Annotated in this window: 118 protein-coding genes, 1 tRNA gene and 4 pseudogenes (2 of these 123 running past the window's edge); 14 read left to right on the top strand and 109 right to left on the bottom strand. The window is 42.1% G+C overall.

From position 1 onward, the window contains the following. A protein-coding gene (locus FKX92_RS01215) for an alpha/beta hydrolase-fold protein (protein WP_149565277.1) crosses the window boundary here: on the top strand, window positions 1-495 show its 3' portion. It extends 198 nt beyond the left edge of the window; only the last 495 of its 693 coding nucleotides appear in the window; the start codon falls outside the window, past its left edge; it ends in the stop codon at window positions 493-495. Between the two features lie 186 nt (window positions 496-681). Here the strand turns inward: FKX92_RS01215 and FKX92_RS01205 are convergent. The 12 genes and pseudogenes from FKX92_RS01205 to FKX92_RS01150 form a co-directional block, all read right to left on the bottom strand. Then, window positions 682-1,041: pseudogene (locus FKX92_RS01205) on the bottom strand (type I restriction enzyme endonuclease domain-containing protein); the annotation flags it as partial. Next, window positions 1,040-1,306, bottom strand: a pseudogene (locus tag FKX92_RS01200) (recombinase family protein); the annotation flags it as partial. The pseudogenes FKX92_RS01205 and FKX92_RS01200, both read right to left, overlap by 2 nt. Before the next feature lie 94 nt (window positions 1,307-1,400). Beyond that, complete coding sequence (locus tag FKX92_RS01195) at window positions 1,401-4,403, bottom strand: type I restriction endonuclease subunit R (RefSeq protein WP_149565276.1); 3,003 nt, start codon at window positions 4,401-4,403, stop codon at window positions 1,401-1,403. Beyond that, on the bottom strand, window positions 4,403-5,704 hold the full coding sequence (locus FKX92_RS01190; protein WP_149565275.1) for a restriction endonuclease subunit S: 1,302 nt from the start codon (window positions 5,702-5,704) through the stop codon (window positions 4,403-4,405). Before FKX92_RS01190 ends, FKX92_RS01195 begins: the two co-directional genes overlap by 1 nt. A gap of 2 nt (window positions 5,705-5,706) precedes the next feature. Then, complete coding sequence (locus FKX92_RS01185; protein WP_149565274.1) at window positions 5,707-7,719, bottom strand: type I restriction-modification system subunit M; 2,013 nt, start codon at window positions 7,717-7,719, stop codon at window positions 5,707-5,709. Window positions 7,720-7,750: 31 nt separating this feature from the next. After that, a pseudogene (locus FKX92_RS01180) lies at window positions 7,751-8,317 on the bottom strand (type I restriction-modification system subunit M N-terminal domain-containing protein); the annotation flags it as partial. Between the two features lie 103 nt (window positions 8,318-8,420). Further along, window positions 8,421-8,927: a methylated-DNA--[protein]-cysteine S-methyltransferase gene (locus tag FKX92_RS01175; RefSeq protein WP_149565273.1), complete on the bottom strand. Its 507-nt coding sequence runs from the start codon at window positions 8,925-8,927 to the stop codon at window positions 8,421-8,423. Window positions 8,928-8,962: 35 nt separating this feature from the next. Further along, complete coding sequence (locus tag FKX92_RS01170) at window positions 8,963-9,820, bottom strand: VOC family protein (protein WP_187759353.1); 858 nt, start codon at window positions 9,818-9,820, stop codon at window positions 8,963-8,965. A gap of 228 nt (window positions 9,821-10,048) precedes the next feature. Then, entirely contained in the window at window positions 10,049-10,498 is a 450-nt protein-coding gene (locus tag FKX92_RS01165; protein ID WP_002912933.1) for an Rrf2 family transcriptional regulator, read from the bottom strand. A 56-nt stretch (window positions 10,499-10,554) separates the two neighbouring features. Further along, window positions 10,555-11,403, bottom strand: a complete 849-nt coding sequence (locus tag FKX92_RS01160) for a metallophosphoesterase family protein (protein WP_125351167.1) — start codon at window positions 11,401-11,403, stop codon at window positions 10,555-10,557. Window positions 11,404-11,499: 96 nt separating this feature from the next. Further along, complete coding sequence (locus FKX92_RS01155) at window positions 11,500-14,223, bottom strand: FtsX-like permease family protein (protein ID WP_149565271.1); 2,724 nt, start codon at window positions 14,221-14,223, stop codon at window positions 11,500-11,502. A 1-nt stretch (window position 14,224) separates the two neighbouring features. After that, window positions 14,225-14,926 carry an ABC transporter ATP-binding protein gene (locus tag FKX92_RS01150; RefSeq protein ID WP_125340958.1) on the bottom strand — a complete coding sequence of 234 codons (702 nt, stop codon included), beginning with the start codon at window positions 14,924-14,926 and terminating at the stop codon, window positions 14,225-14,227. A 142-nt stretch (window positions 14,927-15,068) separates the two neighbouring features. Here FKX92_RS01150 and FKX92_RS01145 point away from each other — a divergent pair, with 142 nt between their 5' ends. After that, window positions 15,069-15,629 (top strand): TetR/AcrR family transcriptional regulator, encoded by a 561-nt coding sequence (locus FKX92_RS01145; RefSeq protein WP_149565270.1) that lies wholly within the window; start codon window positions 15,069-15,071, stop codon window positions 15,627-15,629. Between the two features lie 90 nt (window positions 15,630-15,719). Here FKX92_RS01145 and FKX92_RS01140 read toward each other — a convergent pair whose 3' ends face one another. The 24 genes from FKX92_RS01140 to FKX92_RS01015 all read right to left on the bottom strand — a co-directional run bounded on the left by FKX92_RS01140 (window position 15,720) and on the right by FKX92_RS01015 (window position 38,564). After that, on the bottom strand, window positions 15,720-17,768 hold the full coding sequence (locus FKX92_RS01140) for a C69 family dipeptidase (RefSeq protein ID WP_149565269.1): 2,049 nt from the start codon (window positions 17,766-17,768) through the stop codon (window positions 15,720-15,722). Window positions 17,769-17,892: 124 nt separating this feature from the next. Continuing rightward, a complete protein-coding gene (locus FKX92_RS01135; RefSeq protein ID WP_149565268.1) occupies window positions 17,893-18,714 on the bottom strand; it encodes a PrsW family glutamic-type intramembrane protease in 822 nt (273 codons plus the stop codon). Next, window positions 18,707-20,371 carry a C69 family dipeptidase gene (locus FKX92_RS01130; protein ID WP_149565267.1) on the bottom strand — a complete coding sequence of 555 codons (1,665 nt, stop codon included), beginning with the start codon at window positions 20,369-20,371 and terminating at the stop codon, window positions 18,707-18,709. The genes FKX92_RS01135 and FKX92_RS01130 overlap by 8 nt, the downstream gene beginning before the upstream one ends. A 403-nt stretch (window positions 20,372-20,774) precedes the next feature. Then, on the bottom strand, window positions 20,775-22,844 hold the full coding sequence (locus tag FKX92_RS01120) for a M13-type metalloendopeptidase (protein WP_149565266.1): 2,070 nt from the start codon (window positions 22,842-22,844) through the stop codon (window positions 20,775-20,777). Between the two features lie 426 nt (window positions 22,845-23,270). Next, complete coding sequence (tehB, locus tag FKX92_RS01110; protein WP_149565265.1) at window positions 23,271-24,134, bottom strand: SAM-dependent methyltransferase TehB; 864 nt, start codon at window positions 24,132-24,134, stop codon at window positions 23,271-23,273. Window positions 24,135-24,507: 373 nt separating this feature from the next. Then, the gene (locus FKX92_RS01105) at window positions 24,508-25,491 is read right to left on the bottom strand and encodes a hypothetical protein (RefSeq protein ID WP_149565264.1); all 984 of its coding nucleotides are present in this window, start codon (window positions 25,489-25,491) and stop codon (window positions 24,508-24,510) included. A gap of 182 nt (window positions 25,492-25,673) precedes the next feature. Next, on the bottom strand, window positions 25,674-26,645 hold the full coding sequence (locus FKX92_RS01100; protein ID WP_149565263.1) for a hypothetical protein: 972 nt from the start codon (window positions 26,643-26,645) through the stop codon (window positions 25,674-25,676). Between the two features lie 57 nt (window positions 26,646-26,702). Beyond that, window positions 26,703-27,476, bottom strand: coding sequence for a hypothetical protein (locus FKX92_RS01095; RefSeq protein WP_262405205.1), 774 nt, complete (start codon window positions 27,474-27,476; stop codon window positions 26,703-26,705). A gap of 245 nt (window positions 27,477-27,721) precedes the next feature. Beyond that, entirely contained in the window at window positions 27,722-28,189 is a 468-nt protein-coding gene (smpB, locus tag FKX92_RS01090; RefSeq protein ID WP_002894882.1) for an SsrA-binding protein SmpB, read from the bottom strand. Further along, window positions 28,152-30,500, bottom strand: coding sequence for a ribonuclease R (rnr, locus tag FKX92_RS01085; protein ID WP_149565262.1), 2,349 nt, complete (start codon window positions 30,498-30,500; stop codon window positions 28,152-28,154). Before rnr ends, smpB begins: the two co-directional genes overlap by 38 nt. 89 nt (window positions 30,501-30,589) lie before the next feature. Continuing rightward, complete coding sequence (gene secG, locus FKX92_RS01080; RefSeq protein ID WP_002894878.1) at window positions 30,590-30,823, bottom strand: preprotein translocase subunit SecG; 234 nt, start codon at window positions 30,821-30,823, stop codon at window positions 30,590-30,592. Between the two features lie 42 nt (window positions 30,824-30,865). Then, on the bottom strand, window positions 30,866-31,015 hold the full coding sequence (gene rpmG / locus FKX92_RS01075; RefSeq protein ID WP_072074309.1) for a 50S ribosomal protein L33: 150 nt from the start codon (window positions 31,013-31,015) through the stop codon (window positions 30,866-30,868). Beyond that, a complete protein-coding gene (locus tag FKX92_RS01070; protein WP_316250834.1) occupies window positions 31,015-32,217 on the bottom strand; it encodes a multidrug efflux MFS transporter in 1,203 nt (400 codons plus the stop codon). Before FKX92_RS01070 ends, rpmG begins: the two co-directional genes overlap by 1 nt. Before the next feature lie 3 nt (window positions 32,218-32,220). Then, window positions 32,221-32,817, bottom strand: coding sequence for a dephospho-CoA kinase (gene coaE, locus FKX92_RS01065; protein ID WP_101771616.1), 597 nt, complete (start codon window positions 32,815-32,817; stop codon window positions 32,221-32,223). A gap of 5 nt (window positions 32,818-32,822) precedes the next feature. Further along, window positions 32,823-33,647, bottom strand: a complete 825-nt coding sequence (gene mutM / locus FKX92_RS01060) for a DNA-formamidopyrimidine glycosylase (RefSeq protein WP_149565260.1) — start codon at window positions 33,645-33,647, stop codon at window positions 32,823-32,825. A 25-nt stretch (window positions 33,648-33,672) separates the two neighbouring features. Further along, window positions 33,673-33,882, bottom strand: coding sequence for a helix-turn-helix domain-containing protein (locus FKX92_RS01055; RefSeq protein WP_149565259.1), 210 nt, complete (start codon window positions 33,880-33,882; stop codon window positions 33,673-33,675). Then, complete coding sequence (locus FKX92_RS01050) at window positions 33,882-34,373, bottom strand: hypothetical protein (RefSeq protein ID WP_149565258.1); 492 nt, start codon at window positions 34,371-34,373, stop codon at window positions 33,882-33,884. The genes FKX92_RS01055 and FKX92_RS01050 overlap by 1 nt, the downstream gene beginning before the upstream one ends. A 152-nt stretch (window positions 34,374-34,525) precedes the next feature. Further along, window positions 34,526-34,996, bottom strand: coding sequence for an NUDIX hydrolase (locus FKX92_RS01045; RefSeq protein ID WP_149565257.1), 471 nt, complete (start codon window positions 34,994-34,996; stop codon window positions 34,526-34,528). A 1-nt stretch (window position 34,997) separates the two neighbouring features. Further along, entirely contained in the window at window positions 34,998-35,780 is a 783-nt protein-coding gene (locus tag FKX92_RS01040) for an alpha/beta fold hydrolase (protein WP_149565256.1), read from the bottom strand. Window positions 35,781-35,806: 26 nt separating this feature from the next. Then, on the bottom strand, window positions 35,807-36,706 hold the full coding sequence (gene era / locus FKX92_RS01035; RefSeq protein WP_002894867.1) for a GTPase Era: 900 nt from the start codon (window positions 36,704-36,706) through the stop codon (window positions 35,807-35,809). Between the two features lie 66 nt (window positions 36,707-36,772). Beyond that, a complete protein-coding gene (locus tag FKX92_RS01030; RefSeq protein ID WP_149565255.1) occupies window positions 36,773-37,171 on the bottom strand; it encodes a diacylglycerol kinase family protein in 399 nt (132 codons plus the stop codon). Then, entirely contained in the window at window positions 37,152-37,649 is a 498-nt protein-coding gene (ybeY, locus tag FKX92_RS01025; RefSeq protein WP_149565254.1) for an rRNA maturation RNase YbeY, read from the bottom strand. Before ybeY ends, FKX92_RS01030 begins: the two co-directional genes overlap by 20 nt. A 224-nt stretch (window positions 37,650-37,873) precedes the next feature. Continuing rightward, window positions 37,874-37,946 (bottom strand) — tRNA-Thr (locus FKX92_RS01020). Window positions 37,947-37,994: 48 nt separating this feature from the next. After that, window positions 37,995-38,564, bottom strand: coding sequence for a GNAT family N-acetyltransferase (locus FKX92_RS01015; RefSeq protein WP_149565253.1), 570 nt, complete (start codon window positions 38,562-38,564; stop codon window positions 37,995-37,997). 130 nt (window positions 38,565-38,694) lie between these two features. On the opposite strand from FKX92_RS01015, the gene ald reads away from it, so the two are divergent. Next, complete coding sequence (ald, locus tag FKX92_RS01010; RefSeq protein WP_149565252.1) at window positions 38,695-39,807, top strand: alanine dehydrogenase; 1,113 nt, start codon at window positions 38,695-38,697, stop codon at window positions 39,805-39,807. A gap of 94 nt (window positions 39,808-39,901) precedes the next feature. Here the strand turns inward: ald and FKX92_RS01005 are convergent, their stop codons facing one another. The 10 genes from FKX92_RS01005 to rplK all read right to left on the bottom strand — a co-directional run bounded on the left by FKX92_RS01005 (window position 39,902) and on the right by rplK (window position 47,458). Next, entirely contained in the window at window positions 39,902-40,459 is a 558-nt protein-coding gene (locus FKX92_RS01005; RefSeq protein WP_149565251.1) for a DUF6036 family nucleotidyltransferase, read from the bottom strand. After that, entirely contained in the window at window positions 40,452-40,736 is a 285-nt protein-coding gene (locus FKX92_RS01000) for a hypothetical protein (protein ID WP_149565250.1), read from the bottom strand. Before FKX92_RS01000 ends, FKX92_RS01005 begins: the two co-directional genes overlap by 8 nt. A gap of 98 nt (window positions 40,737-40,834) precedes the next feature. After that, window positions 40,835-41,833 (bottom strand): PhoH family protein, encoded by a 999-nt coding sequence (locus FKX92_RS00995; RefSeq protein WP_149565249.1) that lies wholly within the window; start codon window positions 41,831-41,833, stop codon window positions 40,835-40,837. A gap of 90 nt (window positions 41,834-41,923) precedes the next feature. Next, window positions 41,924-42,139, bottom strand: a complete 216-nt coding sequence (locus FKX92_RS00990) for a YozE family protein (RefSeq protein ID WP_002894860.1) — start codon at window positions 42,137-42,139, stop codon at window positions 41,924-41,926. A gap of 68 nt (window positions 42,140-42,207) precedes the next feature. Continuing rightward, complete coding sequence (gene cvfB / locus FKX92_RS00985) at window positions 42,208-43,062, bottom strand: RNA-binding virulence regulatory protein CvfB (protein ID WP_149565248.1); 855 nt, start codon at window positions 43,060-43,062, stop codon at window positions 42,208-42,210. 104 nt (window positions 43,063-43,166) lie between these two features. Next, window positions 43,167-43,724, bottom strand: coding sequence for a ribosome recycling factor (frr, locus tag FKX92_RS00980; protein ID WP_002894858.1), 558 nt, complete (start codon window positions 43,722-43,724; stop codon window positions 43,167-43,169). A 19-nt stretch (window positions 43,725-43,743) separates the two neighbouring features. Further along, window positions 43,744-44,469, bottom strand: coding sequence for a UMP kinase (gene pyrH / locus FKX92_RS00975; protein WP_049548050.1), 726 nt, complete (start codon window positions 44,467-44,469; stop codon window positions 43,744-43,746). A gap of 189 nt (window positions 44,470-44,658) precedes the next feature. Continuing rightward, window positions 44,659-46,110: an APC family permease gene (locus FKX92_RS00970; protein ID WP_149565247.1), complete on the bottom strand. Its 1,452-nt coding sequence runs from the start codon at window positions 46,108-46,110 to the stop codon at window positions 44,659-44,661. Between the two features lie 131 nt (window positions 46,111-46,241). Further along, window positions 46,242-46,931 carry a 50S ribosomal protein L1 gene (gene rplA / locus FKX92_RS00965; protein WP_002894855.1) on the bottom strand — a complete coding sequence of 230 codons (690 nt, stop codon included), beginning with the start codon at window positions 46,929-46,931 and terminating at the stop codon, window positions 46,242-46,244. 101 nt (window positions 46,932-47,032) lie between these two features. After that, window positions 47,033-47,458, bottom strand: coding sequence for a 50S ribosomal protein L11 (rplK, locus tag FKX92_RS00960; protein WP_002894851.1), 426 nt, complete (start codon window positions 47,456-47,458; stop codon window positions 47,033-47,035). A gap of 152 nt (window positions 47,459-47,610) precedes the next feature. Between rplK and FKX92_RS00955 the strand changes: the two genes are divergently transcribed. Then, window positions 47,611-47,958: a DUF3397 family protein gene (locus FKX92_RS00955; RefSeq protein ID WP_049548048.1), complete on the top strand. Its 348-nt coding sequence runs from the start codon at window positions 47,611-47,613 to the stop codon at window positions 47,956-47,958. 110 nt (window positions 47,959-48,068) lie between these two features. Here FKX92_RS00955 and gloA2 read toward each other — a convergent pair whose 3' ends face one another. The 3 genes from gloA2 to FKX92_RS00940 form a co-directional block, all read right to left on the bottom strand. Next, window positions 48,069-48,455, bottom strand: coding sequence for an SMU1112c/YaeR family gloxylase I-like metalloprotein (gene gloA2, locus FKX92_RS00950; protein ID WP_049548047.1), 387 nt, complete (start codon window positions 48,453-48,455; stop codon window positions 48,069-48,071). Window positions 48,456-48,562: 107 nt separating this feature from the next. Next, window positions 48,563-50,863, bottom strand: coding sequence for a DNA translocase FtsK (locus FKX92_RS00945; RefSeq protein WP_149565246.1), 2,301 nt, complete (start codon window positions 50,861-50,863; stop codon window positions 48,563-48,565). A 130-nt stretch (window positions 50,864-50,993) separates the two neighbouring features. Then, window positions 50,994-51,176 (bottom strand): PspC domain-containing protein, encoded by a 183-nt coding sequence (locus FKX92_RS00940; protein WP_002894843.1) that lies wholly within the window; start codon window positions 51,174-51,176, stop codon window positions 50,994-50,996. A 227-nt stretch (window positions 51,177-51,403) separates the two neighbouring features. Between FKX92_RS00940 and FKX92_RS00935 the strand changes: the two genes are divergently transcribed. From FKX92_RS00935 to FKX92_RS00925, 3 genes are read left to right on the top strand one after another with little or no spacing between them, the layout of a single operon-like run. Continuing rightward, window positions 51,404-51,823, top strand: a complete 420-nt coding sequence (locus FKX92_RS00935; RefSeq protein ID WP_149565245.1) for an NUDIX hydrolase — start codon at window positions 51,404-51,406, stop codon at window positions 51,821-51,823. A 54-nt stretch (window positions 51,824-51,877) separates the two neighbouring features. Continuing rightward, complete coding sequence (locus FKX92_RS00930; protein WP_149565244.1) at window positions 51,878-52,696, top strand: peptidylprolyl isomerase; 819 nt, start codon at window positions 51,878-51,880, stop codon at window positions 52,694-52,696. Window positions 52,697-52,731: 35 nt separating this feature from the next. Further along, window positions 52,732-52,968 carry a zinc-ribbon domain-containing protein gene (locus tag FKX92_RS00925; RefSeq protein WP_002897142.1) on the top strand — a complete coding sequence of 79 codons (237 nt, stop codon included), beginning with the start codon at window positions 52,732-52,734 and terminating at the stop codon, window positions 52,966-52,968. A gap of 53 nt (window positions 52,969-53,021) precedes the next feature. Here FKX92_RS00925 and FKX92_RS00920 read toward each other — a convergent pair whose 3' ends face one another. The 27 genes and pseudogenes from FKX92_RS00920 to FKX92_RS00785 all read right to left on the bottom strand — a co-directional run bounded on the left by FKX92_RS00920 (window position 53,022) and on the right by FKX92_RS00785 (window position 79,374). Further along, window positions 53,022-54,563 (bottom strand): ABC-F family ATP-binding cassette domain-containing protein, encoded by a 1,542-nt coding sequence (locus tag FKX92_RS00920; RefSeq protein ID WP_149565243.1) that lies wholly within the window; start codon window positions 54,561-54,563, stop codon window positions 53,022-53,024. Between the two features lie 111 nt (window positions 54,564-54,674). Beyond that, the gene (locus FKX92_RS00915) at window positions 54,675-54,983 is read right to left on the bottom strand and encodes a DUF898 family protein (RefSeq protein WP_002899871.1); all 309 of its coding nucleotides are present in this window, start codon (window positions 54,981-54,983) and stop codon (window positions 54,675-54,677) included. Window positions 54,984-54,996: 13 nt separating this feature from the next. After that, window positions 54,997-55,689 (bottom strand): 5'-methylthioadenosine/adenosylhomocysteine nucleosidase, encoded by a 693-nt coding sequence (locus FKX92_RS00910; RefSeq protein ID WP_149565242.1) that lies wholly within the window; start codon window positions 55,687-55,689, stop codon window positions 54,997-54,999. Between the two features lie 76 nt (window positions 55,690-55,765). Then, complete coding sequence (gene macP, locus FKX92_RS00905; protein ID WP_149565241.1) at window positions 55,766-56,188, bottom strand: cell wall synthase accessory phosphoprotein MacP; 423 nt, start codon at window positions 56,186-56,188, stop codon at window positions 55,766-55,768. 12 nt (window positions 56,189-56,200) lie between these two features. After that, window positions 56,201-56,752 (bottom strand): NUDIX hydrolase, encoded by a 552-nt coding sequence (locus FKX92_RS00900; RefSeq protein ID WP_149565240.1) that lies wholly within the window; start codon window positions 56,750-56,752, stop codon window positions 56,201-56,203. An 8-nt stretch (window positions 56,753-56,760) separates the two neighbouring features. Beyond that, window positions 56,761-58,140: a bifunctional UDP-N-acetylglucosamine diphosphorylase/glucosamine-1-phosphate N-acetyltransferase GlmU gene (glmU, locus tag FKX92_RS00895; protein WP_149565239.1), complete on the bottom strand. Its 1,380-nt coding sequence runs from the start codon at window positions 58,138-58,140 to the stop codon at window positions 56,761-56,763. A gap of 127 nt (window positions 58,141-58,267) precedes the next feature. Then, window positions 58,268-59,062, bottom strand: coding sequence for a hypothetical protein (locus tag FKX92_RS00890; RefSeq protein ID WP_049552786.1), 795 nt, complete (start codon window positions 59,060-59,062; stop codon window positions 58,268-58,270). Window positions 59,063-59,215: 153 nt separating this feature from the next. Then, window positions 59,216-59,308, bottom strand: a pseudogene (locus tag FKX92_RS12255) (DUF7716 domain-containing protein); the annotation flags it as partial. Between the two features lie 53 nt (window positions 59,309-59,361). After that, the gene (locus FKX92_RS00885; protein ID WP_149565238.1) at window positions 59,362-60,060 is read right to left on the bottom strand and encodes a 3-oxoacyl-ACP reductase; all 699 of its coding nucleotides are present in this window, start codon (window positions 60,058-60,060) and stop codon (window positions 59,362-59,364) included. Continuing rightward, entirely contained in the window at window positions 60,053-60,289 is a 237-nt protein-coding gene (locus FKX92_RS00880; RefSeq protein WP_316250830.1) for a DUF2829 domain-containing protein, read from the bottom strand. Before FKX92_RS00880 ends, FKX92_RS00885 begins: the two co-directional genes overlap by 8 nt. Before the next feature lie 130 nt (window positions 60,290-60,419). Beyond that, window positions 60,420-60,884 carry a GNAT family N-acetyltransferase gene (locus tag FKX92_RS00875; RefSeq protein WP_125382813.1) on the bottom strand — a complete coding sequence of 155 codons (465 nt, stop codon included), beginning with the start codon at window positions 60,882-60,884 and terminating at the stop codon, window positions 60,420-60,422. Further along, window positions 60,874-61,839 (bottom strand): hypothetical protein, encoded by a 966-nt coding sequence (locus FKX92_RS00870; protein ID WP_149565236.1) that lies wholly within the window; start codon window positions 61,837-61,839, stop codon window positions 60,874-60,876. Before FKX92_RS00870 ends, FKX92_RS00875 begins: the two co-directional genes overlap by 11 nt. A gap of 29 nt (window positions 61,840-61,868) precedes the next feature. Next, window positions 61,869-62,294 (bottom strand): GNAT family N-acetyltransferase, encoded by a 426-nt coding sequence (locus FKX92_RS00865; protein WP_004185954.1) that lies wholly within the window; start codon window positions 62,292-62,294, stop codon window positions 61,869-61,871. 63 nt (window positions 62,295-62,357) lie between these two features. After that, window positions 62,358-63,368: a S41 family peptidase gene (locus tag FKX92_RS00860; RefSeq protein ID WP_149565235.1), complete on the bottom strand. Its 1,011-nt coding sequence runs from the start codon at window positions 63,366-63,368 to the stop codon at window positions 62,358-62,360. A gap of 71 nt (window positions 63,369-63,439) precedes the next feature. Beyond that, complete coding sequence (locus FKX92_RS00855) at window positions 63,440-63,709, bottom strand: hypothetical protein (protein ID WP_125444709.1); 270 nt, start codon at window positions 63,707-63,709, stop codon at window positions 63,440-63,442. A 193-nt stretch (window positions 63,710-63,902) separates the two neighbouring features. Then, window positions 63,903-64,409: a hypothetical protein gene (locus FKX92_RS00845; RefSeq protein WP_149565234.1), complete on the bottom strand. Its 507-nt coding sequence runs from the start codon at window positions 64,407-64,409 to the stop codon at window positions 63,903-63,905. A 69-nt stretch (window positions 64,410-64,478) separates the two neighbouring features. After that, on the bottom strand, window positions 64,479-65,879 hold the full coding sequence (locus FKX92_RS00840; protein WP_149565233.1) for an amino acid permease: 1,401 nt from the start codon (window positions 65,877-65,879) through the stop codon (window positions 64,479-64,481). Between the two features lie 146 nt (window positions 65,880-66,025). Beyond that, window positions 66,026-68,014 carry an ABC transporter permease gene (locus FKX92_RS00835; protein ID WP_149565232.1) on the bottom strand — a complete coding sequence of 663 codons (1,989 nt, stop codon included), beginning with the start codon at window positions 68,012-68,014 and terminating at the stop codon, window positions 66,026-66,028. Further along, window positions 68,014-68,775, bottom strand: coding sequence for an ABC transporter ATP-binding protein (locus FKX92_RS00830; protein ID WP_002894797.1), 762 nt, complete (start codon window positions 68,773-68,775; stop codon window positions 68,014-68,016). Before FKX92_RS00830 ends, FKX92_RS00835 begins: the two co-directional genes overlap by 1 nt. Before the next feature lie 178 nt (window positions 68,776-68,953). Further along, window positions 68,954-69,085, bottom strand: a complete 132-nt coding sequence (locus FKX92_RS12095; protein WP_009659231.1) for a hypothetical protein — start codon at window positions 69,083-69,085, stop codon at window positions 68,954-68,956. 271 nt (window positions 69,086-69,356) lie between these two features. Further along, window positions 69,357-74,234: a SpaA isopeptide-forming pilin-related protein gene (locus FKX92_RS00820; protein WP_149565231.1), complete on the bottom strand. Its 4,878-nt coding sequence runs from the start codon at window positions 74,232-74,234 to the stop codon at window positions 69,357-69,359. 326 nt (window positions 74,235-74,560) lie between these two features. After that, window positions 74,561-75,301: a class I SAM-dependent methyltransferase gene (locus FKX92_RS00815; RefSeq protein ID WP_002920663.1), complete on the bottom strand. Its 741-nt coding sequence runs from the start codon at window positions 75,299-75,301 to the stop codon at window positions 74,561-74,563. A gap of 186 nt (window positions 75,302-75,487) precedes the next feature. Then, complete coding sequence (locus FKX92_RS00805) at window positions 75,488-77,341, bottom strand: SpaA isopeptide-forming pilin-related protein (protein ID WP_187759352.1); 1,854 nt, start codon at window positions 77,339-77,341, stop codon at window positions 75,488-75,490. Between the two features lie 299 nt (window positions 77,342-77,640). After that, on the bottom strand, window positions 77,641-77,826 hold the full coding sequence (locus FKX92_RS00800; protein WP_149565229.1) for a hypothetical protein: 186 nt from the start codon (window positions 77,824-77,826) through the stop codon (window positions 77,641-77,643). A 33-nt stretch (window positions 77,827-77,859) separates the two neighbouring features. Next, window positions 77,860-78,216, bottom strand: a complete 357-nt coding sequence (locus tag FKX92_RS00795; RefSeq protein WP_187759351.1) for a class Ib ribonucleoside-diphosphate reductase assembly flavoprotein NrdI — start codon at window positions 78,214-78,216, stop codon at window positions 77,860-77,862. Next, a complete protein-coding gene (locus tag FKX92_RS00790; RefSeq protein WP_149565227.1) occupies window positions 78,217-78,564 on the bottom strand; it encodes a hypothetical protein in 348 nt (115 codons plus the stop codon). A gap of 198 nt (window positions 78,565-78,762) precedes the next feature. Beyond that, complete coding sequence (locus tag FKX92_RS00785) at window positions 78,763-79,374, bottom strand: TetR/AcrR family transcriptional regulator (protein WP_149565226.1); 612 nt, start codon at window positions 79,372-79,374, stop codon at window positions 78,763-78,765. Between the two features lie 107 nt (window positions 79,375-79,481). Here FKX92_RS00785 and FKX92_RS00780 point away from each other — a divergent pair, with 107 nt between their 5' ends. After that, the gene (locus FKX92_RS00780; protein WP_149565225.1) at window positions 79,482-80,435 is read left to right on the top strand and encodes a hypothetical protein; all 954 of its coding nucleotides are present in this window, start codon (window positions 79,482-79,484) and stop codon (window positions 80,433-80,435) included. Window positions 80,436-80,491: 56 nt separating this feature from the next. Here FKX92_RS00780 and FKX92_RS00775 read toward each other — a convergent pair whose 3' ends face one another. The 11 genes from FKX92_RS00775 to FKX92_RS00725 form a co-directional block, all read right to left on the bottom strand. Continuing rightward, window positions 80,492-81,478 (bottom strand): IS30 family transposase, encoded by a 987-nt coding sequence (locus tag FKX92_RS00775; RefSeq protein WP_125340997.1) that lies wholly within the window; start codon window positions 81,476-81,478, stop codon window positions 80,492-80,494. Window positions 81,479-81,645: 167 nt separating this feature from the next. After that, a complete protein-coding gene (locus FKX92_RS00770) occupies window positions 81,646-82,062 on the bottom strand; it encodes a DUF3021 domain-containing protein (RefSeq protein ID WP_125340998.1) in 417 nt (138 codons plus the stop codon). Between the two features lie 10 nt (window positions 82,063-82,072). Continuing rightward, window positions 82,073-82,528, bottom strand: a complete 456-nt coding sequence (locus FKX92_RS00765; RefSeq protein ID WP_125340999.1) for a LytTR family DNA-binding domain-containing protein — start codon at window positions 82,526-82,528, stop codon at window positions 82,073-82,075. Between the two features lie 22 nt (window positions 82,529-82,550). Continuing rightward, the gene (locus FKX92_RS00760; RefSeq protein WP_125341000.1) at window positions 82,551-83,396 is read right to left on the bottom strand and encodes an ABC transporter permease; all 846 of its coding nucleotides are present in this window, start codon (window positions 83,394-83,396) and stop codon (window positions 82,551-82,553) included. A 1-nt stretch (window position 83,397) separates the two neighbouring features. Then, the gene (locus tag FKX92_RS00755) at window positions 83,398-84,264 is read right to left on the bottom strand and encodes an ABC transporter ATP-binding protein (protein WP_002923689.1); all 867 of its coding nucleotides are present in this window, start codon (window positions 84,262-84,264) and stop codon (window positions 83,398-83,400) included. Between the two features lie 150 nt (window positions 84,265-84,414). Next, window positions 84,415-86,415: an ABC transporter permease gene (locus FKX92_RS00750; RefSeq protein ID WP_149565224.1), complete on the bottom strand. Its 2,001-nt coding sequence runs from the start codon at window positions 86,413-86,415 to the stop codon at window positions 84,415-84,417. Next, window positions 86,396-87,175 (bottom strand): ABC transporter ATP-binding protein, encoded by a 780-nt coding sequence (locus tag FKX92_RS00745; protein ID WP_002899832.1) that lies wholly within the window; start codon window positions 87,173-87,175, stop codon window positions 86,396-86,398. Before FKX92_RS00745 ends, FKX92_RS00750 begins: the two co-directional genes overlap by 20 nt. Before the next feature lie 169 nt (window positions 87,176-87,344). Then, window positions 87,345-88,100 (bottom strand): TraX family protein, encoded by a 756-nt coding sequence (locus FKX92_RS00740; protein WP_149565223.1) that lies wholly within the window; start codon window positions 88,098-88,100, stop codon window positions 87,345-87,347. Window positions 88,101-88,247: 147 nt separating this feature from the next. Further along, complete coding sequence (locus tag FKX92_RS00735; protein WP_187759350.1) at window positions 88,248-88,628, bottom strand: class Ib ribonucleoside-diphosphate reductase assembly flavoprotein NrdI; 381 nt, start codon at window positions 88,626-88,628, stop codon at window positions 88,248-88,250. An 11-nt stretch (window positions 88,629-88,639) separates the two neighbouring features. Next, the gene (locus tag FKX92_RS00730) at window positions 88,640-89,620 is read right to left on the bottom strand and encodes a sensor histidine kinase (RefSeq protein ID WP_149565222.1); all 981 of its coding nucleotides are present in this window, start codon (window positions 89,618-89,620) and stop codon (window positions 88,640-88,642) included. Then, window positions 89,604-90,290, bottom strand: a complete 687-nt coding sequence (locus tag FKX92_RS00725) for a response regulator transcription factor (protein ID WP_023916543.1) — start codon at window positions 90,288-90,290, stop codon at window positions 89,604-89,606. The genes FKX92_RS00730 and FKX92_RS00725 overlap by 17 nt, the downstream gene beginning before the upstream one ends. 41 nt (window positions 90,291-90,331) lie before the next feature. Here FKX92_RS00725 and FKX92_RS00720 point away from each other — a divergent pair, with 41 nt between their 5' ends. Together FKX92_RS00720 and FKX92_RS00715 are read left to right on the top strand one after the other, a co-directional pair. Beyond that, window positions 90,332-91,654 carry a DUF2974 domain-containing protein gene (locus tag FKX92_RS00720; protein WP_187759349.1) on the top strand — a complete coding sequence of 441 codons (1,323 nt, stop codon included), beginning with the start codon at window positions 90,332-90,334 and terminating at the stop codon, window positions 91,652-91,654. 158 nt (window positions 91,655-91,812) lie between these two features. Next, a complete protein-coding gene (locus FKX92_RS00715) occupies window positions 91,813-93,009 on the top strand; it encodes a ferredoxin reductase family protein (protein WP_149565220.1) in 1,197 nt (398 codons plus the stop codon). 151 nt (window positions 93,010-93,160) lie between these two features. Here the strand turns inward: FKX92_RS00715 and FKX92_RS00710 are convergent, their stop codons facing one another. Then, window positions 93,161-93,721, bottom strand: coding sequence for a hypothetical protein (locus tag FKX92_RS00710; protein WP_149565219.1), 561 nt, complete (start codon window positions 93,719-93,721; stop codon window positions 93,161-93,163). A gap of 285 nt (window positions 93,722-94,006) precedes the next feature. Between FKX92_RS00710 and FKX92_RS00705 the strand changes: the two genes are divergently transcribed. Both FKX92_RS00705 and FKX92_RS00700 read left to right on the top strand, forming a co-directional pair. Then, entirely contained in the window at window positions 94,007-94,534 is a 528-nt protein-coding gene (locus tag FKX92_RS00705; protein ID WP_149565218.1) for a DUF2975 domain-containing protein, read from the top strand. A 12-nt stretch (window positions 94,535-94,546) separates the two neighbouring features. Then, window positions 94,547-94,756: a helix-turn-helix domain-containing protein gene (locus tag FKX92_RS00700; RefSeq protein WP_002894739.1), complete on the top strand. Its 210-nt coding sequence runs from the start codon at window positions 94,547-94,549 to the stop codon at window positions 94,754-94,756. 54 nt (window positions 94,757-94,810) lie between these two features. Here the strand turns inward: FKX92_RS00700 and lacG are convergent, their stop codons facing one another. From lacG to FKX92_RS00630, 13 genes are all read right to left on the bottom strand, one after another. Next, on the bottom strand, window positions 94,811-96,217 hold the full coding sequence (gene lacG, locus FKX92_RS00695) for a 6-phospho-beta-galactosidase (RefSeq protein ID WP_149565217.1): 1,407 nt from the start codon (window positions 96,215-96,217) through the stop codon (window positions 94,811-94,813). Window positions 96,218-96,315: 98 nt separating this feature from the next. Then, on the bottom strand, window positions 96,316-98,022 hold the full coding sequence (locus FKX92_RS00690; RefSeq protein WP_149565216.1) for a lactose-specific PTS transporter subunit EIIC: 1,707 nt from the start codon (window positions 98,020-98,022) through the stop codon (window positions 96,316-96,318). After that, window positions 98,022-98,339, bottom strand: coding sequence for a PTS lactose/cellobiose transporter subunit IIA (locus tag FKX92_RS00685; RefSeq protein WP_002894735.1), 318 nt, complete (start codon window positions 98,337-98,339; stop codon window positions 98,022-98,024). The genes FKX92_RS00690 and FKX92_RS00685 overlap by 1 nt, the downstream gene beginning before the upstream one ends. A gap of 48 nt (window positions 98,340-98,387) precedes the next feature. Next, window positions 98,388-99,221, bottom strand: a complete 834-nt coding sequence (locus FKX92_RS00680) for a PRD domain-containing protein (protein WP_149565215.1) — start codon at window positions 99,219-99,221, stop codon at window positions 98,388-98,390. Between the two features lie 196 nt (window positions 99,222-99,417). Beyond that, a complete protein-coding gene (lacD, locus tag FKX92_RS00675; protein ID WP_002903212.1) occupies window positions 99,418-100,398 on the bottom strand; it encodes a tagatose-bisphosphate aldolase in 981 nt (326 codons plus the stop codon). 3 nt (window positions 100,399-100,401) lie between these two features. Then, window positions 100,402-101,331, bottom strand: a complete 930-nt coding sequence (locus tag FKX92_RS00670) for a tagatose-6-phosphate kinase (protein ID WP_149565214.1) — start codon at window positions 101,329-101,331, stop codon at window positions 100,402-100,404. 12 nt (window positions 101,332-101,343) lie between these two features. Next, window positions 101,344-101,859, bottom strand: coding sequence for a galactose-6-phosphate isomerase subunit LacB (gene lacB / locus FKX92_RS00665; RefSeq protein ID WP_002894723.1), 516 nt, complete (start codon window positions 101,857-101,859; stop codon window positions 101,344-101,346). Window positions 101,860-101,875: 16 nt separating this feature from the next. Then, window positions 101,876-102,301: a galactose-6-phosphate isomerase subunit LacA gene (lacA, locus tag FKX92_RS00660; RefSeq protein WP_009659075.1), complete on the bottom strand. Its 426-nt coding sequence runs from the start codon at window positions 102,299-102,301 to the stop codon at window positions 101,876-101,878. Window positions 102,302-102,509: 208 nt separating this feature from the next. Next, on the bottom strand, window positions 102,510-103,265 hold the full coding sequence (locus FKX92_RS00650) for a DeoR/GlpR family DNA-binding transcription regulator (protein ID WP_149565212.1): 756 nt from the start codon (window positions 103,263-103,265) through the stop codon (window positions 102,510-102,512). Between the two features lie 142 nt (window positions 103,266-103,407). Further along, entirely contained in the window at window positions 103,408-104,673 is a 1,266-nt protein-coding gene (locus FKX92_RS00645) for a DUF6287 domain-containing protein (RefSeq protein WP_125444661.1), read from the bottom strand. Between the two features lie 177 nt (window positions 104,674-104,850). After that, complete coding sequence (gene metG, locus FKX92_RS00640; protein WP_125444660.1) at window positions 104,851-106,848, bottom strand: methionine--tRNA ligase; 1,998 nt, start codon at window positions 106,846-106,848, stop codon at window positions 104,851-104,853. 127 nt (window positions 106,849-106,975) lie between these two features. Further along, window positions 106,976-107,608: a DUF421 domain-containing protein gene (locus FKX92_RS00635; protein ID WP_125444658.1), complete on the bottom strand. Its 633-nt coding sequence runs from the start codon at window positions 107,606-107,608 to the stop codon at window positions 106,976-106,978. Beyond that, window positions 107,605-108,060, bottom strand: a complete 456-nt coding sequence (locus FKX92_RS00630) for a DUF3290 family protein (protein WP_002897090.1) — start codon at window positions 108,058-108,060, stop codon at window positions 107,605-107,607. The genes FKX92_RS00635 and FKX92_RS00630 overlap by 4 nt, the downstream gene beginning before the upstream one ends. A 139-nt stretch (window positions 108,061-108,199) precedes the next feature. Here FKX92_RS00630 and FKX92_RS00625 point away from each other — a divergent pair, with 139 nt between their 5' ends. Beyond that, complete coding sequence (locus FKX92_RS00625) at window positions 108,200-109,027, top strand: exodeoxyribonuclease III (protein ID WP_125444656.1); 828 nt, start codon at window positions 108,200-108,202, stop codon at window positions 109,025-109,027. 11 nt (window positions 109,028-109,038) lie between these two features. Next, complete coding sequence (locus tag FKX92_RS00620) at window positions 109,039-109,425, top strand: bleomycin resistance protein (RefSeq protein ID WP_149565211.1); 387 nt, start codon at window positions 109,039-109,041, stop codon at window positions 109,423-109,425. Window positions 109,426-109,452: 27 nt separating this feature from the next. Here FKX92_RS00620 and nth read toward each other — a convergent pair whose 3' ends face one another. From nth to serC, 8 genes are all read right to left on the bottom strand, one after another. Beyond that, window positions 109,453-110,082 (bottom strand): endonuclease III, encoded by a 630-nt coding sequence (gene nth / locus FKX92_RS00615; protein ID WP_149565210.1) that lies wholly within the window; start codon window positions 110,080-110,082, stop codon window positions 109,453-109,455. Between the two features lie 390 nt (window positions 110,083-110,472). Continuing rightward, entirely contained in the window at window positions 110,473-110,928 is a 456-nt protein-coding gene (locus tag FKX92_RS00610) for a hypothetical protein (protein WP_149565209.1), read from the bottom strand. Window positions 110,929-110,934: 6 nt separating this feature from the next. Beyond that, window positions 110,935-112,419, bottom strand: coding sequence for a pre-toxin TG domain-containing protein (locus tag FKX92_RS00605; protein ID WP_149565208.1), 1,485 nt, complete (start codon window positions 112,417-112,419; stop codon window positions 110,935-110,937). Beyond that, window positions 112,409-112,798 carry a hypothetical protein gene (locus tag FKX92_RS00600; RefSeq protein WP_149565207.1) on the bottom strand — a complete coding sequence of 130 codons (390 nt, stop codon included), beginning with the start codon at window positions 112,796-112,798 and terminating at the stop codon, window positions 112,409-112,411. The genes FKX92_RS00605 and FKX92_RS00600 overlap by 11 nt, the downstream gene beginning before the upstream one ends. Then, window positions 112,795-113,169 (bottom strand): TIGR04197 family type VII secretion effector, encoded by a 375-nt coding sequence (locus FKX92_RS00595; RefSeq protein WP_149565206.1) that lies wholly within the window; start codon window positions 113,167-113,169, stop codon window positions 112,795-112,797. Before FKX92_RS00595 ends, FKX92_RS00600 begins: the two co-directional genes overlap by 4 nt. A 154-nt stretch (window positions 113,170-113,323) precedes the next feature. Next, complete coding sequence (locus FKX92_RS00590) at window positions 113,324-113,677, bottom strand: arsenate reductase family protein (RefSeq protein ID WP_111675476.1); 354 nt, start codon at window positions 113,675-113,677, stop codon at window positions 113,324-113,326. A 136-nt stretch (window positions 113,678-113,813) separates the two neighbouring features. Beyond that, window positions 113,814-114,989: a 3-phosphoglycerate dehydrogenase family protein gene (locus FKX92_RS00585; RefSeq protein WP_149565205.1), complete on the bottom strand. Its 1,176-nt coding sequence runs from the start codon at window positions 114,987-114,989 to the stop codon at window positions 113,814-113,816. Window positions 114,990-115,001: 12 nt separating this feature from the next. Next, window positions 115,002-115,343 carry the 3' end of a 3-phosphoserine/phosphohydroxythreonine transaminase gene (gene serC, locus FKX92_RS00580; RefSeq protein ID WP_149565204.1) on the bottom strand. The gene runs 750 nt beyond the window's last position, so 342 of the gene's 1,092 nt are visible here — the last part of the coding sequence; its start codon lies beyond the right edge, outside the window — the gene reads right to left on this strand; it ends in the stop codon at window positions 115,002-115,004.

Genomic DNA, 115,343 nt, shown 5'->3' with positions numbered 1-115,343 from the left:
TGGAAAGCCAATACTCTAAAGCCTGGCAATCCCGATTTTGGCGGCAGAGCAAATAGCTACCACCAGAAACTATTCAACGGTATATTAGCCGAAATCAGACAGCACTACCGACTGGATGACAAGAGAATTGCCTATGGCGGCTACTCTCTCGGTGGACTAGCAGCTGTTTACAGTCTCTATAGCGGCTGCGAGATTCCTTGTGTCTTTTCTATCTGCGGTTCCTTTTGGTACCCGGGTTTTACCGACTATTGCCGAACACAGGACTTGAAAAATAAGGACTGTCTGGTTTATTTGCAGAATGGGAAGACAGAAGGCGCGAATCACTCGAACCGACTTTCCAAGGCTCCTTTCTATGCTGAAGAAATTCATCGCTTGATTCAGAAAGAAATCCTTACTACTTACTCCATATTTGACCCTTACGGGCATCATGAAGCCCTCAAAGAGCGCTATGCCGACTTTGCCGACTGGCTGGCCACACAATGGCATATCGACTAACTAAAAACCCCTTTGTCGCTCACAGCGACTAACAAAGGGGTTTTTAGTTTATTAATGCAAGCAAAAGACTCTCACCAGTAAAATGGTAAAAGTCTTGAGTAGAAAGATTTATTCAGTCTTCTCCCCCGCCTCTAGTTTCAACAGGAAGGCTTTTTTATCAAGGCCACCGGCATAGCCGGTCAAATTTTACTTCGATTCAAATTCTACACTACTTTCAGCAGCCATCAGTTGGTCAGAAAATAAATAGGACTCATAATTATTATCAGGATTATCCGTCCACATTTCACATTGCTTGATAACAGTCACAATGGCATCTTCGAAACCCTCTGGTGGATATTTGTATTTCCTAAGGAGCCGTTTAACAAGCATGCGCATACGAGCACGCGCAGAATGTTTTTTCTGCCAATCAATAGTTCTGCTTTTGCGCAAGGTCTCAGTTAATTCATGAGTCATTGCAACAAGCTCATCATTTTCATAAAAGTCTTTGACTGCTTGTGGTTGTGTCAAAGCGTCATAGAAAGCCAATTCTTCATCTGTAAGACCTATCTACGGTATTTCTGGCAAATCTACTAACTGATTTAGTAACAATAAGGTCTATCTTTCCATCAAGGGCATCTTTTACCATTCGCTTAAAACCATCACGCTTTTTGGTGTTTGTAGCTGATATTCCTTCATCTGTATAAACTTGTACGAACTCCCAGTCATCTCTGCTTTTGATGTAGTTTGTATAGTAGTCCACCTGTGCCTCATAGGAAGTTTGCTGTTCTTCACTATCAGTTGATACTCTGGCATATCCTGCAACCCTTTTTTCTTCTATACATAAAAATACCTCTTAAGTAGATTTTGGTTATTTACCATGTCTACTTAAGAGGTATCATATCATTTTTAAGTCGAGTGCTCGTTTATTATTTTTCGGCTAATCGATTATACACTAATGGAAGTAGTATTTTATCAATTTCTATTCTAAAATCTTCATCCTCTAAGTATTTCTCACAGAATTCTTGGTTTTTAGTCATCCTAGAAAGAACTACACCCATTACTTTATCATCATACACAATTTTGAATAAATCTAATGGATTTTTTGCTCTTATGACCATTTCAGCATCTTTAGACATATCTTCAACTATCTGCTCTAGAACTTTATCAATCTCCGTGAAATTTGTTCCAAGTCTTGAATTTAGATCATTAATAATTTTAGATAAGTTTTCCTTCTCATCTTCAACTGGCATTCCAGTACCGCTGGTCGGATTATTTAGAACACCTTCTTCCACTTCTAACTCTATTTTACCTTCATATTGTTTTTGTATTCTGTAGTATTGCAATTCTACATCATTTGTCAGATTCGGGAATTTCTCACCACTTTCTCTTGGAAGCTTCCTTAATAGCAATTTTCCAAATGCATAAAACTTATGGAGTTTGGCATCCTCTAACTGAATGATATGGGTTAAGAATGAGTATAGTCTAACATACTTATTAAGAGCATTTTTAAAGTCTAATCTCTCCTCTTTATCCAAATCCATATATTTTTCTACAGATGGATCAATATATGAATTCAATCTTCCAAGATCCATTTGCTTTTCTGTCTTTTTCAATTTGAAAAATATCTTAGCTAAATTATTTATATCTTTATCTTCATATAGCATAAAACTATCTAAGAAATTCTTTATATCATAAATGATATTTGGATCAGTTGTTTCAGAAACGGTGGTAGATACATAATAATCTTGAAAGGCTTTCTGTATATCTTCTTTTTCATTTACAAAATCTAAAACAAATGTATCCGTTTTTCCTTTGCACATTCTATTGATTCTGGACAAAGTTTGAACAGCTTTAACACCAGACAATTTTTTATCTACATACATTGTATGTAGTAGTGGTTGATCAAATCCGGTTTGATATTTTTCAGCAACCAACAAAATTTGATATTCCTCTGTATCAAATTTTTCAGGCAACTCATTTTCAGGAAACTTATTTAATGATTCCTCAGTATACTCTTTTATTTCTCCAGTTATACTATCTTTTACAGCCCCTGAGAATGCAACCAATATTCCTAAATCACCATACTGTTTTTCTTGTATATATTTTTGGAACTCAAAATAGTATCTAACAGCATGAAGCCTAGAACCTGTTACTAACATAGCCTTAGCTTTCCCACCAATTAAATGCTGCACATTGTTTCTAAAATGTTCAACAATAATCTCTGTTTTCTGCCTTAAATTATGCGGATGCAAGCTCATATATCTTCCAAGCGCCTTATTAGCCTTGCTCTTTTCATACTCAGGATCATCTTTAACTTTTTTACCTAACTGAAAATATGTTTTATAGGTAGTATAGTTTTGAAGCACATCAAAGATAAATCCTTCTTCAATAGCTTGTTTCATGCTGTATTTATCATAAGGACCTGGTTTTCCACTATCATCTCTTTCACCAAAAATCTCTAATGTTTTTTGCTTAGGAGTAGCAGTAAAAGCAAAGAATGATAGATTTGGCTGTACACCATGTGTTTTCATTTCATTAGAAATAGCTTCATCTATTTCTGCTTCTTCTGAATCCTTCTCTAGTTTCGCCTCGTACTCAGCAAATGCATGAAGTTTTTCTTCGATGTAGTCCTCACCTTTTGTAGATATATCTGCAAGAGTCTCTCTTAGTTTTTCACTTGATTTACCTGTTTGAGAAGAATGTGCCTCATCAACTATAATTGCGAATCGCTTATCTTTTGTAGATATATTAGAAACATCTACAAAAGGAAACTTCTGCAAAGTACATATAATTATTTTATCCCCGTTTTCTAAAGCCTTAGTAAGCTGCTTTGAATTCTTATCAACTTTGGTTACAACACCTTGTTTATGCTCCATGTTATAGATATCCCTTTGAAGTTGTTTATCAAGAACTCTTCTATCAGTGATAACTATAACACTATTAAAAACAGGCTTATTTTCTTTATCATGTAAATTCGACAAATGATGTGCTAACCATGCTATTGAGTTGGATTTGCCACTGCCAGCTGAATGCTGAATCAAATAATTCTTACCCGATCCATTTTCATATACATCCTTAACAAGTCTTCTTACAACTTTCAATTGATGAAATCTAGGAAATATAAGAGTTTCTTTTCCTGTGTTTTCATCCTTTTTTATCTGGATAAATCTTTGGATGATATCCATTAAACTATCTTTTTGTAAAATGTCTTTCCATAAGTATGATGTCTTGTAATCCCCATCTACCGGCGGATTCCCAGCGCCATCATTCCATCCTCTATTAAATGGTAAAAAGAAAGTATCTTGTCCATCAAGCTTAGTTGTCATGTAAATCTCATCTGTATCAACAGCAAAATGAACTAATGCCCTTTGTTTAAATGCAAATATTTTTTCCTTAGGATTTCTATCACTCTTATATTGAGCTATTGCATTTTGTACATTTTGACCTGTTAATTGATTTTTTAACTCAATTGTAATGATTGGTAATCCGTTTAAGAAAATCACTGTATCCAAGCTATTATTGTTATCAAGGCTATAATGCACCTGTCTTGTAATCATTAATCGATTCATATCATATGATTCGATTGCAGATTTATTCATAGTACTACCTGGTTTGAAATACGAAAGCTTAAATGAAACCCCTGTATCATCAATTCCATGCCTTAATACATCAATCATTCCTCTTCTTTTTAGTTCATTGTCTAATCTCTTAAGGAAGTTTTGTTCAACCAATGCACCATGTCTTTTGGTAAGCAGTGTCCACTCCTTACTCTGAGTGCTTTTTATAAAATCTATAACAGCACCAGTATCCATAGCTAGTTCTCTATTATAGTTTTGAGGATTACCCTTTATATATCTATCTTTTTCTTCACCTATATTAAGAAGAGAATATTCTATTTCTTCTTCAAATCTTCTCTCACTTGTATCCATTAAAAACCACCTCCCGAAACTTTTACCTTTCCTGTTACAGCATCATGAATTACTATTTTTCTGTAATCCCTTAATTTTTCTATTTGTAATTGCAATTTATTCTTAATACTTTCAACTTTATTAACTCTATAATCAAGATATTCTACTATTTCCTTCTGTTCGTCATCTTTTGGTAATACTATAGGCAACCTTTTTATATCATCAAAATTTAAACTTTGCCTCAATCCACTACCCATACTATAAAAAACTTCCCTGAGATCATATGAATGTAATAAATAATGCATATAATCGGTGTTACATTTGGAAATGATTTTTTCCAACCCAATATAAGCAGACGTAATAATTCCTTTCTCATTTACCAAAGCAGTTCTTAAGCTTTTTTTATCATTTTGTAAATCAGTCAATCTTAAAATAATATATCCTTTGTCTACAATTTGATAGTTTTCGAAATTTGCTGGTAAAAGTCCAAATGTAGTATCTATATCCTTTCTTATAATATTCCCGTAACTTAAACTTAATAAGTTGTCATTTTCCATTCCTATATTTTTCACTTTATTTTGTTTGAAAATGGAAAATAGGGGATGTATTTCCCAATGTTCAGGAACTTGACCTATCCACTCAACCCCACTATCTTTCATAGGAATGTTGCTATTAAGGCCTTTTGTAACTACTTCTGCTATTAGCTCCCTTTTATAAACCTCTAATTTCTCTTTTTCACTTTCCAAATTCTTAATTATGGAGTCAATTATAGAAGTTTTATTATCGAGATATTTAACTATAGTATTTTGTTCATCAATAGGAGGTTGTAGTGCTAAAAAGTTTTTTAATATTTGAACATTTACTCCTCCAATTAATCCATTTACATGAAGTTTGAAGTATTGTTCATAATCCGGTGAATTTAGCAAATAATATACATACTTTTTATTAATAACACCTTTAACATCAAAACAACACAACTTATTACCAAAACACACATCCATATCAAGAAATGCTTTTTTGATCCCTGCACTTCCACCTTCAATACACATTATCGTACTATTTTGGGGTGCAACCTTAAATTTTTTGTTACTAAACGGAATCAGCATTCCGTTGTCATAGTCTATAGTTCTATCTACACCTACATCTTTTGTTGATATATACGAAAAGCCTTCATCAACCTCTTCATAGATATATTTTTCTTCATCTGGAATACTATTGCCAGTATATAAATTTGCGAAATATTTATATTTAATTAAGTCCCAATGAACAGGTATACCGCCTATCCATTCCATACCACAATCTTTATATTTTTCATACTTCATGACTACACCTCTTCAAAAAGACTTTTTATAGATTCCTGGATTGAGTTATCTAAAGCCTTTATTTCAGCTAATGTTTCATCGGAGTTTCCAAGTTCTTCATACTTATAAAAATGCTTTGTGAATGGAATTTCATAACCTACTTTTGTTTTATCTTCATCTATCCAAGCATCTGGAGCATACGGTAAAACTTCTCTTTCAAAGTAATCTTGAATGTCTTCTTTTACAGGGATTTGTTCTGTATCTCTTAAGTCGGAATCAGGTTCTGGATTTCCATTTTTATCCCTACAAATCTCTGCAGTTTCATCTTTTTCTGAAAGTGCATTTAAAATTGCCTTTTTCACTGGAGCCTTTATGCTAATACTCTCTTTTTTCAATTCTTTAGCAATTACTTTTTCAAAATCATCTCTATTTTTATAGATCATTGTTTCATCAATTTTATTTAATGTCGCAATAATTGACTTCTGAAGTTTTTCACCATCTTCGATATCCTTGGCCCTTGCTTCCTCGTTTTTCTTTTTTGACTTAGCTAAATTTATAAATGCTGTTTCTTGATATAGCCTTTCCAATCTTTCTGAACTTGTATTAAAATTTAATCTTAGTGGTCTTTCTACAGTCACTTTGTTATAGGCAAAGTCTTCTTCATCAAAAATTTTAGAATATTCACCTTCAACAAAGCTACCATATATACTTGCAATAGTTTTTATATCATCTTCAGATAATTGCTTTCTTTTATCACCCAGAGGCTTTCTCATCCTTTCATAGAATGATGTTCCATCAATAAGTTGAATTTTGCCTTGTCTGAGTTTACTCTTTCTATTGCTCAAAATCCAAATATACGTAAGGATTCCTGTATTGTAGAATAACTGATCTGGTAATGCGATAATAGCTTCTAACCATCCATTTTCAATTATCCATTTTCTGATTTCACTTTCTCCCGAACCAGCATCCCCAGTAAATAATGGTGACCCATTAAATACAATACCGATTCTACTACCGCCGTCTTTTGGATCTTTCATTTTGCTAATCATGTGTTGTAAAAACAAAAATGATCCATCAGAAATTCTAGGTAACCCTGCTCCAAATCTGCCATCAAATCCTTTTTCTTCAGCTTCATCTTTTATTGGAAGTTGATACTTTTTCCATTCAACACCAAATGGAGGATTGCAAAGCATATAATCAAATTTTTCAAGTTTTAGTCCATCTTCCGTGAAGCTATTTCCATAATAGATATTTTCATAACCCTTACCTTTAATCAAAGTATCCGATTTACATACTGCATAAGTACTTTGATTAAGTTCTTGACCATACACCTCGATAATAGCTTTTTCATTCAATTCCTCCGCGTATGATATTCCAGCTGAAAGCATCCCACCCGTTCCTGCAGCTGGATCATATAGCTTGGCCATGAAAGAAGGTTCAGTGATTTTTTTCATATCTGGCTCAAATAAAACCGCCACCATCAATCTAATAACTTCTCTTGGTGTAAAGTGTTCACCAGCAGTTTCATTAGACATTTCTGAAAATTTTCTAATAAGTTCTTCAAAAATGTATCCCATTTCAGTGTTAGATACTCTATCTGGGTGAAGGTCAATTTCATCTGCAAATTTACTAACAATAAGATATAAAAGTCCTTCTTTTTCTAGGCGTTCTATTTGAGAATATATGTTAAATGCTTCTAGTATTTCTCTGGCGTTATCAGAGAACCCTTTTATATAATCGACAATATTTTCATCAAGATTATCAGGATCATCTTTTAATTTTTCAAAAGTAAATTCACTGATGTTATAAAATTTATATCCACTCGCCTTGCATAAGAAAGGAGCTTTATTTTTATAAGTTAAAGTATTATTTAATCTAATAACCTCATCGTGCGTATCTATTAAAACGCTGTCTAAACGTTTCAACACTGTAAAAGGAAGTATGACATCTGCATACTCGTGTTGTTTATAATCTCCTCTTAAGATATCTGCAATTTTCCATATAAAATTAGACTTATCTGATATGCTAATGCTCATTTTGTTTTCCTCCATTAAATAGTATTTATGTTAATATTTCTACAATCGTTTTTACGATGCTGGTCGGAGTATAAAATTCACCGCCTCGTTTTCCTTCATATGCCGCAAACTGTTCAATACAATATTCATAAGCACGCCCAAGTAAATCTTTTTCATTCTCACCTTCGTACATTTGAATATTAGTGAAAATGTCTACAACTTCCCCTAAAACTCGCTTATCTAAGTCTGGACTGGCATAGATTTGAGGAAGGACATTCTCTAGACTAGGATTATCCTCTTCAATTTCACGCATAGCCTCATCCAAGACTGTGCCAATTTCCGAAGAATGGGCATGACTCGCAATAAATTGCCATCTAGCTATTTCAGGGACAAAGAAAATATTCTCCTCTGAATATGCATCAGGATCATTCTCAAATCCGTCACCCTCTGCAAGTAATTGTTGGTATTTTTCTTCAAAAGCATCTGATACATATTTTAAAAAGATTAGACCAACAATAACTTTTCTATACTCTGACGCTGAAATGTGCCCCCGAAGCGAATCTGCAGCATCCCATAGTTCCTTTTCAAATCCAATATTTGCGTTTGATTTTTTCGCCATTTTATACTCTTTTCCTATTTTAATCACATCCATTTTACCATATTTAAAGTGAGTTAAAAAGCACCGAATGGTGCTTTTTTAGCTTATCAATAGTTTAAAACAGTCAGCCTCTCGTTTTCTCTCCCGCCTCTAGTTTCAATAGAAAGGCTTTTTTATCAAGACCGCCGGCATAGCCAGTCAGCTTGCCGTCGCTTCCGACAATCCGATGACAGGGAATCAAAAGGGAAATGGGATTATGGCCGATGGCACCACCGACTGCTCTAGCAGAGCCAATTTTTCCATACTCAGCCTGCAACTCCCGCAAAATATCTGAATAGGTAGCCGTTTGCCCATAGGGAATCTTCTGCAGCACTGTCAGAACCTTGCTTCTGAACTCAGTCACTTGAGGTGCAAATGGAATTTCATTTATTGCGGGATTTTCTCCCTTAAAATAAGCATCCAGCCAAGCAGAGACGCGTCGGCTGATTTCTGTCTCCTCCTCCTGCGCTTGCTCCAGATCATAGCCTGCCCCAAAATATTTCTGATTCTCCAGCCAAAGCCCCAACAAGGCATTTGCGTCTGTCAAGATGAGAATCCGGCCAATCGGTGATGCATAATAAGTCTTGTACATATTTTTTCTTTCTTTTAACTTCTTGATATGCCCTATTATACCACTCTTGTCTTAACTTTTGCCACAATCCCATCTGGGTCTGTGACTTCTAGCTCTTGGGAGCTAATCCATCGGACTGGTGCCTGCAAGTCCAGAGCATTTTCATAAATAGCTACTAGGTCTTCTTTTCCTTGAACTTGGGCTTCAAAATAGGCTAGTCCCAGTTGCTTGGGTTGGCGATGATTCAAGTGAGAACCTCCCCATTCATTGACTGCTACATGATGATGGTAGTTACCTGATGCCAGCCAGCTAGCAGAAGGTATTGAAAATTTATCCTCCAAGCCTAGAAGTTTTTGGTAAAAATGACTGGCTGCTCTGCTATTTTTCACAGACAGGTGGACATGGCCCATACGAGTGCCTTCTGCAATACTAAACGGCTGGACTTCCTGACCTAGTTCATAGATTTCTTGAGCCGCGAGCGCTTCCGTCACTCCGATAATGCGGCCATCTTCTCGAATATCCCAATCAGCCTGAGGCTTGTCCCGATAAAGCTCAATGCCATTGCCTTCTGGATCCTCCAGATAAATAGCTTCACTATAACCGTGGTCCGCTCCTCCAACCATAGGTACTTTATTTTCGGATAAATGCTTCAGGATATCTGCTAAGGCTTGACGGCTTGGAAGCAAAAGTGCCAGATGATAAAGACCGTAAGCCGACTTGACTGTCTGACGGTCACCGGTCGCTAAGAGCCTCACCAGCACTTGTCCATCCCGACCCAAAGCCACCTGTCCGTCCTGCTCTTCCAAAAGCTCCAGTCCTAAAACACGCTGATAAAAATCCTTTTGTCTTGCTAGGTCAGCCACATAAAGTGCCACCTCTCCTAGATAAATCTTGCTTTCATATTCAAAAGTCATGTACTTTCTCCTCTCTAAATTTAGAATTTTAGCAGTCCATCTGCTCCATCTTTTTTTATTTCTCCAAAACAGAGATAGGTTCCTTGATATGGTTTTCCGCATCTCTATTTGCTCCGAAGGATTATTCAGATTGTAATTGTTTTTATTACATCTATTAGTATAGCACATCCTAATGTAATGTCAATAATTACATCTCGGAATATTATTCACCAAAAAACAACCTGCTTCCTAGGAAACAGATTGTTCTTTAATTTCTTTTTCGGTCGCTGCGACAACTTCGTCAAGACTGGTCTGAGCCAATTCAGCTTCCATGGCTGCCTGAATAGCTGCCAAGCGGTCATCTAAAACATTGTGAATGTTCTTGCCGATAGGACAGTCTGGATTGGGCTTGTCATGAAAGCTAAAGAGCTGGCCGCTCTTGCCCAGACATTCAACCGCACTATAGACGTCCAACAGACTAATATCTTTCAAATCTTTGGCAATCTCTGCTCCTCCAGTCCCACGAGCAACGGTAATCATCCCGGCATTCTTGAGCTGGGACAAGGTCTTGCGGATAATGACCGGGTTGACTCCGACACTGCCAGCAAGGATATCACTTGTCAGTTTTTGTTTTTTTCCCTCCAAAGCCAGTACAATCAGCATATGAGTGGCAATGGTAAAACGGCTGGAAATCTGCATTTTCTCTCCTCCCTCATCATTTTCTCTCACTATTATATCCCAAAAAGGGTGTAACTTCAAGAGTTACGACTGGACTTTAAGAAAGCTGCAATCTCATCTGCATAGCCTTCCCGCTCACTGATTTCCCGCAGCAGGTCGTGGTTATGGGTATGGTGGATACCATTGACCAAGCTCTCCCGATAAATCTCATAGTAAGGCAAGTGGAGCTCCCGAGCCAATCTCAGCTCCTGCTCCACATCATAGACCACGCGCCGAAGGTTAACATCAGCCAAACCTGTCTCATCAATCTCTAAAATGGCATACTGGGCTCGCAAATCCTGACGCAAAGCCGAATCTAGAAAGAATGGCTGACCAATAGAACCAGGATTGATAATCAGCTGTCCCTTAGTCCCGTAGCGGAGAAACTGCTGGTGAATATGACCATAAACAGCGACAGCGCAGTCATTCCCCTCAAAAAGGCGGTCGAAATTGCTCTGCTCGCCAATATGAATCAGCTCCCGTCCCCAATTCTTATCTGGCAGATGGTGGCTGACCGCAATCTTCAATCCCTCTACTTCTGTCAAGATTTGCAGAGGAAGTTCTTGCATGCGGTCAATCTCTTCTGGACGGATTTCCTCTAGGACAAAATGACAGAGCCGGGTCAGGTAGAGATGACTAGGACGATCCAAATCCAGTTTTTGATGCAAGGCATGCCAGAGGCTGTCTTCCCAATTCCCCCTGACCTGTAGGCTGATATGCAGCTGCTCCATCCTGTCTAAGATATTTCTGCGACCGGTTCCTGGCAGGAGCAAGTCTCCCAAAAACCAATAATCTGTCACCTGCTGGCTTTCCGCATCCGCCAGTACTGCTTCCAAGGCTGTGCTATTCCCATGCACATCGGATAATAAGGCAATTTTTCGTGTCATCGTATGTCTTTCTCTTTCTTTACAAAGAATATTATATCAAAGTTCAAAAAAACTTCCACCCATCAAGTGAGTGAAAGTTTTGAAATGTTTTTTAAATTAATCAACAGACTTGAGTGCTTCCAGCATATCCACCCGTCTGAGACGGTAGTTGACAAAGAAGCCAAGCAAGGTCAGAATAAGAGTCACTGCAGTTAGAGGAAACAGATAGACTGAGGGACTTACTTGAGGGTTTAAGCTGATAATGCTAGGCGCAACCTTCTCAATCAAAAAACGATGCAGGAAGAAACCGCCTAGAAGCCCAACTGCCATCCCAATTACTGACAGAATAATGGTCTCTCGATAGATATAGAGGGTCACTTCCTTATTATGGAAGCCCAGAACCTTGATAGTGGATAGCTCGCGAATCCGCTCAGCCACATTGATATTGGTCAGATTGTAGAGAATAACAACTGCTAGAAGAACAGAGATCACCACCAAAACCAGCATCGTATTATTAAGAGAATCAGCTAGAACGTTGAACTGCTTCACCATACTAGCATTTTGAGAAACACTCTTGACAGACTTGAGGCTCATAAATTCATTGGCCTTGTCCACAATATTTTTGCTAGAAGAGTTCTTGAGCCTTACTAAATAAGCGTTTTTTTCGAGCTTATTCCCATAAATCTTCTGGTAGTCAGTTGCCTTCATGAAGGCAAAATGACCAAAATGATTCTCATTGACTGCTGCGAGCTTGACAGGCTTGCCACCCAGCTCTATACTACCACCAGGGCTAACTCCAGCTATGCGAGCCAATTTATCCGAAACGGCCACACCATCTTTGAGGGTCAGCTTCTTCTGGTTGTTAGGACTTTCCAGAGAAATAAAAGGTTCAAAATTTTCTTTGTCCGTAACCATCAAAGTGACTGATTCGGTCTCTTTTCTTCCTTTGTATTTCTCTGTCAAGGTTTCACTATAGATCTCCTGATAATCAACAATCGAGCCATCTGACAGCATCTTTTTCAGCTTGTCTTGCTCAGCTTGATTCTCCCCAGGATTGACAGCGACAATCAAGTCGTATCGCAGAATCTCCTCAAACTGACGTTTTGGAATACCACCAATAGAAGATTGGAGTCCTAGGCCGGCAAAGAGCAGGGCAACAGAACCCGCCACACCAAAGATGGTCATGAACATCCGCTGCTTATAGCGAAAGATATTGCGTGCTGTGACCTTCTGAGTAAAGCTAAGACGTCGCCAGATAAAGGGCAGTCTTTCCAAGAAAATCTTGGAGCCTTTGACCGGTGGCTTGGGCAAAAACAAGTGAGCTGCTTCTTCTGTCAGCTCTCGTCTTGCCACCAAATAGGCAGGAAGAACACTAGAAAGAAGGGAAAGCCCAAGGGCCAGTAAACTATAGGAAATATAAAAATATGCATGAGGGGCAGAGAGCACCATCCCTCTGGTAATAATAGAAGAAATCACTCCAGACAAGAAATAATGTCCCAGCAGAATCCCTATGAGGGTACCTAGACTGCCTGCTACCAATCCGTAAAGAGCAAACTTGCGAATGATATCTCGGCTATGATAGCCTAGAGCTTTAAAGACGCCTGCATTCGTTCGCTCCTCATCGACAAAGCGAGTCATGGTGGTAAAGGTCACCATAGCTGCCACCAAATAGAGCACCACCGGGAAGATATTACCAATCGACGCAATACTATTCATGGAGTTTTTATACATATGATAGCCATTCCCACCTGGCAGAGACTTGCGGTCATAGCTATGATAGGCCGGCTCTTTCAAACGACTCAGGTCTGCCTTAGCGTCAGCCAGCTTGTCCTTGCTAGCTGATAAGTCTTTCTCTGCCTGTGCGAGCTCTGCTTTTTTCTGATTGAGCTGGGACTCAGCTTCCTGAATCTGCTGCTGGCTCTGGCTGAGCTGTGCAGGAGGGAGGATAGAAGCGGATTGAGCTGCTTCTAGCTGGCTTTTTTGCTGGTCTAGATGACTCTGAGCTTGCTCTAATTGCTTTTTACCTTGGGTCAGTTCGCTCTCAGCCTGAGCAATCTTATCTTGGCCCTTCTGAATGGTGCTTTTGGCATCTGCCTCTAATCGCTTAAAGCGAGCCGCTCCGTTATCTTCCAGGCTCTTGTCCAAAGCACTCTGGTGCTGCTCCAAACGCTCCTGATAGCTTGCAGAGAAGGGAGCCAGCTTTTCTAAATCATGATAGCGCAGGCGGGCAATACTGTAAACATCTGTATCAAAGGCCTTGGGGCTGACTACAGCATAGGCAGATAAAGCCCCGCTGCCACTAGTCGCATTGCCCAGATTTCTATCAGACCAGAGCTCTGCCGAGTTGACAAATCCCACAATCTTATAGGTCTTGTTTTTTAAAACTGACGGACTGCCTGCTTTCTCGGTCAGATCAATCTCCTGACCAAGTTTGTATTTCTTAGACCAAAAGCTAGCCAGGGCAATTTCTTGCTCTTTCTTAGGAAGACGACCGGAGGTCACTTGAAAGTTTGAAATATCCTTGGTATCTGAGAATACTCGGAGAGCCTCTTCGTCTACGGTGACATCTGTCAGATAGCCAAACTCGACATCAGCTCCCTTGATAGCTTCCAGCTCTTTCTGATCCGCCTTATCCAAACCATAGTCCGCCATAACAGCCAAGTCCATGGTTCGCTGCTCCTTCAAGTAATCTGTTGCTGTTCTGCGCATATTGGGTGGAGCGACCTTGAGTCCCACGAGAGCTAAAGAGCCCAGCATCATGAGGATTAAAATAGATAGGAAACGTCCTTTAGAGCTAGTGAAGGAGCGCAGAATATCTTTCCAATAAATCTTTCTCTTCATATCAATACTCCAATGTACTTATATCCTGAGGCTCTTCATTGACTGTAACACTCTTGACCCTCGCATCGTGCATGCGGATAACCCGATCAGCAATGGGAGCCAAGGCAGCATTGTGGGTTACGATAATCACCGTCGCCCCTTGATTGCGGGACATGTCCTGTAAGATTTGCAGCACTTGCTTGCCGGTATTGTAGTCCAGAGCACCTGTCGGCTCGTCGCAGAGCAAAATCTTGGGATTCTTTGCCACTGCCCGAGCGATAGACACCCGCTGCTGCTCCCCACCTGATAACTGGGCTGGAAAGTTATTGAGGCGATTTTCCATACCAACTGCAGTGAGAACGGCTACTGGATCTTGAGCATCCTTGACAATCTCCGAAGCCAATTCGACATTTTCCTTAGCCGTCAGGTTGGGCACCAAATTGTAAAACTGAAAGACAAAGCCCACATCATTGCGACGATAGTCCGTCAGCTGGTGGGAATTGTAGTCAGCAATATTCTGGCCGTCTATCAAGATGTCTCCCTCATCATTGGTATCCATACCTCCGAGGATATTGAGCACTGTTGACTTACCGGCACCAGAAGCACCCAGGATAATGACCAGTTCCCCCTTTTCAATCTCAAAAGAAATATCATGATTGGCAACAATTTCCGTGTCGCCTACCTGATAACGTTTAAAACTATGTTTCATTTCAATATAAGCCATATCGTTTCTCTCCTTTTCAAAGCTCTTTTCCTTAAATCAACAAGGTGTTGATTCTAAATCACAGATATTATATAATGAGCTTAGACAAAAAGCAATAATCAAAAATCAACAAAGTGTTGATTTAAGTAAAAAGGAAGGAAAAATGGTCCAAAAACGAAAAACTAGTACCAAGGAAGACATCAAAGAAGCCTTGATTCAGCTACTATCTGAGGAAAGGTTCGATAATATCTCCATCAGCAAACTCTGCAAACGGGCAGGGATTAATCGCGGCACCTTCTACCTCCACTACCAAGATAAATATCAGATGGTTGATAGTCTCAAAAACGACATTATCTCCCAACTTTCTAGTTATAGCTTGTTTGAAGCGGAGAACGAATACCCCAAAAAGTTAATGATAGCAAAATTTCATATACTGCGCGCTAATGAACGTCTTATCAATGCCCTGACCAAGAGCCATTATATTGACTTTCGCGGGGCTATTCGGGAGTACATAACCAGTATCATTCTGAGTGACAAGCAAAAGGCTGCTACCCAGCGTTTTTTAGAGGAGAACTTTCACATCCCTCAGAAATACGCCTTGGAAATCTTCCTATCCAGTGTTGAGGGGATTATTTCTCTTTGGATAGCTGGCGGAGCTCAAGAAGAACCTGAAGAACTCACTGACATAATTTTGACTACTTATAACTATGATTATTTAAGATAAGGGCTCTAGCTTGAAGGCTAGCCTGGACAAGAGTCGTTTTTTCCACTATGAAAGGCCGAACATTTTGCTCGGCCTTCTTTTTATTTTAGATTAGTTTTTCTTTGTTTTCTTCAAAAGGAAGAAGACTCCAGCTAGGATAATCAAACCTGCAAGGCCCATGATAGTGACTTGCTCACCTGTTGAGGGCAGGTCTTTTTTCTTGGCCTTGATGGACTGCTCATTTCGATACTGCACTTGGTAAACAGAGAAATGATTGGTCGTGAAGCTGATAGTCTGGTTTTGATTAACCGTTACATCAAACTTCTCAACTTGTTTGCCATTTTCATCCAGAGCATAGACGGCATCTACTGGCAAGTCTTTGCGAACTGGAATCGTCACAAGTGTTGGACTGACCTGATGCACCGGCTGACCATTCGGATCGGTCAAGCTAATGTCATAGGTATCTGTCGGCTGAATCTTACTTTCCAGTTTTTTCACTGACAGCTGAAGACCGGCCTTGACTAAGTCAGCATTTTTCAAGCGAATGCCAGTTGCGACATCCACCAAGCTGTCATCTTCTACATTGACTTCCGTCCGTGTGTCAGAACTACTAGAAGTTGCTGAAGAAGAATTTGACGAACTTTGGGATGACGAAGAGCTGCTAGAATCTTTGCTGAAGCTGGAAGGAGTTGTTTTTGTTGCTTCCTTGATTTTAGCTTCCATTTCAGCTTCTAGCTCTTTCATTTCCTTAAAGACTTGGGCTGCTCGAGCCTGTGTTTCCTCTGTGACTTTGGCTGAAGAGTCTGGCAAAGCTGCATTGGCTGCATCTAGAGCATTTTGCTCCTCAATAAAGCGGGCTTCCAAGGCTTTCCACTTGTCTTGGACAGAAGTACCAAAGAGGTCCTGATGCTTGGCTGCCATATCGTAGATATGAGATGCTACCCAGTACCAAGAGTCTGGACTGTAGCCAGTTGTGTTGACCTTATAAGCATCGTAAGTATCTGTGATATTACCATTATAAGGCAGGTAAGGTGAGAAGCGCGGACTGCCTACCGCCAGCCACATAGTGCCACCGCCCATATTGGCTGGAACACCGTCTTTGAGCTGGAAGATATGAGCTTCCATGACATTTGGGTTGCCCAGCGGATATTTGTAAACAGGGTCTGTCGTACCGCGTTGTGGCAGCCCCTTACCATCTAGCTCCATTTGGTCCAGCGGTTTGAATTGAGTGCCCTCAAAGCGATTGCGCTGCATAGCCATAACATCTGCTACACTGATCTTTCTGTCTGTGGAGTGCATGAGATCAAAGTAAGAGTCGTTATAAGACACGGCCGCATTTGGATCTAGACTGGTGATACCTGCCCAGGCACGCGAACGATCTGCCTCTGCCATCGGTGGATTATAGGACTGAGAAATGTGGAATTTGCCGTCAATTTCTTTATAAGAGTTAGCTTGTTTGGCAACATCCTGAACACCTTTTGAGGCAATAACATTTTCTGTATCGTCAAAGTCAACACTGCCCAAGAAGAAAGTATTAGGAAAGACAGCATACTTATCATCTGGGAATTTAATAGCAACATATTGGTGACCAGATAGGATTTCCATATACCAGACACCAGTCTTGTCAGCAATGGTGATAATATTCCCCTCTGCTGCTCCCTTCTCTCTGACAATCTGCGCCATCAGCTCCACACCCTGACGGGCAGTCTGAACATGGGGCAGAACGACGGTTGTCAGGATAGACTCTGCCAAACCATTTGCTACATAAGGATCCACTTTTTGGATGGCATCATTAGCCTTGGCAGAAACAGTCGCAGAAATAGAGACTCCATACTCATTGAAGCCAACCTCGTCAAAAATACCTTGGGATGGGGTCACATCTGATACCGAAGTATACTTGTAACTTTCTGCCGGCAGGGTCCATTCAAAGTTGTTGGTTTCATCGACCAGCTTGGCACCACTCGCATTGGTCTTTCTCGGATGAACCAGAAAGACCTTATTGTGATTGGGCTCCAAGTCCTCCGTACGACCATAAAGCGTCGTGCCGTCTGCCGTCAGGTCTTTCCCGACAATAAATCCTGTGCAGGCTTCGACCACTTGGAAAGGAAAGAGGAAAATGGTCGAAAGAGCTAACAAGGAACGAAACAATATTTTTTTCATAAAAATATCTCCTTTGTTTTTTTGTAAAAAATTACAAAATTAAATACTATATTCAGTATAGCCTTTTACTCCAGGTTTTGCAAGCGATTTCAAACTCTTGTTTGATATATTACCTGAAAATTATTTAAATTTCTAAATCTGTCTTTTTCTCCTTCAAAACCAGTCGGTAGACTTCTATAAAGGTAGCAACGAGAAAGGCAAATAAGAAACCGACAACGATGTTAATCCGATGCTCTGTTTCGAAGAAAGGAGAGTTCCAAATGAAGTGATTGGCGACTGTTGATACGACGCACCAGAGACCAAAGAGACGGTATTTCTTGTAAGCCATGGAGAAGAGAAGATAAACCCCAACGGTCACCACTGCTGTATAGAGAGTATGTGAAGCCAATCCGCCAGCAATTCTGCCAACTGCTTCTAAGGAACCACTATTTTGTCCTCCGAAAGTCACTCTGGATACATATGCAATATCCTCTATGACTTGAAAGCCAAAGCCCGAACTTAGCCCAGCGATTAAGACTGACTGAATATCCTTGCGCCCCAAAATGTAGAGAGCGGCAAAGGCTGTCAGAGACTTGAAAAATTCCTCTGCAAAAGGAGCTGTCAGTGCATTGCTCCAAGCATTGAAAACAGCAGGATCCTTGATAAAGTTAGAGTTAATAATATCAATCAAGCTATTGCCCGCAAAACTGAGCCAGCCAGAGATAAAGACACCTCCAAAGAGGGCTGTTCCTAGCACAATCGTCTCAACCGATAACTTCTTGGCAAGTTTTTTAATCAAGAAATAGAAAGGCAGGAAAAAAGCAGCTAAAACAGCTAAGTTCAGAACCAAGTCGCGGCCAGCTTCTAAGGTGACATCCTTCTCTGCCATGCTCCCAAGCTCAAACTGCAAACCGATACCAGCTAGGACTAAGTAGATATAGAGAGCAATTCTTCTTGTTTTATTCATGACTGTCTGCTCCTTTTCTATTTTTTCCTTTGACAAGATAAATCGCTATTCCAATGACTGTCAGCACAAAGATGCCTCCTGCAATAGCAATATCGTAGTCAAAATCTTCCAGACGAATTGTCTCCTCTGTGTCAGAGTCCTCTAACTCCTCAATCTCTTCTAAAGCACTTGTACCATATTCGGCCACGACCTTATCTTCAGCAATCTTTTGGATTTCCTTGAGGCGCTTAAAGACTGAATCTGCTCGCTCCATAGAATCTTTTGTTGCTTTCAGACTGGCTTGTTCTGGCTGTTCAGACAGACTAATCTGCTCGCTGTCATGAGCAGGCTGTTCCTCCATCCATTGGCTTTCCATACGCTCAATTTCACTGCGAATAGAGCCATCTTCAAATAGTTCTGGGTATTTTGCAACCAAATCATTGATGCGGCTAACAGTCCAATACCAGGAATTCTTATCGTAGGCTGTACTCATTTCTTGATAAGGCTGAGAAGTATTGCTGATATTGCCATAGTAAGGAAGGTATGGCGCATTGCGCGGACTTCCCATGGCTAACCAGAGAATCCCTCCTCCAGTAGAAGCAGGTAAATTATCCTTTAGCTGGAAGATGTGGGCCTCCATGACATTTGGATTGGAGATAGGATATTTATAAACTGGGTCCGCTTTGGTTTTATCTGGAATCCCTTTTCCATCTAGCTCCATCTGATCTTGCGGTTTGAAGTCTGTTCCTTCCAGACGATTGCGCTGCAAGTTCATCGCATCACGCAGACTAAGCTTGTCGCTGGTTGAGTGCATGAGTTCAAAGTATTCATCATCATATTGCACATCTGCATTGGGATCCAGCGCCTTGATACCAGACCAAACCCGAGAGCGGTCAGCTTCTGCCAGTGGCGGATTATAGGATTGAGCTACATGGAAGCTGCCATTGATTTCCTTATAGGTGCCAGCATCCTGGGCTATTTTTTCAAGATCAGCTGATAAGATGGTGTTTTCAGTATCATTTTTATCTACACTGCCTAGGAAAAATGTATTTGGAAAAACAGCGTATTTGTCATCCGGAAACTTGATGGCAGCGTATTGGTGGCCAGAAAGGATTTCCATATACCATACACCCGTCTTGTCAGCAATCGTCACGATATTGCCTTCGGCTGCACCTTTTTCTCTAACAATTTTGGCTAGTAGTTCTACTCCTTCTTTAGCTGTTTTCACATGAGGCAGGACTACAGAAGTTAAAGCAGATTCAGTGATACCGTCCTTAACATAAGGGTCTACTTTTTGAATATCATCATTGGCACTGGCCGATACCGTCGCAGAGATAGAAACGCCTTCCTCATTAAAACCGGCCTCATCGAAAACTCCCTGCTCTGGTGTCACATCCGGTACCGCCGTATACTTGTAGCTAACAGCTGGCAAATCAAAGCTAAAGCCGTTGGTTTCATCTACAAATTTATCACCAGCCTTATTATACTTGCGCTCCCGCACCACAAAATTCTTGTTGTGGTTGGGTTCCAGGTCCTCTGTTCGACCATAGAGAGTCGAACCATCCGTCGTCAAATCCTTCCCGATAATAAATCCAGTACAGGCTGCGACAGCCTGAAAAGGGAAGAGTGTAAGAAGCATCAAGGCTGGAATAGCCCAACTGAAAAATTTCTTTTTCATCAGTTTCTCCTTTGTATATTAATTGATAAAATATTTATCGCATATTTAGTATACTATTCTCTTGCTAAGTTTGCAAACGCTTCCAAACGTCCTTATAATGCCTAAAATGAATAAATTCCCCTAGGAAAAAATTACTCTAGCTGTATACCTAGCAGCCCCTCCAAACCTCTTGTATAAATTTCCATAGATTTATATCAAGCTGTATAAAAATTTTTTTGTAAAAGAAAAAAGCCAGATAAAATCTGACTTTAAAGACACGTGGCTGCAGAGGCACAAACCGCAGCCGCGCAAGTATTGCAGGAAAGAATGGATAGGAGAAAAAGGACAAACTTCTCTCCTATTACCAAACTGGTTGTGCTTCATAACTTATATTATTTTCTTATCTTTTCCTAGACAAGTAATCTTACCATACGCTGACCCGCTTATCTGGAGCCAGATACATGGCATCACCTTCTTTGATTTCTGGATAAGTTTCATAGAAGGCCTCTACATTTTTGAGTTGCTGGTTGACCCGCAGCTCGGAAGGAGCATGAACATCTACCTTCAGGAGAAGTTGGTTAAATTGCAGACTAGCCTTGCTTCTCCAGATATTGGCATAGTTTTCAAAGTAATTCTTCAAGTCTGCATCTGGATATTTCTTTTTAACAACTTCGAGAGTAGCTGAAAGTCCACCCGCATCGGCTACATTTTCTGTTACCGTAAGCTTGCCATTGACCTTGCCACCGTAGATTTCAATACCATCCCACTGCTTGGTAACAGCTTCAATTTTCTTGTCAAAAGCTTTCTTATCTGCTTCAGTCCACCAATTGTTCAAATTTCCCTCTTCATCAAAGTTTGCACCGTTTGAGTCGAAGGCGTGAGTAATCTCGTGACCGATAACCATACCAATACCGCCGTAGTTCTTTTCCATCTCTTGCTTAACATCAAAGAATGGATTCTGCAGGATTGCGGCTGGGAAGTTGATACTGTTATTTTCCTGTGAGTAGTAAGCGTTGATATCATAGGAAGGCATGACCCACTCGTCCTTGTCTACTGGCTCAGAGAAGTGCTCAACATCATATTGATGTTTTGCCTGACTTAAAGCAATTGCATTTTCAAAGAAGGTTTTCTTATCGTCTACTTTCAAAGCCTTAGTCACTTCGCGAACTTTTTCAGGATAGCCGATATAGAGTTTCATAGTATCCAGCTTCTTGACTGCCTTCTGCTTGGTTTCTTCTGATAGCCATTCGTTTTTCAGCATACGTTCCCGATAGACTTCCTTGATATCCTTGACCATTTGGGTCACTTCTTGCTTGGCTTCTTCACCGAAATATTTGCGACCATAGTAAAGACTAAAGACATCTGAAAAAGTTCCTGTTGTCAGATTGTATGCTGCATCTTCTTTTGAAGTTGCTTCCTTAGTACCTTGCAAGGATTTTTGGTACTCTGCAAAAATCAGCCGATAGTCATCGGTTAGAAAACTAGATGCTGATGCTGCCTGCTTCACAAGCATCCAAGATTTGAGCTTGCCAAAGTTTTTGTCATTAACTACCTTGGCAAAATTTTCATAATACTTAGGGTTAGGTACATTGACATCACCAGCTTCCTGGCCTAGATAGTCATTGATAATATCGTGAAACTTAAAGGTATCAGAGTAGGCATTGATGTCTTCTGCCGTCTTAGGATGGTGAAGATTTTTAATTTCCGAAGTTTCTTCATTGCTTTGGGCATATTTGGCCAGTTCTCCATCAAATTCTAAGGCTTCTTTGACAATCTTTTCGCTGTTTTTTTCACTGTAGCCCAGCTTTTGCATGGCTTCTTTGAATGCTTTTTCCAGCGGATCCATCATCCTTTTCTTAGCACCTTCATCTTCATAGTAGCTCTTATCCGGCAGCATAAGACTTGGACTGGACAGATTCACTTGTTTCTGATTGGTATTTTCTAGGTTAGAACTAATTTCAAAAGTAAAGGGCAGAGCCAAACCGCGTTTTTCCCAGTCAACAGCCTTGCCAGCTAGGTCCTTTAGATCGGACAAGTCTTCAATTTCCTTGAGATAGGACTTGAGAGGATCTAAGCCATCCTTTTCCCGCTGCTTGAAGTCAGTCGCTTGCTGGTAGTATTTGATAAACTCAGGCATGCCTTCAATCGTTGACTCTTCTTTACCAGAGACTAGGTTTTTGACATCCGCCTTCATCTTATCCTTGACCTGCTCGTTCAGCTCATAAAACACACCATTAGACGGCTGATCGCTAGGGATTTCTGCCTTTTCCAGCCATTTTTTATTGATAGCCTGATAGTAATTGGTCCTCACTGTGGCATTCTTATCGATCGGTGTCTCCTGAGGGACAAAGGTCTTATAAGCCCAGTAGCCACCGGCAGCCAAGATTAGGCCGGTCACAGTCAACGTAGAAGTTAGAATGATTTTCGTTCTTTTCTTCATGAGTTCCTCCTTTAATATTAAGTAAAATATAATTGACTTTTTTATTTTACTCATTTACTTTAACATATTCTTTTTTCCTCGTCAACAGAAAACTGAAGGTCTGGAAAAATTTGCCGCAAGAGGAGAAAATAAGGTCATTCAGTCTGCTTTTAAAAGTGATCTGCTCTAGACTCACACTTAAAGAAAAACTAAAGTTTTCTACCAGCTGTCCTGTTGCTTCCAGCTCTTTTCTCTCCCCCTTGCACTTTCTAGTATAGCGACCAAACTTCAGATATTTCTCAAGAAATTCTAAAATATTTCTAAAGTTTTTTACTAAAATAAAAAAAGACTGAGACAAAAATGCCTCAGTCTAGCTTGATTATGTTCAAAAAATATTGAGGCTGAGACAATTTAAATTGTCTCCCAGACCTTTTAAACCTAAGCCTCAAAATAAGTGAGCCAAGCTAAATTTTAAAAAATCAAGTTCTGTCCTACTGTCTTCTACTTAACCTTTTTAGCCAGCATAGTCGCAAAACGCAGCTGAATTCGATTGCCATTTTCATCACGGCGATGGAGGTGGCCAGGATTTTCATTGTACTTAACCAGCTCCCAGTCTTTGTAATACTCGGCAAGCTCGCCTTCCTTAAAAGTAAAAGGAAAGGGAACAGAGCATGGAAAGTCTTTTGTATCCATAGCACAGACGATGAGATTGTAGCCGCCAAGCGCTGTGTGCTCTTGCATATTACGGATAATATCCGGAATTCGCTCCGCCTGCAAGAACATAAGTACAACAGTGGAAACGATCAAATCATAAGTCTGGGTCAAACTAGCTGAGTTGATATCGTAGCTACCCACTGGCAGATCTAAATCCTCCTGCTCCACAATGCTACGCAAGATTTCCAATGCCAGCTCATTCTGATCTACGGCTGTCACTTCAAAGCCCTGCTTGGCTAGAAAGAGAGCATTGCGACCTTGACCACAGCCTAGATCTAATGCCCGCCCTGGCCGGACTGTCTGCATAGCTTCCAAAACCTCTGAATGCACTGGATTGCTGCCGTATTTCTTTGGAAAGTAATCCTCAGGCCGACAGTAAAACTCCAAATACCACTCCAAATCATCTGTCAAGGCTTCGACCCGATGCCAAGCTTGGGGCTGGGCAAAAGGATTGTCCTGACCAGCTTCAAAGATGTGCTCAGCCAGCTCCTCACCTTCCTCTGACATCTCAACAAACTTAAGGCGTCCCTTGAGAACAGTGATTTTACCCCAAGTTCCCTCTTTGGTATTGTGCTTTCTCTTCACTGCTTCTGGCATTGTCTCAGCCGTCCACAGCGGCATACGTTTATAAGCTAGCAATTCTTCTGTCATAAAAAATCCTTTCTCTAAAAGCTACGCTACGAATAATCTAACTGTCTTTATCATACTCGAAAAGCACAGACTTGACAAGTGTCAAATTGAACAATCTTCCCTGCAAAAAGAAAGAACTGGTCAATCAGCCAGTTCTTTCTTACATAGGAAGTTTATTAATCTTCTTTTTTCTTCTTAACTTACTTGTAGCCAAAGAAGCCTAATACTGCAACTAGCAGCATATCTTTGATCGTTCAATTCAAAAAATATGAGAACATCAAGAAAAAATATATCACTGTTTCCCTTATCGATCCGCGCTCAGTAACCAAAATCAAAGTGTGCTCCTTCATATAATATACTGCCGAAGATAGAAAATAAACCGTCTACCAACATTCTAATCATTCAGATGATAAAGATTTTTGGCTTTTTCAATATCATAATATTGGTCAAACTCTTCTTTGGAACTGAACGCATGATCTTGACCATCTATAGACAATTCTTTGGGTATCTTAGAGTCTCTATAAAGATTATAATCGTTTGGCAAAAACTTTGAATAAACTGATGCAATTCTATCAACGGTATCAAAACTATTTTCATTTGTCAAAATGACAACTTGAGAATTCTCTTTCTCTAATATGTTCATAGCATTTCTATCTTTGCTAATAGGTGTATCTACCATTTTCCGTGGTTTGATTGTAAAATGGAACCCAAATCCATCACTTTTTATTCCAAAGTTAGATATATTATTAAGTTTGATAGAAGAATAGGGAAACTTTATATTTTCAATAGCTTTCACTTCTTCAATTTTTCTTGTTTGGAGATTTAAAAACACCTGTTTCTTTATCTCATAGCCTTCCAAAGGTCTAATGTAAAGCGCCAGCAAATCTTTGCCTTTATAAGAGTAAACCGGACCAATATAACTTGCAATATAACCCTTTTTATATTCATTCACTGTAGTTAGTAAGTCAATTTCAGGTTCTTCTTTTAGTTTATTCCCTTCTAACTTGTAAATTGATAAAGTCCAATAGGCATTCTTCCCAATCGATTCATGGATAGCCGAAGGGTGCTTTGGTAATTTCAAATTATTCCTAAAAATATAGTTTTGAGATGTGGGATTACGCCATTCAGTGAATAATTGTTTATTATACTTGCGCAATTCTGCTTCCTCTGACTGAACTACATCCCAATGTACTATCGCTCCTTTGCCATCCGCAATAATTTGATAAGAGTCAATTTTCGCTTTACCAGTGTAATACTGGTAACCTGTATATTTCTCCGACAGATACCATTGATAGAGGAATAAACTTCCCCCTATCAATCCAAGAACAGATACAAACAACAGTAATCGGTTCAACCATTTTTTATTTGTCTTTTTCATCTTCTACTCCTTAATCCAGTATATAGTTCGTCTTAAAAAATCTGCTTTTTACAGATAAATTCATCCTCAAACCTCATCCTCTCCATTATAGCATAAATCAAAAGTCAGAGTTGAAAGCTAAAAAAGACCGGTCGCCCAGTCTCTCATCTTGTACTAAAATTTATCAGCCTCCCTAAAGAATTTTATTCACTTCCTTGTACCTCACTATCCTTCGGATGAGATTCTCGCCAAGCCAAGTAATCTTGGTAAGAGTTGATTATTGTTACCTCACCAGTGTCTTTATCAGTAATTGACAAAGCTAGTCTATCTTGACCAACTGGCGCAAACCAATGCATTATAAGATTAAACCATTCCTCATAACTATTGTCTCCTTGACGCACGAAAATCTTAATTTTCCCTTCATTTAACTTATGCACAAGCTCCGGATGTTCTTGTGATATATTCAGCCCTGTTGGTATATTTGTATGCTTTTCTAAAGAAGGTGTTAGTCTATTATACCAAAGATTCATATTATATCCCTCTTTATCAAACTGCTCTGATAAGTTCGTTAAACTAAGAGCAACATCAAATTGTACCATTCCCTTTGACTGTTCACGAATAACATCAATAACTTTGCCACTATCTAAATCAATAAAAACTTCCTTTAGAGGATAGAATCCCTTCTTTTTCTTATCTTGTTCTTGGAGTGTAATACGAAAATAGTCTTTCCCTTGATAGTAAACCACCTCTCCAGGAAGCTTTACTCCTGCATTAGGATTGTACTTACGAATAAGTGCAAAAATATCGATTTTCTTTTCCTCTTTCTTAGTATCTATATCGTAAGAATGAAGAAAATAATATTCTCCTTTTTTCTGCCTCTCGTCATCAATTCCTAGACTGATGTTTCTCCGCCATTCTTGCTGGTAAAACTTTTCATGCCCTATATCAAAATGATCATTGACATCCGGGGATTCGATTGTAATAATACGGCCTTCCTCCAATGGCTTTATTTGAATATCATCAATCTTAGATGCTGGTCTTTCTGCGAATTCTTCCTTAAATTTTGGCTTAGGCTCTGTTTTATCATAAGAGAGCAGCATCCAAAGTCCAAAAATAGCTAGAAACGAAATGAATATCAAAATATACTTTTTTATTTTAGGTTTTAAACTATTCATCAGATTCTCCTCCCTTTTCTTGAATAGAGGCATATCCTGTGTCATATTTTCTATTTTTCATTGAATCTCTGTATCTTGTAAAATAGCACTGTTCTGAGGTATAAGGGGTGAAAGACTATTAAGAATATCCTTCGGACTCCGACTTTTATTAAAAGTTGGATAATAGGCAGTGCTCTTGTTTTGAAGAATTTTATAAGCCTTAGGATATTCTTTCTGAATTGGAAGATTTTCACTTTGTTTAAAGAATTCCTTTTTGAAATTTACAGTGTTGTAATTGAAGTCAATTCCAAATTTAAGCAACCTATCTCCTGGTAAATTTTCCCCTCGATAATCTTTATTAATTGAATAATATAAACTCTCAATTTTTTTCCCACCTTGCTGAAAATCAATCACTTTGCCCGCTTCCAAATCAACATAATATGCTTCAACAACTCTCTCGGAATCTCGCTTACCATTTATTGTTTTTTCAACATATTTAGCGATATTTATTAGAAGCACTTCACGCCCGTCCGATGTTTTCGCTACATAAGGCCCTATATCAAGATTCCAGTCATCTCCTTTAGAATGTATCCATTTTAGCATATCAATCTCTTTCTTTCTTAGAGTTTGATCTTTCGTATCATAAATCAATAAACGATATGTACTCCCCCCTTTTTCTCTTGACATTATTTTAATATTCTTCCTAATGATAAATCGCTCCCCCATAGTAACGACATCATCATTATTGTATTCCACTTTTCTTTTAGGATCATTTTTGATATGTTTCCGAATTTCTTTATCCTCTTCTGGATTTTTACTGACCCATTGCGCCACTAAACCATTATCTCCCAAAAATACATAGTCACCAATTTCATAATCACCACTATATGTATATACGCTATTGTAATAATCTTCCTTCTCTTTTTTAGTTTGCTCATCCTTATAGTATTTCCAAAAAAGAAAGCTACTATAGCAGAAAAAAATAAAAATAATAATGAAAATTTTTTAAAACTCACATATAATCTCCAGTCTATTAATATCTTTTATATTTTAACACACTTAGAATGAGGATTCAAAAAGACCGGTCGCCCGATCTTTCATCTTGTATTAAAGTTCTTCATCTGTCTTGCGATGTCGCGATTTTGCTCGCGGCGTTTGATGGACTCGCGCTTGTCGTAATCGTGCTTCCCTTTGGCTAGGCCCAGAAGCAGCTTGGCATAACCGTCCTTGAGATAGACCTTGAGCGGCACCAGCGTCATTCCGGTTCCCTTGGTCTCCTGCTCCAGCTTTTGGATCTGCTTCTTATGCAGCAGCAGCTTTCTGCGACGCTCAGGCTCTTGGTTCCAGATATTGCCCTCTTCATAAGGCGCAATATGGACATTGCTGAGCCAGGCCTCACCGTTCTTGATCTGAGCAAAGCCGTCTTTGAGATTGATGCGGGCTGCACGGACGCTCTTAATCTCCGTCCCCGTCAGCACCATGCCCGCCTCGATGGTATCTACGATGGTGTAGTCGTGTCTGGCCTTTTTATTTTGCGCGACGACCTTTCCTTCTCCCTTTGCCATACTTGGCTCCTTTCTTGACTAGTTCCTTGTAAAATGCCTTCTGGCTCTTGCCTTTTTTGGACTTCTTATCTTTCTTATCTCTGTAGCCTTTTTCTTTGGAAGAATGGCTGCGCTTGTCATCCTCACGACGTCTCTTTCTGCCTGACTTGCCTCTGCCACTCTTGCTATTCTTTTCTACCAGGTCAAATTCACTAGGCAGGTATTCAAAGTCAATCTCGCCCGTAGCCTTATCCGCTCGGACCAGCTTGATGCGAATCTGCTGACCGACCTTGAAAACCACGCCAGACTTTTCTCCTTGCAGGGTCATAGTCCGCTCATTATAGCTATAAAACTCTGGCAGGTTGGTGACATGAATCAAGCCTTCGACCGTATTGGGCAGTTCGACGAAGAGTCCAAACTTAACCACGCTTGAAACCACGCCATCAAACTCTTCTCTAACAAATTCTTCCATGTACTCAGCCTTCTTCATGGCTTCGACTTCACGCTCGGCCTCGATAGCTCGACGCTCTCGGCTGGAAGACTGACTAGCAATCTCTGGAATTACTTGCTCAAAATGCTCTGCTATTTCTTTAGACTTGCCATAATCCCGTACCATTCGATGAACCAGAAGGTCCGGATAGCGGCGAATCGGACTAGTGAAATGCGTATAAAACTCCGCTGCCAGACCATAGTGGCCGTTATTGTGCTCAGAGTAGCGAGCCTGCTGCATGGAGCGCAGAAGCATCATGGACAGGACTTCCTCATAAGGCTGGTCTTTGACCGCCTCCATAATATCCTGCAGAGCCTGCTGACTCATAGAGCTAGCCGTCCCGTATATCCGAATCCCAAAGCTAGAGGCGTAGTCGATAAACTTCTGCACCTTCTCCGCCTTAGGCTCCTCGTGGATCCGATAGATGAAGGGCAGATTTAGCTTAGCAAAATGCTCAGCCACCGTTTCATTCGCCACCAGCATAAAGGACTCAATCATACGCTCAGCAATTCCCCGCTGACGCAGGACAATGTCAACCGGCCGGCCTTCTTTATTGACCATGATTTTGGCTTCATTAGTGTCAAAGTTAAGCGCACCGCGTTTAAAGCGCATGCTTTCCAGAATCTCATGTAGCTGGACCATGCTGTCAATACTAGGCACAATTTCCTTGAACTGCTCAGCTTTTTCCTGATTTCCAGCAATGATGTCGTTGACATCGCTGTAGGTCATGCGGAAGGTCGTCTTGATGACAGTTTGGGTGATGGTATGCTTGACCACGCACCCCTTGGCATCTATCTCCATGATAGCCGACTGGGTCAGCCGGTCCACATTGGGATTGAGAGAGCAGATTCCGTTTGACAAGCGCTCTGGCAGCATAGGTACCACGCGATCGGTCACATAAACAGAGGTCGCTCGATTGAGGGCTTCTTTGTCCAGCTCAGAGCCTTCTTTGACATAGTAGGACACATCTGCGATATGGACGCCTAGCTCAAAGTTGCCATTTTTCAGGCGCTTGATATGGACAGCATCGTCCAAGTCTTTGGCATCCGCTCCATCGATGGTGAAGGTTATCTCTTCACGCAGGTCCAAACGCCCTGCCAAATCACTCTCTGTCGGTGCCTCTGGAACTCGCTCGGCTTCTTCCAAGACCTTTTCTGGAAACTCAGAGACAATATCCATCGACTCCAGCACTTCCAGTACATCAATGCCTGGATCGTTGACATGACCGACCACATCGACCAGACTAGCCACAAAGAAATCGTGTTTCTTGGTCGGATATTTGTCAATAGCGACCTTGAGCACCTCTGTACCATCCAGAACCATAGCTGGTTTTTTGACATAAATAGGCTGGCTTATTTTCTGATTTTTCGATCGGATATAACCCGCATACTTGGGCTTTTCCTCATCCAGAACCAGCTGACCAACCGCTGACGTCAGGCTGTGCTCCAAAATATCGATAATCTTAGCCTCAGCTGATGTTCCCTTGATACGGTCTGCCACCTTGGTAATGACTACTTCCACCGTATCACCATCAATGGCATGATTGACATCATTACGGCCGACAAAGAGGTCATCCTCTTCCTCATTCAAGGTAACAAAGCCAAATCCATTCTTGTGGGCATGAAAAACACCCTTGAGCGTCAGACGCTCCTGCTTTTTCTTCTCATAAAGCTCAATCCGCCCCTCGTTATCAAAGCGAATCTGATGCTTTCTTTCCATCTGGGAAATGGTCTTGACCAAGCTACTAAAGTCCTTGGAAGACTCTTTCCCCAAAGCAGCCGCCAGCTCATCTACGCTGGCCTGCTGCCTGTCTTTTAAATATTCAATGATTTCTGATTTCATATTCCTCTTCTTTTGATGAGTTCCTTCTTCATCTCTTCTAAATCTCTTTAAAACTTAAAAAATAGGCCAAGACGAAGTCAGAGCCCATTTTATTTACTAGATAATACTGCTAATACCAATGCAATCAGTAGCCAGAAGAAAATCATGATTCCCGTCATACGCTGCATCACAGCTTCAAAACCGCGTGCTTTAGGACGTTCAAACAAGTCGTTGGCACTGGCATCAAATACGTTGCTGGACTGATTTTTAGTTGGCTGCATGAAAATTGCAATGACAATAATAGCTGATAAAATGACTAAAATGGTTAATAATAGGTTGTACATAAATAAAAACTCCTTAAAATCCTATCTATTTTATCATAAAATCTACTTGGATTCAAGATGTAAAGTAACTTTTCTTTCCTTGGGACAATACTTTAAGACCTCAATTTTTTCCGGATGCGTTTTAGTATTTTTGCTGGTCAGATAGTTCTGACTGCCGCAGCTGGAACATTTTAAATTTATTTTAACGCGCACTAGATATCCTTCTTTTTAAATAAATTTCGAAAACTAAAGAGATTGGCCAGCATACTGACTGCGACTAGCCCTGCTGTTGCATAAAAGACTGAATGATAGCCATAGGCTGCCGCAATAACCGATCCAGACATAGGGCCGACCACCCCGCCCAGATAAAAGAAAATCTGATTATAACTGAAAATCCTAGAGATTCCAAACTTGGGTGTTATCTTACTTAGCAGAGCATTAACACCCGGTATCAGCGCCCCTGTTCCTAGGCCAAATAAAAAGCGATAAAAGCCCAGCTGCATAGGGGAACCAGCATTGGCACAGAGCAGATAAATCAGGATTGAATAGAACTGAGCCAGCACCAGAAGCCGGTGATTGCCGATACGGTCTCCTAACCGCCCCAGAATACTGGAGCTCATCATGCTGGAAAGTCCCATGCTAGAAACGATGAGACCCGAAACAAAGATCAGATTGTCCTTTTGCCCCAGCTCTCTGACATAGAGGGCAAGGATAGGGCTGATAGATTGAGCTGCAAACTGGATAACAAAGCTGGTCAGAAAGAGATTAATCAGCATCTTAGGATACCTGAGTTGACGCAGCAATTCCCTAAAGCCTACCTCTTCTTGTCGGGTCACTGGCACAAAATCCTCCCGAATCAAATAAAAAGTCATCAGGGCTGCCACTAGAAAGAAGCCGCCAATCAGGAGAAAGACATTGCGAATGCCGAACATCTCCGCAATCAGACCACCAATAAATGGCCCCATAAGATTACCCGCAACGACACCGGTCGATAGAGTTCCCAGAGCATAACCTGTTTTTTCCTTGGGAACCTGACTGGCAATCAGAGCTGTGCTGTTGGGAACATAACCAGCGAAAACACCGTTTAGAAAGCGTAGGAGCAAGAGCCAGAAAATGTTGGGCACAAAAGCAATGCCGCCCATAGTGAAAACCATGGCAGTAGCTGCACGTATCATCATAGGCTTACGGCCATATCGGTCGGCCAGACTTCCCCAGACAGGAGAGAGCAGCGCCGCTGAGATTGCAGAGAGTGAAATCCCTAGCCCAGCGTAATACTCCACCTCATGACCTCTGGCACCCAACTGCTCCACGAAAAGTGGCATAAAAGGCGTCACCAGAGAAATGCTGGCACCTGTCAGGAAGTTCCCAAACCAAGCGACTTTCAGGTTATGTTTCCAGTTTACTTGTGTCGTGATAAATCATCTTCTTTCTAATTTCTCCAAAGCATTGCGAATCTGCTGTCGAGTTTCCTCAAGCGAGCCATTATTATCTATCAGCACATCCGCCCTCTTTCGTTTTTCTCGAAGAGATAGCTGAGCTGCTATGCGTTTTTCTGCCTCTTCCTGACTGAGAGCATTTCGAGTCATAAGACGACTGAGCTGAGTTTCCACCGTCACATCCACCAGCCAGATCTGGTCAAACCAGTCTTCATATTGTAGCTCAAACAGCAAGGGAAGATCCATAAAAAAGATATCTTCCATCTCTGCTAGCAAATCTCGCCTGTCAGCTAGTTCTTCGCGGATAATCTGATTTTGTATTTGACTGGACTGCGCCAGAAGTTCGGTATTCCCAAAAATCATAGCTCCCAGCTTAGGCCGGTCCAAGCGCCCATCTTCCTGTAAGATAGCTGGGCCAAAAGCAGATAAAAGAGCTTGATAAAGCCGCCCCCCCGGCTCCTGCAGCTCATGCACCACTTGATCTGCATCAATGACTTGGTAGCCCTGCTGCCTCAAAAACTCTGTCACTGTTGACTTACCTGAGGCAATGCCGCCAGTGATACCAATAATTCTTACCATGACAGCTACCTCGCTTTCTGACAATGAGGACAGAGATGAGTGCCGCGTCCACTCAGCTTAATTTTTTCAATCGGGCTGCCGCATCTAGCACAAGGTTGACCGGTTTTCCCATAGACCTGCAGAAAATCCTGCATCGTGCCATCTTCACCTAAAGCATTGCGATAGGTCCGAATGGTCGATCCTCTCTTTTCAATTCCAAGCTGCAAAACTTCTATAATCTGCTCACGCAGCCGCATCACTTCAGTAGGCTTTAGACTATCTGCAGGCCTGGCCGGATGAATCCGCGCCCGCCAAAGAGCCTCATCTACATAGATATTACCCAGTCCAACGACCAAGGTCTGCTCCAGCAAATAGGGTTTGATGGGCTTCTTGGAACGACCTAAAGCTGCTGCAAAAGGAGGCAAAAGAAAGTCCGCCTCTGTCGGCTCAGGACCAAGCTTTCTGGCAGCAAAATAAGCCTCCAGCCGATCCTTTCTCAACAGCTCCATGGTCCCAAACTTGCGAACATCCTCATAAACAAGCGTCCCACCATCCGTCATCTCGAAAAAGACATGATCATGCTTGCGCTCAGGCACCGCATCAGGATAAAAAAGATACTTACCTTCCATTCGCAGATGGGAAACCAGCACTCCGCCTGTCAGGTAAAAGAGCAAATACTTGCCCCGACGGCCAATCCTTTCAATGGTCTGACCTGGCAAGTCATAGACAAAGCTATCCACTCCCGTTCCAATCATCTTGGCATAGCGGACCTGCACCTGCCCAATCGTCTTGCCAACAACCAGACGCTCCAAACCACGCCGAACCGTTTCCACTTCAGGTAATTCAGGCATAAAGCTCCTTTCTATCTTCTATTTATTAGCCAGAAATATACTCTAAAATATCAGCAGGCTGACAATCCAGCGTTTCACAGATAGCCAGCAAGGTTGCAAAGCGAATACCTTTAGCCTTACCTGTTTTTAGAATGGACAAATTTGCTTGTGTAATACCAATAATTTCCGCCAATTCTTTAGAGGTCAAACCCTTTTCTTCCAATACCTTATCTAAATTAACTTTGATTTTTCCCATCACACAAAACCATCTACATCTTCTTGAATTGTCTTCCCGTTTTTTATGACAAGATGCAAGACCCCTAAAACAACTACCAAAGCCAGACTATCAATATAGGGTAGAAATATATTATCTACAAAATCTATCCACGACTGTACAGATTTTTGACCAATAAAAATATTCCATATAATACTACCAATAGGTAAACAAGTAACTAAAATCAACAGATATTTACTAATCCTATAACTTTCGTTCGTAAAAAACTGGTGAACTAGCATGCGGTGTAGAAAAGAACGAATCAGACCAAAGATCAAAATCGGAAGCAAACCCAGCCAGATCATTTCATAAGATAAACTCAATAACTCTGCAAGTGGGGTAGCAGTTGATTGCCAGTTATAAATCATCAAGACAATGGCTACAAAACCTCTAACTAAAAACCAGAAAGCACAAAATATTTGTACCAAACAAGTAATTACGGTTATTACTTGTTTCAAAATTTGCATCTTCATAGCTTACCTCCTTATTGTTTCACGATAATTTATCCTTACAATTATTATAAAACAATAATTTAACTAGGTCAAGAAATATTGTAAAACGATAATTCAATCAAACTATGCAGTATGATATTGTTCTAAATAAATGACCTGTTCATAGTAAGCTATCAAAGCCCCATAGCAAAGCTGTCCGAAAAATACTCATCCAGCATCAGGAGGTGTTTATCCGATACATTTTCCAGCTCTGCTATTTCTTCTTTAGAAAAAAAGCCTAACCGTAGTGTTTCCTCATTGTGAAAATTGGAAATATCAAAATCCTCCAGCGCTTGCAATTCATACAGAAAGACAACCGTCTGCACTTTGTCACCATTAGGATAAGATTCATCAAAATTAGTATAAACATTCAGCAAGCGCTTGGCTTCAACAGCAATGCCTGTCTCTTCGTGAAATTCACGCAGGGCTGCTTGAAGAGAAGTTTCCCCGAGCTCCATAGCTCCACCAGGAATCGCCCATGTTTTCTTATCACCTCGCAACTGCAGAAGCACACGACCTTCCTCGTCTGCCAGAATTCCACCAGCAAAATTCAGAATAACCTTATCGTGCCCCACCTTAGAGCGAATATAGGAAATATAGTCCATATCAAAATCCTTTCAATTTCTCTGGAAAGGCAGCATTTTGAAAGAAATAGCGCAGCAGCTGAATATGCGTATCCACATCACTAAAAAGCCAAGCATGCCCTTTGCCAGAATAATAGGCGCATTCAGACCTAGCATTTTTATGTGCCAACCTGCGGTGCCAGTCATGAATGGTTTCGGCTTCTTTCCCACCTGAGATAAAGAAAGCAGGATTATCAAACTGTAAGTCAAGTCTCAACAGATTTGCCTGTGACATCGCACGTCGAAACGAGCGCCGTTCAGCTCTTTGGAAATCTGCAACAAAGCGCTGAACGTCTTGGACAGGTGCTCCGTCCTCTTGCATCATCTTTGTCAGGAAATTGGCTACAAATTTAGTATTTTTCAAGAAAGAGATTAGATAGACAATGGCAATAATCTTGCGATAGCCCTTAATTGGCTGAGAGCTTGCCCCATCCACAATGACTCTATCTATAAGGCTAGAATGTTTTTCCAACAACTTAAGAATGAGTGAACCGCCTAATGAAAGCCCAACCAAGTGCGTCTTGCCATGTGCTTTGCTTTTAATGACAGCCACAATCATTTCCACGACATCATTAAAGTTTGTCCACTCAATATTATGACTGGCTCCGTGACCAGGTAAATCCACAAGAATGCAATGAAAATCTTGCTCAAGCGCAGCAACATGGTGTCGCCACATCTGACTGCTAGAGCCCGAAGCATGCAAAAAGATAATACTTTTTGGATTTTGCTGCCCTCTTTCTTCAATGAATAATGATGGCATTTCCATCACCTCACTTACTAGCTTAGAAAAACTCAATACTCCTTCTTATTATAGCCAAAGTCCGCCAAGTCCAGCTTCTTGTCCCGCCAGTTTTTCTTAACCTTGACCCAGGTTTCTAAGAAGACCTTGTCCCCCAGCATAAGCTCAATATCGCGCCGAGCCATGGATCCGATTTTCTTCAGCATGGAACCGCCTTTACCGATGATAATGCCTTTTTGGCTGTCACGCTCCACCATGATAGTCGCTCGGATATGGACCTTGTCCGTCTCTTCGTCTCGCTTCATGCTGTCAACAACCACTGCGACTGAGTGGGGAATTTCCTCCCGCGTCAACATCAACACTTTCTCCCGAATCATCTCTGACACCAGAAAGCGCTCCGGATGATCGGTAATCTGATCTTCTGGGAAATACTGGAAGCCTTCCTCCAAATTCTCACTGAGGATGTCAATAAGATGAGAAACATTATTGCCCTGCAGGGCTGAAATCGGCACGATTTCTTTGAAGTCCATCTGCTGACGGAAATCATCAATTTGCGCTAAAAGCTGATCCGGATGAACTTTATCAATCTTATTAACTACCAAAATAACTGGCACCTTAGCCGCTTTCAGGCGTTCGATAATCATGTCATCGCCCTTGCCACGCGGCTCATCAGCCGGCACCATGAAGAGGACGGTATCCACCTCACGCAGGGTGCTGTAAGCTGCTTCCACCATAAAATCACCTAGAGCCGTCTTAGGCTTATGGATTCCCGGCGTATCGATAAAGACAATCTGCTCCTTATCCGTCGTGTAAATTCCCATAATTTTATTGCGTGTGGTCTGAGCCTTATCGCTCATGATGGCAATCTTTTGCCCCATAACATGATTCAAAAAGGTTGATTTCCCAACATTGGGACGTCCTAAAATCGCTACAAAACCTGATTTAAAAGTCATTATTTTACCTCTATTATTTCCATTGAAACAGCAGAAAATCGGCAGTCTCCCCCGATTTTCAAATCTTTAAAAAATCCAATCCCAAATCTTGGGAACAAAAATAATCAGCCCCGTCACAACAGAAAAGCCAGACACGACCAGAACAGCTCCCGCTGCCATATCCTTGGCATTCTTGGCCCGCATAGAAAAGTGGTAATCGCTGGCCAGATCCACGACATTTTCAATGGCAGAATTGACAATCTCAAAGGCAATGACCAGAAAAATACTCAAAAAGAGAAAGAGCCATTCTATAGCGGACAAGTCAAAAACCAGTCCCGCAACTATCACTGCCAAAGCCGAAAGGACATGCTTACGCAGATTGCGCTCCTCTTTAAAGGCTGTAAAAATACCGGTTAAAGCAAATTCCAAACTCGAGACCACATCTCGATTTTTCCATTTGCGTTTGTTATTTCCTTGTGAGTCCATAAGCAGTTAAAATTTCTTCCTGTAAACCAAACATTTCTGCTTCTTCTTCCGGCGTATAGTGATCATAGCCGTTGATATGCAGAAAACCATGCACTGCCAAAAAGCCCATCTCCCGCTCAAAGCTGTGGCCGTATTCTTCAGCCTGCTCATGCGCCTTGTCCACTGAAATGAACAGCTCGCCGATATAGGCATCAAAATCTTCCAGCATCTCAGCTAGCTCAGGGTGATCCAGCAAATCCTCTTCGTCAACAGCGATGTCCAACTCAGGCTTATACTCCAAGCTAATCACATCCGTCGGCCGATCCGTATCTCTATATTCCAAATTGAGTTCATGACTGCGCTCATTGCTGACAAAAGTCACAGCCATTTCCTTATTTTCCTTGCCCGTTTTCTGGGCCGCAAACTCCAAAATTTCCTGAGTCTGTTTAAGAATCTCTTCCGAAACCTGACCCGTTTCATCTACTATTTCGATATACATATCTTACCCGCTTTGCTAGTATTACCTTATTATACCATATTTTGACTCACTTTAGGGAGCCGAGGGTAGGATTTTGGAAAATAGCAGAGCAGATTTGTCAACCTCTCACTGTAAAGACAAATGCAGCTATTTTTATTATGTTCCTTCCCGAAACTTTACCTTTCACTACCTGCTATCATTGGCAAAAAGAAAAGGCTGGGAAACCCCAACCTTGTCCTACAAGATGCTAATTGCCGGGATCGAACCGGCGACCTCATCCTTACCATGGATGCGCTCTGCCAACTGAGCTAAATCAGCGTACCTATCTAATATATCATGTAGATAGGTGCTTGTCAATATCCTTTCTCATTTTTTTGCAAAATAATCTTCCCTAGTCAGATAGTAATGCACACGCGTCACAATGCGGCCTTTCTCATGCTTATCTAGTGATGCGTAAGGCTCTTCGTGGGAATATTTCATACCAGACTTAACCATAACCCTGCCAGAAGCTGGATTGTCCACATCGTGCAGCGCTACAAGTTTGTTCATCCCGATTTTCTCAAAAGCAAGCTTGATGACTGCGCGATTGGCCTCAGTCGTATAACCCTGATTCCAATATTTTTTATTAATTACATAGCCGATAGCCGCCGTTTTCAAGTCCAGCCTGATCTTATGCAGATCAATAGTCCCGATGAATTTGCCGCTTTCCTTTACTTCTATTCCCCAGCGCCCCAAAGGATTGGCCAGATAGAAGAGAGCGATATTGTTGCGTGTTTCTTCCAGGCTTTTATTTGTCTCAAAAGTATAGCGAGTATTTTCTTCATCCGAAGCATACTCAAACATCGCCGGGGCATCCTCCAAGGTCACCGGACGCAGAATCAACCGCTCAGTTTCCAGTCTGGTATGACGAGCCAGATTGACATAGATATTTTCCATCAGAGCCTCCTATTTTTTCTTAACAGAATAGCACAATTCACTAATGAAAGCAAACCACTCTGATTTTTTCTTGATTTTTGAAGCGTTTTCATATACAATAAAAACATCTTAAAAAAGGAGCATATTTTTTATGTTAATCGGTATTCCAAAAGAAATCAAAAACAATGAAAATCGTGTCGCTCTGACACCAGCTGGTGTTCACAGCCTCGTTGGTAGAGGCCATGAAGTTCTGATTGAGACAAATGCTGGGCTGGGATCTGGTTTTACAGATGCAGACTACCAAAAGCAAGGTGCAAAAATCGTCCCTACTGCTACAGAAGCATGGGCAGCTGAGCTAGTGGTCAAGGTCAAAGAACCTCTGGCAGCTGAATATGGCTTCCTCCGTGATGACCTCTTGCTCTTTACCTACCTACACATGGCTGCCGCTCCTGAACTAGCAGATGCTATGACAAGTGCCAAGACAACTGGTCTGGCCTACGAAACCGTTCGCGATCAAGATGGACAACTGCCACTCTTGGTACCTATGAGTGAGGTAGCTGGACGGATGGCTGTCCAAATCGGAGCCCACTTCCTGACTAAGCGCGAAGGTGGATCTGGCGTACTTCTTGGCGGTGTTCCGGGTGTTCCGAAAGGAAAAGTTACCATTATCGGTGGCGGAGTCGTAGGGACCCATGCCGCTCGTATCGCTCTAGGACTAGGTGCTCAAGTGACTATTTTGGATATCAGCGCTAAGCGCCTGTCTGTCCTAGAAGATGTCTTCGGTCATCAAATCCAGACCCTTATGTCTAATCCGTTCAATATCGAAGCTAGCGTTCGAGAAGCAGATGTCGTGATCGGTGCCGTCCTCATCCCTGGTGCGAAGGCTCCAAAACTAGTGACAGACGATATGGTTAAGCAAATGCGTCCAGGCTCAGTCATTGTAGACGTAGCCGTTGACCAAGGAGGTGTCATTGAAACAGCCGACCGCGTGACGACTCACACCGAGCCTGTCTATGAAAAACACGGTGTCCTTCACTATGCAGTTGCTAATATCCCAGGTGCCGTAGCCCGTACTTCTACTATAGCCTTGACAAATGTCACCCTTCCTTATATTGAAGCCTTGGCAGGAAAAGGCTTCAAACAAGCCATTACAGATGACCAAGGACTGCGTCAAGGTGTCACAACCTACCAAGGTCACATCACCAGTCAACCAGTTGCAGAAGGCCTTAACAAAGACTACACATCTATTGACGAACTCGTTTAGTTGTAAATTTCGACTTTTCAAATCAATCTCACAAAAAAGAGCAGAAATAAATCTGCTCTTTTCGTATGTTATTAGATAAAAATCAAAGCTTTCTTTAGTAATACCTCTTTAGCTTTTCTTGATTTTTTTTGAAAAATTCCTCTAGCCATTCCATACCATAGGCATGACTAAAACCTTCTAAAAGAACAGAAAAATCAATCGTATCAAAGCCTAACTTCCTCAGATCCTCAAAGGTCTTGAATGGGGAATGAAAATCTTTGTATTTGATAATAGCTCCGATGTCTTTCAAATCCTGCTCTCTAATGCTAATCATTTTCATCCCTAAAACATATTCAATCGGAACCATTAAAACCGTTAAATGACTAAAAGTATATAAGGTCTCACATAAGTCAACCGCAGGTTGCTTGTTCATGCTCGCTACATTATTATTGAGCCAAAGTTCTTCATGAGTATTGAGGTTAAATCGTTGTCCTACTCTCGCAATAATCTCATTGATTTTTTGGTTTTCTTGGTAAAAAGCATCTACATCTTGCGTTGCTCGCAAGCCATGATGTTCCAAGACATAGCCCCCAACACAGATAATAGTCAAAGTAAGGTTGGCTTGAGCCAATTCTTGATTTAAGGCTTCAAAAACTGGTTTCATTTTATCCATGCTTATATCTCTCCATCAGCTCTTGAACATTTGTTAACTTAGCAGGTTTGTTTAAAGAAACTACATACTCATGCGTTGGAGTGTGTTCTTGTAGAGCATATTTCAGACTAACCTTTTGAAAATCTGTCAACTCTTTTGAAGCCAACAAACGTTCCACATCTTTGTCAGTCAAATAAGAACTATCTTCAAAAATAACCTTTCTAAGGTAACGAAACCAATGACTGGCGTTAAACCTTGATTGCCTAGAAGCATTAATCATATAATCATACCAATCCATCTTCTACCCCTTTTTAAAATTTTATCTTTCTAAATAATCATTTTTATTCATTTTATAAATCTTAAAAATTCTATATCAAGGCTCATGTAAACTGATATCTAGTTCTCAGATTCCATTTCTTCTGGCTCAGTTGTAGGCTCTTTAACAGGAGTTGGTTCATAAGCTCGGATAATCTCCGCCACCACTGGATGACGAACGACATCCTTAGCTGAGAAATGCACAAAGTCGATCTGGGAGATGTTCTTCAATTTCTCCTGAGCGTCAATGAGTCCTGATTTAACATTGCGAGGCAGATCAATCTGGCTGATGTCTCCATTGACAATCATCTTGGACTGAAAACCAAGGCGTGTCAGAAACATCTTCATCTGCATGATGGTGGTATTCTGTGCCTCGTCCAGAATCACAAAGGCATCATCCAGCGTCCGCCCCCGCATATAGGCTAAGGGTGCAATCTCAATGATTTCTCGCTCCATAAGGCGCGTCGTCTGGTCCTTACCTAAAATCTGATACAAGGCATCATAGACCGGACGCAGATATGGATCAACCTTTTCCTTAAGGTCACCAGGCAGAAAGCCCAAACTCTCACCAGCTTCAACCGCTGGCCGTGTCAGAATAATTCGCTTGACCTGACCACGCTTAAGAGCAGTCACGGCCAAGGTCACCGCCAGAAATGTCTTCCCTGTTCCGGCTGGCCCGATACCAAAGACAATATCATGATTTTTAACGCTGTCCACATAGATTTTTTGACCAAGTGTCTTGACCCGAATTGGCTTGCCATAACTGTCCTTGATAATCTCTTCTTCGTAAAGAGCCACAAACTTATCAATTTCATCATTTTTGACCATGGTAATGGCTGTCACAACATCGGGAGTACCGATGGTCATGCCACGATTGACCAAAACCAACAGAGCCTGAATGACCTGTCGAGTCTCCTCGCAGGCAGCCTCCGTACCCAAAATCTGCACAATCTCGGTTCGGGCATGAATGGTTACCTTCAATTCCTGCTCCATTAGGCGCAGATGGCGTTCATTAGAACCAAAGAGATGAAAGGCATCATCTGGATGGCCCAGTTTCAATTCTACTGAATGTTCCTGCAAACAAAGAACCTCTCTATTTTATTTTTTTGAATGAATTATCTTTATTATATCAAAGCAAGCAGAAAATGACTATCCCTAGCCACTATCCACTTAATGGGCCTGATACTCTTCCCAAATAGCATCGAACTCGCCCAGGTTAAAGGAAAAATTTGCATGCTCCTCCAGAAAACGACTGACCTCATCAAAATCATCCGTATGCTTGGGAAAGGCTGTATCCTGAAAAGCCAAATCCGCCAAAATAGCCTTGGGCTCCTTGCTCTTAGGATTGCGCTCTGTCATCAGCCAGCTGTAAAAAGATTTTCTCATAGGTTCCTTTCATTTCTTTAAAATCGTATTTCTATAAGCATAAGCTCTAGATACACAACTCTTTATCCTTACACCAACTCTGTTCCGGTCGGGTCCTGCTTGATTTTACCAGCTTTCATCAGCCCACCCAGAGCTTTTTTAAACTGGCCTTTGGAAATGCCAAAGGTCGCCTTGATATCGTCTGGTGAAGACTTGTCGTTCAAGGTCATAAAGCCGCCATTGCTCTCTAGATAGGTAAGAATCATCTGGGCATCGTTTTCCAACATTTCAAATGAACGTGGCTTGAGGGAGAGGTTAAGGGTGCGGTCTACTTCACGGAAGCCAATTACCCGTGCGTCCAAGACTTGCCCTAGACGTGGCTCTGCATAACGCTCACTCGGATGAATAAAGCCCAGCATATTGTTCTCCGGCAGGTAGACAAAGGTGCCAGAAAGCTTGAGCCGATAAACAATGGCTGGCCAGTTTTGGTTCTGCATGTTATTGTAGGCAGGACGAGACAGACGCTGGAAATCCTCTTGATAGGCCAATTGTCCCCAGATGCGGTCTTTCTTGTCCACATCCAGACGGATATAGAGGCGGTCGCCTTTCTTAGGCCAGAGTTCCTTGATTTCTGGCAAGATGTCAAGTGACACGACGATTTGCTTATCAGGCAGACCGGTATCGACAAAGACACCTAGATCCTTGCGAACCTCCGTTACTGTTCCCCAACCAAACTGGTCTTGGGTCGCTGTAACTTCAAGAGTTGTCAAGCGAAGCTTCTGCTTCATATCGCTGTAGGCAAAGCCTTTGACAGACTGACCCAGCTCATGCGCCCCCTCTTCCTTAGAAAGAGCGTAAACCTGACCGTCCTTTTGAACAAAGTAAAAGCGATCATTTTCATCTGTGATGATACCCACGATGAAGCTGGCAAGATTTGTATTCATATAGACCTATTTTCTACCTTGCTTCTTCAAACCGGGCAAGGATTTTTGATGTTAAAACAACTCAGTCAGCCAAAGCCAACTGAGTTTTGATTCTGATAAAAATGTTAAACTTCTAAAAGTTCTTTTTCTTTATTGGCTGTCATCTCATCGATATGTTTGACAGCATCGTCCGTTACTTTTTGAATATCCTTTTCCAAAGTCTTCAATTCATCTTCAGTGATTTCTTTAGCTTTTTCCTGCTTCTTAGCTTCATCCATAGCATCGCGACGGATGTTGCGGATAGCAACTTTAGCATTTTCACCGACCTTTTTCACTTCTTTAGCCAAATCACGGCGAGTTTCCTCTGTCAGAGCTGGAATGACCAGACGAATCACAGAGCCATCGCTGGCTGGCGTAATTCCGAGGTCAGAAGCATTAAGCGCACGCTCAATATCCTTGATAGAAGACTTGTCAAAAGGTGTTACCAAAAGAACACGCGCTTCCGGAATCGTAATCGAAGCGATTTGGTTGAGCGGAGTTTCTACTCCATAGTACTCCACATGGATGCGATCCAAAAGGCTGGCATTGGCGCGGCCTGCACGGATGCTGCCAAATTCACGAGCCAAACTTTGGTGCGAGTGGGTCATTCTTTCTTTTGCTTTTTCTACAATTGCATTTGCCATGAGTTTCTAATCTCCGTTCTTATAAATTATTTGATACTGTTGTTCCGATTTGCTCACCGATAACAACGCGTTTGATGTTGCCTGGCTCATTCATGTTAAAGACAACCAAGTCAATGTCATTGTCCATAGACAGGGTCGAAGCCGTTGAGTCCATAATCCGCAGCCCCTTGCTGATGACATCCCGGTGGGTCAGTTCATCAAACTTAACTGCGGTCTTGTCTTTCTTAGGATCGGCATTGTAAACACCATCCACGCCATTTTTAGCCATGAGAATCGCATCTGCTTCAATCTCTGCTGAGCGCAAGGCAGCGGTTGTATCGGTTGAAAAATAAGGAGAACCAATACCTGCACCGAAAATCACGATACGGCCTTTTTCCAGATGACGAAGAGCCCGACCTCGGATGTAAGGCTCAGCTACCTGCTGCATAGCAATCGCTGTCTGCACGCGCGTATCTACACCTACCTGCTGGAGCGAATCCGCCATTACCAGCGCATTCATGACAGTGCCCAACATACCAGTATAGTCGGCCTGCACGCGGTCCATGCCCGCTTCTGCTGCCGGCTCACCCCGCCAAAGGTTTCCACCTCCGATAACCAGAGCAATCTGAACTTCCAAATCGTGAACTTCTTTAATTTCTTCCGCCATCTTCTGAACGGTTTGAATATCAATACCAACGCCTTTTTCACCGGCAAGAGCTTCACCTGACAACTTAATCAAAATACGCTTATACTTAGGTTCTACCATTTTTTTACTCCTTATTTTATCTGTACTATTTTACCACATTTTGTGATTTTTATATAGTTAAATCACTGAAATTTTTCTTTTTCCTTTTTGTAAAATAGCAAAGCAGACTAGCTCATTTCACAGAAAAACCAGCCCCATCATCAGATAGGACTGGGAATGCATACTTCAATCATCTTTTACAAGATCCACTCACTGCTTGAGCGACTGTTTCTTTTCTCGTTTAGCTAAGAGCGGCAGGATGACACCCAGACTGATTAGGACGATTGGCGTCAGGATATTTGTCAAGAGAGAGAATTGCCAGCCAGCTGGGTCTTTGGCAAAGTCCACTTTCGGAACCATCCCTAAAATACAGGCAAAGGCTGTAAAGAGGAAGCACCAAGCTCCGATGGCAAAGCCAACTTTTGGATTTTTGGTAAACTTGTACTCAGCATCTTTGTACTTTTTCCAAGCTTTGTTTAATAACATATAGGCCAGGAACACCCAGAGATAACGCATGGGCATAACGATAGAATTGAGATTGGTCATCCATTTGACCAGGCCGTCAATTTCTTTGATTCCAAAGATAGGCAGAATAATTAGTAAGCTAACCAAAATCCCAGTCAGAATGTAACCGTTAATGAGGACTCCTTTTGATGTCCGCTTGCGCAGCCAGCTTGGGACAAACTCTTCATTGGCATTGTTGAGCATGATTTGCAGAGGCGCATCAATAGAGAAAGCTAGTGCAGCAATCTGTCCAACCATATTGGTCAGGGCATAGATGACTACTAGTACATTGCCTACACCCCAGTAGTTGCCCAGCATTTGGAAGGCTTGGTAAGCACCGTTTCGCATCAGGTCTTCAGGAATATTGCTGCCATCAAAAAGCATGCCCATAGCTATAGAGCCTAGGATAGCAGATGCACCAACCATGACAGCCATGACAATCATCCCCTTTGGAAATTCCTTGGCTGGATTGCGTGTTTGGTTAACGTAAGGAGATATTTTCTCAGCCCCGCCGACCGCAAAGACTAAGAGGGAGATAGTCGTGAAATAAGAGAAGTCAAAGTTGGGAATGTAAGTGCTAAGCTTATCCATATTAGCCGTCGCAAACTGCATGTCAGGTTTGATAAAAGGTGCCCCGACTGCTAAGAGGACAAAGAGGAAAGACATAATCAGCATGGCACTTCCTGCCAAGCCCCCAATCACCTTGAGCGTGGACAGCCCCTTGGTGGACAAATAGAGAAAGGCACCAAAAATCAGCAAACTAAGAATAACAATCCAATGAATATCAAGACTGCTCAAAAAGTCACCATTCCCCTGAATAGCCCAGCCCAACGGAATCAAAACTCCCTGCGGCTTCTGAGCCAGATAGGGAATATGCACCACCCAGTAAGTCCAGGCCGCAAAATACGCCAGCCGCTTGGTAGAGGTCTTCTCCACCCAGTCACTGACACCGCCTCCGCTCTCCTTAAAAGTCGAGCCTAGCTGCCCCACGATGAGAGCATAGGGAATAAAGTAAATAGCCAGGATAAGAATCCAAGAAACAATTACCGAAATACCCTGCTGGGAGTAGTTATTAACTACATTGCCCAGACCCCAGACCATATTAAAAGCAATCAGAGATACCATCAGCCAAGTTAGCTGGTTCTGATCTTTTTTCATGACACCGTCTCCTTTTATTATAAAATAAATTGATTCGATATTATTATAACATGTTTCTATGAGTTTGTAATCGCTATCAGTGTTTTTATTTCAAAAAAAAGAACCGCCCGAAGGCAGTTCAATATAAATTCTTAAAGTGAGTTTACATCAACCTTGATACCAACACCTTGTGTAGTAGTGATAGTCAGGTTGGTTACGTAAGTACCTTTAGCAGTAGCTGGTTTCGCTTTTTGGATTGTGTCGTTGAAAGCTTTGAAGTTTTCAACCAACTTGTCAGCTTCAAATGAAACTTTACCAATGATAGCTTGTACGTTACCTGCACGGTCTGCACGGTAAGTAATCTTACCACCTTTAGACTCTTCAACTGCTTTTGCAACGTCCATTGTTACAGTACCAGTCTTAGGGTTTGGCATCAAGTTACGAGGTCCAAGGACACGTCCAAGGCGACCTACAAGTGCCATCATATCAGGTGTAGCGATTACTACGTCAAAGTCCAACCAACCGTCGTTGATTTTTGCAACGAGGTCATCTTCACCAACGAAGTCTGCACCAGCAGCTTTCGCTTCTTCTGCTTTTGCTCCACGTGCGAAAACAAGAACGCGTGAAGTTTTACCAGTTCCGTTTGGCAATACCATTGCGCCACGGATTTGTTGGTCAGCTTTTTTAACGTCGATGTTCAAGTTGTAAGCAACTTCTACAGTTGCATCGAATTTTGCAAAGTTAGTTTCTTTTGCAAGTGCTACAGCTTCTTCTACGCTGTATGCTTTTGTGCTGTCGATTTTTTCAAGAGCAGCACGAAGTTGTTTGCTTTTTTTAGCCATTTTATCTTTCTCCTTGTAAGTGGTTCAATCGATTTTCATCTCCCACGTCACTCGTCAATCTGATCAAGTGTAGTGCGGGCAAATGGGATGAGCGTTATTGATTAGTCAACAACAGTGAATCCCATAGAACGAGCAGTACCTTCAATCATACGCATTGCAGACTCGATGTTTGCAGCGTTCAAATCTGGCATCTTAGTTTCAGCAATTTCTTGTACTTGCGCACGAGTAACTGTTGCAACTTTCGTTTTGTTTGGCTCACCAGAACCTTTTTCAACGCCTGCAGCTTTCTTCAAAAGAACAGCAGCTGGCGGAGTCTTAGTCACGAAAGTGAATGATTTGTCTTCGTATACTGAGATAACAACTGGAATAATCATACCAGCTTGATCAGCTGTACGAGCGTTGAACTCCTTAGTGAATCCCATGATGTTGATACCGGCTTGACCAAGCGCAGGACCAACTGGTGGAGCTGGAGTAGCTTTACCAGCAGGGATTTGCAATTTTACAAGTTTTTCGACTTTTTTAGCCATTTTTAAAATCCTCCTTTGTGGTTTTGGCGGTAAATAAAGATTTTTACCTCCCACAAGTATGCTTTTTGCATACCTTTCTATTATACACTAAACTTTGTTAAATGCAAGGAATTTTATCTTCTTTTTTGAATTTTTTGTGGTAAAATAATCTTATGACACTATTAAAGATTGCTTCGATTTTATTTATCTTTTTAACTTTGATTTTAACCACTATTACAGTGCGAGTTTTTCAATTAAGAAAATACAGTTTAAACTTTGCGGATTTGGCTTTTCCGCTTTTTGTTGTGGAATTTTATATTATTTCAGACAAGGCCTACTATCATAGCTTGCTGCCCCAACTGACTCTAGCTCTCTCAGTTCTCGCTATCTCCATCACCATCTATTTTCTTAAGAAAAAACGGAGCTTCTACTACCCTAAGTTCTTTAAGTTCTTCTGGCGAGCAGGTTTTCTTCTGACCTTCTTCATGTACCTAGCCATGGTCATCGGACTCTTTTTGTAACAATGTAAAACAAAACCCATCGGTTAATTAGATAGCCGATGGTTTTTTCATATGCGGGACTTACAAGTCATTCTTTTACCGAGAAAAATGACTTTCCGATGCTCCTAGTCTTATTCGTGAATCTCCAGAGGCAGGCCATCCGGATCAAAGAAGAAAGCCATCTTACGGCCGTCGAAGTCGTCATAGCGCAGCTCGGTATGAGGAATCTTTAAACGGTCAAATTCCGCTAGCGTTTCTTCGACATTTGTCACTCGGAAGGCCAGGTGCCGCAGACCTGTATGCTCTGGAGCAGGCAAGGCTGGCCGCTTAGGAGCTTCTTCCTTGATAAAAATTTCCAGAGTCAGATTTCCCTTGCGAACATTAAAGAGAATATCCTGCTTGTCCGGCCGATGGTGCTCATCCAGCTGCTCAAAGCCCAGCTTGTCCACATAAAACTCCCTAGTCTTAGCATAATCATGGCCAATGATGGCTATATGGTGAATAGTGTCCAGTTTCATAACTTCTTTCCTTTCCGTTGAGTAAGTAGAGAAAATCTGCCGGCTGACTGCTGGCAGATTTGTTTTTATCAAATGATTATCTTGCTAGCAGACTAGTGAAATTAGGATCAATTCGTCTGCAAAACTTTTCTCGGCTTGGTTCCTTCTGCTGGTCCGATAACGCCTGCCGCTTCAAGCTCTTCCATGAGACGAGTAGCCCGGTTAAAGCCGACCGAGAGTCGCCGCTGAATCATAGATGCGCTGGCTTTCTGAGTCTCGATAACCAAGGCCTTGGCTTCTTCAAAGAGAGGATCGCCTTCATCATCGCCCCCACCAGTATCCAAATCACTTTCAGATACTTCACCAGGATCAAAGCTATCATCATAATCAGCTTCAGCTTGGTTCTTGACAAAGGCTACGATTCGCTCCACATCTTCATCTGAGATAAAGGAGCCCTGCAAACGAACCGGATGGTTTTCATCAATAGGCTTAAAGAGCATATCCCCACGCCCCAAGAGCTTTTCTGCTCCATTTTCATCCAGAATGGTCCGACTGTCTGTCCCACTGGATACAGCAAAGGCAATCCGAGAGGGCACATTGGCCTTAATCAGCCCCGAGATTACATCTACAGATGGCCGCTGGGTAGCCAGAATCATATGAATCCCAGCTGCACGCGCTTTTTGTCCCAACCGGATAATGGCATCTTCCACTTCCTTGCTGGCCACCATCATAAGGTCAGCCAGCTCATCCACGATGACGACGATTAAAGGTAGGGGCACCTGCTTGTATTCTGATTGGGCATTGTACTCGGCTACTTTAGCATTATAGCCAGAAATGTTACGGGCACCGACCTTGGAGAAGAGTTCATAGCGGTTTTCCATCTCGTCTACAACCTTCTGGAGTGCACGGCTAGCTTTACGTGGATTGGTTACGACTGGGATAAGCAAGTGGGGAATGTCATTATAAACGGACAACTCCACCATCTTAGGATCCACCATCATAAACTTGACTTCATCCGGTCTGGCTTTCATGAGAATGCTGGCGATAATACCGTTGACAGCCACAGATTTACCAGAGCCAGTAGAGCCAGCCACCAAGAGATGGGGCATCTTAGCCAAGTCAAAGGAGCGGACAGAGCCGTTGACAGCCTTCCCAAGTGGGATTTCTAGGAGCTTGCTGGCATCCGTCTTAGACTGCTCCCAGAGTTCTCGGAAAGTCACGGTCGCAACTTCAGAATTGGGCACTTCAATTCCGACAAGAGATTTCCCAGGAATCGGCGCTTCAATCCGCACATCCTTGGCAGCTAAGGCTAGAGCCAAATCATCTGCCAGATTGGAAATCCGATTGACCCGAACACCAACAGCTGGCTTGACCTCGTACTTAGTGACGGAAGGTCCGATTTCAGCCCTCTCAACAGCAGCCTTTATCCCAAAGCTAGCAAAGGTCTCTTCCAAAATTTTGATATTATCTCGAACAATGCGCTTTTCTTTGGACTGATTCTTAGGCTTGTCGGGCGCAAAGAGGTTGATGGTCGGCAGCTTGTAGTCCAGACTTTCCTTGGCAGTAAAGTCCACTTCAACGTCTACATCTGTCTCGTCCGTCTCTTCTTCGCGACCAAAGTCCAGAGGCTCATGAGGGTCATACTCTCCCACTTCCTCATAGTCTGCTTCGTCAAAGTCCACAGCTGTATCTGACAAGTCCTCATCATCTAAAATCTCTCCTGTTTCAGGATCAACTTCGGCTTCTTCTTGCTCTACTTCAATAGCTTGCATAGCTGCCTGTGCCGCTTTTTCTTCCTGCTCCAGGAAACGGAGCTGCCGCTTTTCTTCCTGCTTCTCTCTCCAATTTTGAAAGGCTGCCATAGCCTTTTCTGAAATGTCATAGATAGACCACGGGCTCATAAGCAGACCGCCCAAAAGAATGAGCAGCAGACCGAAGAAATAAGAACCAATATTTGAAAAAAGGAAAGAGATAGGCGCATAAAGGAGAGAGCCCAGCAGGCCGCCACCCGCGAAGGAGGTGACCTTAAAGGCTGTCAGATCAGTCAAAACTCTGCCTAGAGTTGTGGATAAGACAGATGCTCCTTCTAGCTTTAACACGCTGACGAAATAAGCTTGGAAAATTAACTCCAGTCCCAAAAAGAGGCTGATAAATCCTGAAACCGTCCCTTCGTGCTTGTGCAGCCACTTGAAAAAAAAGAGATAGCCAAAGCTGGCCAGAATAGCCAGATAGGCCAAGCTTCCCACCAAGAGGCGAATCATATTATAAATGGTAACCCCAAAGGCGCCCAGCTTTATAGCTGCAAACAAAAGAATAAGAGCCAACACAAAGGTGGCAATCATTCTCTTTATTGCTTTTTGTCTTTCTAATTCTGCTTTTGTCGGCCGACGAGTTGTCCGGCCTTTTTTCGTGTTTTTCTTAGTTGCCATAACCCTTATTATACCATATTTGAGCCTTAGATGAGAAATCTTTTATCTAGATCAGAAACAAAAAAACTTATTTATCCACGCAAAAAGAACTGGGCTAGCCAGTTCTCATTTCACTATCACAAAATTCTTATTAAGCCTCTGGCATAACCGCCCAAGCAATCAAGTAAGCCAAGACACCTGTACCTGCCACACAGACCAAAAGAATCCAAATAACACGAACCAAGGTTGGATCTAAATCAAAGTAGTTTGCGATACCAGCACATACACCAGCGATTTTCTTGTTTTTGACATCTCTTGTCAGTCTTTTCTCCATGGAAAACACTCCTTATTATTTTTACACTTTTTATTTTACCATAACATTTCTCTATGCACAAGTTCGCCTGCTATTAAGCTCTCTCTTCAGATAAAATTTAATTACATCAAGATGTATTTGTTCACTCTACCTTTCTCTTAACAAGTCCCAGCAAAACTCTTGTTCTTGTGTTAGAATATAAGGAAATTCTAATTAATTAACAGTAAAAACATATCAGGAGGAAGATAATGCGAGCCGGAGTCATTCTTTACAATCCCCAAACCAAGCAGATACTGCTCATCCACCGCTGGAAAAATGGAGAAGAGTATTTTGTGATACCGGGCGGCGGAGCCGAGTCAGGTGAGACTGCAGTCCAATCAGCTCAGCGAGAAATTCGGGAAGAACTAGGTTGGAGCTTATCTGAAAAGCAGCTGCAGCCAGCTTTTACTTTTAGAAATGGCCACCGCTTAGAAATCTATTTTCATGCCACTATCAGCCATACATCAACGCCAATGATTCAGGGCGAGGAAGCCCTTCGCAGTCATGCCCAGAATATCTATCAACCTGAATGGTTAGACATAGAAGCAATTTGCGGCCTAAACTTACGGCCAGCAGGACTTAAAAATCTGCTCCTGGATTGTCTGACACAGGAGGGTTTGAAAAACTAGCCTAATTGTAGTAAAATATCAGTAGTTTACAATCTAATGTGAGAAAGGTTTTATATGAAAAAAATTCTTCTTATCAGCCTCTTATCAGGACTTGTCTTGGCTGGCTGCTCTGGTAAAGGTAAGAAAGAGGAGACTACTAGCTCCTCCAACTCATCCAGCAGTTCTTCGCTAGTGAGCTCTAGCTCTGACCCAGAGGAAACCAGCAAACTCCGTGAGCAATACAAGGATGCCATGACCAACGAAAATGCCAACTTCCCGCAGCTGTCTACAGAAGTTGCTGAAGATGAAGCGGAAGTCAAATTGGTAACGACTGAAGGCGATATCCGCATCAAGCTCTTTCCAAAACAAGCCCCACTGGCGGTCGAAAACTTCCTGACCCATGCCAAGGAAGGCTACTATGATGGCGTTTTGTTCCACCGTGTCATCAATGAATTTATGATTCAGACCGGAGACCCTAAAGGCAACGGCACTGGAGGCGAGTCTATCTGGAAAGGCAAAGACAAGTCTAAAGACTCTGGAAACGGCTTTAAAAATGAGTATTCTCCATATCTCTATAATATTCGAGGAGCCCTATCCATGGCCAATGCAGGCCCTGATACCAATGGCAGTCAGTTCTTTATCAACCAAAGCAAAAAAGACCTGTCTAGCCAAATGTCTACGGATTCCTTCCCTGCTAAAATCATCGAAGCCTATAAGAACGGTGGAAATCCTACTTTAGATGGTGGAGCTTATACTGTATTCGGCCAAGTGCTGGAAGGTATGGATGTGGTGGACAAAATCGCTGCCGCAGAAACAGACGATAATGACAAGCCTAAAAAAGATATCAAGATTGAAAAAATCGAGATTATCAAGGACTATGACTTCAGCAAATAAGCTTGCTGCCCAACCAATAAAGGAGGGAAATCAATATGATTATCTGGGGATATAAAGGTTATCAGAAAAACGTAGGACAGACCCAAAGCAATATCGAGTGTGCCAACTGCCACAACGTCGCACCTTGGGACATTATTGAAACCGGCCGAAAGTTTACACTCTATTGGATTCCAACCTTTCCTTACGGTAGAAAACATTACCTCACCTGCCCAGTCTGCCAGCACGGCAAGCAGATTGAAAAGCAGGAAATCGAGCAGTTTTTGAATTATTAGCAACAGAAAGAGACGATTCTCAATGAACCGTCTCTTTTCTTTTTTTAATGTTATCAAGTCAACTGGTTAAAATCCCAAATCTGGTCCATCCAGCCTTCATAGAAATCAGGCTCGTGGCAGACCATGAGAATGCTGCCCTTGTATTCTTTAAGAGCTCGCTTAAGCTCCTCCTTGGCATCTACATCCAGATGGTTGGTCGGCTCGTCCAGCACCAGAACATTATTTTCTCGGTTCATGAGGAGGCAAAGACGAACCTTGGCCTGCTCTCCACCTGAAAGGACCTGGATCTGGCTCTCGATGTGCTTGGAAGTCAGACCACATCTGGCCAGAGCCGCTCGGACTTCTGCTTGGTTAAGAGCCGGAAAGGCGTTCCAGACTGCTTCCAGCGGTGTCTGACGATTGCCGCCCTCTACTTCCTGCTCGAAATAACCCAGCTCTAGATAGTCCCCACGCTCGACTTGACCTGCGATAGGCGGGATAATCCCCAGCAAACTCTTGAGCAGGGTTGTTTTCCCAATCCCATTTGCCCCGATGATCGCCACCTTTTGATTACGCTCAAAGGTCAGATTAAGAGGCTGGGTCAGCGGTCGGTCGTAACCAATCTGCAAATTCTCAGCCTGAAAGATAAAACGGCCAGGTGTGCGGGCAGGCTTGAAGTCAAAGGAAGGCTTAGGCTTCTCACTCTGCAGCTCAATAATATCCATCTTATCCAGCTTTTTCTGGCGGGACATAGCCATATTACGGGTTGCCACGCGGGCTTTATTACGAGCTACAAAGTCCTTAAGGTCCGCAATTTCTTTCTGTTGACGCTCGTAGGCCGCTTCCAGCTGAGATTTTTTCATCTCATAGACTTCCTGGAACTGATAGTAGTCGCCAGAATAACGAGTCAAGTGCTGATTTTCCACATGGTAGACGATATTGATCACGTCATTCAGAAAAGGAATATCGTGGGAGATCAGAACAAAGGCATTTTCATAGTTTTGGAGATAGCGCTTGAGCCAGTCAATATGCTCCGCATCCAGATAGTTGGTTGGCTCGTCCAAGAGCAGGATATCTGGTTTTTCAAGAAGCAGCTTAGCCAAGAGAACCTTGGTCCGCTGTCCACCAGACAGCTCCGTCACATTACTCTCCATACCGTAGTCCATCACACCTAGTGCCCGTGCAACCTCATCAATCTTGGCATCTAGCGTATAGAAATCTCGGCTCTCCAAGCGGTCCTGCAGCTCCCCCACTTCTTCCATAAGGGCATCAACATCGGCTCCTTCCTCAGCCATGCTCATATAGATTTCATTGATACGGGCCTCGGTCTTGAAAAGCTCGTCAAAGGCTGTGCGCAAAACATCGCGGACAGACTGGCCTTGCTCCAAAACAGCATGCTGGTCCAGATAGCCAGCTGTCACATACTTGGACCACTCGACCTTGCCTTCATCCGGCAGCATTTTGCCTGTCACAATGCTCATAAAGGTTGACTTTCCCTCGCCATTGGCACCGACCAGGCCGATATGCTCACCCTTGAGCAGGCGGAAGGATACATCCTCAAAAATAGCCCGGTCTCCGAAACCGTGGCTGAGATTTTTTACTTCTAAGATACTCATTTTTTCTCCTCTATCATTGATTGCAGTTCCTTGATTATACCATCAAAAGGGATTTTTTGGCAAGACAGAAGAAAAGGAAAAGCGAGCCACTTAAGTCTCGCCTGCTTGGTCTCAGTTCGCATGATGTGTATGCTTGGTAATCCACTGGGTCAGTTTTATTTTCAGCCAAAAGCCATAAATACCAAAGGTAACAATGGTCAGGAGCCACCACTTGATCCAATTTCCAAAAAGCTGCATAGCAGTACCGTCAAAGTAAAGACGGTGCCCGTCAATAACTGTATGTTTTATCTTCCAATTATACAGAATACACATGCCCCAAGGTGCACAAATTCCCAGTGTAAATACTGTAATCAAGGTAGCTAAAATCACATGACCGATGTAAGAAAAGAGACCACCATCAAAATAAGACTCTTTGTACATACTTTCTCCCCCTTTAAACCAACTCTTTCAGAAATTGAATCAGGGTTTCTGCAGAGCGTTTACCAGCTTCAAGAATGAATTCATCAAAAGTAACATTAGCATCATGGCTAGCTGTGTCGCTCATGGCGCGAATAACCATAAAGGGCAGGCCAATCGAATGTGTGGCTTGAGCAATAGCTGCGCCTTCCATCTCGACAGCCAAGACATCTGGAAAATGCTCCTTGATGCGGTAAATCTTGTCTTGACCGGCAACAAAGCTGTCACCTGTCGCAATCAAACCTACCTTTGCCTTTTGATGGGTCTTTTCCAAAATTTTATTCATCTCAGCAACCAGATAGCGGCTCGCTTCAAAATAGAGCGGTTGCCGTGCCATCTGACCGTAGTCATAGCCAAAGGCCGTCACATCCACATCATGGTAGACCAGACGATCTGCGACCACCACATCGCCGATAGCTAGACCTTCTGCCACTGCTCCAGCTGAGCCTGTATTAATCACGGCTGTGACCTTAAAATCATTGACCAAAACAGCCACACTCATAGCGGACATAACCTTGCCAATCCCGCTTTCGACCAACACCACTTCATGGTAGCCAATAGAGCCCGTATGATAGACATGGCCCAAACGCAGGTGCTTCTGCGGATTTTCTAAATGCTCCAGCAGAATCTTCAACTCCTCAGGCATGGCTGCGATAATTCCAATTTTCATATAATACCTCAAATCATCTGATGAAAAAGAAGCTTAGACAAGCTAGGCTTCCTTTTAAGTGCAATAGAGTAGTTTTTTAAGGCCACCAAATAATAGCAGCAATCAAACCAATCAGTAGGATGACCACCCAAAGGAGAATCTTATTGAGTTTGGCTTGAAAGAGGCTCCGCTTTTGGTTTTCAATCCGACGGCTCTTAGTCACGGTCGGATCTACCTCAATGTGCAGAGTCTCATCCGTAAACTCCTCTTGGTTTTGAGCAGTCTGATAGCCAAAATGACTCTGATTCTGCTGAGACCGAGCTTCTTCATAACCAAAGCGGTTTTGAGGGCTTTGATAACCAAACTGAGTATCTTGTCGGCTAGACTGCTGCGAGCTAAAGGAGCTTCTGCCAGTTGAAAGAATCTTGGTTTCCTCGTCATCCATGAGAGGCGGCCCCGACATATCCTCACCGCGGTTGGCCCGCTCAATGATTTCATCTGTTAATAAAGCTTTTCCCATTGATCTACGTTCCTATTTATTCAGATTTTTTTGTTCCCAGTACTGAAGGGCCATGATGGTCTTGGCATCGCAGATGTCACCGTTTTGCAGCAACTGATGTGCCTCCTCCAGACTGACTTCAAAAAGTTCCAATGTTTCATCCTCGTCTTGGGGACGAGGGTTTTCGACCTTTGTTAAATGGCTGGCGCTGTAGAGCTTGATTTTTTCATTACAAAAACCGATAGCAGAGTAGAAATCATAGACCAACTCCAGTTGCCCAGTGTAGCCGGTCTCTTCTTCTAATTCTCGGAGGGCAGCCGCTTGGGGATCTGCATTCTCTCCTAGCTCAAGCTTGCCAGCTGGAATCTCGTAAGAAGTCGCTTCAATTGCCTTGCGGTACTGCTTGACTAAAATCATCTTATTTTCCGAAGTGATAGCAATCACAGCCACCGCCCCATTATGAAAAATCAAATCCCTTTGGGCTTGACCCTTGCCCTCTGGCAGCTCTACCTGGTCCTGAACCACTTTAAAAATCGGTCCCTGATAAATCTCCGTCCGTTGGACGGTTTTTTCTTCAAATTCCATGATTAAACCTACTTATTTTGAGGGTGATGAGGAAGTCGCTTAGCATAATCTTCCTTGTTAATCTGACGGCCACGTCCCAGAGCAATGGCATCTGCCGGTACATCCTTCGTGATGGTAGAACCCGCACCGACCAGTGAGTTGTCACCCAGCTCAACTGGGGCAATAATGGTCGAGTTAGAACCAACAAAGACATTGTCACCAATGATAGTCTTGTACTTCTTCTGACCATCATAATTGACCGTAATCGTACCCGCACCAAAGTTGACATTAGCACCGACTTCAGAATTTCCAATATAGGTCAAATGACCAGCCTTGGTATTTTCTCCGATTGACGATCCTTTAACTTCAACAAAGTTTCCGACATGAACATCCTTGGCCAGACTAGAACCTGGACGAATGTGAGCGTAAGGCCCGACCGTCACTCCATCTTCCACACTAGACTCCTCAATCATAGAGTTGGTGATAACGGCCCGCTCTCCAATGACAGAGTCCACAATATAAGTACCATTGGTCAGGATAGTCTCTGCCCCAATCTTGGTCTGACCTTTCAGGGTCACATTTGCTTCAACTTGAACTTCAGGCGCAATTTCTACATCCACATCGATATAGGTCGCATGAGGATTGACAAAGCTGACGCCATTGACCATATGCTGCTGGTTAATCCGGCGGCGCATAACACTCTCAGCTGTAGCCAAAGCTACACGGTCATTAACCCCCAGACTCTCATCAAAGTCTTTGAGCGTATAAGCGCCGACTTTTTCACCATTTTCGCGGAAAATGCCAATCACATCTGTGATATAGTATTCGCCTTGAGCATTGTTGGTATTGATCTTTTTGAGGGCTTCAAAGAGACGGGCATTGTCAAAGACGTAAGTCCCTGTATTGATTTCCTTGATCTGCTGCTCAAAGTCAGAAGCATCCTTCTGCTCAACAATTTTCAAAACTTCGTCGTGCTGATTGCGAACGATACGGCCGTAGCCGAAAGGATTATCTGCTTCTGCCGTCAGGATAGTTGCAACATTCTTGTGGTTGATATGGAAGTCAATCAGATTTTTCAGGCTTTCTCCTGTAATCAGGGGAGTGTCGCCAGCAATGACCAGCGTCTGCCCAGTCAGATTTTCCAAAACAGGCTCTGCCATCATAACGGCATGACCCGTTCCCAACTGCTCCGTCTGACGGACAAAGTCTGTCTGACCTGCTAAGACTTGCTCGACTAGCTCTGCCTTGTGCCCAACAACTGTCACGGTCTTCTCTGGATTAATGGCATTGACACTGCGGAATACATGTTCCAACATGGAAATTCCTGCAACCTTATGCAGCACTTTTGGTAAATCTGACTTCATGCGAGTACCCTTACCCGCAGCCAAAATAATCGCGTAATTTGTCATCAATTATCTCTTTTCTGTAGGATATCACCTTTATTATATCACTAAAAGGTAATTTTTAAAAATTTAAAATCAAGCCATCCCCTTAAAAATCTGCAACGAAAAAACTTTTGCACAAAAAAATCAGCCTTTAAACAGCTGATTTTGCTTCTTTTTCTTTGATTTTCTTTGGAAGATGGACTTTCGCCTTGCCATAGTCCTTGAAGACTGCCCTCTGCTTGAAGTAAATCAATTCTCCATCTAAGGCTGTATCTTCATCCAAATCCATGGTCATATCAATAGAGCGAATGGTCCGAGTCTTAGGGTCAACCACAAAGGCAACCTGACACTTCTCAATATCAATGGTCGTATCATAATGCTCATCATTATAAGCATAGTAGAAGGCATCGATAAGGTCATAGGCCAAATCACCTTCTGCTGTCACCGAAAACTCATAGCCCCCGTCCACTTTTTTCTTAGTCAGTTCTGACTCATTATCTACCATGACCTGCAGCAAAGCCTTAAAGGAGGACATGCCCGAATAGCCATCAATATGTTTGCGTGACTCCGTGTCATCAATGGTCTCAAATCCATCCTTCTCTTCCAAGTACATCCGATCTTCGCTGAAATAATGGGTCAGTTCTTGATCATCATAGGTTTCGTAAAGCTTAGCTAAATAAGGTGAATCTGAAACAGTCAGCTGTTTAACCGTCTTGGCTTTTCTTTTTTTGTAGCCTTCTAGATAGGTTGACTCAGACAGCCGATCCATGTAAAAACTATCATGATCGAATTTCTTCAAGGATGCATCCACTACAGCAGACAGCTTAAAGCGGGATTCGATTGCTTCTGCTATGCCTCCAGGTTTAAAGTAGGTATAAAGAAAGGTTCCGCCAATCAGTACAAAGCAGACACAGCCGTAAATGATAAAAAAATGAACCTTCTTCAAAATCAATCCTCCTAGAAGCCTTCTGTCGTTTTATAGCTTATATTATAAGCTTTTTTAGAGCTATTTTCAATCTTTTTCAGAAACGGTCTTTGAAGACTGTAGCGGAAGAAAGGCTAATTTGTTTTTCAAACTTTCAAAGTCATTGCCAAATGTCAAGTAGCTCTCCTGAAAATTCAGTTCTCCATTTTCCTTGGCATACAAACAGAAATCATCATCTAGCTCTTCTGATTTCACAGCCTCAATGATGTCTTTTAAGTCATAGCTCTAGTTTTTCTTCATTACTTTCATGTTCCTACTGGCTACTTCAAACTCCAACCACCGTCGATTTTGATAATCTCACCCTGCATAGCAGCTGCCTTACCACTGGCTAGAAAGAGGCTGACATCTGCCACTTCTTGAGGTTCCAGCCAACGCTTGATAGGCGTTTCCTCAACAACCCAGTCAGCTAGTCCACCTGGCTCAAAATCTGCGGCAGTCATAGCTGTCTTAACAGCGCCTGGCGCCAAGCCAAACACTTGGATATTTTTATCCGCATAGTCCAAGGCTATCTGCTTGGTCAGGCCAGCCAGAGCATGCTTAGAGGCTGTATAGGCAGCACCGCCGCCCCCAGCCAGAAAGCTAGCAATCGAGCACATATTAATGATAATACCAGACTTTTTCTCCAGCATTTTCTGCAGGTAAAAGCGAGTGATTTTCATGGTAGAGGTCAGATTAAGCGCAAAAATCTGTTCCCAGTCCTCATCGTTGGTCTCGTGCAGGGAACGATAATCGTCCAAAATACCTGCTGTATTACAGAGAATGTCCACCTCAGGCAAGCTAGTAAAGAGCGGTGTCAAATCCCCTGTCAAATCCATCTTGACAAAACGAAGTTCATTGAGAAAAACAGGATTTTCATCCTTGTCCACCCCATAAACCCGGTAGCCATTTTCCAAAAAGGTCAGAGCCTGAGCTCGGCCGATGCCAGAGCTAGCTCCCGTCACCAGTACCGTCTTAGTCATTCACTTCCACCCAATCTGTCGCGAGGACATCACAAGGAGTCGGACTCCACATGGAGAAGCCCTCCCCCTCACCTGAAACATTGATAAGGAAATAAGGTGTCACCTCGAGAGCCCCCCCATTCTGCTCAATCGTATCAAAAAGCTGGACATAGTTTTCTGCCCCGCCCCAGCCTGTACGCACATATTTTTTCTTAGCCTTAAGGCCAGGTAAAATCTCTTCAAATGTCATGGTTTTCTCCTTTTGCTTATTGATATTCATATACAAATTAGCTGATAATCGTCCGCAGTCATAAGTATATTTGACGACTTTTTCTTGACTGTCAATAATTTTATCTGACGCTTTGCAATAAAGTCTAAAATTAGACCTTCTTCTCCATCTCCACAAAGAGATGAATATCGCCATTGCTTTCCTGCGGGATGCGCCTCACCACTTCAAAGCCCATGTTGAGATAAAGCTGTTGGGCTCGGTGATTGAAATCAGCCACGGATAGACTTATGACTTGGGGCGCAAAATTTTCCATAATAAAGTCCAGAATTTCCTGCAGAAATCCAGCGCCCTGACCTTTTCCGCAATGCTCCGGCTTCATCCCCAAACCAAGCTCCAAAGTTCGCTCTCCTTTCTGCTCTAAGCAGAAAAATCCATAGAGTTTCTCTTCTCGCATAACTTGATAATAACGGTCCTCACGCGCTATTGGGGAAATCATTTCTTCATAATCCTCCAAGTCATTTTTCATATCATAAAAATCATAAGGCGCCTCATAATGCCAATCATTGGCAATTTCTAAAGCATGCTGCTGAGTTAGTGGTTCAATTTTATTGCTCATATTTTTTCACCTCCTCAGGGTGGGCTTCTCGCCATGCTAAATAGTCATCAAATGACTTGATTTGTGTTTTCTCACCTGTTGCAGAATCTGTCGCATAAACTTCCATCACATCCTGTCCCTTAGGTGCAAACCAATGCAAGAGGTTATCAAACCATTCTTTTTGGTTATACTGTTCAGGTCGGAAATAAAGTCGATCTATATCTTTCATATTCTTAGCTACTTCTGGATATAGCTGAGCAAAGTTGGTATTGGAAATATCAATTTTATTGCGATAATCAGGATCTGGCCTAAATTTCCCATCACTTTCACTTAAATGTAGCTCCTCCAACTTAAATCGAAAGCTATCAAAAAGATTTCCAGGTCCGAAACTAATATTTTGATTATAAGAGCTATTTGTATCCATCTCATTTCTTCTTTGAGCAACATCTTTGAAAAAGAACTCCTCATTATCAATATCCAGTAAAAAACTTTGCTCAAAGTATTCTCCATTAACATATTGGTAAAGATTGTCTCGTGCCATATAGTCTTTCCCATTACCATAATAACTGCTTAAGACTTCATTGAGTCTAAATTTTTGTGTCTGAATTCTAGGTAATTCATACAGGTCTAGTTCTTTCTTTGATAGATTAGGGCTATTTAAATCGTAGCTGATTATCTTATAGTATTCTTCTTTCCCAATTGGTGGAGAGTTTTTAACTTCTCCAATTCGCCAAGAATGAACAGCAATAGTTGAAACATAATTTTGTCCATAGTAAATATGACCATAATTATCTTTCTCACCTACAGCAACCAATACAAACTTATTATTATCGAAAAGCTGAATGCTTTTGAATTTTGTTTCTTGTCTATTGATATAAACTTTAGTATTTATTCCAATAACCCATAAAATGAGCAGACCTAAAGCTCCCAACAAAAGAATACTCAATAAAACATACACTATCTTCTTTTTTTTCATGACCGTCTATTTTTTTCTCCTTAAATTCTCTAAAATCCCCAATAAAATCGTTTCTGGTCTGCTTTTTCGTTGCAGCCGAGGCTGCGGTAAAATGCATGGGCTGCGGAGCGGGAAATGCCTGAATTAATCCGAATTCCTGTGTATCCTACCGCTTTTGCCTCTTCACGCAAAGCTTGCATCAGCGCTCTGCCATGTCCCTGCCCTTGAAAATCCTGAGCGACGGCCAAGGCCAAGAGATTGAGCAAGGACGGGAAATAGAGACAGTCGTAGCTAGCAGCATGAGCGTAGCCTATGACCTGACCGTCTTCTTCAGCTACCAAAATCAAATGCTGGTCATTCTCTAGCAGCCTCTTTAGTTGAGCCTCCGTCGCTTCCCTATCGAAGTCATAGCCCAAACACTCAGCATTGAGCCGCTGAATGGCTGCAGCATCTCTTAGTTTTACTTTACGAATCATTTGTCACCTCGTTCTTCTCTTTATTATAGCAGAAAAGCAGTCTCTTTGACTGCTTTCAATGAACTATTCTCCTATCTGTCCCTTCAACCAAGACTCCGCCTCTTCTAAAGGCTGGTCTGTTAGGACATCGGGCTGAATTGCCTCATTCTCATAAAGCTTGCCCGTGCGATCTAGGATACTCGAGGTAGTCAAGAGCAAAACCGCTCCATCATACAGTTGATAATAATTATTTCCCGTAGTATAGCTTGCCGTTGACTGACCAAATATTTTAACGTTTTCCAGTCCCTTAAAGGCTAAAACAGTCATTTCTCCTGAGCTTCCTGTACATTCATTGGTAAGGACAGCTATTGGCACTTTCTTTGCTTTCTCATCAGTCTGATCCAGACCAAGCTGCTGAAGAACATCTGATCGAGAAACCGCGCTCTTGCTTCCATTTTTTTCAACGAATTGGAAGAGATCTTCATCAGGCAAAAGAGAGGACAGTCCAGCAAGCATCGGATACATATTCCCGCCGGTATTATCTCTCAGATCCACAAGAACCGACTGATAGGTATCCTTTTTAAGAGCTGCCGATAGCTTGTTGGCATAAGCCTTCGCTGCCTGTGCGTCACCAGTGAAAGCAGGAACTTTTAAATAGAGAATCCCCTCCCGATTCTGCACTTCGGGCTGATTTTTGCTTTCCGGACTATTTTCGGGATTATCCTGTGGACTTAAAAAATAAGAATGTTTCCCGCCAGCCTCTTTGGTTAATTTTTCCAAGACAGGATAGGTATCTTGATAAGTCTTGGCAGATTCAAGCTTCTCTAAGGCTTTCTTCTTCTCATTTTCCCAGTCTTTGCCCGTATAAAGACCGAAATCAAGCTTTTTCACAACCGAGCGGGCGTAGTCCTGCGGACTAGGTGGAAAAAGAAAAATTCCATAGTCTGGACCAAAGTAGGCCAGAAAACCTATTAAAAGAGCAAGCAAAACCAGTACTGTTCCCAAGCAACCTAAAAGGACTTTTTTCATAATTGCACAACCTTTCTTGTTAGGATTTCTGAGCTGATTATAGCAAAATAGAGACACGTTTTCCATGTCTCTACCTTACATTTATCATAGCTAATCTTACATTTTTGTAAGATGATTTCATTTAAATCTACAGTTGTTTATTTCCATCTCTCACTCTTGGAAAATGCAATCATTAAACCAGACCCAGCTAGAACTGCTAGAATAACAAGACAGATATTTTTCAGTGGATAGAGCCAGTCTTTATTTTCCTCATGCCAAGTTGTCTTCCAAAGCCGAACATAATCAGCATGCATATCTTCAGGCTGGTTCAGCTGAATATTGATCACAATCGCTAGTAAGATAAGGGCAAGCAAAGCAAGGGCAAAGAGCCAGATTTTTTTCTTTTGGGTTAGGTTAAGTTTTTTCATTCTTTTCTCCTTCTATTAGTTCAAATTCTATCTCTTTGTCTCCACTAACTTCTATACCTCTGAAAAACAAGACTATTCCAAGAAAAATAGGTAGTAAAAGAAAGAATCTGGGCTGAGTAAAAAACATAACAAATAAGACTATACTTGACAAAGTGCCAATTACCAATAATTGACGAATACTAAACCGTTTCATTTACCATACCTCTATTCCTTTGGGCAATTTTTTAATAGGCTCTTTTGTTCTTACTTTTCCAATCAAGCTAAGTTTGCAACCTTTTTTATTTAGAAAAAATTCAAGTCGTTTCTTTCTATAATACTTTACAAGAAACATAGCAAGAACCATCGTTCCTATTGTCACACCAATATTTACAAGACCAGTTCCGATATTCATTGGTCGATTTACTGGCCCAAAGAAAAAATCTAGCGGAATTATTTTTCTCAGCATTCTAGCCAAGATAAGACCTATGGAAGTTCCTGCAATAGCAGGTAGATTATTTGATTTGTTTAAAAATTCAGTATGCGGTATGAAAGAATAGGCTGTTTGATAAACCTTTCTAAAACAGCCACAGGACATCGTTCCATTTCTCTCCACGAGATATTCCTGCCCATTATCAGAAATTATTAAGAACCATCCGAGAAAAGCTTTCTTACCATTCAAAGAAATATTATAGCATCGGCCTTTTATACAATTTTTCTTCATAAAACTCTTTCTGCTTTGTTTATAGTTACCAAGTTCCTACACTTCATCTTCTCGACCAATCTCTACACCCTACTCCTCTTTTACAGCGATTTCTGAGTTTCTATAGCCATAGAAGGCATAGATGAGACTTCCCAGCGCTAGGGCAATTCCAAAGGCTTGCCAGGTTTCCTTAGTATACTGGGTCATAAAGGACAGACAGATGATAATGGACAAAATCGGTGTCAGAGGGACTAGAGGCGTTTTAAATTCTCCAGCTTTGGGCATTCCTTGATCTTTCCGCAATTTCAAAACAGCCAGTGCCAATAAAATCAGATAGGCCAAGGTACAGATATTGAGGAAAGAGGCGATGCTAGCCAAGGGGAAGATACCGGCACAGACAGCTGAGGCAATCCCTACTAAAATCGTTGCATTCTTTGGCACCCGACTGGTCTCTGTCAATTTTTTAAAAGAGCGAGGCAAGAGACCATCACGTGCAATACTGTAAATCATCCGCGACAGGGCGTAGGTCATGGAGATGCAGACCGTAATCAGAGTCAAAATAGCGATGACAGAGATATAGTTAGCTGCCCAGCCAAGTCCGACGCTGCGCAAGGCAAAGGCCACCGCATCTGAGACATCCAGCTTGCTATAGTGGACAATGCCAGTCAAGACCAAGGTCACCAAAATATAGAGAATGGTCACGATGCTCAAGGATAAGACTATCCCACGCGGAACGTTCTTTTGAGGCTCCTTGATTTCATCAACCGCCATGGAAATGGACTCAAAGCCCAGAAAAGCAAAGAACATGAGTGAAGCCCCAGCCATGACGCCGACCTTACCGCCATAAATTTCTCCAAAACCAAAAGGTGCAAAGTTAGACCAATTTTCTGGTTTGATGAAGAAAAATCCTGCAATGATAAAGAGCGCCAAGGCTGAGAATTTCAAGACCACCAAGGCTGAGTTGAAGCGCAGGGCTGCCTTTGAGTTCAGAAGGACAACTCCCGTAACAAAGGCCAAGACCAGAATGGGCAGCAAGTCCACATAAGTACCTGCTTTTGGATTGAAGGTACCATTCAGAGCTGCTGGCAGCTGGATACCAAAGCCGCTCAGCAAGCCCTTCAGATAAGAACCCCAGCCAGAGGCAACACCTGAAATAGCGGTCATGAACTCCATGATGGTCAGCCAGCCAGCCAGCCAAGCAGGAAATTCTCCCAGAACCGCATAAATATAACTGTAAGCTCCGCCATTGGCCGGAATCCGTGAGGCAAACTCAGCGTAAAAAAGGGCTGAGATACTCACACAAAGAGCTGAAATGACAATCGAAACAGTCAGAGCTGGCCCAGCATATTTGGCCGCCCCGGTCCCTGTGATGGTGAAAATCCCAGTTCCTACCATGGCTCCAATACCAAGCAAAATCAGATCTGGAATTTTCAAGTGACGGCGCATGCCCGTTCTGTCCTTACTGGCATCTTTTTTTCTAAATATATTCATCTATTTTTATTCTCCTAATTGCATTAACGTCCTATTTTATCATATTTCCACGCTTTTAGGAAATTTTCCGAGAAAAGAAAGGCTGAGAGAAATCTCAGCCTAAGTCTTTAAAATAGATGAAAGCTATATGAAGCCTGTCTTTGCTATCACATAGCCACAATTTTGCGATAGCTGCGAGAAGTAATGAGAAAGACACCAACATATACTGCAATAAACAGAGCACAAACACCCAGAGTCATCACTAACATAAGTGTGGCATTCAGCACCCCTAAAGCAGATAAAATCAAGCTCAGCATGTGGTAGGCAAAAGCCAAATGAAGAAAGGCAAAGATTAGTGGTAGGAAGAAGACTATCAGAATCTGCCTACGAATCGTTTTCTTAATTTGTTTTTCGTCCAATCCAACCTTTTGTAAAATAACAAAGCCTTCTCGATCTTCATAGCCTTCAGAAATCTGCTTGTAGTAGATGATAAGAACAGTTCCAAGCATAAAAACGATTGATAGGAAAATTCCAATAAAGAACATACCGCCTAGCATTCCTTTTATTTCTTGCTTATCAAAGGCTGTCACAGAGCCATAAATAGCTTGATTTTCAGGTAAGGTGGTATTAAAACTGCTTAGCTTTTCTTGGTAGGCTTCTTTGAGTTTTCTCTGTTCTTCTTTTGAAAGCTTGAGATTTAATCCTCCATAATAGTTAACATTGACAGCGTAATCGTTCATCAATGAAGAAAAGATTTGACTCGGATTTTTAGCTACCATATAGATTTTTTCAGGCACTATCATATTCATCGGATCGGGTATATTACCGAAAACAAAATCTTCTTTTAATTTTCTCTTGATTTTTAAATTTTTATCAGCTAGCTGTAAATCTTTTTTGCTATCTAGTTCCAGTCCTTGCTCAAATATGGCTATTTCATCATCTTTAAGCTGAAGACTTTGACCCGTCATTCCTTGATAATCACTCTCAGAAATGGCCAAAATATAAAGATTTGGAGTGAAGGATTTCTGTCCCTTAGAATAAATATCTAGCTGATTACCAGTTCGACCGCTAACTCCTATCGTATAATACTGGTAAATAACTTTTTTACTAATCTGCAGCTGCTGCTCTTGAACAAACTCTGTCAAAGCTTGGTCCAGTATCTCACCTGTTACTTCTTTTCCTTGGATACTGAAATCATGCGGGAACATGGCATTCTGCATATAATCACCACCAGCATAAATGTTGGCTCCACCAGATAAGGTAACCAGAACCATTGTCGACAAAATAGAAATCGTCGCTAAACCAATTGCATTTTTCTTCATTCGAAAAATTAGATTAGATACCGAAATCATGTTATCAGGCTGATAATAAAACGTCTTCTTCTTTTTCAAAAATTGCAAGAAAACAGTTGTTCCTGCATTAAAAAGCAGATAAGTCCCTAGAATAACAAAAAGTACGGCCACGAAGAAAATGATAATGGCTGCCATCGGATTAGATACACCTAAAGCAAGATAATAGCCAAAAGCGAGAGAAGACATACCAATAATAGTTTGCAAGAGTAAAAAGCGACTCTTTTTCTCCCCGCTATTTTTTTCCTTGACTAATTGCAGAGCATCAAACTTTCTTAAGTAAAAGCCATTTTTAATTACCAAACAGAAAAATACAAAAGCATAGAATATGATAATCAATACCAATACAAAAGGTTGAAATGTCGAAACCAGAACCACCTTGGTACCCATGAGCTTGAGCAAAAAGGCATAAATCAGCTGGTCAAAGAGAACACCAATAGTCAGCCCCAAGCTTACAGCCACTAACCCGAAAATCAGAAGCTCAATAAAGGTCATAACAAAGAGATGGCGTTTATTAAGACCTAGCATACCATAAAGCCCCAGCTCCTTGGAGCGATTCTTCATGACAAATTGATTGGCATAAAAGACAATAATTCCAGCTGTGATGTTCACAATAACAACCCCTAGGACCAAAACGAGGATAACAGAGCTGGCACCTGTCATTTTGGATAGATTGGGATTAAAAGCCAAGGAGTTGAAAATATAAGAAATGGCTACAGCCACACAGGTAGCCAGTGCAAAAGGATAATAGAGACGGCGGTTCTTAATCAGATTGGATACCGCCAATTTTGCTGCTAATCGAAACACTAGTCCTTCACCTCACTTGCCATAACTGTCAGAGTGTCAGAAATCTCTTGGAACATCTGCCGCTCAGTCTTGTCACCGCGGAAGATTTGATTATAAAGGATCCCATCCTTGATAAAGAGTACCCGCTTGGCGCGGCTAGCCGCTGCAGTTGAGTGGGTTACCATGAGAATGGTCTGACCGCGTGCATTAATATCATCAAAGACATCCAGCAGGGCTGCCGAAGACTTGGAATCCAAGGCTCCCGTCGGCTCGTCCGCCAACAGAATCTCAGGATCTGTGATGATAGCCCGAGCCACTGCTACCCGCTGCTTCTGGCCACCTGAAATCTCATAAGGAAACTTCTCTTGCAGCTTGTTAATCCCCAGCTCATTGCAGGTCGTGACCAGCTTTTGCATCATCTCGGTAATGGGACGCCGAGAGAGGACTAGCGGCAGGAGAATATTATCCTTGACCGACAGGGTATCCAGCAGATTGAAATCTTGAAAGACAAAGCCTAATTTCTCCCGGCGGAAGCTGGAAGCTTGGCTGTTTTTGATGGTTGCCGTGTCAGTTCCGTTGAGAAAGACGCGGCCCTCAGTTGGCTTGTCCAGCATGGCTAGGATGTTGAGCAGGGTGGATTTCCCAGAGCCTGACTCACCCATGATGGCGACATATTCGCCTTTTTCTACCGTAAAGTGAATGTCCTTCAGTGCCTCTACTTGGCTACCCTGAAAGCGGGTTTTATAAATCTTTTTCACGTGTTGTACGTCTAATAATGTCATACTCGAACCTCTTCTTTATTTAACTTGATACTACTATCATACCGGAAAGACAGACAAGTTTCCATAACCTAATCTTTCATTTTGCCTGCCAATCTTACATTTTTGTCATCTTGTGCTCCAAGTCGGATAAAGAGAAAAGTCAACTGACCTTTCTCTTATCCTTGAATAATGGAATCTCTCAGTGACTGTATTGCAGCCAGAAATAATATTGACTGGAAGCACAGCCTAGACGAGTCTTCTCGATTTCTTCCTTGGAAATCTTTTGAGCTTTAGGTTTACTTTGGCGATGGTTAAAAAGATTGATTTTCATAGCGAGCCTCCTTCTTGAAATCTGATTATTAGTTTGGAAGATTTTTATCTTCTTTTTCTTTACACTTATAGGATACCGAATTCCCAGACTAGCTGCCATAAGATAACCTTTCATTTTAGCCTTTAAACTTACATTTTTGTCACTTAAAAAAATAGTTTTCGATTGCCCTTAAACTGCGTCAATTGCCTTAAATTCAACGATACTTATTACCTTCTTTCATCAAGCGCATAAAAAAACAAGCGTCAATGTTCATTGACACTTGTTTTCTGTTTTATTTTTTGAAACGAACCCCAAAATAAACCCCACAACCAACTATCAGAATCAGACCGAAAGCAAGTAGCGTAAAGCTGATTTCTGTACCTGTGAAAGGTAGAATTTTCTTCGTCTTTCCCCTATCTCCAGGTTTATCTTGGTCTTTTTCTATTGGTTTATCTTGATTTGATTTTTTCGGATCTGGTTCATCTGTTTTTTTAGACGGATCCTTGTCTGGGCCAGTCGGTTTCGTTTGATCAGTTACGACTAACGTCCCATCCTTGTATTCTACTGTATTTCCATCGGCATTTACAACTGTTACTGTGCCATCGAGATTCACTTGGAACACAATGTCGGTAACAGCTAGGTAACCGGTTGGGGCTGCAGCTTCATGGAAGGTATATACTCCAGGAGCTAATCCAAGCTCATGCGATGAATTTGCTTCTGAAGTCCATTTTGCTACAGGATTGCCAGTTGCCTCTTTGCCTTGGAAAATTTGAATCTCTGCACCAGCAATTTCAGTACCGCCAAGGTTGACCTTACTGAAGGTCACCTTACGTGGAAGATCATCGTCTTTATCCGTTACTGTAACAGTTGAGCCGTTGGTTACGACCTTGTTCTCTTCACCCTTAGCGTCTTTCTCTCCTACACTGGTCACTTCCACTGTGCCATCATGCTTGACCTGGAATGTGATGTCAGTCACTTTGAGATAGCCCGTTGGAGCCGCTTCCTCATGGAAAGTATAAGTACCTGGAGTCAAGTTCAATTCTTTAGACTTACCAGCTTCAGATGTCCAGCTTTCTACTGGATTGCCTTCTGCCTTATCGCCCTTGTAGATCTTGATTTGAGCACCAGCGATTTCAGTACCGCTGAGGTTGACCTTACTGAAGGTTATCTTATGTGGAAGATCATCGTCCTTATCGGTAATAGTCACTTTAGAACCAGCGGTTGCGACTTTGTTCTCTTCGCCCTTGGAGTCTTTTTCACCAACATTGGTCACTTCCACTGTACCGTCTGTTTTGACTTGGAAAGTGATATCGGTCACTTTCAGGTAACCGGTTGGTGCGGCTTCCTCATGGAAGGTGTAAGTGCCTGGTGCCAAGTTCAATTCTTTAGACTTACCAGCTTCTGAAGTCCAGCTTTCTACAGCTTGACCTTCTGCCTTGTCGCCTTTGTAGATCTTGATCTCTGCACCGGCGATTTCTGTTCCACCAAGGCTTACCTTACTAAAGGTAATCTTACGTGGAAGGTCATCATCCTTATCGGTTACTGTAACAGTTGAACCGTTTGTTACGACCTTGTTCTCTTCACCCTTAGCGTCTTTCTCGCCGACATTGGTCACTTCCACTGTGCCATCATGCTTGACTTGGAAGGTGATGTCGGTTACTTTGAGGTAACCGGTTGGAGCTGCTTCTTCATGGAAGGTGTAGGTACCAGGTGCCAAGTTGATTTCCTTAGACTTACCAGCTTCGGATGTCCAGCTTTCTACGGCTGTTCCTTCTGCCTTGTCGCCTTTAAAGATCTTGATTTGTGCACCTGCGATTTCAGTACCGCCGAGATTAACTTTACTGAAAGTAATAGTCTTGGGACTGTCATCGTCTTTATCCGTTACAGTAACTTTAGAACCATTAGCTATGACCTTGTTTTCTTCACCCTTAGAATCTTTTTCTCCTACGCTAGTCACTTCCACTGTACCGTCTGTTTTGACTTGGAAGGTGATGTCGGTTACTTTGAGGTAACCGGTCGGGGCCGCTTCCTCATGGAAAGTATAGGTACCTGGCGCCAAGTTGATGTCTTTAGACTTGTTAGCTTCAGATGTCCAGCTTTCAACAGCTGTACCTTCTGCCTTGTCGCCCTTGTAAATCTTAATCTCTGCACCGGCGATTTCTGTGCCACCTAGGTTGACCTTACTGAAAGTCACCTTACGTGGGAAATCATCGTCCTTATCGGTAATAGTCACTTTGGAACCATCGGTTACAACCTTGTTTTCTTCACCCTTAGCGTCTTTCTCGCCGACATTGATCACTTTCACTGTACCATCATGATTGACTTGGAAAGTGATATCGGTTACTTTGAGGTAACCTGTTGGTGCAGCTTCCTCATGGAAAGTATAGGTACCAGGTGCCAAGTTGATGTCCTTAGACTGATTAGCTTCCGAAGTCCAGCTTTCTACTGCTTGGCCTTCTGCCTTATCGCCCTTATAGAGCTTGATCTGAGCACCTGCGATTTCAGTTCCGCCAAGGTTGACCTTACTGAAGGTCACCTTACGTGGGAGATCATCGTCCTTGTCAGTCACCGTAACAGTTGAACCATTTGTCGCTACGGTGTTAGATTCACCCTTAGCGTCCTTCTCACCGACATTGGTCACTTCTACTGTTCCGTCAGTTTTGACTTTAAAAGTGATGTCGGTCACTTTGAGGTAACCGGTTGGAGCCGCTTCCTCATGGAAAGTATAAGTACCAGGTGCTAAGTTGATGTTCTTAGACTTACCAGCTTCGGATGTCCAGCTTTCAACTGCATCTCCTTCAGCTTTCTCGCCCTTGTAAATCTTGATCTCTGCACCAGCGATTTCTGTACCGCCGAGGCTGACCTTACTGAAAGTAATGGCTTTAAGACTATTGTCCTCTTTATCGGTTACAGTAAGAACCAAGCCATTTGCTTCAACAGAATCTGTTGCTCCTTTAGCATCAACAGTAATGGTACCATCAGAATGAACTGTGAATTTTATATCTTCTACAGCCACAAACCCAGCAGGAGCAAGGCTCTCTTTCAGAGAATAAGTCCCTGGGGCTAATTTTACTACCTTAGATGCGTTGGCTTCGGATGTCCACTCTGCAAGAGGCTTAGCTTCAGGACGAATCTGACTGCCTTTGTAGAGTTTCAATTTCGCACCAGGAATTTCCTTCCCGTTTGGATCTACTTTCTTGATCGTCACATCTCGTTCTGAGTCGTCATCCTTGTCTGTTACCTTCAAGGTTGCTCCGTCAGTCACAACCTTATTGTTTTCACCTTTGGAGTCTTTCTCGCCGACATTGGTCACTTCCACTGTGCCGTCATGTTTGACTTGGAAGGTGATGTCGGTTACTTTCAGGTAACCAGTTGGAGCTGCTTCCTCATGGAAGGTGTAAATACCAGGCTCCAAATTGATTTCTTTAGACTGATTAGCTTCGGATGTCCAGCTTTCTACTGCTTGACCCTGCGCTTTGTTGCCCTTGAAAATCTTAATTTGAGCACCAGCAATCTCAGTACCACCTAGGTTGACCTTACTGAAGGTAATGGCTTTAGGACTATTGTCCTCCTTGTCGGTAATCGTCAGAATTGAACCTGCTGCTTGAACAGTATCTTCTGCTCCTTTTTTCACAAGAGCAACAGTACCATTAGCACCCACTGTAAATGTGATGTCTTCTACATATTGATAACCAGCAGGAGCGTTCGCTTCAGTCAGTGTATAGGTTCCTGGAGACAATTTTATGACTTTAGAAGTATTTTCTTCTGAAGTCCAGTCTGCAACAGGAGCTTCTTCCTGATCAACATGATCACCTTTATAGATTTTCAGTTGCGCACCAGGAATTTCTTTCCCGTTTGGATCTACTTTTTTGAAAGTTACATCCTGCTCTGTTACCGTCTTCTTATTGACGATCTCGCGCGATACAGATTTGTCTGTTCCAAAATCCTGGGAACCAATCTTAATTTCCTCAGTTAATTTATCATATCCTGTAGGAGGAGTCACTTCACGGATGGTATAATCATCGCGCAACAAGTCACCCAAGTTGGCATTCCCGTTAGAATCTGTGGTTAATTTTCCGACAACTGCTCCGCTCCGATCACGAACAACTTCAAATTCTGCACCTTGCAGGTTCTCACCATTTTCATTGACCTTATGAAGCTTAATGGTGAAAACATAGCCTTCTCCAACACCGCCGGCAATCTGATAAGAGCGATTTTCAGCTGATGTCGTTGTTTGACCACCGTTATAGGTCATGGTAGCACTATTGGAAACACGCTCACCATCAACAAGATCGTAATCTGCTTTTGTCTTATAGTCCAGCAAATACCCGAAACCATCCATGTCGCCAAGATCAATCGTGAATCCATCACCAGCGGCATTTTCCGTAATTTTTGATTGGAAATTAGCTGTCACGTCTTCTGTTGAATCCCGCACCCAATCTCCATTATTCCAGCGCCAAGCAATTTTATAGACTCGAATTGAGTCTCTCATGATTTTAAAATTAGGCGAGGTAATCTTGTCAGTTATCGTTACATCGGTATAATGTTCCATATTGCGGTTAATCGCAATATTGTAATGAACTTCATTCTTACCGTCTTCTGCTGCCTGATAAGAGCTCTTCTCAATTTTTGAGTCATATCTTTTGGGTGGTCCATTATAATGGACGATTCCCGGATACAACATCCGACCTCCTACGGTAAATCCACCATTCAAGTCACCTTCTTGTCTCACAACATCATGGTCAACTCGTGCATAGAAGAAGAATTCTCCTTGGACACCAGACTTTTGCTCAACATAATTTGTATAGGTCAAAGTAATGGTCTTGTTGGTTGAATCCAAAAATCCATTTGCCACTACATTATCCGAGCTGTCTTTAAGCTCAATAGCTGAAGAGTTCCCAAATGCATACTCAGAAGGCAAGGTGATTTTTGTCGTATCTCCTTGATGTACTTGGTTATCCGGCAAGACAAACTTTGCGTAAACTCGAAAAGTTTCCCAAATATCAATTCCCTGCGTCAAATCACCACCTGAAGAATTCTTCAGGCTCATCTCAGTGATAACATCACCAAACTCAGCTGCTTGCACCTGAGTAAGAGGAGCTACTGATGGCAAAATGACTCCTAAACAAAGAATAATAAGGTGGAGCAATGCTCTAATCCTTTTGTTCATGCAATTTTCCTTTCTCACAATATTCAGTTTTAAATGTACAATGTAATTGTATACTAACTGAGCTTCCCCATCTTGTCAGTGCCCACTTCTAAAAAGCGAACATTTATAGATACATTACATCTACATTTTATCATACTATAAGAAAAATGGCTATACACAAAAGAAGATTTTTTTAACATTTGTTTACCTTTTTGTCATTTAGAAGAGGTGGACGATTTATATGGTTCATTCGCAAATCAAACCACTATTGTTAGGGTCAATTACGTCTGACAATCAATGTCCTCAATAACGCAGAAAAACCGGAAACAAAGTCCAGTTCTTCTGATTTATTTCCTAAACGTCAGGACATAAAATTTTCCGTCCCAGAGGAGTTTCAACTCCTTCTCTTTGACTCCTGTCGGTATAGCGGCCTCAATTTCTCCTAAATCAACAGTAGCGTCCTTAAAATAGTTCTTGCTGAAGTGGTTCTTCTTATATTGCTTGTCCACATAGTCTGCCGTCTCGTCTGAGATCATAATCTTAGTTCCTGGCTTAGCCACTCGCAGCATTTCCTGCATGGCCTTGGCCTTATCGCTGAAGAAATTAATTCCGCCGATATGATAGACGATGTCAAAGCTATTATCCGCAAAGGGCAGGTCCTCTGCACAAGCATGAAAGAGCTTCAGATTGGTCTTCTTGGCGCAGGATTTCTGGCATTTTTTTAGCATGCCTATAGAAATATCTGCCCCAACAAAGTCTAGGCTTTTCAGGTCAATATTTTCAGGAATGTAGCGCAGGTCTTGACCCGTCCCGATAGAGACATAAAGGACGGATAGATGATCCTTCCATTCTATTTCTGCCATCTGGTCCTTTCTCAGCTTGTCAATTGCCTTGCCATGGAGAAGTGGCCCTATCCATTTTTCACCAAAATCATACCAGCGAGCCAAGCGATTGTACATGGTCATATACTTGGCATTGTCCCCTGAGACATAGTCCGGATTCAGCGCCAGATAGATGTCTCCATCTTTTTGAAAATCCGCTAACTTCAAACCTGGCTTCAGCTTCTCTTGTATTTTTGTATCTGTCATATCTTCTGTCTCCTTTTTCTATTTGCCATTTATTATAGAGGATTCTGAGCCAAAAACAAGGGTTTTTCCGTAAGTGACTGCCCAGCATGAGTAACTGGAAGAAATTGCTCAGTAAGCTGCAATAAAGCTAGACCAAAAATGTGCAAACAAAAGAAGATAAAGCATTCTGCCTTATCCTCTCTTTGTTTATTTGCTCAGTCGAGTCTTATGGTAAAGTCCTAAAAGGGTTAGAACCACCAGACCACCAAGAACCAGTCCAAAACTTTGGCTAGTTCCTGTCGCAGGGAGAACTTTTTTAGTTTTCCCTTGACCGTCTGCTGCTTTATCAGAATCAGATGATTGATTTGGCTTAATACCACCTTGAACTGCTTTATCAGGGGTACCAGGTTCAGCTGGTGCAGCTTGGTCAGTGATGAACAACTTACCATCTGTATACTCCACTGCATTGCCATTGGCATCTAGGACCGTTACTGAGCCATCATCATTGACTTGGAAGATAATATCTGTCACAGCCAGATAACCTGTCGGAGCCACTTCCTCATGGAAGGTGTAAACACCCGGCTCTAGGTTAATTTCCTTAGATTTGTCAGCTTCTGAAGTCCAAGATGCGACAGGGCTGTCCTTGCTTTCCCGTCCCTTGAAAATCTGAATCTGAGCACCGGCAATTTCCTCACCAGCTAGATTGACCTTACTGAAAGTAACCTGTTTTTCCGTTGGAGTCTGCGTTTGCTTATTGACTACATTGACTGCAACCAATCTGCTGTCTCCAGAATCTCCAGATGCTGGACTTCCTACGTTCAAAGTCTTACCAAAATCCGTCGGACTGATGGTAATATCCTCTGTCAGGCGATCGTAACCAGCTGGAGCAGTCGTTTCACGCAGGATATAAGTGTCACGCAGAAGATTACCAACTTCCGCATTTCCATCCGCATCTGTCGTGATTGTACCAACAACCTTATTGGTCGCTTTCCGCACCACTTCAAAGACTGCACCGCTCAGAGAAGCATTAGACTCATCTGTCTTGTGGACCTTAACCTTGAAGTTATAGCCTTCGGACTTTCCGCCAGCAATCTGATAAGAGTACTCGTTGGTGACAGACACTGTCTCGGTATTGTTGTAGTTCATGGTAGCTTTATTTCCTACAACCTCTCCATCAGCCAAATCATAATCAGCCAATGTCTTGTACTCAAGCAGGTAACCGAAACCTTCTACGTCACCGAAGTTGATTGTCAAGCTATCACCTTCAGCTCCAAAGGTCATTTTAGACTGGAAGTCTGCTGTTACGTCTTCAGTCGAATCACGTGCCCAATCACCATTATTCCAGCGCCAAGAAACCTTATAAACTCGTACAGAGTCTTGAACAATCTTAGCGTTTGTATTACCCAGCTTGTCCGTCACAGAGACATTTTTGTAGTTGCCCATGTTACGGTTAATGGCTACATTGTAGCGGATTTCATTCTTAGCATCGGCATCCCACTGAAAAGCACTCTTTTCTAGCAGAGACTCATACTTTTTCGGAGGTCCATTATAGTGAATGCTGCCGGCTGGAATTCTATTATTGCCTACCGTGAAAGTAGCTGGAATATCCCTTTCCTCTGTGACAACTTCGTGGTCAATCCGCGAATAGAAGAAAAACTCGCCTCTGACACTGGACTTCTGCTCCACATAGTCAGTGTATGTCAGCGTGATTGTCTTGGCATTGCTATCCAAGACTCCATTAGCCACCAGGGCTCCGTTTTCATCCTTGAGCTCAATAGCTGAGGAATTCCCAAAGGTAAATTCATTCGGCAAATGAATCACTGTCGTATCACCCGCATGGGCTTGGTTGTCCGGCAGGGCAAACTTAGCATAGACTCGGAAGGTCTGCCAGATATCTACACCATTGGTCAGCTGCTCACCAGAGTTAGTGGTCAGGTGCATCTCAGTGATGACATCATTGAGCTCCGCCGCATGAGCCTTAAGGGTTCCGGCTAGGAAAGGCAGGAACACGCCTAGACAGAGAATGATGAGCTGAAACCATACTCTCAGTTTTTTATTCATGCAATCTTCCTTTCTCACAAGTAAAATTTGTTTAAAAGTACAGCGTATTGGCCAGCCAGTCGAACACGTTCTTTTCATGTTTTTCTGCCTTTTTGACAAACACTGGAAAGACAATACTAATTCATTGTACCATATTGACTATTAAAAAACTATAGGAATGCTCAGAGGGTTTTATCATAAAAAGGAGAAAGAAGACGCTAAGCCTTCTCTCTCCTTTATGGTAGGCAAAACAGGCCAAATAATGAACAGATAAGCTGAAATCATTGAACAACTTAAGCTCTTCTATTTTGGCAAAAAGGTCAATCTTTCTGTGACGCACTGGAAGTTGCATCTACTTGATTCTGATCTGTTTCTTCTTGTTTGGAAGAATTTCTTTCCGTCTTATCTGAAGTGTCGGGCTCTTTCTGTGCATGTCCGCAGGCCGTTAGGATAAAGACAGAAATCAGAACTATAAACAAGCTCCCAATTTTCTTGAACCTAGGCATACGAGTCCTCCATTTATGTGAAACTTGATGAGACTAGCACTCCGCTAAAAATGCCTGCACAGTCTTGACATCTTCTGGACTACCACCTTGGTCAATATCGCAGATATGCTGGAGCCCATATTTTTCGATAATCAAAGCCGTCGCCCCGCAGAAGGTCCGGCCGTGTTTAACAGAGTCACCATTGTTAACAAAACCTTTAATCAGCCCAGGATGTTTCTTGATAAAGCGTTTGGTAGACCAAGGAATTTTCCCAGCACCAGCATTTCGAGTAATGAGAATACAGGGCTCTTCCAGCTTCTCCTTGATGGTCTGGGTCGGATAACCCAGTGATTCTGCAAATCGTTTACCAATACCAGTATTTGAATCATAAACTACAATCATCTTCATCACCTATTTTCTTAAAAAAAGGATAGCAAACCAAGCCGCAAAGCCTAAAACCACGACATCTGAGATGAGCATAAGCATGAACTCCAAATCTGGCATCATGTGAATGTACATCAGCAATGCTAAAGTTGTCAAAGCCAGTGCCGTCAGCTTAGCAACTGCCGGCAAGCCCGGAATCAAAGCTGCTCCGATTAGGACCACAATGAGACCTCCGACTAAAAATGACTGAAAATCCACACTCAAACTAAAACCAACTGTCACACCGCCGTAGCCAATGGTCAAAAGACCAATCAGCACCAGACAGATACCAAAAATAGCCAATCCGCTCATGGCAAATCCTCCTTGCTTATTCATTCTTTTCCTCACTTTCCATTTTTGAATGAACCATTCCTATCATTCATTCAAAACCTTCTAAAAAATAATTTACTTTATACTTATCCAATCACGATTCTTCCCATTCCTATTCGCACTACATAAGACACCACCTCCTTCTTTGTGAATGAATAATTTTATAAATTCATTCATTTTAGCTTCTAAGAAAAGGAATTTCCTCTATTTGGGAAAAATTCCCTTAACAAAATATTTCACTAAAGTCTCAAGACTATCGAAGTAGCCTGAAAATTCCTGCTCTGTGACATGCATGTCTATGTAGTAAATCAGGTCATAAACCTTCATGATCTCAGCTATTTTCTCCTTCGAAAAGCCCTCTTCCTGCAAGCGCTGACTGAAGGTCTGAATCAGAAACTGATGAAAGGCATTGGACGCTCGGCCGGAATCCTGATTATAGTAATCATGCAGAATCTGAGAAATGCTTGGCTTGTTCCACTCAGCCAGAATTTTATTGGGTGAAATCAACTCAAAAGTAACTGCAAAAAGTTGTTCAACGATTGCCTCGGGCTCTCCCTGCCAGTCCACACGTCGCATGGTTTCCTCACGTATACGGCTATTTTCAGCAATATAAACCTCCAAGAAGATGGCTTCCTTGGACTCATAATACTTGTAAAAGGATCCGACAGCCATCTGGCTTCTCTTAGCAATATCAGAAATTCCAGCTGCCTTATAGCCTTTTTCTGCAAAGACTTCTCTAGCCGCAGCCAGGAGCTCATTTTTTTTATCCATTTCCACGCCTCTTTTGTGAATGAATTTATTTTTATGTTCATTCATATTTTAACACAATCTTGCCACTTGTCAAGCATTTATGTTATACTATACAAAAAAAGATAGTTTGCTAATCAAATTATTTTTTTAGATTATATTTTGGAGGTTGAGCTATGCTCAAGGAAAGGCGAAACCAGGGTACCATCCCCCTACTGGTAATTTCTCTTATTTTTCTAATTGTTGCTGCAGTGATGGGCTTTATCCAATACCAAAAAGTCAACACCAAGACTGCCTATGACCGAAATAGCGAGTCTGGAGCAGATTCAGCAGTCTATGCTGAAGTGTCATATATTTTCCCAGAGGCCCTGATTGAAGTAGAAGATAATACTCAAGTTTGGCTGGTTGCTTACCAAGACGGATATGTTGGTCTTCAGGCTAAAAAGGGAGACAAACAGATTGCCCAGCTCTTGGAAAAAGAGAAAAAGGGTGAGCTGGAAAAAAATCCTGTCCGAATCGTTGGCTCCTACGTTAATGCTAACTCCCCTAAAAAAAATCAGGGATATATCTCTAATTATGGCAGCCTCGTTCGCGGTCTCCTAGCAGACAATCCCGAAGTCATCACAGTAATGTCAAGCAGCTCCTATATCTCTATCACTGAATTTGAATCTGACAATCTTGCATTCATGTTCTACATTCTGTTTTTGATTGGACTCTGTGTTTTCTTTGTCGTTATTGGAATTATCGGCCGCAAGAAAAATATCGCTGCCTACGAAGAAATCTATGCAGCCTATCCAGAGGCCAAGGACAATCTCAATATCCTGCTTGAGCAAGCTTCTTTCCACGACGATGTGCTGAAAATTGCTGTCTATAAAGACCATCTCATCACCTACTATCGAGGTTTCAAGGCAATTGATCTCAAACAGGTCGTCCATCTCTACCACCACATTCTGACCATGCAGCGCGGCTTCGTTGCTTCAAACAGAAACTCAACCTTAGTTGCTATTCGAAACAATCAAAAGAAATACCAAATGCCTTTTAAGAATATTGGTAAAACAACAGACACCAAACTCCAGTCAACCTTTGACTACCTCTACAACCACTTCCCTCATATCAGATTGGGAGTGTAATAGCACATAAAACTCAAGCTAGAAAATCTAGCTTGAGTTTTTTAGATCTTGAATTGTCAAAATAAGTGCACATTTTCTTCATAGAAAACTTCATAAGGTGTTTTCCAGTTAAGACATTTTCGAGGTCTATTATTAAGTTTGTTCTCCCACAATTGAATAGTCTTATCATCAACCAATGTTAGATCACTACCTTTTGGAAAATATTCTCTTAGTAGTCCATTCGTATTCTCATTAGTCCCTCGTTGCCATGGAGCATGAGGGTCAGGAAAATAGACTTCAATTTTTAATTGATCACTCAATTCCTGGTGATAGGTAAACTCTTTCCCTCTATCAGGAGTCACAGTATGCTTGGTCAAGGGTTCTAACATTTTTACCATAGCTTCTATCACCAACTTGCTTTTCTTAACAGCTACCTTCTGTATTTTTAGAAAACGAGAATATCGGTCAGTTAGAGTCACTAAACAAGCTTTTCCAGTTTTCCCTGCAACAGTATCGGCTTCCCAATCTCCTATCCTAGTTCGGTTATTAGCGTCTTCTGGTCTTTCGTGAATCGTATGAGAAATAGAGATTTTCCCTCTATTTTCGACATAACCTTTTGTATGACGCGTTTTTCCACGATGGCGGAGCTTGCGAATGACACCACGAGCACCATGAGATAGTGAGTTATCATCAAAATGTCCTCTATAAATGGCCCTATAAATTGTTTGATAACTAATAACAGCTTTTCCAAACTCTAATCTCAACCGACCTTCTATTTCTTCAGGAGACCATTGATACTCGAGAAATAGATGTTTGACAGTATTGCTTAAATTGTGATCTATTTCAAGTATCCGTTTCCGCCCACAGTGTGATTTAGCAATATAGTAAGATTCCTGCGCATGACTTGGAGAATAGTTTCCTTCTCTTAGATGTCGTTTCCACTCGCGACTAATACTAGACGGATGACGATGAAGTAACTTACCAATTTGAGAAAAATTTAGGCCTTGCGTACGGTAAATGAGAATACTTTCACGCTCGTCTATGGTAAAATGATGGTAGCTCATAAGATTTCCTTTCGTAACTAGTTCGTTCAATTCTATTTTACTAGAAAATCTTATGAGTTTTTATTGTACACTTATATTGTATGTTCAAGATACAAAAAGACAGGAGCAGAATACGATCCAGCTCCATTTATTTTTATGATAGGCTTGTCAGAACGTTTTTCAGCAAATTACTTGCCTTCTTTTTCCTTTCTGCGCTTAGCCAGGGCGCTGTTAATCTTCTTGGTCTTAAGATTTGTATCCAAGTAATGAAAGAGCCATAAAAAGAGATAAATCAGAATAAAATCCAGCCAGAAATGCCAGTTGGCAATTAAAAATCCCCAGTTATTGTAGGCCATGAAGCAGCATACCAAGACTGCGACCGCAACAAAGTGAAGTAAAACCGAGACTGAAAAAGAGAAGCGGTCTTCAAGAGTTTTTAAAATTGAGTTGATAATCCCAATCAAGCCGCTCATCACCATGACACTGACGATATTACTTGTTGTGGGCGGATTTTTTTGAATAGAGAGAGCAAGGACAATCAGATAGACTGCACTCCCTGTCTGGATGCCCTTTAATATAGCGTGTAGACATTTTTTTATACTCATCACTTACCTCCTAGATTCCCAGATATTCCATTAAGAGTTTAACATAGCGACGGCTGACTTCGGTCTTGATTTGATTGGTCAGCTTGGCCGTCATATTGCCAGAAAAACTGTCAGACAAAGACTCCAGATGGTCAATATTGATGACAGCATGCCGGGAAACCTGGATAAAGTTCGAGCTGCTAATCCGCTGCTGAAAGCGAGTCAAGGTCTCTGTCGTCTGGTAAATGCCTTCTCTGCTGTAAATCATCAAAGTTGTCTGGTTGATGTCTGCTAGGATAATATCTTCAGTCTTCAGCATGATAAGCTTATCGTCCGACTTGATAGGCAGGACACCACTTGGCCCAGCCTTGTACTGCTCTAAATAATCTAAGATAGCCTTGGCTTCAGCCGCTAGCTGGTCTGCCTTGACCACAACCAGCGGATCCTGAGATGAAATGGTTGGATCTGTTTCAAATTTTGCTTGCAAGAGGAAGCTCCCTATTCACATTCTATTGTAGTTTCAGCCGGCGGATGGCAATCATATTTTGCACCATCCAAATAAGCGCTATTGCAACTAAAACTATTCCAACTATATAGAAAGTTTCTGTCCTTGTCAAGAGCTCCTGCCATTCAATGCGAATTCCCATTGTTTTTTCAAAAGCTACTCGTGACTGGCTGTTATTGGCAAAAGTGTCTGCTAGATTTTCCTTCATGAGAAGCTGTCTGAAAAGAGATGCCATGTAGTTAGAAGGCGTAAGCTTCATCAGGTTTTGTGCCATGTTCGGCAAGTTTCCAATAGGGATATAGGTTCCCACTAGAAAACCAGAGGTCGCTCCGACTACTGTCGCTAATTTCCCCAGACTATCCACTGATTTGAAGCGTTGAACAATCAGAGCATTTATCAGTGTGGCCAAGAGACTGTTCAAGATCATCAGAAACACCAGGTAAGAAAGATTTCTCCATTCAAAGGAAATTTTATCCGCCTGCATAAAATAGCTGAGCATAAAGGCAAACATAATGACCTGCATCAAAAAGCCGATAATAACAGAGCTGACAAGATAACTAAGCTGCAAGCCCCAGGGGCCCAAGTCCGTGATAAAGAGGTCGTCTGTCACCTTACGCTCCCGGTCTTCGACCTGCCGTGAGAAAGCTGCCAATGTGGTCGTTAATCCTGTAACTGCCAACACGCCACCAATCAGCCACAAGTCCATCAGCTGGCTGGAATAGCCTTCAGAATTACTTTTCAAAAAAACGATATAAAGCACAAAGGGAATAATGGCTCCGAAGAGGGACAAAATTACCCCACTGCGGTTGCGAAAATAAAGTAAAAAATTGCGTTTAATCAAAGCGAGCATATTAGCGTACCTCTCTTCCTGTCAGTGCCATAAAAGCATCGTCCATGGTTCCGGGTTGGAATTCAAATTGTTCAATATAGGGAGCTGCCTGAGCCAATAAGGTCAGTGCTTCTTGAGTCGTTTTAGGGTGGAGAATAAATTCCCCTTCCTTGACTTGCTCCCAAGCACAGTCTCTTGGCAAACTTTTCTCTAAACCTGCTACATCTTGACTCAAAATCCGTAAGACATTGCGGGCGTAGTTTCCCTTAATCTGGTCTGCAGAGCCTTGGGCAATGACCTGACCATGATCTACGATATAAATCTGATCCGCATCATCAGCTTCATTGAGATAGTGGGTTGTCAAGACAATGGTCATCTGCTCTTCTTTCTGAATTTGCTTGAGCAAACTCCAAATACTCTCCCGAGTCTGAATGTCCAGGCCTGTCGTAGGCTCATCCAGAAAGAGCAGGTCGGGACTATTGAGCAGGGCTCGCGCAATGTCCACCCGACGCTTCTGGCCACCAGACAGCGTGCCATAAGGCTGCTTGGCAAAGGCTGATAACCCCAGCTGAGACACCAAGCGCTCGATTCTACCTGCCGGCATCTCCTTGTACTGCTTGGCTCTGATGGTCAGATTTTCCAAAACTGTCAGCCGGGCGTCCAATACACTGTTTTGGAAAACCACACCCAGACTAGGCTTTTCAGCATAGCAAATCTGCCCGGATGTCGGCTGCAAGAGACCAATCAACATCTGAATGGTCGTGGATTTTCCAGCGCCATTCGGTCCTAAAATAGCTGTGAAACTGCCTCTCTCAATCTGAATATCGAGACCATTGACTGCCACCTTATCGCCATAAACCTTGCTTAGATTTTTCGTTTCTACTAACATGATTTTTTCTCCTGTCCTTAACTTCTGAGACTATGATAGCAAGTCTTTTTTGAAAAATCTCAGCTTTTTGGACAAGCGGTAAAATCAAGAAGATGAGTGGTAAAAATCCAGCCACCAAAAAATCCCCGACCAGAGGTCAGGGATTTGCTCTTAGCGGGCGACAATCTTGCGGTAGCTGCGTGAAGTCAGCAGAAAGACCAGAATATAGGTCAGGAGGAAGACTCCGCAAGTTGCTAGTGTTGTCTGGATTAAGAGAGGAAGATTGGTCACACCCAATAGAGCAACAATCAAGCGCAACATATGAAAGACCGCTGCTACATGTAGAAAAGCAAAGATGAGAGGTAGGAAGAAAACAGTCAAAATCTGCTTACGAATGGTACTTCTAGTCTGCTTTTCATCTAAACCAACTTTTTGCAAGATGATAAAGCCATCTCGGTCTTCATATCCTTCAGAGATTTGCTTATAGTAAATCACGAGAACAGCTCCCAGAAGGAAGATAACTGATAGGAAGACACCGATGAAGAGCAAAGTTCCAGTAAGTTCTTGATAGCTTTTTTCTGCACTATAACGGTCACTAGCCATTGCGAAGCTACCATCTTGAGCTTGTTCCTGATCCAAAGTGTCCCTCAACCCCAGTTGGACTTGCTCGACAAACTTTTTACTGCCCTTAGTCTCTGAAGCAACTCCAATGTAGTAGTAATGATCCACATCGAGATTAACCTCTTTGCTATCATTGACCACCATATAGAGACCCTGTTCCATGGTCACATCGTTTGGATTAGGGATTTCCCCATGCGTGAAATTCGACGATAAAAGCTGCTTAATCTTCCAGTCCTTACCATTCACTCGGAAAGGCTTATCCTTATTCAAGGAAATATTTTTTCCATAGACAAGAGTTTCATCATCTGCCAGGTCTATCTTTTCCCCTGTCATTTTTTCATAATCCTGGCGATTGATGACTGTAATCGTGCCAGCAGACTTGGTCAAGATACTTGTATCCGACTCCAGCTCTCTTTGCATTGGAACTGTCACATCATTACCAGCCAGTTTCGTAATGAAGGCTGATTGGTAGAGATAGGTAGTATAGCTTGGCTTCTTCAGACCTGAGTCCTGAGCTACTTGCTGAACCTTGTCCAACAGAGCTTCCTTCTGATCGGTCGATTTCGGCAAGACGACGCTGACATTGTAATCCTTTGGATGTAAGGTAGTAATATAATCCTGACCTCCAACATAGATATTGATTGTACCAACCAGAGTCACAAGGAGCATGGTAGATAGAATGGAGATAGTTGCCAATCCTGCTGCATTTTTACGCATCCGCGAGATGAGATTGGAAACAGAAATGAAATTCTGCGTTTTATAGTAGTAGCCTTTACGCTTTTTGAGAAATTTCAATAGTGTAATTGAACCTGCATTAAAAAGCAGATAGGTTGCTAGGATAACCATGACCACAGCTATAAAGAAATTGCCGATAGCAGCGACAGGCTTGGTAACGGTCAAAGCCATATAATAAGCCACACCCATGAGCAGGAGCCCCAGCAAGGTTTGCAGAAAGAGGAAGCGTCCCTTCTTCTCGCCTGCTTTCTTTTCTTTCATTAGATTAAGAGAGCTATAGCGTAGAAGTCGGGTAGAGTTGAGCAACAAAATCACCGCAAAAGCGACACCCAGACTAGCTAGAGTCATCCCAACGTTCTTCCATTGGAAGGTCGAGGCAAGAACTGCCGGCATTCCCATCAATTTCAAAAGGACTGCGTAGAGCATCTTATCTAAAGCTAGGCCAGACAAGATACCCAGACCGACTGTAACCAGATAAAAGACACAGAGTTCAAAGAAGGTCATGACTAGCAGATGCTTTTTCTCCATGCCCAGCAGACTATAGACTCCCAACTCTCGGGAGCGGTTTTTCATGACGAAGCTATTAGCATAGGTAATGAGGATAAGGACGGCAATCTGAATGACATGGATACCAAACTGCAAGGTCATGCGAGCTGCTGTACCACCATAAGAGGTCTCCATGTTGGGGCTATGAGCCAGTGAGACAAAACTATACAAAATCGCTGTTGCAAGTACCGTCGCCAAAGCAAATGGATAATACAAACTGCGATTTTTAACCAGATTGGACAAAGCCAGTTTACTCGTTAGTTTGAACATAATTGCCCACCTCACTTGCCATAACTGTCAGAGTATCGGAAATCTCTTGGAACATCTGCCGCTCGGTCTTGTCGCCACGGAAGATTTGGTTGTATAGAATCCCATCCTTGATAAAGAGCACCCGCTTGGCGCGGCTAGCCGCTGCCGTTGAGTGGGTTACCATGAGAATGGTTTGACCGCGGGCATTAATGTCGTCAAAAACATCTAGCAGGGCTGCCGAAGACTTGGAATCCAAGGCTCCCGTCGGCTCATCCGCAAGCAGAATCTCAGGGTCTGTGATGATGGCCCGAGCCACTGCTACCCGCTGCTTTTGACCACCGGAAATCTCATAAGGAAACTTCTCTTGCAGCTTGTTAATCCCTAGCTCGTTGCAGGTTGTAACCAGCTTTTGCATCATCTCGGTAATGGGACGGCGAGAGAGGACTAGCGGCAGGAGAATATTATCCTTGACCGACAGAGTATCCAGCAGATTGAAATCCTGAAAGACAAAACCTAATTTCTCCCGGCGGAAGCTGGAAGCCTGGCTGTTTTTGATGGTTGCTGTGTCTGTTCCATTGAGAAAGACGCGGCCCTCTGTTGGCTTGTCCAGCATGGCTAGGATGTTGAGCAGGGTGGATTTCCCGGAGCCTGACTCCCCCATGATGGCGACATATTCGCCTTTTTCTACTGTAAAGTGAATGTCCTTCAGTGCCTCTACTTGACTGCCCTGAAAGCGGGTTTTATAAATTTTTTTCACATGTTGTACATCTAATAATGTCATCTTGCTTCCTTTCTGTCTAGCAGGCACCTATCAAAGCCCTGCTTTTAGCAGTATTTATGAACTGCCTCCTAATTGATAAGTCTATTTTATCTCAATACCAACCGCCCTGCCATAACCTAAGCTTACATTTTAAAGTGCAATCTTACACTTTTGTAAGATGAGATGGGCTTTATTTTACCCAAAAAGCAATCAAGGCAATTAGCCAAAGGTGGGCTGGATAGAAAATATAGAAGAAATATTTGCTCCACTTGCTGCTGGATCCTCGCTCACCATTGTAGAAGTGCAAGAGAGGAAGAACACTGATAAAGAGCCAGTCTGAATTATAGAGCAACATCGATAGCGTGTCCTGCAAGGTTGGATAAATTTGAATACTCATGGCAAAGAGAACTCCCGCCCAAACTACATAGGACAAGTTTCTGAAAAAGACTTGGTTTCTAAAAAGGTAGGTCAAGAGCATGAAAGGAAGCAGAGCCATGCCGCCTTCGCTAAAGAGAAGCCCAACCAGCAAGACTAATACTCCTGCCGCTATCCGCAAACCAGGCTTCCTACCCTTAGCAGCTCCGCCATTGTCAGAAAAGCCAAAGAAAAGACTCAGCATGAGAACCCCGCAGGCCAAGGTCAGGAAGATATTGTGAGTGAGGTAGATGCCCTTCTCCTGAAAGAGAAGCGTCAGGATACAGTTTCCTGTCTGCATCAGGGCTGCCCAAAAGAAGAGCCGCATATTGTAAGCCAGGCGGTTGTGAGTGTGGAGAAAGCCTTCAACTGCCATGAAGGCAAATGCTACTCCGACACAGCGGGTTAGGGCATGCAAGACGCCATCCCAGCCGTCCGGCACTAGCCCTGGTATCTGGCTGATATGGTCAAAAACCATAAGAAACGCCATGAAGAGCTTCAACTGAAAAGCATTTATACCTTTTGATTTCATTTTTCTGTCTCCTTCTTATTTCTTGACTCTATGATAATAAAAAAGAAAGGTCAGTACCATAACCTAACCTTTCATTTGCTAGTTTTATTCTTACAATTTTGTCACTTTTAAAAATCTGCAGGGACATTCGTAAAAATAGGACAAAACCTAGTGACTTTTATGAGAATTTTCATCTGTCTGCAACTGTTCTAAAAAGTATTTGACCGCTTGTCGGTCTGCTTCCGTTCCAGAGCCCTCTATGTTACGAATATGGCGAAGATCATATTGCTCCACAATCTTATCCGTCGCCCCGCAAAAGGTCCGCGGATAACGCTTCTGATTGCCATTGATGACAAAGCCTTTGATTAGATGTCTGTACTTTCTGATGAAGCGCTTGGTTGTCCACGGAATCTGCCCTGCTCCGCTATTTCTGCTGACTAAAACACAGGGTCCCTCCAGCTTTTTCCAGACTGACTGGCTAGGCAGTCCCAGACTATTAGCAAACTTCTTGCCCAAACCAGTCAGACTATCATAAACCACTACTAGCAACTTTCTTCCTCCTACTCAAAGATCAATTTCTTCTCAGGAAAGGCGATGGAAACCGTCGTTCCCTGACCAACTTGAGAGTCTATAGCAATCTTATGTCCCAGCTGGTCAGCAATTTTCTTGGATAGATAGAGCCCTAATCCTGACGACTGCTGGGTCAGACGACCATTGTAGCCTGAGAAACCGCGCTCAAAAACCCGTAGCAAATCAGCATTTTGAATCCCCAAACCCGTGTCCTTAATATAGAGGCTGCCCTCGTGAAAATAAATCTCTATGCTGCCTTCTTTTGTGTATTTAAGACTATTGGACAGGATCTGCTCCAAAATCACTAGAAACCACTTTTTATCAGTGACAATCGTGTGGTCTAGATCATGAAGATTGAGACTGAGTCCTTGCTGAATAAAGAAAAGGGCGTATTTCTTGACTACTTCCCTGACCAAATCAGCCAGATTTTCCTGCTTCAGCACTAGATCGTCGTGGAAGCTTTCCAGACGGAGGTACTGAAGCACCAGATGAACGTAGGATTCGATCTTGAAGAGCTCCTGCTCCAACTGAGACTTGGCTTCCTTATCCTTCAAGTCTCCAATCAAAAGTGAGCTGGCTGCAATAGGAGTCTTGACTTGATGAACCCACAGAGTATAGTAATCCAGCAAATCATTGTATTTTTCCTGCTCAACCAAAAGCTGATTCTTCTGTTCGTACTCCAACTCTTCCACTCTTTCCTGCAAAAGCTTTTCTAGAGGAGTCTGAGCCTGAGCAGAGGCTTGCAGCTTCTGGCTGCGATAGCTCTTAAAGGCAGTCCAAGCATCTGCTCCGATAAACAAGAAAGACAGAAAAGCTAGCAAGAGCGCGACATATTCCAGCAGACTGCGGTAAGCATCAAAGACAAAGGCAAAGAGCAGAATAAAGCCTAGCAGCAAAATCAACAGAGCTAGAAAAAATCTCCGCGAATAAAGGTAAGACTTAAGAAAGAAAAATTTATCCTGTATGTCCATTGATGAGACCGTATCCTATTCCTTTTTTGGTTTCGATGAAATTCTTCAGTCCGTGCTCTTCAAGCTTCTTACGCAGGCGAGCCACATTGACCGATAGGGTATTGTCGTCGATGAAAAAGTCACTGTTCCAGAGTTCCTTCATCAGATCATCACGCGCTACGATACCATCTGCGTGCTCAAAGAGGACCCGCAAAATCTGAAATTCGTTCTTGGTCAAGGTCACCACTTTCCCATCAAAGACTAAATCTGTCGACTTGAGATTGAGAATGACACCCTGATGCTCCAGGAGACTCTGGTCGTTTCCAAACTCATAGGAACGGCGCAACAATCCCTGAACCTTAGCCAAAAAAACATTATTGTCAAAAGGCTTGGTCACATAGTCATCTGCCCCCATATTGATAGCCATGACAATGTCCATGGACTGATCGCGAGAAGACAGAAACATGATGGGCACCGTTGAAATCTTACGGATTTCCTGACACCAGTGATAGCCGTTAAATAAGGGCAGGCCGATATCCATCAGCACCAGATGCGGCTCCTCTCGGACAAAGACAGTCAGCACATCCATAAAGTCCTCAACTGCCACTACCTGAAAGCCCCATTGTTCCAGCATTTTCTTAATCATCTGACGAATGACTGGATCATCTTCTACTAGTAAAATCTTGTGCATCTTTCCCTCCCGATTGCTTGCTAGTAACATTATACCAAAAAATGCGATTGCTTGTTTATCATCCTCAGTCTAAGGTAGGATTTTTCTGGAAAATAGAAATTCTATCAGAAAAATATGCTATACTAACTAGTAGAAATTGGAGATATAACATGAGCAATATTTTTACTTACCTTGAAGAAGTTCAGCATGACAGCATTTATGATAAACCTTTCAATGAACTGGATTTGCTAATTCTGACAGAGATGACCTACTTGCCTTTTGACCAACTAGTGCACGAGGACATGTCCCCCTACTGCGACTGCCGACTGCTGGATTTGGCCGACCAAGTACCGCGCGACCTCTCCATGATGGTTAGCAAAAACCGACTAAAACTGCTAGATTTGGCCGCAGCCTCTACCCGCTTTAAAAATCTAAAACTGATGGGCTATGTCAATGACATTGACCAAGATATCCAGAAGCAATTCGCTGCCTTGATTTTCAAAATCAAGCCCGATACCTATGTCCTGGTCTTTCGCGGAACGGACGACTCCATTGTCGGCTGGAAGGAAGACTTCCACATGACCTATATGGCTCAAATCCCTGCTCAGAAAATGGCCGCCCGCTATCTGCAGAAAGCCTTAGAAAATCTGCCTGGTAACTTTATCCTAACCGGTCATTCCAAAGGAGGAAATCTAGCATCCTATGCAGCCAGTCAGATGGAAACGTCGCTTCAAGACCGTATTGAAGCCATCTACAGCTATGACTCTCCTGGCCTCAATCACTCTGTCACCGAAAGTAATGGCTATCAGGCCATGGTTGAAAGGATGAAACGCTACCTGCCTCAGAACTCCATCGTCGGCATGATGCTGGAAACACCTAAGGAAGCTAGGATTGTTAAAAGCAGTGCCATCGGCGGCTTTGCCCAGCACGATACCTTTTCGTGGAAGATCAAAGGAGACTCTTTCCTATTGCTGGATACACTAGATGCAGAGAGCCTGCAGATTGACAAAACGTTTAAAAATTGGGTGAGCTCCGTTTCAGATGAAGAACTTAAAGACTTTTTCGACCTCTTTTTCGGACTGATTTTGGATGCTGGTATCCAGTCTGTCGACGAACTGTCCAATGTTGAAAACTTTAACAAAGTCCTCGATATCCTGAAAAATGCTCAATCCCTAACAAACCAAGAACGTGACATGCTGCTGCGCTTGTCCAAGCTCCTGCTGAATATGCGTGTTCAAAGCTGGAAGGATGACATTAGCATACCTAATCTTTCTGAAATTGGCAAAGATATTCGAGAAAATCTATCACGCTGGAGTAAGCAGTTGCCTTTCGGCCAGTCTGAGACTGATAAAGTGGAAGAGACTGCTACAGAAGTTCACGAGTAAAATCACAAATCTCTTCTATAGCTTGTCTAACGGAAGAATTGACCTATCCATACCAAAAACAAAACAGGCTCTTATCTTGACAGCTTGTTTTTTCTTTGTTAAAATGTAACAAAAACATTTACAACTAAGTAGTAATAAAAATCAGAAAGGAAACCATCATGAAATCTATCAAAGGAATCGCTCTTATCGCTGTCAGCATAATCCTGACCATCTATGCTTGGGCTTCAGCTGGGATGACCAACTTTATCGTACCCGGTCTGGCCTTGACTACCCTCTCGCTGACCTTTTTACTTGCGACTCGGAACGCCCTTTTGGAAAAATGGTTCCATGGCATCGAAAAGATGTACGCCTATCATAAGTTTACAGCTATCTTTTCCGTCGTCCTGCTCGCTCTCCACAATGTTGCCATGGGCGGCAGTCTATGGGGATCTCATCTGGCAGCCCAGCTTGGGAATGTCGGCATCTATCTCTTTGTCAGCATTGTTCTGGTGGCCTATCTCGGCAAGCACATCAAATATGAGGCTTGGCGCTGGATTCACCGCTTTGTGTATCTGGCCTATATCTTTGGCCTCTTTCACGCTTATATGCTGATGGGCAGTCGACTCCTAACACCGACCTTGCTGGGCTTCATAGTCGGATTCTACGCTATCATCGGTTTAGCTTCTGGCTTTTATATCATCTTCCTCTATCAAAGTTTGGCCTTTCGACATCTGGGAAAAATCACTCAGGTCAAACGGCTGAACCACGATACCGTGGAGTTGAAGATCCAGCTTAGTCAAAAGCTAGACTACCAGTATGGGCAGTTTGCCTTTGTCAAGATTTTCCAAGAGGGATTTGAAAAAGCGCCACATCCCTTCTCTATCTCTGGCGGCCATGACAATATCGTCTACTTTACCATCAAGAACTCTGGTGACCACACTAAGAAACTGTATGACAAGATCCAAGAGGGAACTAAGGTCACCATTGACCGAGCTTATGGCCACATGATTCTTGACCAAGGGCAGGAAAAACAAATCTGGATTGCTGGTGGGATTGGCATTACGCCCTTCATCTCCTATATCCGTGAAAATCCTAAGCTGAATCGTCCAGTCAGCTTCTACTATGCTTATACCGGAGCAGAAAATGCTGTTTACCTAAACCTACTCAAAGACTACGCAGCCAAGAATCCGCAGTTTGACCTTCATTTGGTCGATAGCAAGGTCTCTGGCTATTTGGACTTCAAGAATTATCCTTTGGACGACCAAACCACGGTCTTCATGTGCGGACCTGTCAAGATGATGGATAAACTAGCCAACGAATTTAAAAAGACCAATCCTAAAGCAGATCTGGTCTATGAAGGCTTTAAATTTAAATAAAGAGTATAAAACATCAGGAGCAACGATAAGGTTGCCCCTGATGTTTTATTGTCTAGTAATAAATTGAAATGAACCATGATACAGCTTCGAAAGTCTACCTAATTCGGAAGAATCTTCTCCAGAGAATAAGGAACAATTTCAATAGCTGATATTACTGTTTTTTAGGCATATTTGAAACAAACAGATAAGACATTTTCAAAACATTTACCAGTTTATCACGTTTCTCTTTTAAGTTTTGCAGGAACGGATCCCGTACCTCTGCTGGAACTTCTAAATCATCTGAACCATACTGAGATAATTGATCACTAAGAGTCTGTTTTGATTCCTCAAAAGCTTTCAAACCTTCTTCCGCTTCTTTGTCAAAATCTGCTCTTTCAGACTCAGGGAGTTTTTCTCTAATTTCTCCACTATATTTGATGTAATTATCCGCAAGCTTATTGTACACGGTTTTCAAGTCAGCAATTGTTGTTGCGTTAGCGATTTCTTCGTCTGTAACCAAGACAAAGTCAGGCGTTTCTAAATTGGCACTTGACGAAGTACTTGAACTGCTTGAGTTACTTGCTTTACTGCTTGATTTTGAAGACTTTTTAACTGAGCTAGAAGCAGCCTTGCTTTCTGAAGATTTAGAAGTAACGGATGAATGATTATTTGAACATGCTGCTAAGGTAACTGCTGCTAAAAGAGCCACGCTGGCTGAAAAAATTTTTTTCATTTTTGTCTCCTTAAATAAAAAGTAATTTCATTATAGAATAAAACTAAAGTGCTGTCAAAAATCTGACTGTTTTTTAAAGAAATCAAAAATTCCTATTTTTCCTCCTTGAATTAATTTGAAAACTTTATAGTATTAAAAACAAGCAACTACTTTTATGATAAAAGGGTATATATTTTTATCGTTTTTCGATATATTTTTCTTGAAATACAATAAAAAATAGATTATAATAAGAATAAAAGGAAAAGAAAATCTACTGCCGGCTGATTTTCGATAGAGGTAAGCATCATGAAAAAGATTGAATTAAAAAATAACTCTTTGCTCAAAGATATTGTTACTCTATTAAACCTTATCATAGTGGGTTATGCTGCTATTTTGGTGTTTCTTACTATCCTAAGTGTGATTTCTTACACCGGTCTTTCCGACAGGTTGGGAATAAAGCTCAATGTTCAATTTATGCCCTCAGTTGATTTTTCAAATTGGTGGAGTATTCTAGCCTTTGTTATAAATCTTCTCACAGCCTCTTTGACTATTTATCTCATCTATCTTGCTCGTAATTTCGTCAAAAATTTGATTAGTGGAAAGATTTTTGATTCATCAAACACGCAACTAGCTGATAAGGCATGGAAAGTCTTTCTGGCTCTGACCTTTCTTTCCGTTAAGGTTGCTGCATCAGGCAATCCCATCGCTCTCCCCTTCTCTTTTAACGCCAGTATGAGCTTTACACCTCTCTTGGGTGCTCTGATTATTTGGCTGATGATGAAAATTCTGGAAAAGGGGATTGATATAGCTGAAGAAAATGAATTTACCATCTAGGAGGCTGCTATCATGATTATCGTTAATCTTGATGTCCAGCTGGCCAAGAAAAAGATGAAACTGGGTGAACTGGCCGATATCATCGGTATCACAAACGCCAACCTTTCCATTCTCAAAACGGGCAAGGCCAAGGCTATCCGATTTAGCACCCTCAATGCTATCTGTCAGGCCCTTGATTGCCAGCCTGGAGACATCCTAGAATTTACAGATGATGAAGAATAAAAAAACTCCCGTCCTAGCCGATTCCATTCAGCTAGGACGGGAGTTTTTATTTGCCTATTCAATCATTTGTGTTTCGGCTAGTTTCTTATACCAGTGAGCGGATTTCTTCGGATAGCGTTCCTGCGTTTCGAAGTCTACGTAGAATAAGCCGTAACGCTTTTCATAACCGTTAGACCAAGAAAAGACATCCATCAGAGACCAGATAAAGTAGCCCTTGACATTAGCCCCGTCCGCAATCGCATCGGATAAAACTTCCAGATGCTGCTTGACGTAGTCAATGCGAGCATCGTCGTAAACTGTATTGTCCACAAATTCATCTTTATAACCCAGACCATTTTCTGTGATATAAATCTTCTTGTAGTTGGGATAATCCTTCTTAATCCGCATGATTTGATCATAAAGACCTTGCGGATAGATAATCCAATCCCAATCAGTTTTTGGTATATGGGTTGGAGATTCTCTGCGCCCTACTCCCTTAATCTGGTACTTAGAGCTTCCCTTTTCGCCTTTTCCGTTATGGATAATTTCTGTTTCACCGTCAAAGTCGCGCATCCAATCACTCATATAGTAGTTGATGCCAAGGAAGTCATTGAGGTCTTTAGCTGCTTCTAAAGCCGCAAAGTCTTCATCTCGTAGATCCAGCTGGCCACCATTGACCTTAAGGATATGATTTACTCCTGCCAAAGTTACATCTGAATAGTGCCCCAGATAAGTCGCATCTAGGATGAACTTGTTATGAATAATATCTTCCAACTCTGCTGCTCTGACATCTGCTGGATTTTCTGGATCGTAAGGATATTTTGTCGGAAGTGCATGAACGACACCAATTTCACCCTTGTAGCCCTTGTCCTTATAGAGCTTAACGGCACGGGCATGAGAGACCATCATGTTGTGATGGGATTGGAAAACCTTGGCCAAGTCATACTGAATCCCCGGCGGGAATTTGCCGACCAAGTACTGCCCGTCACCAATAGGACCAATTTCGTTGAAAGTTGTCCAATAGCGAACTTCTGGAAATTCTTCAAAACAGAAAGCCGCATAGTCCACAAAGTGCTCAATATTTTCCCGATTGAGGAAATCGCCATTTGAATGGAGATCCTCTGGTGTATCAAAGTGGTGAAGGGTCACAAAAGGTTCTACATGACGCTTGTGGCATTCTGCGAAAAGATTATGGTAAAATTCCACACCTTTTGGATTGACCTCGCCATAGCCTGTCGGGAAAATCCGTGACCAAGCGATGGAGATTCGAATGCCATTAACACCATACTCTTCAGCCAATTTCAGATCCACAGGGTACTTGTGGTAAAAGTCGCTGGCAGGTTCTGCCGTGTACCAGTAGTTATCCTCTAGGTATTTATCCCAGGCAACAGGTCCTTTTCCATCTGTGTGGGTTGCTCCCTCAGCTTGATAGGCTGCTGTGGCACCACCGAAAATAAAATCTTTAGGTAAGCTTTTTGTCATCTTATTTTCCTTTCAATAGCCTTTGAGGTGAAACAAGTAAGTAAATAGGTGAATAACAGGGGAATTGAACTTTGCTTCACCTCAAATGAACTAACAAATTAGTTGTTGAATTGCTCCTGAACGAAGGCCAGTGCTCCTTTACCATCACGGGTTAGTTTGATGTATTGGGCACCTTCAGTCTTAGCCAGCTTGATACCCAATTTATCAGTTTCCGCCTTCATGTCTTCAAAGTTGGAGGCAACTTGAGGAGCAAGGATAACCAGGTCAAACTCAGGCAGCATTTCACGGTGAGCACCGTATCCACCCGCTGCTGCTTTGACAGGAACATTGTATTCAGCTGCTGCTTTATTCAAAGCGTTAGCCAGCAATCCGCTAGTCCCACCGCCTGCACAGAGCACCAGAACATTGGTTTCTTCGCTAATATTGTTTTGCGCTGGAGCTTCTTCATCCACACCTGCTTTTTCAAGGATAGCGTCCGCTTTAGCAGTATTAAAGTTAGCTGCTACTTTTTCTTTAAGAGCATCATTAGATTTGCCAGAACGTTCTTCTTCTAAGATTTGTTCATCATAAACCTTGACAAATGGATAGTAAATAATCACATCCACTACGACAAGAAGAGCTGCAAGAACAAAGGACAGAAGCTGGAAGTTGGTACCCAGCACAATTCCCAGAGGTCCAGGTGTCACCCAAGGAAGGTTGGCTGAGAAGGAGTTCATGTTCAAAGTATCAACAAAGAATTTGAAAATCCATACGTTTGCGATAGGTGCAAAGATAAATGGAATGAAGAAAATCGGATTCAGTACGATTGGAGCACCAAAGAGAATTGGCTCATTGACACCGAAGAAAGTTGGAACAACAGATGCCCGTCCAATTGCACGGTTACGCTCGGACTTACAGATCCACATGAAGAGGAATGGAACAATCAAGGTCGCACCAGTACCACCCATGGTAACGATGAACATTTGAGTACCAGAAGTGATGACCTTATCCGCATGCTGACCAGCTTGAACTAGAGCCAAGTTGGCATCGATATTGGCATAAGTAATGGCAGCAATGGCAGGCTCAACGATAGACGGACCGTGAATTCCCACGAACCAGAAGAAAGCATAAGCGCCAAAGATAAGAGTAATTCCCAGATAGCCGTCAGCTGCTGAGAAGAGCGGAGCAAGAAGCGTTCCAATGGATTCAGCAACTGTTACTCCCAGACTTGCTTTAACAAGCAGTTCCAAGCCGTAGAGCAGAACGACTGAGACAGTAAATGGAATCAAGTCTTTAAATACTTGCGAGATATTTGGTGGAACTTCTTCTGGCATGCGAATGGTGACATTATTTTTCACACAAACCTTGTAGACATTAACCGTAACAAAGGCTGCGATGAAAGCTGTCAAAAGACCTTTGGTTCCCATGAAGGCAGTCAGGAAGCCACCTTCCTTGGCAGGCTCAGCCGCCATGAGGAGGAAGCCGACCATAGAAGCCAGCATAGTAGACAAGAAGTTGATCTGGTTTGTAGCAGGCAGAACACGGTTGACAGAGTCTGTCAAAGCCTTGGCAGTGGTCCCACCCACAAAGAAAGCCAGAATCCCCATCGAATAGCTATAAGGGGTCATTAAGAAAGTTTCAATGTCCTTAGACCAGTGGAAGCCCCAAGCATTTGGCACATAGGCAATCAAGATAAAGATAGAAGAGAAGAGGATAACTGGCATACCAGCGATAAAACCATCCCGAATAGCACGGAGATAGATATTCCGAGAGATCTTCTCAAAGAAAGGCTTCCCTTTCTCAATAAGTCCGATGAGTTTGTTCATTATTTTACTCCTCTTTTGTATAGTTCAATCAAATGGTGCATCATGTCTTTTAGCAAGATAGTAGTCATTAAGTGATCTTGGCCGTGCATCATGGTCACACTGTAAGCCAAGTCCTCACCAGCAGCTTCTTTTGTCAAGAGACTGGTCTGAGCATGGTGAGCTTCAGCGATACAGCCATTGGCTTCTTCTACCAAGGCATCTGCCTTAGCAAAATCCCCAGCTTCTGCTGCTTTCAAAGCTTCTAGGAGCTTGGAGCGAGCGTCACCAGCGTAGGCTACAATTTCAAAACCGAGCAATGTTACTTCTTCTCTGTTCATGAGAGTTCCTCCTTGTATTCTTGTGTAAAATTTTATTATTATTTTCTATTATAAAAGGCGTTGAATATGCAGCACCAGGTAGACCCGTTCGCTGCGGTAGAGATCAATTCCCGTCTTCTGGGCAATGATGTGGTAAATATCACTTCCGACCTGATAGGCTTGAGGATAGGTCATCTGGATCTGACTTTCCATTTCCAGCAGGGAAACATTGTCATCACGGCTTCTGTCCAGATAGTCTAAAAAGTAGTTCAGGTGAATCATAAAACGGTCATAAAAATTGCTGTTTTCTGCACTTCTTTTAATGCCATTTTTCTTCAGCTCTGCTTCAACTGCAGCCAGAATATCTTTTCGCTTGCCCAAGTGACTTTGCCCCTCGGGATTAGTCTCCCCTTCAGCATTGATAAAGTGATAGGCAATACGATTGACCTCGTCGCTAGGGAAATGATCTAACAACCGCTCGCGGTATATCGCTACCGCTTCCTGAGCAATCTGATAAGGGACAGGGTATTTGTCCGAAGCATCTGGCAGGTCACTCTCCTTGTACCTCCCCTGCTGCACAGCCTGATAAGAACAGTAGATGTGATCCGTCAGCGTGACATAGATATAGTCCTGGACAGGGTAATCATACTTCTTAGAAAGGGTGTCAATCACATCATAGGTCACTGTGATAAAGTCCAGTGGAACATCTTTGAGCAAGGCTACAAAGTTTTCTTTAGACTCTTCCGTTCTTAGGCGAAAGATTTTCTCAATCTTACTTTCCAGAACGATATCACCCTTCTTTTTATTAAAAGCTATGCCACTGCCAATCAGAACAACCTCTTCACCATTTTCATGTTTGGCTAGAGCAACATTGTTGTTCATAGGATGTATGATTCGATACATATCTCCTCCTCTTCATTTTCTAGGGTTCTGGCAAAACAAAAAGACCACAAACAAACCGAGGCTATATCTTCCCTCAATTTATTTGTGGTCACGCCTAATTTGACTTAGTAACGCTCACCCTATTCAATTTCTGATTTCATTATAGCATATCAGTCTCAGAATGTAAACCCTTACTTTATTTATTTTTTAACAAATTTTAGGCTCTTTCTTTCCAAGAGGTAGCTGTTTTTTGAAGAACCTTGTTGAGTTCATCAATATTTTCAAATCCTGTTGTACGAAGCCACTTGCGAGCTGCTTCTTCACCTTGCTCAATGTAGTCTTTAACGCTACCAGCCCAAGTCGCACGGCCACAAAGAACGCCGTTGAAGTTAGCACCTGACTCATGAGCAAAGACAAGTGTTTCTTGAAAAAGTTTAGCTGATACACCCGCACTCAAGTAGATGTATGGCAGGTTAGTCGCCTCATCCTGTTCCTTGAAGAAAGCTGCAGCTTGTTCACGTGTATGAACGATTTCACCGTCACCAAAGCCTTCAACGTATTTAACATTGACTGGAACTTCCACTTTCAAGACATCAATGTTGAAACGTGGATCTGAGAAGACCTTCATGGCACCGATAACCTTGTGAGGTTTTACTTTCGCGTATTCAGCGCTGGAAGCATCCGCAATCTTTTCATCGTAAGCCAAGATTTCAAGGAAGAAAGGAATATCTTCTGCCACACACTCAGAACCCACACGCTCGATATAAGCCTGCTTTTGCTGGTTGAGTTCTTCTGAGCTGTCTACATCATAGTAAAGAAGGAATTTCACCGCATCCGCACCTTGTTCTTTGATGCGTTTTGCAGACCAAACATCCAGACAGTCTGGCAGGCGCTTGGTACTAGAAGTATCATAGCCTGTCTTTTCATAGGCCAATAACAAGCCAGCATTCTTGTCCAGAGCTTTTGTAGCAGGCAGGCCATACTCAGGATCCAGCAGCATAGATGAAGCATAAGGAGTCAGCTCTTCTGCAACCAAAACTTTCAGTTCTTCCATTTGAGCTACTGTTGGTTCTGCTTCCTGGTGTTGAGCCATGAGGCGTTTCAAAGCACCGCGTTGGTCAAATGCCAAGGCAGAAATGATGCCATTTTCATCAGAAAGTTTTTCCATGTACTTGCGTTTTTGTTCTGTTAATACCATTCTTTATACCTCTTTTACTGTGATTTGATTGTATAGGCCGTCGTAGTTTTCAACGTTGACATGACCTGTCATTTTTTCTTGGGCATTGAGCATGCCGAGAACATTTGCCTTTTTGAGCAGGGAGACAGCATCCGCTTGATGACTCAAGGCCGAAGAAATCCCTGCAACAGTTGAGTCCCCAGAGCCAACTGGATTGACCACTTGGATTTTAGGAATATCTACTTTATAGAAAGTATCCCAGTGCTTAGCAAAAGCTCCGTCTGCACCAAGAGATACGATAATCCACTCGATTCCTTCAAATAGCTGTTCTGAAAGGACAGCTTTTAATTCATCCAAATCTTTTGAAACTTCGCGACCCAATAACTGAGAAAGTTCCTCATTATTAGGCTTGATGGCAGTTGGTTTGATATCTGATTTGAGCACAGCTTCCAGAGCTGCCCCAGAGCAATCCAGCACCACCTTATTGCCAGCTTGATTAGCAATTTCAACCAATTGAATATAATATTCAACAGGTAAACCGGCTGGTAGACTTCCCGAGATACTAACTACCTCAGCTGATTCCATTAATGATTTAAAATGATGTAAAAAACCATTTGCCTCATCTGCTGTAATAGTCGGACCGGCTTCTAGGATTTCTGTTTGCTTACCTTCGTGTAAGATAGCAATACAGTTTCTAGTATCTCCCGAAATATTATAAAATAATGGCCGCACAGCTTTATGAAGATTCTGCAAGAGAAATTCACCATTAGTCCCACCAATCAGTCCTGTCGCAGCAACATTGTCTCCAATTTCTGCCAAGACCCTGGTTACGTTGAGACCCTTGCCGCCCGCTGTTTTACTGACTTCCGAAACACGATTAACAGTATCAATTTTCAATTCTTCTAAGGGATAGGAAATATCGATAGAAGGATTCATGGTCACTGTAAGAATCATCTGGCTACCTCACTAGTCGTGGTACTCTCCACGATCCCATTTTTCAAGAAATTCTGTAAAGAAGTTGGCATCTGTTTGATGAGCATTGTGAGTCTCAACGTGCTCAATTTTTGCGATCAATTTTTTATTTTCTTCAGTCGGCTTGTACTCCGCATGGATGAAAGCTTCAATGATATCACACATGAGGAGCTCACCAGTAATTTTACCGCCAAAACCGATAACATTAGCATTGAGTTCTTCTTTAGCATAGAGAGCTGAAGTCATGTCGCGTACCAAAGCCGAACGAACACCAGGCACCTTATTTACAGCGTTGTTGATACCGACTCCTGTACCGCAAATACAAACACCAAGATCCGCTTGACCACTAACGACTGCTTCCCCTACTTTTTTACCAAAGATTGGGTAGTGAGTACGAGTATGGTCATAAGTACCAAAATCAAGAACTTCATAGCCTTTTGATTTTAGAAAATCTGAGACTGCCATTTTTTCATTGGTAACGATATGGTCACATCCAATTGCAATTTTCATTTGATTTCTCCTTTTCTTAGCACATCTTGTTGAGCATGTCGACCCGGATTTGGTGGCGGCCGCCGTCGTATTTACCATTGACAAAGCCTTTGGCAATGTTCTTAGCCAGCCCTTCACCAACGATTTCAGCTCCCATCGTAATCATGCGAGAGTTGTTATGGCCGCGAGTCATGTAGGCAGAGCGTTCGTCTGAAACTTCCGCTGCGACCATGCCTTTGATTTTGGTCGCTACCATGAATGGGCCAGCCCCATAAGCATCGATGACAATACCAAGATTTTCCTCTTGCTTATTCACCTCAGCTGCAACTGCAAGGGTCACATCAACAAAATCCTGACCTTCTTTCGTCACATCCACCACTTCAAAGTTTTCTCCGACGAGAAAATCCTTGACCACATCTTTTAGCTTGCTTCCAGCAGCATCTGCTCCAATAATAATTGCCATGAGCATTCTCCTTTGTTTGATTTTTTACACAGAATATTGTTTATAAAAAACACTTTCTGTTTCCTATAAGCATACTATACTCCTTTAAAAGTTATTTGTCAACAGATTTTTGTTTATTTTAATCAATATTTTTTCAAAGATGATTAAAATAAACAAAAAAAGCCCTAAAAAGAGCTTTTTGATAATTTTTTCATCCATTTAAAATAAACTAGGAAATAATCTTGGTATAAACTTCTAGTTCTTCCTGAGCATTTTCAGACATCTGGTCTGTGATAACAGCTGTAATATAAGCCAAAGGACAGATAGAAGTGAAATCTTCCTTGCCAATCTTAGAAGAATCAATCAGTAGGTAGGTCTCTGTCGAGCGCTCCAAAGCTAACTTCTGAGTATAGGCCTCTTCAAAAGAAGAGGTCATAATCTGCCCGTTTTTGATACCATTGCCACTGAAAAACATCTTAGTAAAGTACATTTTATCCATGATGGCATTGGTCATCTCGCCAACAAAGGCTTGAGTTGCTTCCCGCATCTCCCCACCAAGAAGAAAGACTTTGAAGGTATCCGACTTCTTCTTCAAAAGATCGTGGAAAATCGGCAGACAGTTGGTAATCACGCGCAGGTGCTGATTGCTGATTTCCTCAGCCAGCACCTCTACAGAAGTTCCCGGCCCAAGAAAAATAGTATCGCCATCTTCAATCAGCTCCACAGCCTTCTTGGCAACAGTCCGCTTTGCCTCGATATTCTGATAAAGTTTCTCTTCATGAGGGATTTCTCTGTACTTGAGGTGCTGATTACTCTTAGCCCCACCGTGAACACGAGTCAGCAGCCCTTTACTTTCCAGCTCGATCAAATCCCGCCGAACTGTCATATCTGAGACCTTCATACTCTCTACAATCTCAGCAACCGTCACTGTCCCAGCTCGATCCACCAGCTTAACTATTTCGTCCTGTCTCTGATTTTTACCCATACTATTCCCTCTCTACACTCTAGTTTTGTTTATTATAACTCATTTTTCTGTTTTTTTCCATATTATTTGTTTGTTTTAAACAAAATGTGATACAAAAATCCGAGAACAGTAACTATTGCTGTTCTCGGATTTTTAATATTTCCTACTGTTTATAGTAGTATTGATCAGCAGGGACATTTCCGATATTCTGACCAAAAACTAATCTCGGTCTACTACTATCAGATTGATCACCATACGGATTTCTAAAGCCTATTTTAAATAAAGCAATCATAGCCCCTGAATTCCCTGACCGAATGTTGAGTGTTGGAAACTTGGAATTGGAAATCGAATTTGGTGTGATACTCTCATTTCTGTTCGTTTTTCCATCTGCGGTTATAATTATCTCCAGACCTTCTCCGTTTTTCCAGACACCTGCTAAAGTCGCATAATCACCTTTCATAATGGCTTCAACGTCCAAATCTTGTTTCTCTACTGAGTCAGTAGTATATTTTTCCCACCACTTATCTTGGTATTCTCTAAAACTAATTTGATTTGTTTGACCAAATATTATTCTTTTTTCTGAACTAATATCTCCATTTGGTCCCTCAATATTTTCTGGAACCAAAAACACTGAAATTTCTTTACCCTCTACAGCTATTTGGTTTACTCCAATAAAATATGCTTCATAATAATCTCCTATTTTTCTAGGCAGTTTATTCTCATTCAACTTATATTGCATATGAGAAGAGCCACTCCAAAAATTCCAATCATTGCCTTTTCCAGTAATCCTTGGGAATACACTGGTTCGATTTTGAAAATAATCTTCAGGCTTATAAGCATATAAAGTAAATCCTGAATCAGCTATTGATTGTTCCAAATCGTCATTGGAATAAACACCGTCAAATGAAGATAAGTTCCCCTTGAGTACTAAGTCCTGGGCTTTGGCATTATCTGATTTAAAGAAATCATTTTGATTAGAAAATATCATTTCATGCTTTAAATCTCCATCAGATAAAGTAACTGTAACAAGTTTAGATTTGTCATCAAATACTTCAATAGTAATCTTAAAACTATCATAACCATCAGATTTTTTCATTTTGCTAGTGGAGGTTTTTTTCTTTTCCTCTTCTTTCCAACTAGTCTCAAAAATACCAGAAACCATACCATCGGAGGTTTGATAGTCTATTTTCCACTTATGGTCAAGGGAACTAATTATAGCTTTACTGCCGGTATTAGAAATATACTCCCCTGTAATATCAACCTTATCTGAACTATATGCATTTTCGATAACTTCTTTAGTATTTTTCGAACTATATTGCTTATAGACAAAAAAACAAACTAAGCCTAGGATAGTTATAAAAATAATAGAACCCCAAAATATAAATTTCTGTTTTTTAACTCTATTTGTTCCCCTGTAACTTTTTCTCATATTTCTCTCCGATTTATTTAGTAATTTTTAACTCCCTTACAAAACCAATGTCATTATAACTTTTTGAATTAGAATTGTAAATCCTTAAAATAAATATATGAGTTATTTCTAAATGGTAAGTACTAATAAATCCCCCAGCAGCCTCCTGTTGGGGGATTGTCATTAGATCAAAGCTTGTTATCCAATCAAACTTCCATTTGGGACTTTTTCATCCACAGTAAGGAGAGTCAGTTGGTCGCCGTGCTCGGCTGATAGAATCATACCTTGGCTGATGCGGCCCATCATTTTGCGCGGTTTGAGGTTGGCTACGATTTGGACTTTTTTACCGACCAGTTCTTGCTCATTTGGATAGTACTTAGCAATACCAGAAATGATTTGGCGGTCCTCACCGTCACCTGCATCCAAGCGGAATTGAAGAAGCTTATCTGAGCCTTCAACTTTAGACACTTCTTTGACTTCTGCGACACGGATTTCTACCTTATCAAAGTCGTCAAACTTGATTTCCTTGCGGTTAAGTTTGAGATCGACTTCTTCTGGATTCCATTCTTTTTCAACCTCAGGTTTGTTGCCTTCCATTTGTCCCTTGATATAGGCAATTTCTTCTTCCATATCCAGACGTGGGAAGATTGGCGTCCCTTTCTCTACGACTGTCAGACCTGCTGGAAGCTGGTCAATTGCTAGATTTTCCAGCGAAGTTGCTTGAGGCAAGCCAAGTTGGCTGAGGACAGCCTTGCTCGTTTCCATCATGAAAGGCTCAATCATGTGGGCCACAACACGAAGGCTCGCTGTCAAGTGGCTCATAACCGCTGCCAACTCTTTGACCTTGGCTTCATCCTTAGCTAATACCCAAGGAGCAGTTTCATCGATGTATTTATTGGTGCGGGAGATGAGCGTCCAGACTGCTTCTAGGGCGCGTGGGTAGTCTACTGCATCCATGTGTTTGTAGTAGTCAGCGATGGATTCAGATGCCACCTGAGCCAGAGGTCCGTCAAAATCCGTCACATTTTCTTCATAGGCTGGCACTTGACCGTCAAAGTACTTGTTAATCATGGAAACCGTACGGTTGAGCAAGTTTCCAAGGTCATTAGCTAGCTCATAGTTGATACGACCTATATAGTCCTCAGGAGTAAAGGTTCCGTCTGAACCAACTGGAAGGCTACGCATGAGGTAATAACGCAGGGCATCCAAACCATAGCTTTCTACCAGCATTTCGGGATAGACCACATTGCCCTTAGACTTGGACATCTTGCCATCCTTCATGACAAACCAACCGTGAGCAATCAAGCGGTCGGGCAGCTTAATATCCAGCATCATGAGCAGGATTGGCCAGTAGATAGAGTGGAAACGCAGAATGTCCTTGCCCACCATGTGGAAGACTGTTCCATTCCAGAATTTATCGTAGTTAGCATGATTATCCTGACCGTAGCCAAGTGCTGTCGCATAGTTGAGTAGTGCATCAATCCAGACATAAATAACGTGTTTAGGATTAGATGGCACAGGCACGCCCCAAGTAAAGGTCGTCCGAGATACGGCCAAGTCTTCCAGACCTGGCTCAATGAAGTTTTTCAGCATTTCATTGAGACGTCCATCCGGCGTAATAAAGTCTGGATGAGATTTGAAAAATTCTACCAAGCGGTCTTGGTACTTGCTGAGGCGAAGGAAATAAGACTCTTCTGATACCCACTCTACTTCGTGTCCAGACGGTGCGATTCCACCAGTTACTTTTCCATTTTCATCACGGAAGACTTCTGCCAACTGGCTTTCGGTAAAAAATTCCTCATCTGATACAGAATACCAGCCTGAATATTCACCCAAGTAGATATCATCTTGAGCTAAGAGTCGTTCAAAGACATCGGCTACAACCTTTTCATGGTAGTCATCGGTCGTCCGGATAAATTTATCATAAGAAATATCCAACAGCTTCCAAAGTTCCTTGACTCCAACTGCCATACCATCGACATAAGCTTGAGGACTGATGCCAGCTTCTTCTGCCTTAGCCTGAATCTTCTGTCCATGCTCGTCAAGACCGGTCAGGTAGAAAACATCGTAGCCCATGAGACGCTTGTAGCGAGCCAACACATCACATGCAATGGTCGTATAGGCAGACCCGATGTGGAGTTTACCGCTCGGATAGTAGATAGGGGTTGTAATATAAAACGATTGTTTTTCAGTCATTTTTAATCCTTTCAAGGCTAATGAAACCTTTTTTAGTAGCACTTCATTATATCATATTTTGTTAAGTTTGCGAAAAGACATTCATTAACATTCAAATCAATTAAAAAACCTAGAAAATATTCTAGGTTTAATAGGTCACAACATTCAAGTTGCCACTTTCATACTCAGCGATAAAGATATTTGAAATATCGGTGTATCCATCTTTAGCTAGCCTCTCCACCAGCCAGTCTTCTGTTTTGTCAATAGACTCCAGAATATCAATCTGGACAACACCATCTGTGATAAGGGGATATTTAGGATTCTCTTCACCAGCTTGTACAATAATCAGCTGGCCGTTTTGCTCTATAACCGCCCGTTTGACCTGCTTGAGCTGAAAAATACCTTGGCTGCGTAGCTTCAAAGCTACATCTGCTGCTGAAAGACCAACAGAACGGCAGGCTTCAGGACTCAGTTCTCCATGCTTAATCAACGTTGTCGGCTTACCATCAATCAAATGCTTAACCGCACGGACATTGTTATTGAGCCACTTCAGGCTTAAAACCAAGATGGTCCACATGATGAGAATGACTGCATACTGAAGAATATTAATGGAGCTATTATAAATCACCCCACCAATAATACCACCAAGAACATAGTTTTGAATCTGGTCGATCGCTGAATTAGGCGCCAGATTGCCTTTTCCCGTCACGTTGATGACAAAAACTAGTGAGAAAAGCCCCAGCGCTAGTTTAATTAGGATTTCAAGAAAATTCAATGTCATTTTTCAACCTCCACTATTTCGATATCTGTCGTCTTATGCAAGTCAATTTTTTCAAGCAGATATTTATCCGGCTCACTACCGCTCATAGCCCGATAAAAGTTCTTTCCGACCTTCAAAATCGCTCCATCCGTCGCGGCTGAAGTATTGACATAGACCTCCGACTTATCTACACCCAAGTCTTCTGAAATGACCTCAATAAAATGCAGAGAGGTTTGAAACTGGTTGTTAGAGTCTTGGTCAGTCTGAAAATTGCTAATGCCAATCAAGACCATGGCCACCAAAGCCAAAACAGAAATGATGGCTAGTTCCCGGAATTTTGAATCACGCTTATTGCGATAGGCCTTAAAAGCAAAAAATCCTGTCACAAGCAGCAACAAGACAGAAAGTGCAACAGTCACCCAGTTTTGCTGACTAATCTGACTCAAAACATAATCATAAGAATAGAATTTCATGGCTTCCCCCTATTTTTTCTCGCTCTATTATAGAAAAATTTTCATCTTATTTCAAGCTTTCTTACAATCACTTTGCTATAAATCAGTCCTAAATTTTGTTATAATAAACTCAGGAAATTTTACTAGAAAAGGAAATTTTATGAAACTCATTTCTTGGAATATTGATTCTTTAAACGCTGCATTAACCAGTGATTCTGCACGCGCTCAGCTTTCTCAGGCCGTCCTTCAAACCTTGCAAGCAGAAGATGCAGATATCATCGCCATTCAGGAAACAAAACTGTCTGCGACTGGCCCAACAAAAAAGCACTTGGAGATATTGACAGATCTTTTCCCAGACTATGAAAACACTTGGCGCTCCTCTCAAGAGCCGGCCCGCAAAGGCTATGCAGGAACCATGTTCCTCTACAAAAAAGAACTGACACCAACCGTAACCTTCCCAGAAATCGGCGCTCCGTCAACCATGGATGTTGAAGGTCGCATCATTACGCTAGAATTTGACGGTTTCTTTGTCACTCAAGTTTATACGCCTAATGCTGGTGATGGACTCAAACGCTTAGAAGACCGTCAAGTCTGGGATGCCAAATACGCTGAATACTTGGCAACACTAGATGGACAAAAACCAGTCCTCGCTACTGGCGACTACAATGTGGCCCACAAAGAAATCGACTTGGCCAATCCAGCCAGCAACCGCCGTTCACCAGGCTTTACTGACGAAGAACGTGCTGGCTTCACCAACCTGCTAGCTAAAGGCTTTACCGATACCTTCCGTCACTTGCACGGCGATATTCCTAACCAATACACTTGGTGGGCGCAACGCAGCAAGACTTCTAAAATCAACAATACAGGCTGGAGAATCGACTACTGGTTGACCAGCAACCGCGTGGCTGACAAAGTGACCAAGTCTGATATGATTGACTCCGGTGCGCGCCAAGACCACACACCCATTGTCATGGAGATTGAACTCTAAGGAGAAAACGAATGGACTATCAAGCTGTCATTCCTGAATTTGTAGTATCTGACATCGAAAAATCACGCCACTTCTACTGCGACCTGCTAGGATTCTCTGTCGAATACGAGCGTCCAGAGGAGAAATTTCTCTTCCTCTCACTTGAAGACTGCCAACTTATGCTAGAAGAAGGCAGCGCAGAAGAATTAGCCCAACTGACTTATCCTTTCGGACGCGGTGTCAATATTTCCTTTGGCATTGAAGATGTCCCTCAGCTCCACCAAAAACTGCTGGAAGCTGGCTATCCCATCCATCGGCCCTTGACAAAAAGGGAATTTCGAGTGGGAGATAGCTTTATTTATCCCCATGAATTTGCGGTTTTGGATCCAGATGGTTATTTTTTAAGATTTAGTGAATAAGAAAGCGAAGTCATTAGACCTCGCTTTTTAAATGTCTTTAAAGTCATAAAGTTGCGGATAGTGTTCGCACTCGGGATTTTTAGGATGGCAGATGGCACGTCCAAAGTAAATCATTGCCTGATGGGCAGGCAGCCAACGTTCCGGTGGAAGGACATCCATAACTCGCTTTTCTACTTCCAGTGGCGTTGCCGACTTTTTAACGATATCATGGTGCTTGCAGATGCGCTCCACATGGGTATCAACAGCAAAGGCTGGAATACCAAAGCCCACACTCATGACCACATTGGCCGTCTTGCGACCAACACCAGCTAGACTTTCCAATTCCGCCCGCGTTTGTGGTACTTGGCCATCAAAGTCGTCCAAAAGCTGCTGGGCGCATTTCTTCAAAAACTTGGCCTTGTTGCGGTAGAGGCCTAGGCGGGAGATGTATTTAGCAATGTCTGCTTCACAAGCCGCAGCCATGTCTTGAGGACTTGGATAGGCTTCAAACAGAGCTGGCGTTGCCTTATTGACCGCAGCATCTGTCGTCTGAGCCGACAGCATGACCGCTACCAAAAGCTCAAAGTGATTGCGAAAATCCAGACTGGGCTTGGCGTCAGGGAAAAGAGCAATAATCTCTTCAATCACATGACGAGCCCGTTTTTTTGATAAAACCATGATTCTTCTTTCTAAGATTGAGATAGATTTATTATATCATGAAAAGCTTTTTAATGTCATTAGGAGCTTCTTCAGCCACGCTTTCTAACTCAAATTCGATCATACAATCTACTCGAAGTACATTCCCTAAAAGAAAAATCATAACATCTTGTATATTCTTTCCATCCCACTTGATACTCCTTATACCTAATTCCAACAGGAAGGAGTTACTTACCATTTAAAGGTTTACTATTCTTCTTCATCATCAATCAAAAAGAAATCATAATCTTTGAAAAAAAGTATAGATGCCAATCTGTAACCAAGACAAACCTGTCAACCAGTTCGAAATAGAGGATCAAGTATTCGTCACAAGGAAATCCAGATTCTAGGAAACACTATATTAGTTTCATATCATTTAAATTTAGGTTTGAGCCAAAATTCTTGGATATTGCCGTACCAATCAATACCAGCAATAGTATTTCTGAAAAATTCAACATAGTTAAGATCTTCCCTTAAAATTTCAGAGCCGATTTTAATCCAACCTGATTGCTCATCATAATACGTTTCCCAATTGTAAGCATAGTCAATGCGAAAACTATCTCCCCCATTAATATCATTATCTGTAACAACAATAACACCTTTATCAGATTTAGGAGGCACCAAACTTCTTTTTATCCAAGAAAAGTCGTTATGATACCCCCAAAGTTGGGTGGATTCCATATTTTCTGAATTAAAACCTAAAAATAAATATATAAAACTAAAAGTAATATCGCTAGTTATTGTTGGAGTAGCTATTAATTCCTTTGTATCTGTTTTATATATTAACTCCTCTTGCTGATAATACTCTTTTTTTATTATTTTAAACATATTTTCCTACCTATTAATAAAGTTAAAGTGTACAATTTGATTTGTATCTAAATCAACAACTAATTCCCAAATACCATTGCTTCTTCCATTAAATGATCCCTTCACTTCCCAACGCCAACCATTTGGTAAGTACTTATCTTTTACAGGGATACCACCATCGATAATTTCTTGAATAATTAAATCTGTCCCAGCATTATCAACGAATGGCCTAGCTTTATCGCCTACGTATTTGCCGCGTTTAATAACATCATTTGCATGATTTTTGACTGTTTCTGTCATCGTTAATTCAGAAGCTTGTATATTTTTAGAAATAACATCACCACTTTTAGCTACATCTTTCGATGTATCTGCAGTTTTTCCAATATCTTGGATTTTATCAACAACCTTTGCAGTATCTGTAGTCTTATCCACTGCCTTAGCTGCATCTACTACATCATCTATCTTATCTACTACTTTTGCCACATCGCCAACAGTATCAACTGCTTTGGCGACTTTACCTGCCCCCTTAGCAATTGGGATGAGATTCATGAGTGTCCAAACACCAGCTTCAAAGCGATTAGCATCCTCACCAGTAACAGGATCTTTTCCGTCTATCAGTCGTTTAATATCATAAATTCCAGTAAATTCACCTAGTAAATTTTTACCAAATTCTTCCGTTCTTTTCCATACTTCTGCATTCCTAACTTGCTTTTCCTCATCTGTCAAAATTGGGGCTGTCCCTACTGCATTTTTATAATCATAGGCAGCTATAAGTTTATCAATAGAGTCTGAATCTCCTTGATTCGCTCGTTCAATCAACCTTTGCAATTCCTCTAGACTTTGAGATTTTTTAGATAGATTAGTAGCTTTATTTCTGACTCCCCAAGAGCTTTGAATATTTTGGGACCAATCTGTTGGTGCAGAATGAAAGCTACCATTGAACCCCTTAAAATCTGCATCGATCATCGTTAATCCTTGCATCACAGACGAATACATATTCTCAGCTCCAGACAATAGAGTTGCTGAACCCGCTGCAAAATTTCTGAGCTTAGTCAATTTTTCCTGATAACTATCTCTTAATGTTTGAACCGACTGCAGATTCTGCTTTATTTCTTGCAAACCAGCGACAGAATCTTTTAATCCAAGTTTTGTTACCTCAGAAATAATTGCATTATAATTTTCAATAATTCCATCTTGAGCAGTGATTTGCGCTTCAAGTGTTTCTTCATCTAAGTCCTCTTGCCCAACATCTGAACGGTAGGTAGTTGGCAGACTACTTGTTCCAGATGATAGCTCTTCCGAGAACATAATTGCGCTTTTCAATAAAGGAATAAGAATATTTCCAGCATAAGCTTTGGCTCCGCTATAAGCGGTTCCTTGCAGATTACTTGCACCTATAAAAACTTCCAAGGCTGCAATAACAGAAAGATAGGCCGTCGTTCTGCTTGTTACTACGCTAGAAGCTGTCGTTGCTTGGGTATCCGAAGAACCCAAACTCATTTTAATACCCATAATTTTTCCTCCTGGACTTCTCTTCCTCCAGATGTATCAACTTATGCTCTCGCTCTAGATTTTTTAGTTTTTCTTCAAAAGCTGTTTCTTCCTTCTGCAGTAGCTTCTTATTTTTCTCAATTATGCTTACCAATAAGTCAGATGTATGCTGCAGTTGTTCCAAGGTAGTTTGGCGATTAATTTCATCTTTATAGGATAGATTATAATATAGAAGTTCATTTAGAAGTAATGTTGAATTAGAATATCTTGTATCAATTTCCAGTTCAAGGTTTGTTATTTTTCTTTTTTTATCTTGTATATCAAATATCTTTTCCTGAACAACTATTTTTTCATCACGTACTTGTTCCCAAGTTCTTTTACTGTCCTTCTTATCATTCATGCCCCGTCTCCAATATTTTGTTCAAGGGAGTTTTTTAATAAATTTTCTGGTGAAGAAGGTTGTATTTGAGGACCATAACCGCTCATTCTAAGATTCACTCCATTTTCAAATAATTTACTCAAATCAGAATCTTTAGCATCAAATTCTTGTGCAAGACTATGAACCAAGTTTACAAATTCACCAATTTTTGTACTAATACTTTGAGCGATAACCGCCTCATTGGTTAATAAATTCCCTGCAGTGGTATTCCCTTGATAACTACTAGTGCTATCTTTTGTAACTTGACCAGATATTAAAATACTATTTCCTGCTGCAACAATCCGTCCAGCTATATTAGCTGCAGTTTGCAACTCACTTTGTATATTCCCCATCTCTTTTTTATCCTTTCATTGAATATTTATTCAAATTTATTTTGCTTATTGGAATTAAAACAAAAAAATGTAATTTCTGACACTCAAGAGCAACATCTATCATATCAGTCCAAAAATAAAAACTTTTAACCACTTTTTTTCAAGCCTTATCTTCTCACAACCCCAACTCTTCATACGTCTTCCGGTAGCCAATCTGCAAGATTTGGTTATCTCGAACCAAGAGCGGCCGTTTAATCAACATGCCGTCTGTCGATAATAAATCAGCAGCTTCCTGGGATGTCAAATGCGGAACTTTTTCTTTGAGACCTAGCTCACGGTATTTGAGGCCGCTGGTATTGAAAAAGGCCTTAATCTCAAAGTCCGAGTTCTGAATCCAGTCTAGGAGTTGGTCCCGGCTAGGTGTATTTTGGACAATATCCACTGCCTCAAAATCCACTCCTAATTGATTGAGCTCAGCCTTGGCCTTGCGGCAGGTAGAGCATTTTGGGTATTCGATAAATTGTAACATTGTTTTTCCTCCGTCCCTATGATAGCCCAGCTAGCTCCTTCTTGTCAAGCCGAGACTCATTAGAAAAAGCCGACAAGCGAAAGGCTCATCGGCTGGTAAAGACGCATTCCATAAAGAAACACTGTCTATTTCTCGGTTATTTCTTAATCAAACGCACGCGCACAATATTGTCGCTATTCTCAAATTTATCAACCAGCTCCTGAATCTTGCTTTCATCCGATTCATCCAGATCCAGCAAAGTATAGGCATAATCCCCCTTGGAACGATTGATGATATTGTCAATATTGATATTCAAATCACTGACCGCTGTTGAAATTCGAGCCACAATATTCGGTACATTTTTGTTAATCAAGGTAATCCGATAAGGCGCTGAGAGAGCCTGACGGACATTAGGGAAATTCACTGAGTTAATAATCTCGCCCGTTTCCATGAAGCGTCGGATGGTTTTCCCAGCCATAATGGCACAGTTGAGCTCAGCTTCCTCTGTCGAGCCACCCAAATGCGGAAAGACAGTAATCTGTGGATGACGGAGCAGCTCTTCTACACCAAAGTCTGTGATATAGCGCTTGACTACACCAGCATCTATGGCTTCAAAGAGGGCAGCATTATCCACCAGCTCGCCACGAGCAAAGTTGATGAGGGTTGTTCCCTTTTGCATAAGACCAAAAGCAGCCTGATCGAAAGTAGCGCGTGTATCCTCAGTCAGAGGGACGTGGATAGTGATATAATCACTCTTCTCAAAGATTTCCTTAATGTCTGCTACCCGTTTGACATGGCTAGAGATATTCCAAGCCGTTTCAATGGATACATAAGGATCATAGCCAAGGACGTTCATCCCCAGACGATAGGCATCGTTAGCAATACGGCCGCCGATAGCTCCTAACCCAATGACTCCCAGAGTCTTTTCTGAAATCTCTGTCCCAGCAAACTGCTTCTTACCAGCTTCTACTTGCTTGGGAACATCATCACCAGAAAGCCCGTTAGCCCAACTGTTAGCTGCGATATAGTCACGGGCAGATAGAAGAATAGAAGCCAAGACTGCTTCTTTTACCGCATTGGCATTAGCTCCTGGCGTATTGAAGACCACAATTCCCTGAGCCGTTGCCTGATCGACAGGAATATTATTGGTTCCAGCGCCTGCCCGCGCAATGGCTTTTAGATTAGTTGGAAATTCCTGGCCATGCAGGTTTTGACTACGCAGGATATAAGCATCCGGATTGTCAGACTTGTCTCCGTCAATCTGAAAAGCATTGCCCAGCTCCTTGAGCCCGATTTGATTGATATTGTTAAAGGTTTTGACACTAAAGACCATAATTTCCCTCTCTTAAGAATTTTCTTCTTCAAATTTCTGCATAAAGACAATCAAGTCCTTGACACCTTGAAGCGGAAAAGCATTGTAGAGACTAGCTCTCATGCCGCCTACGCTGCGGTGCCCCTTGATATTCTTAAATCCTGCTGCAGCAGCCTCTTTGTTAAACTTGGCATCCAGCTCTGGGCTAGGAGACACAAAGGGAATATTGGCGACTGAGCGCTGCTCCTTGTAACGGACTGGACTACGATAAAAGTCAGACTGCTCAATGAAGTCGTACAAAAGGCCAGATTTTTCACGATTGCGCTTTTCCATTTCTGCTACGCCACCTAGCTCCTTGACCCACTCAAAAACCAG

The organism is Streptococcus sanguinis, from assembly GCF_008329445.1.
Taxonomy (GTDB): Bacteria; Bacillota; Bacilli; order Lactobacillales; family Streptococcaceae; genus Streptococcus; species Streptococcus sanguinis_O.
The sequence above is the reverse complement of the archived record's forward strand: the minus strand, read 5'-3'. Positions and strand labels throughout refer to the sequence as shown.

Bases quoted from the DNA above. Each gene is read 5' to 3' on its own strand.
- FKX92_RS01195 (WP_149565276.1), bottom strand. From the start codon at position 4,403: ATGGATACAAGTGAGAGAAGATTTGAAGAAGAAATAGAATATTCTCTT.
- FKX92_RS01190 (WP_149565275.1), bottom strand. From the start codon at position 5,704: ATGAAGTATGAAAAATATAAAGATTGTGGTATGGAATGGATAGGCGGT.
- FKX92_RS01185 (WP_149565274.1), bottom strand. From the start codon at position 7,719: ATGAGCATTAGCATATCAGATAAGTCTAATTTTATATGGAAAATTGCA.
- FKX92_RS01175 (WP_149565273.1), bottom strand. From the start codon at position 8,927: ATGTACAAGACTTATTATGCATCACCGATTGGCCGGATTCTCATCTTG.
- FKX92_RS01170 (WP_187759353.1), bottom strand. From the start codon at position 9,820: ATGACTTTTGAATATGAAAGCAAGATTTATCTAGGAGAGGTGGCACTT.
- FKX92_RS01165 (WP_002912933.1), bottom strand. From the start codon at position 10,498: ATGCAGATTTCCAGCCGTTTTACCATTGCCACTCATATGCTGATTGTA.
- FKX92_RS01160 (WP_125351167.1), bottom strand. From the start codon at position 11,403: ATGACACGAAAAATTGCCTTATTATCCGATGTGCATGGGAATAGCACA.
- FKX92_RS01155 (WP_149565271.1), bottom strand. From the start codon at position 14,223: ATGAAGAGAAAGATTTATTGGAAAGATATTCTGCGCTCCTTCACTAGC.
- FKX92_RS01150 (WP_125340958.1), bottom strand. From the start codon at position 14,926: ATGGCTTATATTGAAATGAAACATAGTTTTAAACGTTATCAGGTAGGC.
- FKX92_RS01145 (WP_149565270.1), top strand. From the start codon at position 15,069: ATGGTCCAAAAACGAAAAACTAGTACCAAGGAAGACATCAAAGAAGCC.
- FKX92_RS01140 (WP_149565269.1), bottom strand. From the start codon at position 17,768: ATGAAAAAAATATTGTTTCGTTCCTTGTTAGCTCTTTCGACCATTTTC.
- FKX92_RS01135 (WP_149565268.1), bottom strand. From the start codon at position 18,714: ATGAATAAAACAAGAAGAATTGCTCTCTATATCTACTTAGTCCTAGCT.
- FKX92_RS01130 (WP_149565267.1), bottom strand. From the start codon at position 20,371: ATGAAAAAGAAATTTTTCAGTTGGGCTATTCCAGCCTTGATGCTTCTT.
- FKX92_RS01120 (WP_149565266.1), bottom strand. From the start codon at position 22,844: ATGAGTAAAATAAAAAAGTCAATTATATTTTACTTAATATTAAAGGAG.
- tehB (WP_149565265.1), bottom strand. From the start codon at position 24,134: ATGACAGAAGAATTGCTAGCTTATAAACGTATGCCGCTGTGGACGGCT.
- FKX92_RS01105 (WP_149565264.1), bottom strand. From the start codon at position 25,491: ATGAAAAAGACAAATAAAAAATGGTTGAACCGATTACTGTTGTTTGTA.
- FKX92_RS01100 (WP_149565263.1), bottom strand. From the start codon at position 26,645: ATGAATAGTTTAAAACCTAAAATAAAAAAGTATATTTTGATATTCATT.
- smpB (WP_002894882.1), bottom strand. From the start codon at position 28,189: ATGGCAAAGGGAGAAGGAAAGGTCGTCGCGCAAAATAAAAAGGCCAGA.
- rnr (WP_149565262.1), bottom strand. From the start codon at position 30,500: ATGAAATCAGAAATCATTGAATATTTAAAAGACAGGCAGCAGGCCAGC.
- secG (WP_002894878.1), bottom strand. From the start codon at position 30,823: ATGTACAACCTATTATTAACCATTTTAGTCATTTTATCAGCTATTATT.
- coaE (WP_101771616.1), bottom strand. From the start codon at position 32,817: ATGGTAAGAATTATTGGTATCACTGGCGGCATTGCCTCAGGTAAGTCA.
- mutM (WP_149565260.1), bottom strand. From the start codon at position 33,647: ATGCCTGAATTACCTGAAGTGGAAACGGTTCGGCGTGGTTTGGAGCGT.
- FKX92_RS01055 (WP_149565259.1), bottom strand. From the start codon at position 33,882: ATGGGAAAAATCAAAGTTAATTTAGATAAGGTATTGGAAGAAAAGGGT.
- FKX92_RS01050 (WP_149565258.1), bottom strand. From the start codon at position 34,373: ATGAAGATGCAAATTTTGAAACAAGTAATAACCGTAATTACTTGTTTG.
- FKX92_RS01045 (WP_149565257.1), bottom strand. From the start codon at position 34,996: ATGGACTATATTTCCTATATTCGCTCTAAGGTGGGGCACGATAAGGTT.
- FKX92_RS01040 (WP_149565256.1), bottom strand. From the start codon at position 35,780: ATGGAAATGCCATCATTATTCATTGAAGAAAGAGGGCAGCAAAATCCA.
- era (WP_002894867.1), bottom strand. From the start codon at position 36,706: ATGACTTTTAAATCAGGTTTTGTAGCGATTTTAGGACGTCCCAATGTT.
- FKX92_RS01030 (WP_149565255.1), bottom strand. From the start codon at position 37,171: ATGGACTCACAAGGAAATAACAAACGCAAATGGAAAAATCGAGATGTG.
- ybeY (WP_149565254.1), bottom strand. From the start codon at position 37,649: ATGTATATCGAAATAGTAGATGAAACGGGTCAGGTTTCGGAAGAGATT.
- FKX92_RS01015 (WP_149565253.1), bottom strand. From the start codon at position 38,564: ATGGAAAATATCTATGTCAATCTGGCTCGTCATACCAGACTGGAAACT.
- ald (WP_149565252.1), top strand. From the start codon at position 38,695: ATGTTAATCGGTATTCCAAAAGAAATCAAAAACAATGAAAATCGTGTC.
- FKX92_RS01005 (WP_149565251.1), bottom strand. From the start codon at position 40,459: ATGGATAAAATGAAACCAGTTTTTGAAGCCTTAAATCAAGAATTGGCT.
- FKX92_RS01000 (WP_149565250.1), bottom strand. From the start codon at position 40,736: ATGGATTGGTATGATTATATGATTAATGCTTCTAGGCAATCAAGGTTT.
- FKX92_RS00990 (WP_002894860.1), bottom strand. From the start codon at position 42,139: ATGAGAAAATCTTTTTACAGCTGGCTGATGACAGAGCGCAATCCTAAG.
- cvfB (WP_149565248.1), bottom strand. From the start codon at position 43,062: ATGAATACAAATCTTGCCAGCTTCATCGTGGGTATCATCACAGATGAA.
- frr (WP_002894858.1), bottom strand. From the start codon at position 43,724: ATGGCAAATGCAATTGTAGAAAAAGCAAAAGAAAGAATGACCCACTCG.
- pyrH (WP_049548050.1), bottom strand. From the start codon at position 44,469: ATGGTAGAACCTAAGTATAAGCGTATTTTGATTAAGTTGTCAGGTGAA.
- FKX92_RS00970 (WP_149565247.1), bottom strand. From the start codon at position 46,110: ATGAAAAAAGATCAGAACCAGCTAACTTGGCTGATGGTATCTCTGATT.
- rplA (WP_002894855.1), bottom strand. From the start codon at position 46,931: ATGGCTAAAAAAAGCAAACAACTTCGTGCTGCTCTTGAAAAAATCGAC.
- rplK (WP_002894851.1), bottom strand. From the start codon at position 47,458: ATGGCTAAAAAAGTCGAAAAACTTGTAAAATTGCAAATCCCTGCTGGT.
- FKX92_RS00955 (WP_049548048.1), top strand. From the start codon at position 47,611: ATGACACTATTAAAGATTGCTTCGATTTTATTTATCTTTTTAACTTTG.
- gloA2 (WP_049548047.1), bottom strand. From the start codon at position 48,455: ATGAAACTGGACACTATTCACCATATAGCCATCATTGGCCATGATTAT.
- FKX92_RS00945 (WP_149565246.1), bottom strand. From the start codon at position 50,863: ATGGCAACTAAGAAAAACACGAAAAAAGGCCGGACAACTCGTCGGCCG.
- FKX92_RS00940 (WP_002894843.1), bottom strand. From the start codon at position 51,176: ATGGAGAAAAGACTGACAAGAGATGTCAAAAACAAGAAAATCGCTGGT.
- FKX92_RS00935 (WP_149565245.1), top strand. From the start codon at position 51,404: ATGCGAGCCGGAGTCATTCTTTACAATCCCCAAACCAAGCAGATACTG.
- FKX92_RS00930 (WP_149565244.1), top strand. From the start codon at position 51,878: ATGAAAAAAATTCTTCTTATCAGCCTCTTATCAGGACTTGTCTTGGCT.
- FKX92_RS00925 (WP_002897142.1), top strand. From the start codon at position 52,732: ATGATTATCTGGGGATATAAAGGTTATCAGAAAAACGTAGGACAGACC.
- FKX92_RS00920 (WP_149565243.1), bottom strand. From the start codon at position 54,563: ATGAGTATCTTAGAAGTAAAAAATCTCAGCCACGGTTTCGGAGACCGG.
- FKX92_RS00915 (WP_002899871.1), bottom strand. From the start codon at position 54,983: ATGTACAAAGAGTCTTATTTTGATGGTGGTCTCTTTTCTTACATCGGT.
- FKX92_RS00910 (WP_149565242.1), bottom strand. From the start codon at position 55,689: ATGAAAATTGGAATTATCGCAGCCATGCCTGAGGAGTTGAAGATTCTG.
- macP (WP_149565241.1), bottom strand. From the start codon at position 56,188: ATGGGAAAAGCTTTATTAACAGATGAAATCATTGAGCGGGCCAACCGC.
- FKX92_RS00900 (WP_149565240.1), bottom strand. From the start codon at position 56,752: ATGGAATTTGAAGAAAAAACCGTCCAACGGACGGAGATTTATCAGGGA.
- glmU (WP_149565239.1), bottom strand. From the start codon at position 58,140: ATGACAAATTACGCGATTATTTTGGCTGCGGGTAAGGGTACTCGCATG.
- FKX92_RS00885 (WP_149565238.1), bottom strand. From the start codon at position 60,060: ATGACTAAGACGGTACTGGTGACGGGAGCTAGCTCTGGCATCGGCCGA.
- FKX92_RS00880 (WP_316250830.1), bottom strand. From the start codon at position 60,289: ATGACATTTGAAGAGATTTTACCTGGCCTTAAGGCTAAGAAAAAATAT.
- FKX92_RS00875 (WP_125382813.1), bottom strand. From the start codon at position 60,884: ATGAGCAATAAAATTGAACCACTAACTCAGCAGCATGCTTTAGAAATT.
- FKX92_RS00870 (WP_149565236.1), bottom strand. From the start codon at position 61,839: ATGAAAAAAAAGAAGATAGTGTATGTTTTATTGAGTATTCTTTTGTTG.
- FKX92_RS00865 (WP_004185954.1), bottom strand. From the start codon at position 62,294: ATGATTCGTAAAGTAAAACTAAGAGATGCTGCAGCCATTCAGCGGCTC.
- FKX92_RS00860 (WP_149565235.1), bottom strand. From the start codon at position 63,368: ATGGAAAACGTGTCTCTATTTTGCTATAATCAGCTCAGAAATCCTAAC.
- FKX92_RS00855 (WP_125444709.1), bottom strand. From the start codon at position 63,709: ATGAAAAAACTTAACCTAACCCAAAAGAAAAAAATCTGGCTCTTTGCC.
- FKX92_RS00845 (WP_149565234.1), bottom strand. From the start codon at position 64,409: ATGAAGAAAAATTGTATAAAAGGCCGATGCTATAATATTTCTTTGAAT.
- FKX92_RS00840 (WP_149565233.1), bottom strand. From the start codon at position 65,879: ATGAATATATTTAGAAAAAAAGATGCCAGTAAGGACAGAACGGGCATG.
- FKX92_RS00830 (WP_002894797.1), bottom strand. From the start codon at position 68,775: ATGACATTATTAGACGTACAACACGTGAAAAAGATTTATAAAACCCGC.
- FKX92_RS12095 (WP_009659231.1), bottom strand. From the start codon at position 69,085: ATGAAAATCAATCTTTTTAACCATCGCCAAAGTAAACCTAAAGCTCAA.
- FKX92_RS00820 (WP_149565231.1), bottom strand. From the start codon at position 74,234: ATGAACAAAAGGATTAGAGCATTGCTCCACCTTATTATTCTTTGTTTA.
- FKX92_RS00815 (WP_002920663.1), bottom strand. From the start codon at position 75,301: ATGACAGATACAAAAATACAAGAGAAGCTGAAGCCAGGTTTGAAGTTA.
- FKX92_RS00805 (WP_187759352.1), bottom strand. From the start codon at position 77,341: ATGAATAAAAAACTGAGAGTATGGTTTCAGCTCATCATTCTCTGTCTA.
- FKX92_RS00800 (WP_149565229.1), bottom strand. From the start codon at position 77,826: ATGCCTAGGTTCAAGAAAATTGGGAGCTTGTTTATAGTTCTGATTTCT.
- FKX92_RS00790 (WP_149565227.1), bottom strand. From the start codon at position 78,564: ATGAATAAGCAAGGAGGATTTGCCATGAGCGGATTGGCTATTTTTGGT.
- FKX92_RS00785 (WP_149565226.1), bottom strand. From the start codon at position 79,374: ATGAATGAACATAAAAATAAATTCATTCACAAAAGAGGCGTGGAAATG.
- FKX92_RS00780 (WP_149565225.1), top strand. From the start codon at position 79,482: ATGCTCAAGGAAAGGCGAAACCAGGGTACCATCCCCCTACTGGTAATT.
- FKX92_RS00775 (WP_125340997.1), bottom strand. From the start codon at position 81,478: ATGAGCTACCATCATTTTACCATAGACGAGCGTGAAAGTATTCTCATT.
- FKX92_RS00770 (WP_125340998.1), bottom strand. From the start codon at position 82,062: ATGAGTATAAAAAAATGTCTACACGCTATATTAAAGGGCATCCAGACA.
- FKX92_RS00760 (WP_125341000.1), bottom strand. From the start codon at position 83,396: ATGCTCGCTTTGATTAAACGCAATTTTTTACTTTATTTTCGCAACCGC.
- FKX92_RS00755 (WP_002923689.1), bottom strand. From the start codon at position 84,264: ATGTTAGTAGAAACGAAAAATCTAAGCAAGGTTTATGGCGATAAGGTG.
- FKX92_RS00750 (WP_149565224.1), bottom strand. From the start codon at position 86,415: ATGTTCAAACTAACGAGTAAACTGGCTTTGTCCAATCTGGTTAAAAAT.
- FKX92_RS00745 (WP_002899832.1), bottom strand. From the start codon at position 87,175: ATGACATTATTAGATGTACAACATGTGAAAAAAATTTATAAAACCCGC.
- FKX92_RS00740 (WP_149565223.1), bottom strand. From the start codon at position 88,100: ATGAAATCAAAAGGTATAAATGCTTTTCAGTTGAAGCTCTTCATGGCG.
- FKX92_RS00730 (WP_149565222.1), bottom strand. From the start codon at position 89,620: ATGGACATACAGGATAAATTTTTCTTTCTTAAGTCTTACCTTTATTCG.
- FKX92_RS00725 (WP_023916543.1), bottom strand. From the start codon at position 90,290: ATGCACAAGATTTTACTAGTAGAAGATGATCCAGTCATTCGTCAGATG.
- FKX92_RS00720 (WP_187759349.1), top strand. From the start codon at position 90,332: ATGCGATTGCTTGTTTATCATCCTCAGTCTAAGGTAGGATTTTTCTGG.
- FKX92_RS00715 (WP_149565220.1), top strand. From the start codon at position 91,813: ATGAAATCTATCAAAGGAATCGCTCTTATCGCTGTCAGCATAATCCTG.
- FKX92_RS00710 (WP_149565219.1), bottom strand. From the start codon at position 93,721: ATGAAAAAAATTTTTTCAGCCAGCGTGGCTCTTTTAGCAGCAGTTACC.
- FKX92_RS00705 (WP_149565218.1), top strand. From the start codon at position 94,007: ATGAAAAAGATTGAATTAAAAAATAACTCTTTGCTCAAAGATATTGTT.
- FKX92_RS00700 (WP_002894739.1), top strand. From the start codon at position 94,547: ATGATTATCGTTAATCTTGATGTCCAGCTGGCCAAGAAAAAGATGAAA.
- lacG (WP_149565217.1), bottom strand. From the start codon at position 96,217: ATGACAAAAAGCTTACCTAAAGATTTTATTTTCGGTGGTGCCACAGCA.
- FKX92_RS00690 (WP_149565216.1), bottom strand. From the start codon at position 98,022: ATGAACAAACTCATCGGACTTATTGAGAAAGGGAAGCCTTTCTTTGAG.
- FKX92_RS00685 (WP_002894735.1), bottom strand. From the start codon at position 98,339: ATGAACAGAGAAGAAGTAACATTGCTCGGTTTTGAAATTGTAGCCTAC.
- FKX92_RS00680 (WP_149565215.1), bottom strand. From the start codon at position 99,221: ATGTATCGAATCATACATCCTATGAACAACAATGTTGCTCTAGCCAAA.
- lacD (WP_002903212.1), bottom strand. From the start codon at position 100,398: ATGGTATTAACAGAACAAAAACGCAAGTACATGGAAAAACTTTCTGAT.
- FKX92_RS00670 (WP_149565214.1), bottom strand. From the start codon at position 101,331: ATGATTCTTACAGTGACCATGAATCCTTCTATCGATATTTCCTATCCC.
- lacB (WP_002894723.1), bottom strand. From the start codon at position 101,859: ATGAAAATTGCAATTGGATGTGACCATATCGTTACCAATGAAAAAATG.
- lacA (WP_009659075.1), bottom strand. From the start codon at position 102,301: ATGGCAATTATTATTGGAGCAGATGCTGCTGGAAGCAAGCTAAAAGAT.
- FKX92_RS00650 (WP_149565212.1), bottom strand. From the start codon at position 103,265: ATGGGTAAAAATCAGAGACAGGACGAAATAGTTAAGCTGGTGGATCGA.
- FKX92_RS00645 (WP_125444661.1), bottom strand. From the start codon at position 104,673: ATGAGAAAAAGTTACAGGGGAACAAATAGAGTTAAAAAACAGAAATTT.
- metG (WP_125444660.1), bottom strand. From the start codon at position 106,848: ATGACTGAAAAACAATCGTTTTATATTACAACCCCTATCTACTATCCG.
- FKX92_RS00635 (WP_125444658.1), bottom strand. From the start codon at position 107,608: ATGACATTGAATTTTCTTGAAATCCTAATTAAACTAGCGCTGGGGCTT.
- FKX92_RS00630 (WP_002897090.1), bottom strand. From the start codon at position 108,060: ATGAAATTCTATTCTTATGATTATGTTTTGAGTCAGATTAGTCAGCAA.
- FKX92_RS00625 (WP_125444656.1), top strand. From the start codon at position 108,200: ATGAAACTCATTTCTTGGAATATTGATTCTTTAAACGCTGCATTAACC.
- FKX92_RS00620 (WP_149565211.1), top strand. From the start codon at position 109,039: ATGGACTATCAAGCTGTCATTCCTGAATTTGTAGTATCTGACATCGAA.
- nth (WP_149565210.1), bottom strand. From the start codon at position 110,082: ATGGTTTTATCAAAAAAACGGGCTCGTCATGTGATTGAAGAGATTATT.
- FKX92_RS00610 (WP_149565209.1), bottom strand. From the start codon at position 110,928: ATGTTTAAAATAATAAAAAAAGAGTATTATCAGCAAGAGGAGTTAATA.
- FKX92_RS00605 (WP_149565208.1), bottom strand. From the start codon at position 112,419: ATGGGTATTAAAATGAGTTTGGGTTCTTCGGATACCCAAGCAACGACA.
- FKX92_RS00600 (WP_149565207.1), bottom strand. From the start codon at position 112,798: ATGAATGATAAGAAGGACAGTAAAAGAACTTGGGAACAAGTACGTGAT.
- FKX92_RS00595 (WP_149565206.1), bottom strand. From the start codon at position 113,169: ATGGGGAATATACAAAGTGAGTTGCAAACTGCAGCTAATATAGCTGGA.
- FKX92_RS00590 (WP_111675476.1), bottom strand. From the start codon at position 113,677: ATGTTACAATTTATCGAATACCCAAAATGCTCTACCTGCCGCAAGGCC.
- FKX92_RS00585 (WP_149565205.1), bottom strand. From the start codon at position 114,989: ATGGTCTTTAGTGTCAAAACCTTTAACAATATCAATCAAATCGGGCTC.